The 115,343-nt window shown below is 38.8% G+C and carries 100 protein-coding genes and 2 tRNA genes (1 of these 102 running past the window's edge); 47 read left to right on the top strand and 55 right to left on the bottom strand.

The genetic code is table 11. The annotated features are described in order from the left end of the window. From FHS59_RS20760 to FHS59_RS20750, 3 genes are all read left to right on the top strand, one after another. On the top strand, positions 1-226 hold the 3' portion of the coding sequence (locus FHS59_RS20760; protein ID WP_184497807.1) for a GNAT family N-acetyltransferase. Its footprint begins 215 nt before the window's first position; 226 of the gene's 441 nt are visible here — the last part of the coding sequence; its start codon lies beyond the left edge, outside the window; its stop codon occupies positions 224-226. Position 227: 1 nt separating this feature from the next. Further along, entirely contained in the window at positions 228-1,301 is a 1,074-nt protein-coding gene (locus FHS59_RS20755) for an alanine racemase (protein ID WP_184497805.1), read from the top strand. A gap of 74 nt (positions 1,302-1,375) precedes the next feature. Then, complete coding sequence (locus FHS59_RS20750; protein ID WP_184497803.1) at positions 1,376-1,984, top strand: porin family protein; 609 nt, start codon at positions 1,376-1,378, stop codon at positions 1,982-1,984. Positions 1,985-2,102: 118 nt separating this feature from the next. On the opposite strand, the gene FHS59_RS20745 is transcribed toward FHS59_RS20750, so the two are convergent. The 3 genes from FHS59_RS20745 to FHS59_RS20735 all read right to left on the bottom strand — a co-directional run bounded on the left by FHS59_RS20745 (position 2,103) and on the right by FHS59_RS20735 (position 5,131). Beyond that, a complete protein-coding gene (locus tag FHS59_RS20745) occupies positions 2,103-3,146 on the bottom strand; it encodes an SO2930 family diheme c-type cytochrome (protein ID WP_246388564.1) in 1,044 nt (347 codons plus the stop codon). 50 nt (positions 3,147-3,196) lie between these two features. Next, positions 3,197-4,489, bottom strand: coding sequence for a parallel beta-helix domain-containing protein (locus FHS59_RS20740; protein WP_184497800.1), 1,293 nt, complete (start codon positions 4,487-4,489; stop codon positions 3,197-3,199). Positions 4,490-4,567: 78 nt separating this feature from the next. Beyond that, positions 4,568-5,131: a Crp/Fnr family transcriptional regulator gene (locus FHS59_RS20735; RefSeq protein WP_184497798.1), complete on the bottom strand. Its 564-nt coding sequence runs from the start codon at positions 5,129-5,131 to the stop codon at positions 4,568-4,570. A gap of 174 nt (positions 5,132-5,305) precedes the next feature. On the opposite strand from FHS59_RS20735, the gene FHS59_RS20730 reads away from it, so the two are divergent. Together FHS59_RS20730 and FHS59_RS20725 are read left to right on the top strand one after the other, a co-directional pair. Continuing rightward, on the top strand, positions 5,306-5,857 hold the full coding sequence (locus FHS59_RS20730; RefSeq protein ID WP_184497796.1) for an outer membrane beta-barrel protein: 552 nt from the start codon (positions 5,306-5,308) through the stop codon (positions 5,855-5,857). A gap of 106 nt (positions 5,858-5,963) precedes the next feature. Next, complete coding sequence (locus tag FHS59_RS20725; RefSeq protein ID WP_184497795.1) at positions 5,964-6,512, top strand: porin family protein; 549 nt, start codon at positions 5,964-5,966, stop codon at positions 6,510-6,512. Between the two features lie 27 nt (positions 6,513-6,539). Here FHS59_RS20725 and ruvC read toward each other — a convergent pair whose 3' ends face one another. After that, positions 6,540-7,115, bottom strand: a complete 576-nt coding sequence (gene ruvC, locus FHS59_RS20720) for a crossover junction endodeoxyribonuclease RuvC (protein ID WP_184497793.1) — start codon at positions 7,113-7,115, stop codon at positions 6,540-6,542. A 21-nt stretch (positions 7,116-7,136) separates the two neighbouring features. On the opposite strand from ruvC, the gene FHS59_RS20715 reads away from it, so the two are divergent. The 16 genes from FHS59_RS20715 to FHS59_RS20640 all read left to right on the top strand — a co-directional run bounded on the left by FHS59_RS20715 (position 7,137) and on the right by FHS59_RS20640 (position 21,954). Beyond that, a complete protein-coding gene (locus FHS59_RS20715; protein ID WP_184497791.1) occupies positions 7,137-8,276 on the top strand; it encodes a glycosyltransferase in 1,140 nt (379 codons plus the stop codon). Further along, positions 8,269-8,520 carry a hypothetical protein gene (locus FHS59_RS20710; RefSeq protein WP_184497789.1) on the top strand — a complete coding sequence of 84 codons (252 nt, stop codon included), beginning with the start codon at positions 8,269-8,271 and terminating at the stop codon, positions 8,518-8,520. Before FHS59_RS20715 ends, FHS59_RS20710 begins: the two co-directional genes overlap by 8 nt. Before the next feature lie 3 nt (positions 8,521-8,523). Then, a complete protein-coding gene (locus FHS59_RS20705; RefSeq protein ID WP_184497787.1) occupies positions 8,524-9,732 on the top strand; it encodes a PP2C family protein-serine/threonine phosphatase in 1,209 nt (402 codons plus the stop codon). A 3-nt stretch (positions 9,733-9,735) separates the two neighbouring features. Further along, on the top strand, positions 9,736-10,362 hold the full coding sequence (locus tag FHS59_RS20700; protein ID WP_184497784.1) for a polysaccharide deacetylase family protein: 627 nt from the start codon (positions 9,736-9,738) through the stop codon (positions 10,360-10,362). Continuing rightward, positions 10,341-11,468, top strand: a complete 1,128-nt coding sequence (locus FHS59_RS20695) for a glycosyltransferase (RefSeq protein WP_184497782.1) — start codon at positions 10,341-10,343, stop codon at positions 11,466-11,468. The genes FHS59_RS20700 and FHS59_RS20695 overlap by 22 nt, the downstream gene beginning before the upstream one ends. Beyond that, positions 11,465-12,241, top strand: a complete 777-nt coding sequence (locus FHS59_RS20690) for a TatD family hydrolase (RefSeq protein ID WP_184497780.1) — start codon at positions 11,465-11,467, stop codon at positions 12,239-12,241. The genes FHS59_RS20695 and FHS59_RS20690 overlap by 4 nt, the downstream gene beginning before the upstream one ends. After that, positions 12,238-13,305: an asparaginase gene (locus FHS59_RS20685; RefSeq protein WP_184497778.1), complete on the top strand. Its 1,068-nt coding sequence runs from the start codon at positions 12,238-12,240 to the stop codon at positions 13,303-13,305. The genes FHS59_RS20690 and FHS59_RS20685 overlap by 4 nt, the downstream gene beginning before the upstream one ends. A gap of 97 nt (positions 13,306-13,402) precedes the next feature. Next, positions 13,403-13,489: transfer RNA gene (locus tag FHS59_RS20680), tRNA-Ser, on the top strand. A gap of 440 nt (positions 13,490-13,929) precedes the next feature. Continuing rightward, positions 13,930-14,664 (top strand): TylF/MycF/NovP-related O-methyltransferase, encoded by a 735-nt coding sequence (locus FHS59_RS20675; RefSeq protein ID WP_184497776.1) that lies wholly within the window; start codon positions 13,930-13,932, stop codon positions 14,662-14,664. A gap of 895 nt (positions 14,665-15,559) precedes the next feature. After that, positions 15,560-16,369 carry a MotA/TolQ/ExbB proton channel family protein gene (locus FHS59_RS20670; RefSeq protein ID WP_184497774.1) on the top strand — a complete coding sequence of 270 codons (810 nt, stop codon included), beginning with the start codon at positions 15,560-15,562 and terminating at the stop codon, positions 16,367-16,369. A 51-nt stretch (positions 16,370-16,420) separates the two neighbouring features. After that, positions 16,421-16,750 (top strand): hypothetical protein, encoded by a 330-nt coding sequence (locus FHS59_RS20665; RefSeq protein WP_184497772.1) that lies wholly within the window; start codon positions 16,421-16,423, stop codon positions 16,748-16,750. Position 16,751: 1 nt separating this feature from the next. Next, positions 16,752-17,387, top strand: coding sequence for an ExbD/TolR family protein (locus tag FHS59_RS20660; RefSeq protein ID WP_184497770.1), 636 nt, complete (start codon positions 16,752-16,754; stop codon positions 17,385-17,387). A 1-nt stretch (position 17,388) separates the two neighbouring features. Then, the gene (locus FHS59_RS20655; protein ID WP_184497768.1) at positions 17,389-17,853 is read left to right on the top strand and encodes an ExbD/TolR family protein; all 465 of its coding nucleotides are present in this window, start codon (positions 17,389-17,391) and stop codon (positions 17,851-17,853) included. Between the two features lie 64 nt (positions 17,854-17,917). After that, positions 17,918-19,228: an MFS transporter gene (locus tag FHS59_RS20650; RefSeq protein ID WP_184497766.1), complete on the top strand. Its 1,311-nt coding sequence runs from the start codon at positions 17,918-17,920 to the stop codon at positions 19,226-19,228. A gap of 8 nt (positions 19,229-19,236) precedes the next feature. Beyond that, positions 19,237-20,706 carry an NAD(P)H-hydrate dehydratase gene (locus FHS59_RS20645; RefSeq protein WP_184497764.1) on the top strand — a complete coding sequence of 490 codons (1,470 nt, stop codon included), beginning with the start codon at positions 19,237-19,239 and terminating at the stop codon, positions 20,704-20,706. Positions 20,707-20,766: 60 nt separating this feature from the next. Then, positions 20,767-21,954: an MFS transporter gene (locus FHS59_RS20640; RefSeq protein ID WP_184497762.1), complete on the top strand. Its 1,188-nt coding sequence runs from the start codon at positions 20,767-20,769 to the stop codon at positions 21,952-21,954. 33 nt (positions 21,955-21,987) lie between these two features. Here the strand turns inward: FHS59_RS20640 and asnS are convergent, their stop codons facing one another. After that, a complete protein-coding gene (gene asnS / locus FHS59_RS20635) occupies positions 21,988-23,439 on the bottom strand; it encodes an asparagine--tRNA ligase (protein ID WP_184497760.1) in 1,452 nt (483 codons plus the stop codon). A 176-nt stretch (positions 23,440-23,615) separates the two neighbouring features. Between asnS and rpoN the strand changes: the two genes are divergently transcribed. Beyond that, positions 23,616-25,070, top strand: coding sequence for an RNA polymerase factor sigma-54 (gene rpoN / locus FHS59_RS20630; RefSeq protein WP_184497758.1), 1,455 nt, complete (start codon positions 23,616-23,618; stop codon positions 25,068-25,070). Further along, on the top strand, positions 25,070-25,690 hold the full coding sequence (locus tag FHS59_RS20625) for a PA-phosphatase (protein ID WP_184497756.1): 621 nt from the start codon (positions 25,070-25,072) through the stop codon (positions 25,688-25,690). The genes rpoN and FHS59_RS20625 overlap by 1 nt, the downstream gene beginning before the upstream one ends. Positions 25,691-25,770: 80 nt before the next feature. Here FHS59_RS20625 and FHS59_RS20620 read toward each other — a convergent pair whose 3' ends face one another. After that, positions 25,771-26,508 carry a porin family protein gene (locus FHS59_RS20620; RefSeq protein WP_184497754.1) on the bottom strand — a complete coding sequence of 246 codons (738 nt, stop codon included), beginning with the start codon at positions 26,506-26,508 and terminating at the stop codon, positions 25,771-25,773. Positions 26,509-26,688: 180 nt separating this feature from the next. On the opposite strand from FHS59_RS20620, the gene FHS59_RS20615 reads away from it, so the two are divergent. After that, a tRNA-Arg gene (locus tag FHS59_RS20615) sits at positions 26,689-26,762 on the top strand. Between the two features lie 184 nt (positions 26,763-26,946). Beyond that, positions 26,947-27,195: a DUF903 domain-containing protein gene (locus tag FHS59_RS20610; protein ID WP_184497751.1), complete on the top strand. Its 249-nt coding sequence runs from the start codon at positions 26,947-26,949 to the stop codon at positions 27,193-27,195. A 35-nt stretch (positions 27,196-27,230) separates the two neighbouring features. On the opposite strand, the gene FHS59_RS20605 is transcribed toward FHS59_RS20610, so the two are convergent. From FHS59_RS20605 to FHS59_RS20585, 5 genes are all read right to left on the bottom strand, one after another. Then, positions 27,231-28,475, bottom strand: coding sequence for an MFS transporter (locus tag FHS59_RS20605; RefSeq protein WP_184497749.1), 1,245 nt, complete (start codon positions 28,473-28,475; stop codon positions 27,231-27,233). Between the two features lie 120 nt (positions 28,476-28,595). Beyond that, the gene (locus FHS59_RS20600; protein WP_184497747.1) at positions 28,596-31,331 is read right to left on the bottom strand and encodes a hypothetical protein; all 2,736 of its coding nucleotides are present in this window, start codon (positions 31,329-31,331) and stop codon (positions 28,596-28,598) included. Between the two features lie 112 nt (positions 31,332-31,443). After that, the gene (locus FHS59_RS20595; protein WP_184497745.1) at positions 31,444-34,896 is read right to left on the bottom strand and encodes a gliding motility-associated C-terminal domain-containing protein; all 3,453 of its coding nucleotides are present in this window, start codon (positions 34,894-34,896) and stop codon (positions 31,444-31,446) included. A gap of 143 nt (positions 34,897-35,039) precedes the next feature. Further along, complete coding sequence (gene yaaA, locus FHS59_RS20590; RefSeq protein WP_184497743.1) at positions 35,040-35,792, bottom strand: peroxide stress protein YaaA; 753 nt, start codon at positions 35,790-35,792, stop codon at positions 35,040-35,042. A 1-nt stretch (position 35,793) separates the two neighbouring features. Then, positions 35,794-41,301: a T9SS type B sorting domain-containing protein gene (locus FHS59_RS20585; protein WP_184497740.1), complete on the bottom strand. Its 5,508-nt coding sequence runs from the start codon at positions 41,299-41,301 to the stop codon at positions 35,794-35,796. A gap of 82 nt (positions 41,302-41,383) precedes the next feature. On the opposite strand from FHS59_RS20585, the gene FHS59_RS20580 reads away from it, so the two are divergent. Then, on the top strand, positions 41,384-42,430 hold the full coding sequence (locus tag FHS59_RS20580; protein ID WP_184497737.1) for a PorP/SprF family type IX secretion system membrane protein: 1,047 nt from the start codon (positions 41,384-41,386) through the stop codon (positions 42,428-42,430). An 80-nt stretch (positions 42,431-42,510) separates the two neighbouring features. Here the strand turns inward: FHS59_RS20580 and FHS59_RS20575 are convergent, their stop codons facing one another. Next, on the bottom strand, positions 42,511-43,923 hold the full coding sequence (locus tag FHS59_RS20575; RefSeq protein ID WP_184497735.1) for a Gfo/Idh/MocA family oxidoreductase: 1,413 nt from the start codon (positions 43,921-43,923) through the stop codon (positions 42,511-42,513). A 487-nt stretch (positions 43,924-44,410) separates the two neighbouring features. Here FHS59_RS20575 and FHS59_RS20570 point away from each other — a divergent pair, with 487 nt between their 5' ends. From FHS59_RS20570 to FHS59_RS20550, 5 genes are all read left to right on the top strand, one after another. Then, complete coding sequence (locus tag FHS59_RS20570; protein ID WP_184497733.1) at positions 44,411-47,509, top strand: SusC/RagA family TonB-linked outer membrane protein; 3,099 nt, start codon at positions 44,411-44,413, stop codon at positions 47,507-47,509. 18 nt (positions 47,510-47,527) lie between these two features. Next, entirely contained in the window at positions 47,528-49,030 is a 1,503-nt protein-coding gene (locus FHS59_RS20565) for a RagB/SusD family nutrient uptake outer membrane protein (RefSeq protein ID WP_184497731.1), read from the top strand. A gap of 253 nt (positions 49,031-49,283) precedes the next feature. Next, positions 49,284-50,156: a phytanoyl-CoA dioxygenase family protein gene (locus FHS59_RS20560; RefSeq protein WP_184497729.1), complete on the top strand. Its 873-nt coding sequence runs from the start codon at positions 49,284-49,286 to the stop codon at positions 50,154-50,156. Positions 50,157-50,238: 82 nt separating this feature from the next. Continuing rightward, positions 50,239-51,240, top strand: coding sequence for a ThuA domain-containing protein (locus FHS59_RS20555; protein WP_184497726.1), 1,002 nt, complete (start codon positions 50,239-50,241; stop codon positions 51,238-51,240). 83 nt (positions 51,241-51,323) lie between these two features. After that, positions 51,324-52,175, top strand: a complete 852-nt coding sequence (locus FHS59_RS20550; RefSeq protein ID WP_184497724.1) for a sugar phosphate isomerase/epimerase family protein — start codon at positions 51,324-51,326, stop codon at positions 52,173-52,175. Positions 52,176-52,291: 116 nt separating this feature from the next. Here the strand turns inward: FHS59_RS20550 and FHS59_RS20545 are convergent, their stop codons facing one another. The 7 genes from FHS59_RS20545 to FHS59_RS20515 all read right to left on the bottom strand — a co-directional run bounded on the left by FHS59_RS20545 (position 52,292) and on the right by FHS59_RS20515 (position 58,841). Continuing rightward, complete coding sequence (locus FHS59_RS20545; protein ID WP_184497722.1) at positions 52,292-53,467, bottom strand: MFS transporter; 1,176 nt, start codon at positions 53,465-53,467, stop codon at positions 52,292-52,294. A 59-nt stretch (positions 53,468-53,526) separates the two neighbouring features. Further along, positions 53,527-54,180 (bottom strand): NAD-dependent epimerase/dehydratase family protein, encoded by a 654-nt coding sequence (locus FHS59_RS20540; protein ID WP_184497720.1) that lies wholly within the window; start codon positions 54,178-54,180, stop codon positions 53,527-53,529. A gap of 53 nt (positions 54,181-54,233) precedes the next feature. Then, a complete protein-coding gene (locus FHS59_RS20535) occupies positions 54,234-54,443 on the bottom strand; it encodes a hypothetical protein (protein ID WP_184497718.1) in 210 nt (69 codons plus the stop codon). Positions 54,444-54,757: 314 nt separating this feature from the next. Continuing rightward, positions 54,758-55,645, bottom strand: coding sequence for an arsenite methyltransferase (locus FHS59_RS20530; protein WP_184497716.1), 888 nt, complete (start codon positions 55,643-55,645; stop codon positions 54,758-54,760). Between the two features lie 27 nt (positions 55,646-55,672). Next, on the bottom strand, positions 55,673-56,005 hold the full coding sequence (locus tag FHS59_RS20525) for an ArsR/SmtB family transcription factor (protein ID WP_184497714.1): 333 nt from the start codon (positions 56,003-56,005) through the stop codon (positions 55,673-55,675). 125 nt (positions 56,006-56,130) lie between these two features. Further along, positions 56,131-56,796, bottom strand: coding sequence for a response regulator (locus tag FHS59_RS20520; protein WP_184497712.1), 666 nt, complete (start codon positions 56,794-56,796; stop codon positions 56,131-56,133). 50 nt (positions 56,797-56,846) lie between these two features. Then, positions 56,847-58,841 carry a tetratricopeptide repeat-containing sensor histidine kinase gene (locus FHS59_RS20515; protein ID WP_184497710.1) on the bottom strand — a complete coding sequence of 665 codons (1,995 nt, stop codon included), beginning with the start codon at positions 58,839-58,841 and terminating at the stop codon, positions 56,847-56,849. Positions 58,842-58,950: 109 nt separating this feature from the next. Between FHS59_RS20515 and FHS59_RS20510 the strand changes: the two genes are divergently transcribed. Continuing rightward, positions 58,951-59,955 carry a hypothetical protein gene (locus tag FHS59_RS20510; protein WP_184497708.1) on the top strand — a complete coding sequence of 335 codons (1,005 nt, stop codon included), beginning with the start codon at positions 58,951-58,953 and terminating at the stop codon, positions 59,953-59,955. A gap of 60 nt (positions 59,956-60,015) precedes the next feature. On the opposite strand, the gene FHS59_RS20505 is transcribed toward FHS59_RS20510, so the two are convergent. From FHS59_RS20505 to FHS59_RS20490, 4 genes are all read right to left on the bottom strand, one after another. Further along, positions 60,016-60,732, bottom strand: coding sequence for a TlpA family protein disulfide reductase (locus FHS59_RS20505; RefSeq protein WP_184497706.1), 717 nt, complete (start codon positions 60,730-60,732; stop codon positions 60,016-60,018). 156 nt (positions 60,733-60,888) lie between these two features. After that, the gene (locus FHS59_RS20500) at positions 60,889-62,562 is read right to left on the bottom strand and encodes an N-acyl-D-amino-acid deacylase family protein (protein ID WP_184497704.1); all 1,674 of its coding nucleotides are present in this window, start codon (positions 62,560-62,562) and stop codon (positions 60,889-60,891) included. Positions 62,563-62,650: 88 nt separating this feature from the next. Continuing rightward, complete coding sequence (locus FHS59_RS20495) at positions 62,651-63,586, bottom strand: FAD-dependent oxidoreductase (protein ID WP_184497702.1); 936 nt, start codon at positions 63,584-63,586, stop codon at positions 62,651-62,653. A 45-nt stretch (positions 63,587-63,631) separates the two neighbouring features. Beyond that, positions 63,632-64,624: a metallophosphoesterase family protein gene (locus FHS59_RS20490; RefSeq protein WP_184497700.1), complete on the bottom strand. Its 993-nt coding sequence runs from the start codon at positions 64,622-64,624 to the stop codon at positions 63,632-63,634. Between the two features lie 201 nt (positions 64,625-64,825). Here FHS59_RS20490 and FHS59_RS20485 point away from each other — a divergent pair, with 201 nt between their 5' ends. Beyond that, a complete protein-coding gene (locus tag FHS59_RS20485; RefSeq protein WP_184497698.1) occupies positions 64,826-65,596 on the top strand; it encodes a cytochrome b/b6 domain-containing protein in 771 nt (256 codons plus the stop codon). Beyond that, the gene (locus FHS59_RS20480; RefSeq protein WP_221444562.1) at positions 65,593-66,336 is read left to right on the top strand and encodes a molybdopterin-dependent oxidoreductase; all 744 of its coding nucleotides are present in this window, start codon (positions 65,593-65,595) and stop codon (positions 66,334-66,336) included. The genes FHS59_RS20485 and FHS59_RS20480 overlap by 4 nt, the downstream gene beginning before the upstream one ends. 56 nt (positions 66,337-66,392) lie before the next feature. Here the strand turns inward: FHS59_RS20480 and FHS59_RS20475 are convergent, their stop codons facing one another. The 10 genes from FHS59_RS20475 to FHS59_RS20430 form a co-directional block, all read right to left on the bottom strand. Beyond that, entirely contained in the window at positions 66,393-67,820 is a 1,428-nt protein-coding gene (locus FHS59_RS20475; protein ID WP_184497696.1) for a M20 family peptidase, read from the bottom strand. Between the two features lie 26 nt (positions 67,821-67,846). Then, entirely contained in the window at positions 67,847-68,563 is a 717-nt protein-coding gene (locus FHS59_RS20470) for a DUF2306 domain-containing protein (RefSeq protein WP_184497694.1), read from the bottom strand. 181 nt (positions 68,564-68,744) lie between these two features. Then, positions 68,745-69,686 carry an ornithine cyclodeaminase family protein gene (locus FHS59_RS20465; protein WP_184497692.1) on the bottom strand — a complete coding sequence of 314 codons (942 nt, stop codon included), beginning with the start codon at positions 69,684-69,686 and terminating at the stop codon, positions 68,745-68,747. A gap of 194 nt (positions 69,687-69,880) precedes the next feature. Then, on the bottom strand, positions 69,881-73,057 hold the full coding sequence (locus FHS59_RS20460) for a WD40/YVTN/BNR-like repeat-containing protein (RefSeq protein ID WP_184497690.1): 3,177 nt from the start codon (positions 73,055-73,057) through the stop codon (positions 69,881-69,883). 252 nt (positions 73,058-73,309) lie between these two features. After that, positions 73,310-74,749 carry a phytoene desaturase family protein gene (locus FHS59_RS20455; RefSeq protein ID WP_184497688.1) on the bottom strand — a complete coding sequence of 480 codons (1,440 nt, stop codon included), beginning with the start codon at positions 74,747-74,749 and terminating at the stop codon, positions 73,310-73,312. A gap of 4 nt (positions 74,750-74,753) precedes the next feature. Further along, a complete protein-coding gene (locus tag FHS59_RS20450) occupies positions 74,754-75,851 on the bottom strand; it encodes an HTTM domain-containing protein (RefSeq protein WP_184497686.1) in 1,098 nt (365 codons plus the stop codon). Beyond that, positions 75,844-76,326, bottom strand: coding sequence for a hypothetical protein (locus tag FHS59_RS20445; protein ID WP_184497684.1), 483 nt, complete (start codon positions 76,324-76,326; stop codon positions 75,844-75,846). Before FHS59_RS20445 ends, FHS59_RS20450 begins: the two co-directional genes overlap by 8 nt. Before the next feature lie 324 nt (positions 76,327-76,650). After that, the gene (locus tag FHS59_RS20440) at positions 76,651-77,892 is read right to left on the bottom strand and encodes an erythromycin esterase family protein (RefSeq protein WP_184497682.1); all 1,242 of its coding nucleotides are present in this window, start codon (positions 77,890-77,892) and stop codon (positions 76,651-76,653) included. A 413-nt stretch (positions 77,893-78,305) separates the two neighbouring features. Continuing rightward, positions 78,306-78,554, bottom strand: a complete 249-nt coding sequence (locus tag FHS59_RS20435; protein WP_184497680.1) for an FUSC family protein — start codon at positions 78,552-78,554, stop codon at positions 78,306-78,308. A 495-nt stretch (positions 78,555-79,049) separates the two neighbouring features. Further along, positions 79,050-79,880 carry a sugar phosphate isomerase/epimerase family protein gene (locus FHS59_RS20430; RefSeq protein WP_184497678.1) on the bottom strand — a complete coding sequence of 277 codons (831 nt, stop codon included), beginning with the start codon at positions 79,878-79,880 and terminating at the stop codon, positions 79,050-79,052. Between the two features lie 744 nt (positions 79,881-80,624). Between FHS59_RS20430 and FHS59_RS20425 the strand changes: the two genes are divergently transcribed. The 6 genes from FHS59_RS20425 to FHS59_RS20400 all read left to right on the top strand — a co-directional run bounded on the left by FHS59_RS20425 (position 80,625) and on the right by FHS59_RS20400 (position 85,866). Continuing rightward, complete coding sequence (locus FHS59_RS20425; RefSeq protein ID WP_184497676.1) at positions 80,625-81,836, top strand: AI-2E family transporter; 1,212 nt, start codon at positions 80,625-80,627, stop codon at positions 81,834-81,836. A gap of 170 nt (positions 81,837-82,006) precedes the next feature. Then, entirely contained in the window at positions 82,007-82,417 is a 411-nt protein-coding gene (locus tag FHS59_RS20420) for a hypothetical protein (protein WP_184497674.1), read from the top strand. Beyond that, positions 82,377-83,702 (top strand): peptidoglycan DD-metalloendopeptidase family protein, encoded by a 1,326-nt coding sequence (locus FHS59_RS20415; protein WP_184497672.1) that lies wholly within the window; start codon positions 82,377-82,379, stop codon positions 83,700-83,702. Before FHS59_RS20420 ends, FHS59_RS20415 begins: the two co-directional genes overlap by 41 nt. Before the next feature lie 201 nt (positions 83,703-83,903). After that, the gene (locus FHS59_RS20410) at positions 83,904-84,197 is read left to right on the top strand and encodes a hypothetical protein (protein ID WP_184498009.1); all 294 of its coding nucleotides are present in this window, start codon (positions 83,904-83,906) and stop codon (positions 84,195-84,197) included. A 381-nt stretch (positions 84,198-84,578) separates the two neighbouring features. Then, on the top strand, positions 84,579-85,178 hold the full coding sequence (locus FHS59_RS20405; RefSeq protein ID WP_184497670.1) for a hypothetical protein: 600 nt from the start codon (positions 84,579-84,581) through the stop codon (positions 85,176-85,178). 1 nt (position 85,179) lies between these two features. Further along, positions 85,180-85,866, top strand: coding sequence for a DUF2490 domain-containing protein (locus tag FHS59_RS20400; RefSeq protein ID WP_184497668.1), 687 nt, complete (start codon positions 85,180-85,182; stop codon positions 85,864-85,866). Positions 85,867-86,141: 275 nt separating this feature from the next. On the opposite strand, the gene FHS59_RS20395 is transcribed toward FHS59_RS20400, so the two are convergent. Further along, positions 86,142-87,245: a porin gene (locus FHS59_RS20395; RefSeq protein WP_184497666.1), complete on the bottom strand. Its 1,104-nt coding sequence runs from the start codon at positions 87,243-87,245 to the stop codon at positions 86,142-86,144. Between the two features lie 54 nt (positions 87,246-87,299). On the opposite strand from FHS59_RS20395, the gene FHS59_RS20390 reads away from it, so the two are divergent. Beyond that, positions 87,300-87,839 (top strand): transposase, encoded by a 540-nt coding sequence (locus FHS59_RS20390; protein ID WP_317168220.1) that lies wholly within the window; start codon positions 87,300-87,302, stop codon positions 87,837-87,839. Further along, positions 87,731-87,973, top strand: coding sequence for a hypothetical protein (locus tag FHS59_RS23405; protein ID WP_246388571.1), 243 nt, complete (start codon positions 87,731-87,733; stop codon positions 87,971-87,973). Before FHS59_RS20390 ends, FHS59_RS23405 begins: the two co-directional genes overlap by 109 nt. Positions 87,974-88,554: 581 nt before the next feature. Here FHS59_RS23405 and FHS59_RS20385 read toward each other — a convergent pair. After that, on the bottom strand, positions 88,555-89,229 hold the full coding sequence (locus tag FHS59_RS20385) for a hypothetical protein (RefSeq protein ID WP_184497663.1): 675 nt from the start codon (positions 89,227-89,229) through the stop codon (positions 88,555-88,557). Between the two features lie 236 nt (positions 89,230-89,465). After that, positions 89,466-89,975 carry a hypothetical protein gene (locus FHS59_RS20380; RefSeq protein ID WP_184497661.1) on the bottom strand — a complete coding sequence of 170 codons (510 nt, stop codon included), beginning with the start codon at positions 89,973-89,975 and terminating at the stop codon, positions 89,466-89,468. Between the two features lie 461 nt (positions 89,976-90,436). Here FHS59_RS20380 and FHS59_RS20375 point away from each other — a divergent pair, with 461 nt between their 5' ends. Together FHS59_RS20375 and FHS59_RS20370 are read left to right on the top strand one after the other, a co-directional pair. Then, the gene (locus FHS59_RS20375; protein WP_184497659.1) at positions 90,437-91,969 is read left to right on the top strand and encodes a DUF1593 domain-containing protein; all 1,533 of its coding nucleotides are present in this window, start codon (positions 90,437-90,439) and stop codon (positions 91,967-91,969) included. A 301-nt stretch (positions 91,970-92,270) separates the two neighbouring features. Further along, positions 92,271-93,656, top strand: coding sequence for a sulfatase family protein (locus FHS59_RS20370; RefSeq protein ID WP_184497657.1), 1,386 nt, complete (start codon positions 92,271-92,273; stop codon positions 93,654-93,656). Positions 93,657-93,743: 87 nt separating this feature from the next. Here the strand turns inward: FHS59_RS20370 and FHS59_RS20365 are convergent, their stop codons facing one another. From FHS59_RS20365 to FHS59_RS20305, 13 genes are all read right to left on the bottom strand, one after another. Beyond that, positions 93,744-95,003 (bottom strand): glycoside hydrolase family 18 protein, encoded by a 1,260-nt coding sequence (locus FHS59_RS20365; protein ID WP_246388559.1) that lies wholly within the window; start codon positions 95,001-95,003, stop codon positions 93,744-93,746. A gap of 215 nt (positions 95,004-95,218) precedes the next feature. Continuing rightward, the gene (locus FHS59_RS20360; RefSeq protein WP_184497655.1) at positions 95,219-96,016 is read right to left on the bottom strand and encodes a VOC family protein; all 798 of its coding nucleotides are present in this window, start codon (positions 96,014-96,016) and stop codon (positions 95,219-95,221) included. 183 nt (positions 96,017-96,199) lie between these two features. Then, complete coding sequence (locus FHS59_RS20355) at positions 96,200-96,604, bottom strand: hypothetical protein (protein ID WP_184497653.1); 405 nt, start codon at positions 96,602-96,604, stop codon at positions 96,200-96,202. Positions 96,605-96,754: 150 nt separating this feature from the next. Beyond that, entirely contained in the window at positions 96,755-97,564 is an 810-nt protein-coding gene (locus tag FHS59_RS20350; RefSeq protein ID WP_184497651.1) for a hypothetical protein, read from the bottom strand. A gap of 192 nt (positions 97,565-97,756) precedes the next feature. Beyond that, positions 97,757-98,617, bottom strand: coding sequence for a mechanosensitive ion channel family protein (locus tag FHS59_RS20345; protein ID WP_184497649.1), 861 nt, complete (start codon positions 98,615-98,617; stop codon positions 97,757-97,759). After that, positions 98,614-99,144 (bottom strand): DUF1003 domain-containing protein, encoded by a 531-nt coding sequence (locus tag FHS59_RS20340; protein WP_184497647.1) that lies wholly within the window; start codon positions 99,142-99,144, stop codon positions 98,614-98,616. The genes FHS59_RS20345 and FHS59_RS20340 overlap by 4 nt, the downstream gene beginning before the upstream one ends. 58 nt (positions 99,145-99,202) lie before the next feature. Continuing rightward, positions 99,203-99,652 (bottom strand): DUF2314 domain-containing protein, encoded by a 450-nt coding sequence (locus FHS59_RS20335; protein WP_184497645.1) that lies wholly within the window; start codon positions 99,650-99,652, stop codon positions 99,203-99,205. A gap of 147 nt (positions 99,653-99,799) precedes the next feature. Next, complete coding sequence (locus tag FHS59_RS20330) at positions 99,800-100,408, bottom strand: hypothetical protein (protein WP_184497642.1); 609 nt, start codon at positions 100,406-100,408, stop codon at positions 99,800-99,802. Positions 100,409-100,486: 78 nt separating this feature from the next. Continuing rightward, a complete protein-coding gene (locus FHS59_RS20325; RefSeq protein ID WP_184497640.1) occupies positions 100,487-101,143 on the bottom strand; it encodes a hypothetical protein in 657 nt (218 codons plus the stop codon). 189 nt (positions 101,144-101,332) lie between these two features. Next, a complete protein-coding gene (locus tag FHS59_RS20320; protein WP_184497638.1) occupies positions 101,333-102,460 on the bottom strand; it encodes an FG-GAP repeat domain-containing protein in 1,128 nt (375 codons plus the stop codon). Positions 102,461-102,706: 246 nt separating this feature from the next. Beyond that, positions 102,707-105,859, bottom strand: a complete 3,153-nt coding sequence (locus FHS59_RS20315; protein WP_184497635.1) for a PVC-type heme-binding CxxCH protein — start codon at positions 105,857-105,859, stop codon at positions 102,707-102,709. Between the two features lie 220 nt (positions 105,860-106,079). After that, positions 106,080-106,682 (bottom strand): DUF2911 domain-containing protein, encoded by a 603-nt coding sequence (locus tag FHS59_RS20310; RefSeq protein WP_184497633.1) that lies wholly within the window; start codon positions 106,680-106,682, stop codon positions 106,080-106,082. 66 nt (positions 106,683-106,748) lie between these two features. After that, positions 106,749-107,591 carry a sugar phosphate isomerase/epimerase family protein gene (locus tag FHS59_RS20305; protein WP_184497631.1) on the bottom strand — a complete coding sequence of 281 codons (843 nt, stop codon included), beginning with the start codon at positions 107,589-107,591 and terminating at the stop codon, positions 106,749-106,751. A gap of 88 nt (positions 107,592-107,679) precedes the next feature. Here FHS59_RS20305 and FHS59_RS20300 point away from each other — a divergent pair, with 88 nt between their 5' ends. The 3 genes from FHS59_RS20300 to FHS59_RS20290 all read left to right on the top strand — a co-directional run bounded on the left by FHS59_RS20300 (position 107,680) and on the right by FHS59_RS20290 (position 109,828). After that, positions 107,680-108,723 (top strand): twin-arginine translocation signal domain-containing protein, encoded by a 1,044-nt coding sequence (locus FHS59_RS20300; protein WP_184497629.1) that lies wholly within the window; start codon positions 107,680-107,682, stop codon positions 108,721-108,723. A 28-nt stretch (positions 108,724-108,751) separates the two neighbouring features. After that, positions 108,752-109,132 carry a VOC family protein gene (locus tag FHS59_RS20295; RefSeq protein ID WP_184497627.1) on the top strand — a complete coding sequence of 127 codons (381 nt, stop codon included), beginning with the start codon at positions 108,752-108,754 and terminating at the stop codon, positions 109,130-109,132. A gap of 81 nt (positions 109,133-109,213) precedes the next feature. Further along, positions 109,214-109,828, top strand: a complete 615-nt coding sequence (locus FHS59_RS20290) for an alpha-ketoglutarate-dependent dioxygenase AlkB family protein (protein ID WP_184497992.1) — start codon at positions 109,214-109,216, stop codon at positions 109,826-109,828. A gap of 2 nt (positions 109,829-109,830) precedes the next feature. Here FHS59_RS20290 and FHS59_RS20285 read toward each other — a convergent pair whose 3' ends face one another. The 6 genes from FHS59_RS20285 to FHS59_RS20260 form a co-directional block, all read right to left on the bottom strand. Continuing rightward, on the bottom strand, positions 109,831-110,391 hold the full coding sequence (locus tag FHS59_RS20285) for a LutC/YkgG family protein (protein WP_184497625.1): 561 nt from the start codon (positions 110,389-110,391) through the stop codon (positions 109,831-109,833). Beyond that, positions 110,388-111,746 carry a lactate utilization protein B gene (locus tag FHS59_RS20280; protein ID WP_184497623.1) on the bottom strand — a complete coding sequence of 453 codons (1,359 nt, stop codon included), beginning with the start codon at positions 111,744-111,746 and terminating at the stop codon, positions 110,388-110,390. Before FHS59_RS20280 ends, FHS59_RS20285 begins: the two co-directional genes overlap by 4 nt. Beyond that, entirely contained in the window at positions 111,743-112,486 is a 744-nt protein-coding gene (locus tag FHS59_RS20275; RefSeq protein WP_184497621.1) for a (Fe-S)-binding protein, read from the bottom strand. Before FHS59_RS20275 ends, FHS59_RS20280 begins: the two co-directional genes overlap by 4 nt. Before the next feature lie 81 nt (positions 112,487-112,567). After that, positions 112,568-113,908 (bottom strand): FGGY-family carbohydrate kinase, encoded by a 1,341-nt coding sequence (locus tag FHS59_RS20270; RefSeq protein WP_184497619.1) that lies wholly within the window; start codon positions 113,906-113,908, stop codon positions 112,568-112,570. A gap of 39 nt (positions 113,909-113,947) precedes the next feature. Then, on the bottom strand, positions 113,948-114,982 hold the full coding sequence (locus FHS59_RS20265; RefSeq protein ID WP_184497617.1) for a GntR family transcriptional regulator: 1,035 nt from the start codon (positions 114,980-114,982) through the stop codon (positions 113,948-113,950). A gap of 43 nt (positions 114,983-115,025) precedes the next feature. Further along, the coding region (locus FHS59_RS20260) for an SDR family oxidoreductase (protein ID WP_184497615.1) at positions 115,026-115,343 on the bottom strand (318 nt) is incomplete at its 5' end.

Genomic DNA, 115,343 nt, shown 5'->3' with positions numbered 1-115,343 from the left:
GAATAAAACAGGAATGTCAGGATATATTCCTGAAAACATACTGGTTTATATCGCAGTGGATGAGTCCCAAAGAGGAAAAGGAATTGGGATGAAAATCATGGAAACAGCTATCAAAATGGCAAATGGAGCGGTTGCGCTACATGTGGAGCCTGATAATCCTGCCAAAAAGCTTTACGAACGCCTTGGCTTTACCAACAAATATCTCGAGATGAGATTGACAAAATAAAATGGCTTACCTGACATTAAATAAGACCAAACTCAAAACAAATTTTGAGTTTCTGAAGAATCTTTTTGAAGAGAAAAACATTTCTTGGGGAGTGGTCTCAAAGCTCCTTTGTGGAAACAGAATGTTTCTCCAAGAGCTGATCAATCTCGGAGTAAGAGAAATCCATGACAGCAGAATCAGTAATCTCGCCATGGTCAAAAAGATCAATCCTGAGGTGCAGACTGTGTATATCAAACCCGTTTCGAAAAGAAATGTGGGCAAAATGGTGGAGTTTGCGGATGTCAGTTTAAATAGTGAACTCAATACCATCCACTGGATCAGTGAGGAAGCTGTGCTGCAAAATAAAAAGCACAAAATCATCATCATGGTAGAGACAGGCGATCTTCGTGAAGGGGTAATGGGGGAACATTTAGTGGAATTTTATTCCCAGATATTTCAGCTCCCAAATATAGAAGTGATCGGCTTGGGCACGAATCTCAACTGTCTTAATGGGGTCATGCCATCGACCGATAAGTTGATCCAACTTTCCCTTTACAAGCAGATCATTGAGTTGAAATTCAATAAGAAAATCCCTTGGGTTTCGGCAGGAACATCAGTGACTATTCCATTGATGTTTACCCATCAGCTTCCACTTGGAATCAACCATTTTAGAGTGGGAGAGACCTTGTATTTCGGTGTAGATCTCTTTGAAGAAAAAATCATCGAAGGTATGCATGGTGATGTTTTTGAATTTCATGCAGAAATCATCGAAATGCAGGAAAAACCGATGTTACCCGTTGGGAATCTGGCTGCTAACCCTCAGGGGGAGGTTGCGGAAATAGACAGCGAATTGTATGGTCAAAGCTCTTTCCGGGCAATCTTGGATATTGGTTTACTCGATGTAGATCCTAAGTACCTGATTCCAAAAGATCAGAATTTTGAAATCCTCGGAGCAAGCTCAGATATGATTATTATTAACCTGGGTAAAAATCCGGAAAATTATAAAGTTGGAGATACGCTCAATTTTGAATTGAAATATATGGGAGCGTTGGGATTGCTCAACTCCGATTATGTAGACAAAAAAGTGATTCAGTAAAAAAGGTTTATTCGCTGATTTTCATTTTGGCATTACAATGGGATTAATAGGAGGGAAACCAACTATTAAAATACATGAAAAAGTTAATGCTATTATTTGCCTTTGGAGTATTTGCTGCAGGGCTAACACAAGCCCAGACGGTGGTCACTACAGATCATGAATACCTTGGCGGATTTGGTATCCGAGGTGGTGCGAGTTTGTATAATTTCGGAGGTTCGGATGTTTCAGAAAATGACTATACCAATCGTGTCGGATTTCATGCAGGTATTTACACAATGTTGTTTGCCACAGATCGATTTGCAATTGAGCCTGGCATTTATTATTCAGTGAAAGGAACTCAAAACGATGATGCTGCAAACAGCCGCGCGATTTTCAATTATGTGGAGGTCCCGGTTCTTTTCAGATTTTATCCAAGTAATGGAATCAATATTTTCGCAGGACCTCAAATCTCCTTTTTGGCAAATTCTAAGTATGAAGGAGACTTCTTTGGATCCACAGTAAGCTTCGACGGAGATAATGTCAAAGAAACTGATTTGGGATTAGTCTTTGGTTTGGGTTATAACCTGCCAAAAGGATTCAATGTCCAAGGATCTTATGATTATGGTATGACACCAATTTTCAAAAACAGCGATGCGGATGCCTATAACAGAGGTTTTAAAGTTTCGCTAGGTTACACCTTCTAATATTAACATCCCTTTAAATGGCTATCAATTAATCAAATTTTCTGTCAGTCCGAGCGGAGTCGAGGCTTCTTCGACTCCGCTCATTCTGACATTTGATGCTTTTTTGAAATAGTCTTTTTTATTTTTTCATCGAATTAATCCATTCCCGGATTAGTGCTACACCTTCCTCATGGATGGTAGTTCTTCCCAGTTCCGGCATAGCAATTCCCACTTCAGTAGAATTCATCCGATAGGTAAGGATAGATTCGTCAGCTTTTCCAGGTAAGATGTCATAATCAAATGCTCCCGCACCATTTCCTGCTGCAACGGGTGTTTTCATGACTCCTAATTTCATCGGTTCTTTTTGGTTATATTCTAAAAATAAACCGGAAGTACTTGCAGGACCTTTGGCCTGATGACAGTGTGAGCAATTGATGTCCAAATAAGCCATCGCTCGGTCTTCCAAAGCCTGAGTTTTATCCTCATAATTGATCATAGATGGGTGATTCTCTTTGCCGAGAAAGCCTTCTAACTTTCCATGCTCAGCCCAATAAGCCATTTGGTTTTGTCGACCTGAAGGAAAATCATAATCATAATTAAGATGCTTGATCTTTACTCCAATTGGAGCCAATTCTTCAGACTGATTATGACAGGTTTTGCATTGATTTTTATTGGGAATTAAATAATTGATGACCTGATCTTCTCCTTTCAGGTTCTTGAACTTCACTTCTTTTTCACCACCTACTACCTTCAAAACAGCTTCTGTCTGATCCTCATTCCAGATATAGGGAAAAGCCTCCCAGCCTTTTTCGCTATGGATCAAAAGTCTTGTTTCGATGATCCGGATATTTTCTTTTGGACTGGAGAAGTCTGCTGGATAATAAAAGTTCTTGATTAAAATAGTTCCTTGGGGAAGTTGTAAGTTGTTTTCAGCGATTAAAGCCTCTTGGTTTTCCGGCAGCTGGATAAATCTGCTTTTCAATGCATAATCAGTAAAGAGAGAGGATGCAGGCTGGTAGGGAATTAATGATGCATTTGGACTTAGGTTTTTTATTTCACCTTCGAAAAAACCATAAGTCGATAAATTTCGATAAGGAAATTTTCCATCAGCCAATTCTGCCTCGGTTTGAATTGGAAGCTCTTGAGTGACTTGATTTTCCTTTTTACTTTCACATGAACTCATGAAAGCAATTGATGCTACTAGGAAAGTTATGTTTCTAAAATTAATCATCATTAAAGTGAAGCTAAACCAGAGACGTCTGTAGATACTGAGACTTGACAACCTTGGAAAGGCTTGTAGTCTTTGAAAGATTCGATTTTATCTTCTCCGTCCATAAGATAAAAACGGGTAAAGTGTAAATCTTCCATTCCAGCTTCTTGAATACAAATTTTCATAGGATTGGTTTCGATGTCGGAACTTAGGTTAGTATCCCAAATCCCGTCATAAACGATGTCCTGAGTCTTTGCTTTTCCATGAGCATTATATACTGAAATCAACTGGCCAAGTTCACGGGTTAAATCTGGGATTTTCATAGTCCGCTCATAAGTATTGTCATGTATGTAAATGTCATGTGTGTATGGAGACCAATTAGGTGCCTCAGATGGAAATCCAGTGATTTGATAGCTAGCGATTGCCAAACCTGTAGTTTTATTTCTCAGGATTTTATTATTGTAGATTTCCACTTCTTTGGCTGCTAATAGCACGATTCCAGAACCAGGAGGGATCATTGTGACTGTGTTACCATTTGCGCCATCACCAAGCGGGGTCGCAAAGTTTTCGTGATTGTTATCGATCACCTCGTTGTTATAAATTTTAGTGCTACGCCCATCTGACTTTGGTAATCCAGGTAGGTTAAAAACCAAAATCCCTCCTGCATTATCTCTTGCTACATTGTTAAAAACTTCTGCATTGTCGCAATTTTCAATCTCTATTCCTGCCACATTTCCGAAGGCTAAAGAATTTTTGACAATGATGTTTTCAGATTGGCCAACATAAATTCCGGCATCTTTGGAGTGGGAAGCAATGCAACCATCGATGACTACATTTTTGCATTGCACAGGATAAATAGCGTAGGTGCCATTTTTTGATTTGTCTCCGTTAGTCCAAGTGACATTTATTTTCCTGAAGGTGATTCCATCGGTATGCTGGGCTTTGACACCGTCACCTGGAGCGTCTTCTATACTCAGATTCTCGATCAGGATATTCTCCCCTACGATTTTAACACCTTCGCCTCCGGTTTTTAGGTTCCGGAATGAAATCACAGATTGCTCCATTCCTGCACCTTGAATTTTGATGTTTTTTTTGTTGTCGAGGATCAACTGGGTCTTTAAATCATAAAATAAGGGTTCGACTTTGATAGTCCCCCCGTCTTCCACCATGATAAAATCTTCCACTAATTTCTCGATTTCCGCCTCTGAGGCTCTAGGAAGTTTGGAAGAATCAAAAGTCTGCTCATTCGATCGGCTATTACAGGAGATGATTCCAAAAAGTAAAATCGAAAGAAATAGAAAATGGATGGGTTTCATGCTGATTTGGGTTTTTATTTTCGTCAGCCCAAATATTGCCAAGTACCTGAAATTTAGCTATTGATAAAAATCAAGAAATCAGATTTTAGCCCTGATTCTACTTAATGTTTCTATACTCATATCCAAATAAGAAGCAATATGACCCACAGATGCTTTTTGAATGATCTTTGGCCGATACTCCATTAGTTCCAGATATCTCTCACGTGCAGATTTGAATTTGGAGAAAATCTGCTGCTCTTCCAATACGATATAATATTCCTCCAATATCATCCGATAAGCCCGCTCTGTTTCTGGAAAGTTTTCAAACATTTTCTCCATGGTGGCATGTGAAATCCGATAAGCTTGGCTTTTTTCCAGTGTTTCAATGTTTTCGTAAGAGGGTTTTCTAGTAATAAATGAGTGCATGGCAGTGACAAATTCACCTTCCAATGTGAATGAAACTGTAATATCACGGTTGTTTCTATTGTAATAACTTCTTGCTGCACCTTCCAAAAAATAGTACAAATACTGGCTGACTTCACCTTCTTTTTCCAATAATTCCCCCTTGCTGAATTCCACCTTTTCTAGGTTACTTAGGAATCCAGCCTTGGCATTATCGCTGAGGAAAGGAAACTTATCAAAAATGCCAAGAATTTTTTCCATGCTGTCTTTTTGAAAAAAAGTGAGTTTAAAAGGTCTTTAAATAAAAAGCATTTACAACTTTATGAAGTAAATTAAAAAATCTAGATTAGATGTCGGCTTTTTCTGGTCAAAAACATTGTAAAAAATTCAGAAAAAAATCTTGATTAATCCACTTTGATCCCAAACACATTTTATATGAGATGTTTTTTATCCTTAATTTTTTTACTTGGATTTATAGGCTTTGCAAGTGGACAGGCAGGAATTAGGGCTGGTCTCAGTTCGAGCAATATTACTAACTCAAATGTGAACGCCAGACTTGGTGCTCATGTGGGGGCCTACTACCGTTTGGAATTAGGTTTTTTTGCGGTGGAGCCAGGAGTTCAGTTCTCACAAAAAGGATTTAGGGGAAATGATCGGGATACAGGGAAAAGGACTTTCGAACGCTTTAATTATGTCGATGCGCCACTTTTAATCAGATTTAATTTCTTTCCAGAAATCAACCTTTTTGTTGGGCCTCAATTATCCTTCTTAATGTCTCGAAAATATGAATTTGAAGGTTTGGTAGATACCAATACGGAAGCCTTCCCTCAAACTGAATTTGGAGGAGTGGGAGGAATTGGTGTGCATCTTCCTTATGGCATGAATATTCAAGCTACTTTTGATATTTCTAAAAATGATTTAAGCGATTACTACCCAAACAGAAGAAATAAGGTTTTCAAGCTTTCCTTGGGCTATGACTTTTTTTAAAACATATTTTTTCCCCTGGAGTTTACCGATCAGGTCTTTTTGGTCAAGTTTTTGCCAGCTAAGAATTAATAAACCAAGCCATCAGTTCACTTATTATTTATAGTCTATGAAAAAGTTTTTGTTTTTAATCTTATGTATTGGATTTATCAGCACAGCACAAGCTCAGTTTGGGTTGAGGGCAGGTTTGAATTCTTCCAATTTCTCTGACACTAATTTTGACGCAAAATTAGGTTTCCATGCCGGTGGCTATTATAAACTAGATTTAGGTATCATCGACATCGAGCCAGGAGTACAATATTCCCAAAAAGGCTACGAAGGGACGGACACAATGAATGGTGATGATATCAATGAACGATTGAATTATATCGATGTACCAGTTTTGGTGCGTTTTAATTTTCTTCCAGTTGTCAATGTTTTCGCAGGACCACAAGGATCTATTTTGGTGTCTAGAAAATATGATTTGGGAGGGACTACTTCTACGAGCACTGAGGTGATCAAAGGTTACGATATTGGCGGCGTAGTAGGTGTGGGAGTTAATTTGCCGCTTGGACTGAATGTTCAGGCGAGTTATGATTTCGGATTGTCGAGCTTAAATTACTTTAATACAGATGTGAAAAACAGAGTCCTCAAGATTTCACTCGGCGTAGAGCTTTAAAAAGAAAACCCGGCAAAATTGTCGGGTTTATTTTTTTACTCGGCTTGGATTTTCCTCTATAAATGATTTCCAGCCTTGATTACGCCCTCTGGTCTGAACTCTTCCTTCGTGAAAATGATGGCATAAGGCCACTGCCAAAGCATCCGTCGCATCTAGCATTTTTGGAATTTCTGTTAATTTAAAAAGTGTCTGTAACATCGCGGCTACCTGTTCTTTTGATGCATTGCCATTTCCTGTTACAGATTGTTTGACTTTCTTTGGCGAGTATTCGGTGATCGGTATTTCTCTCGCCAATGCTGCTGCCATGGCCACACCCTGAGCTCTACCCAGTTTTAGCATGGATTGTACATTTGCTCCATAAAATGGGGCTTCAAGAGCCACAGAATCCGGTAGAAATTCCTCAATGATTCCAGTGATTCTTTCAAAAATCTTTTTGAGCTTCAACTCATGGGTTTCATATTTTTTCAAATGAATCACACCGTATTGAATTAGCTCATAGCTTTTTCCTTCCGTTTTGATCAAACCATAACCCATGACCGTGGTCCCCGGGTCAATTCCTAAAATGATTTTTTCCTTTACTGTATTTTTTACTTCTTTGTTCACCTCCGCAAGTTAGCCCAAAAGATGCTAAGTTTTTACCTGATATCGGCACTCTGTTATTTCTTTCTCCTTTGGGGAATGAGTAGGTATTGGTCTAAAAACGTCGAAGAAATTTCTGAAGGAAACTTATCAAAATCGGTTTCCTTGCTGATTTCCCTTCGAAACGAATCTGAGAATTTACCACAACTCCGAGCTGCTATTCTAAGAGTGTATGATTCCCTCAGAGAAATCTTGCTTGTGGATGATCACAGTGAAGACGACACATTGCTATTGCTGCAGGGCTATTTTCAAAATGATCCAAAGATTCAGGTTTTATCCAATCCAGGTTTTGGGAAAAAAAGTGCAATCAATTTTGCGATTTCCCGAGCAAGTGGAGAATTATTAGTCACTACTGACGCAGACTGCATTTGGAATCCCGATTGGATAGAGCAGTTAAAAAGGCATTTTCAATCAGAAGATATTCAATTAGTAGCAGGTCCGGTTCTTTCTAGTCCGGGCAAAAATCTTTTGGAAAGATTTCAGTTACTGGAATGGGCCAGTATTTTATTGGTAAGCAATTTCAGTTTTAAAATAGGAAAACCATTGACTTGTAGCGCTGCTAATTTGGCTTTTCGAAAAAATGCTTTCATTCAGGTAAATGGATTTCAGGGCAATGAAGAAAACCCATCTGGCGACGATGAGTTTTTACTCAAGAAAATGGTACGAGAATTTGGGGCCGGATCAGTGCGTTATACCTGCTCGGGGGAAAGCTTGGTTTTGACAAGTCCAGAAAAAACCTGGAGCTCGCTCGTCAATCAAAAAGTAAGATGGGCGGGAAAGTGGAAAAGCCATTCTTCTGGCTTTCATGTGTTTTCTTCACTTTTACCTGTCTTTTTTCAATTGATTTGGGTTTTCAGTTTTCTCCTGCTGAGTCAAGGAAAAGCTGGGATCTTGGCATTTTGTGTCATGTGGATTTTTAAAATTCTGGCAGAAAGACTGTCTTTTGACAGAATTTTAAGAAGTTTGGAGAAACCTTTTCCTTTCTCTGATTTGATCGCTACCTCATTTATTCATCCTATTTATTTGTTTGCGGTAGCCATAAGAATTGTAAAAGGAACCTACATTTGGAAAGGGCGATTAAACGGGAGAGAAGAATTAAAAGCAGAAATTAGTGGTCATGACTGAAAATGAGTTTGATGTTTTAGATGAGTTGTACTTTGTACAATCCTTCGGTTACCTGAAAGAAACGTTGGATCTTGAAGTCTCAGCGATTTTAGAGGCTTTAAATTCCCTTTATCACAATGGACTGATCAAATGTTTGAAAACTCCCGATGAGGAATGTTTTAATCAGGTGGATATTCTCAAAGAGGGAAAGGGATTATACTTTCTGGCGACTAAAAAAGGGCTGATGGCTCATAACACGATTTAATAATTGGATACTGAATTTAAATATCAGCGAAAGGAACTCGAACTTAAGGCGCTTCTTGAGATCACTCAGGCTATCAATGAAAATCAGTCTGAGGTGGTTTTGGCGAATATTTTTAAGTTCACCTGCTTGGTGCATTTGAATATCAAATCCATGGTGCTTTATGTGGCAAAAGAAGGAGCTTTTGAGAAAATGATCTCGCATGGAGTTAAATCTGAAGTGCCGTTTTTGATCCCCGCAAAGGATATAAATGATGAAAAATCAAGTGGTCAGTTGAGAATCGAATTACCTGATGGATATTCATTTCAGGAGTTGGAAACCTATTTGCCGGTTTATCATAAAGATAAAATGTTGGCGATTTTGTTTCTGAGAAGGAAAGAACCCAATCAGGAATTGGATCTGGATTTTACACAGGCACTGACAAATATTTTGGTTGTGGCTTTGGAGAACAAGCGATTTGCCAGGAAGCAATTGCAGCAGGAAATTCTAAATCGTGAAATCGCTATTGCCAGCCAAGTGCAGCAAATGCTGTTTCCGGCGGAATTGCCAGATACGAAGAAGTTGAAGGCAAAAGTGACTTATTTCCCACACAGTATGGTGGGGGGCGATTATTACGACTTAATTCAGCGATCAAAGGATGAAGTGTTTTTCTGTATCGCGGATGTATCGGGTAAAGGTTTTGCGGCAGCCCTTTTAATGTCCAATTTTCAAGCTACGCTTCGGACTTTATTGAGAAGTGATGCAGATCTTAAGATGATCGTCAATCAATTGAATTTCACTCTGTATGAAAATACCAAGGGTGAGCGTTTCATAACCTTCTTCTTAGGGTATTATAATTACAAAACAAAAAAGCTTCAATATGTAAATGCCGGCCACAATGCACCTATTCTGTGTTGGGAAAACCAAAACCGTCAGGAATTGCTTCAGGCTGGAACCACGATTTTAGGGGCTTTTGACGAGTTGCCATTTTTGGAAATAGGTGAGCGTAAAAACCTGGAGTCTTTCACTATTCACTTATATACTGATGGACTAACTGAGGCGATCAATAAAGAGGAAGAGGAATATGGGGAAAGTCGACTGGAGGATTTTGTTAAAAATCATTTGTGTATGGATCCGGAAGATTTTCATCGGGAATTTTTCAAAGAAATGCGTGCCTTTTCGGATGAAGTCCCATTACGTGACGATCTGACATTACTAAGTTTAAGATTTAGATAGAGAATGGTTTTTCATACTGTTCCATTTTTTATTCAGCGATTATTTCCAAACCGGACATGGACTGGTTCATCCGGGAAAAAACAGATTTACTTGACTTTTGATGATGGACCTGTTCCGGGAATTACAGATTATGTGCTTTCCGAATTAAGGAAGAGAGGTATGGTTGCTACATTTTTTATGGTAGGTGATAATGTGAGGAAAAATCCAGAACTGGCAAAAGATGTCTTAAGCCAAGGCCATGTTTTAGGAAATCATACTTTCCATCACCTGAATGGCTGGAAAACTCCAAAAGAAAAATACCTTCAGGATTTTTTAAAGTGTGATGAAATTCTAGAAGAACTCACAGGAAAGAAAGTTCGCTTTTTTAGACCACCTTATGGATTGATGACAAATGCCCAGGCTCGGGAAATATCTAAAACCCATCAAATCGTGATGTGGAATATGCTAAGTGGAGATTATAATTTGAGTTTAGCTCCGGAAGAGATTTTGACTAAATCAATTCAAAAAACAAAGCCAGATTCCGTGGTTCTATTTCATGATCAGCAAAAAACGGCTACTGTTTTACCTAAAATTTTACCAACTTACTTAGACCAAATTCAGGAAAACGGTTGGGAAACAGCAACGCTTTAATAGACGGATTGGCATTTTTTGCAATAGGAGTATTATTCCTGCAATATGTGGTTTTGATCATTCGGGCAAAGTTCTTTTGGAAGGATAATTCAAATGCTCTGCCTAAAAATCTCCCTTTAGTTTCCGTTTTAGTCACTTCCAGAAATGAGGAGGTAAACCTTCCTAAACTTCTATCCTCATTTGATGCACTGGATTACCCTATAGAAAAGCTCGAGTTTTTGCTTGCCGATGATGGCAGTATTGATCTCACCTTTTCTATTTTACAGAAGTGGGCAGACTCTGAAGTGAATAGAAAAGTCCTGAAGATTGAAGGGGAGCTTATCCAAAAATATCCTGTCAATGGCAAAGCAAATGCATTGGCAATTTTAGCCGAGGAAGCAAAGGGCGAATTTTTCTTTTTTACAGATGCCGATTGCATGGTCAATCCAGAATGGATTAGAGAAGGTGTCCAAAGTTTCGGGGAGAAGACCGGAATTATCAATGGTGTCACAGAGGTCGACTCAAAATCTCTTCTTGGTATTTTCCAAAGGATAGACTGGTGGAATATTCTAGCTATCACCAAAGTGATCTCAGACATGGGAGGACATACAACCGGACTGGGAAATAACATGGTGATTTCAAGAGAAGCATATTTTCGATCCGGCGGATTTGCAGCATCTCCTTTTTCATTGACAGAGGATCTGGAAATTTCCAAATGCATAAAAAAAGATGGATTTGAAGTCCGACAGCAGGTCAGCAAAGGAATGCTTTTGAAAACAAAAGAAGAACAAAGCTGGCGAGCCCTTATGAGTCAGCGCAAAAGATGGCTGCAAGGTGTCTTAACTTTGCCTTGGATCTGGATAATTTCTCTTAGTTTTTATCTGTTTTTCTTTATCGCTTTGTTTTATGTCTCATTAGAAAATTGGCGATTAGGATTGGGAATTTGGATCGTGAAAATAGTGCTTCAGAGTGTCTTTTGGATGCTTGTTTCAGGCAAAGTTGGCAGTAGAATATCTGTATTTTGGTTGCTACTTTATGATTTTTATTACTTGCTTTCGTCCTCCCTTACTATTCTTTATTATTTTTGGCCTTCCAAAATCACCTGGAAATCCAGACAATACCCATGAACCTCATAGAAACCCACGCACATATTTACTCATCTAAGTTTGACTCTGATAGAGATCAGGTCATCGAAGACATCCGGAACGCCGGTATCGAAAGAGTCTATATGCCTAATGTCGATGTGGAAACCATCGATGCTATGCTGGACTGTGAGCAAAAGTATCCTGACTTGTGTATCCCAATGATGGGACTTCATCCTTGTGATGTCAAAGAGGATTTTCAAAGTCAACTATACCAAATGGAGGATTGGCTGAATAAAAGGCCTTTCGCTGCAGTTGGGGAAATTGGGTTGGATTTATATTGGGATAAAACATTTTTTGAGCAGCAAAAAGAAGCTTTGAGAATTCAAATATCTTGGGCCAAAGAAAAGAATCTGCCGATTGTTCTTCACTGTAGAGAGTCAATGGATGAAACCATTCAGATCATTAAAGAAGAGCAGGATGGGACTTTACAAGGGATTTTTCACTGTTTCACGGGATCCTTGGAGCAGGCAAATGAGATTGTAAATTTAGGTTTTCTTCTAGGTATAGGAGGAGTTTCGACTTTCAAGAATGGCGGTTTAGATCAGGTGATCCCGCATTTAGGATTAGAAAACCTGGTGTTAGAGACAGATGCGCCATATCTCGCACCTGTTCCTTACAGAGGTAAAAGGAACTCTCCCGCCTATTTGCCGATTATAGCTGAAAAAATCGGTGACTTTCTCGCAATTTCAAAAGATGAAGTTGCATTGAAAACAAAAGAAAATGCATTGAATTTATTCCGGGAATTTGATCTATGAATTATAAGATTGTAAGACTTAATACCGCTCTGCGAACCAGTAAAACATCCTCTGTATTGATCATCTATACAGGAGGAACGCTGGGCATGGCCTATGATGATTCTGGGTCTTTAGTTCCGTTTAATTTTGGGAAGATCCTGGAAAAAATTCCGATCCTTTCTAATATGAATATTGCGATCACGGTAATTTCATTCCCGGAACCTATCGACTCTTCCAATGTTTCTATGAAACACTGGACAGACATGGCTTACATTATCTATGAAAATTACGACAGCTATGATGGCTTTGTAGTACTTCATGGAACGGATACCATGGCATATTCTGCTTCGATGCTAAGTTATATGCTTCAAGGGTTGAATAAACCAGTGATTTTCACCGGTGCGCAACTTCCGATTTCCGCAATGCGATCTGATGCGAGGGAAAATTTAATGACCTCTTTGGAAATAGCTACTGCAAAAATCAATGGAAATCCGATAGTGCCTGAGGTCTGTGTGTTCTTTAATCACATATTAATACGAGGCAATCGCTCTAAAAAAGTGCAGTCTGTACATTTCGATGCCTTTGAATCTGAAAATTATCCTTCTCTTGCTGAGGCGGGAATTGTGATCGATTATAATACTGCCGCAATCCGGCCATTTGAACCTAACAAAGAATTGGTTTATAAAAACAGGCTGGATAACAGAGTTATGGTTCTGAAGTTATTCCCTGGGATCACTTCTAAAATAATGGATGCTTGCTTTGATATTCCGGGTTTACGAGGAGTTGTATTGGAAACATATGGTTCTGGTAACTCTCCAAGTGAAGCGTGGTTTATGAATTCATTATCAAGAGCGGTGAAAAAAGGCCTAATTATCTTGAATGTTTCTCAGTGTAATGGAGGTCGAGTGATTCAGGGTCGTTATGAAACCAGTAAAGAACTATTGAGCGTAGGAGTGATCAGTGGTGCGGATATTACCACAGAAGCGGCGATTACTAAATTGATGTTTTTGTTGGGACAATATTCTTCAACGGATGAAGTGAAAAAACAGCTGATGATTCCTATTGCTGGGGAAATGACCACCTAGAAAGAATTTCAGGCTATTTTTCCTATTCATTTGGAATCGAGACGAATAATATTTTTCTTTGCACTCCGATTTGCAAGAGCAAGTCAAAAATCAACCTAGAGAGGTGTCCGAGTGGTTGAAGGAGCACGCCTGGAAAGCGTGTATACCCGTGAGGGTATCGAGGGTTCGAATCCCTTCCTCTCTGCAACAAAACTATTAGACCAGCTTTAGCAATAAAGCTGGTTTTTTGTTTTAAGATAAATGTACATCTTAGTTTTTGGTCAAGTTTTATTGACTGAGATTTTACCGTAGTTTGATGTGGGATAAAGTTTATAATTCTGTAACACTTGAAAGATTCTACCATGCCAAGAACAATCAAACACAATATTTTAAGTTATTTTTCCTTAAGAATTATAGGTGTTTTTTTGCATGAAAATTCCCTTTTCTGCCTATAAAGATCTAAAGGCAGCTAAAGAATAAGTTAAATTCTAGGTTTTAGGTTACGCCGATCATCTGTCATTCAGTCAACTAACAAATAAACCCACTTGCATCATTTCTGATATTAGTATTTTTTTGTTAGCTTTACTAACTTAGGTAAATAGTAAACCGAATTAATTTCTCACATTTTTTTTCACCTTTTGCATTATGAAAAAGCTTTTAAAAAACAGTTTGAAAAAACTAGGGATATATGATCCATATTTAAAATTTAAGTTCAAATATTTAACTCCTAGAGGAATAGGTCATTGGGAACCCTTGATTCCTGAAAAGGAATTTTATAGTTCAGTAAAACTTGCCATAGAAAAACTTTTAGAGAATGAAACTGATGATTCTCTAGGAAGTTATTTAGAATTCGGTGTTAGTAGAGGAACATCTATGTCGTCTGTTTTCCACGTTTTAAAGGAGTTAAAACTTGACCAAGTACAATTAATTGGATTTGATTCATTTGAGGGTATGCCCGAGGGTTCAGAAAAAGAAGGTTGGGCTACCGGCCAATATCATTCCACTATTACAGCCACCACAAAGTACCTTATAGATAGAAAAGTAGACATGGCTCGAGTACATCTAGTCAAAGGCTGGTTTTCGGATACACTTTTTGAGAAGGCTAAAAAGGATTTAAATATTACCAAAGCAAGCATTATCATGGTAGACTGTGATATATACTCAGCTTCAAAAACAGCGCTTAATTTTTGTTTCCCTCTAATTAAAGATCATGCAATATTAATTTTTGATGATTGGGGATGGACCGAGGATGCTGGTATTGTAGGTCAAAAGGAAGCATTTGACGAAATTCTCCAGCAATACCCATATTTTTCTACAACCCCCCTTTTAAATTACCTTCCACAGTCAAGGGTATTTCTTATTTCGCGGAAAATCAAATGATTGGATTTGATGTAGAAAGCAAATTTGAATAATAAGGAATTACTGCAAATGGAATGAGGGACACTACTAAAAGCAACAAAAAGATAGGTTTTTAGAGATTTTTCAAGAAACGCGAAAAGCATTTTGTAACAGATGTTCCTGGTTACACCAAATTAAACCAGAGGTTTGTTGGTACTAAAATCTCCATCCTTTATGCATCTAAGAGCAATTTCTGCTAAAATACTGGCTTTTGCTTTTTTGTCTTAAAAAATTGTAAAAAGCGAAGTTGTGATTGGGTTTCCTAGCTTTATGTGTAACGTACTAATTAGGTAGCAGTCTTTTAATTTTGGTATGCTACATAAAATAGAAATTAAAAGCCTTGCTTTTTAGAAGTATCAATGGATATTAAATAATCTGTGGTTTAATATATAAATCAAGATTTTTGGGATCAATGATGAAATCTGCAAAGGCAAGTTTCAATTATTGAGATATTTTAAAAATAATTAACATGAAAAGATCCAGGAAAGTCAGATTGAAAAGAGGATGACAACGCATTTTTTGTAACTTAGTTGCGAAATCGAATAAAGTTATTTGTTGAAAGGTGGAAAAAACAAAGTTTTTTTTTCTTTGCCTATCTATCTGATTCAAAGGATTTAAAAGATAAGTTTGGAAAGAAAAAACACATCAAAAACGGACTAATCTTGCCTTTATTTGGCTATTAAGCAGCCTATTACAGTACAAAGGATTATTTTCCGTTCGTGTAAAAATTGCCCAAATTCAGCTTTAAAAGCAGGATTTTTCCAAAAAATCTGAAAGAGTCCATTGTTTTTTGAATTTAAAAAATGATAACTTTAAAACTCGATTTTAGTGTAGAAACCATTTAACCTTTATCAAAAGTCTATTTAAAAATCAAATTATGAGAAAGTTAATCGCTTTGTTCATGCTTGCAGGTATCATGTTTGTTCCTGTTTTCGCAAACGCACAAGAAGCAGCAGCTGATACTGCAGCTCAAGAAGAAATGGCTCCTGTAGTAGAAGAACCTGCTGCATCACCAACAATCGTCGACGACGAGATCGTCGCTGAGGAGCAAAGCTTCCACCAAGTAGTAAAAGAGAAGTTTATCGAAGGTGATCCTTTGTACATGACTCCAGTATTGATCTGTTTGATCTTAGGTCTTGCTGTAGCTCTTGAAAGAATCATCACTTTGAATCTTTCTACTACCAACACTAAGAAATTGTTGGCTAAAGTAGAAGATGCTTTGTCTTCAGGTGGAGTAGAAGCAGCTAAGGATGTTACTAAAAACACCAAAGGCCCTGTAGCTTCTATCTTTACTCAAGGATTGATGAGATACTCAGAAGGTATCGAAATGGTTGAAAAATCAATCATTGCTTACGGTTCTGTTGAAATGGGTAGATTGGAAAAAGGTCTAGTTTGGATCTCTTTGTTTATCTCTCTTGCTCCGATGTTGGGTTTCATGGGTACTGTAATCGGTATGATCGGTGCATTCGACTCTATCGAAGCAGCTGGTGATATCTCTCCATCTCTTGTGGCTGGTGGTATTAAAATCGCCCTTTTGACCACAGTAGCTGGTTTGATCGTTGCGATTATCCTTCAGTTGTTCTACAACTATTGCGTTGCAAAAATTGACTCTTTGGTTAACGACATGGAAGATGCTTCTATCACTTTGGTAGACATCTTGGTGAAGCACAAATTGACTGGCAAGTAAGCCGTCAATTGCGTTTCAATTATTTAAGTTAACCCCAAAGAAAGCTACATTATGGATACTTATGACATTTTATTATACGGTAGTTACTTACTAATTGCAATCGGAGCATTCGTTTCTATTGTGATGCCTTTGATCAAGTCTTTGGATAATCCAAAGAGCTTATTGAAGACAGTAGTAGGTATTGTCGGCATCTTGGTGTTGTTCTTCGTTGCTTACTCAATATCTAGCAATGAAGTACTTCCTAAATTTGAAGCTGATCCATTCAACCTAACTCCAGAAGGTTCTCAACTGGTAGGTGGTATGCTGATCACAACATACGTACTTGCGGTAGTCGCTTTAGTCGGCATCGTATTTACTGAATTAAATAAAGCGATAAAGTAATATGGCTAGAAAGAAAAATAGAATGGTCCAGGAGGTCAATGCAGGTTCTATGGCTGACATAGCTTTCTTGCTCCTGATCTTCTTTCTCGTCACTACTACCATTGCATCGGATAAGGGTATTTTGAACGTACTCCCTCCAAAAGTTGATCCTAACGTTCCGCCACCAGACATCCAAAAGAATGAGCGTAATATTTACACCATTCTTGTCAATGCGAACGATGATCTTCTAGTTGAAGGTGAATACAGAGATAATGCCGATGGATTAGACAAAGATGTAAAAGCGTTTGTTTTGAACTTCGGTGCGCCGGATGAAGAAGCAGCTGCTCTTTACAACTCTCTTCCAGCTTCTCTTCAAGCAGAAGCAAAAAGAGACCCTGCATCTTCTGACAATCCTAAAGAAGCTGTTGTTTCCATCAAGACTAACAGAGGTACAAGTTATGAAAAGTATCTAGAGGTTCTTGACTTGGTGAAAAAAGCTTACTTCGATATCTATGCAACCAGAGCTAACTTAACAACTGATGAGTATAGAGCTTTGAGTGGTAAAGATGACGCAGAACAAGCGCTTATTGACAAAGGGAAAGAAGGCATAGGAATGCAGATTTCCATCGCAGAACCAGATAAACTAGGATCTAATTGATATGGGAAAGTTCGGAAAGAAAAACAAAGTATCTGAAAATATCCCAACCTCAGCGTTACCGGATATTATCTTCATGCTTCTTTTCTTCTTCATGGTAACTACCGTGTTGAGAGATCAGGAGATATTGGTTGAGCAAAAAATTCCTCAAGCTACTCAGCTTCAGAAATTGCAGAAGAAAACATTGATTTCTTATATCTTCATCGGTAAGCCTAAAAACACAGCTTTGTATGGTACAGAGCCGAGAATTCAGGCAAACGATGCTTTGATGAATACAACTGAAATTGTTCAGTGGGTAAACCAGGAAAGAGATAAACTGCCTGAAGCAGATCGTGGAGGAATTACAATTTCAATGAAAGTAGATAAGGACGTTAAAATGGGTCCAATCTCTGATGTTCAGACTGAATTAAGAGAAGCGGATGCTAGAAGAGTTCTTTACGCTTCTGTTGGTAAAGTTGTAAAAGACTAAATAGAAACAAATCAGTATATTTAAAGCTATCCCAAATAAGGGATAGCTTTTTTTGTTTGAACCCATGCAAGTAACACTTACAAATAAAAAGAAAGTCCAGAATGGTTGGGCAATGTATGACTGGGCAAATTCAGTTTATAGCTTGGTAATAACTTCTACAATTTTCCCAGTTTATTATAATAGCGTCACCAAAGCCGCGGATGGAGGGGATCATGTCAGTTTTTTTGGAATAGATATGATCAATACGGTTCTGTATTCTTATTCTATCTCATTTTCTTTTCTGATCATTGCTTTGATCTCTCCATTGCTTTCGGGAATAGCAGATTCTACAGGTAAGAAACTCTCCTTTATGAAATTCTTTGCTTACCTCGGATCTATTTCCTGTATTGGCCTGTATTTCTTTGATGGGAGTAATCTTGAGTTTGGTATCATTGCCAGTGTATTAGCAAGTATTGGCTATGCAGGAAGTATTGTTTTTTACAATGCTTATTTACCAGAAATCTCAGAAGAGAGTGAATATGATTTTTTAAGTGCAAAGGGTTTTGCATTGGGATATATAGGATCTGTGATTCTTTTGGTATTAAACCTTTTGATGATCCAATTTCCTTCTGCATTTATGCTTCCAGACGATGGCGTAGCCGCTAGATTGTCCTTTCTGATCACTGGAGTTTGGTGGGCAGGATTTGCCCAAATTACTTTTCGAGTATTACCCAAGAATCCTTTCGGTAAGAATGTGACAAAGGAAATCATTGCCAAAGGTTATAAAGAAATTCGAAAAGTGTTTTTGGAAGTAAGAGAGATAGGGGTGATGAATAAATTTTTGGCTTCTTTTTTCTTTTATTCCATGGGAGTTCAAACGGTTATGTATTTGGCGGCAAGTTTTGGAGATAAAGAGTTGGGATTGCCTGGAGATCAGCTGATTTTGACAATTCTAATAATCCAGTTCGTGGCAATCATTGGTAGTTATTTCTTTGCGTTTTTATCAAAGAAATTTGGGAATAAGTCCAGTTTGGTAATCATGGTGATTGTTTGGATTTTCATCTGTGGGGCTGCATATTATGTTTATACGGTTTATGAGTTCTTTGCATTGGCATTTGTGGTAGGGCTTGTTATGGGGGGAATTCAATCCCTTTCTAGGTCTACGTACTCCAAATTGATTCCTGTTAGTACCACTGACCATGCATCTTATTTTAGCTTTTATGATGTGACAGAAAAAATGGCTATCGTAATAGGTACTTTCTCGTATGGAGTGATCGAACAGTTGACCGGAAGTATGCGAAACAGCTCATTAACCTTGGGTATCTTTTTCTTGGTAGGTTTAGGGTTCCTTTTATTAGTTTCAATCCCTAAAACGCAATTGTCAAAATCAAATTAAACTAGACAATGCTTAAAATTATCAGAGGCAATCAGGTAAGCGAATTAGACAAAAGCCATCTTAGGAAATCCGGCCAATCCAGCCATGAATTGATGGAAGTTGCTGCCTTGGGTTTTGTAGATTGGTACATTTCCAGAGAAGAATTCAAACTTGATCCTGTTATTATTTTTGTCGGCGCTGGCAATAATGGTGGGGATGGCTTGGCGATAGCCAGGAATCTTGTTCACCATGAGTATTCAGTGATTGTTGTGACATGTTTTTCTGATGAAAAGTCACTGTCACCTGATGCGTTAAATAATTGGCATTTGTTGCCAAAGGCTGTTGAGAAAATAGCTTTTGAAAATTTTGAATTCCCTCATTATGGGGTCTTGATTGATTGTTATTTAGGAGTAGGCCTAAAAGGTGATTTACGGGAAAGCGCTATTCCGATCATTCAGAAGATAAATTCTTTTGAAGGCAAAGTAATTTCGGTTGATATTCCTAGTGGACTTCATTCCGGCGAAGTAAATCAAGGTCTCTGCGTTCAGGCAGATTATACAGTGTCTTTTGCATTCCCTAAATTATCCTTGCTTCTTCCTGAAAATGCAAAAACCATAGGAGAGTTGTTTTTGGTAGATATTGGAATTGGAGAAGAGACTTTTGAAGAGTTTGAATCTGAATTTTATTTTATCCAACAGAGAGATATTCCAGCTCTTCATAAAGAGTTTCATAGGTTTGCCTATAAGGGTGATTATGGGAAAGTTTTAATTGCTGGAGGAAGTCCGGGTAAAATGGGAGCCTTAATACTTTGTGCAAAAAGTGCATTAAGAGCAGGCTCAGGCTTGGTCACTTGCCATTTAGAAGACACGGAGAGGTTCATCATTCAAACGGCTGTGCCTGAAGCAATGGCTACCTGGGGATTGATTGCGAATCTTGATTTTTATGATGCTCTTGGTATTGGACCTGGATGGGGGCAGGACGGGAAGAAATATCTTCTTAAACAGATTCTGGAGGAGTTTCAAAAGCCGGTAGTAATCGATGCGGATGGATTGAATATTTTGGCAAAGGAAAAAGAAATGATCAGTTTGATTCCAAAAAACTCTATTCTCACACCGCATATAGGAGAGTTTAATAGATTAGTTGGCCCTGCAAAAGATCACTTGGAACGACTTCAATTAGCCAAAGAATTTGCAGTTTCTAATCAATTGATTTTGGTTTTGAAAGGAGCAAATACAGTGGTTTCTCTACCTTCAGGCAAACAGATTTTTAATTCTTCCGGCACAAAATATATGGCAACCGGTGGATCGGGAGATGTGTTGACCGGAATTATCACTTCCTATTTAGGGCAAGGTTATACTCCTGAGAATGCAGCTATATGCGGGGTTTATCATCATGGTTTGGCAGGAGAAATTGCCGGTAAGAGAAAAAGAAAAGGCTTGATAGCATCTGACATTATAGAAGCTTTTCCGGATTCGTATATTCAACTGGATATTTCATAAACTTATTTTCAATTTGAGGTCAGGTCCTTCAATCCTCCCTTTTTATTTTCGATTTTTAACATGAAGCAAGAAAAGCTTATTCTTTGGACCTTGGCTGCAATCAACTTTATCCATATAGTTGATTTCATGATCCTGATGCCTTTGGGGCCTCAATTGATGCGGGTTTTTGATATTTCTCCAAGAGAGTTTGGTTTGTTGGTTTCCTCATACACATTTAGTGCAGGTATTTCAAGCTTTTTCGGAGCGTTCTTTTTGGACAGATTTGATAGGAAGACGATACTCCTTTGGGTTTATGTTGGCTTTTCCATTGCTACTTTAGGCTGTGCCATTTCTCCCAGTTATCCTATCCTGTTATTTGCAAGAGTAATATCTGGGCTTTTTGGAGGATTAACCTCTGCCTTAATTTTGGCTATTATCGGAGATGTAATTCCTGATTCCAGAAGAGGAAGAGCAATGGGTTTAGTCATGGCTGCCTTTTCACTTGCATCGGTCTTGGGAGTGCCCATGGGATTGTTTTTAGCAAGTTTGTCTGATTGGCACACTCCTTTTTACATTCTAACTGGATTATCCATTATCAGTCTTGGTATGATTGTCAAATTTATTCCAAACATCACCGAGCATCTCGGCAAAGAAATCATCCGTCCCAGCCCAATAGAAGTGGTCAAAAGAGTGACTGGTAATTCCAATCAAATGAGGGCTATTGCACTTTCGGTGATGATGATGTTTGGACAGTTTATGATAATCCCATTTCTAAGCCCTTACAATGTGGCAAACGTGGGATTTACAGAGATGCAGTTGACCTATATCTACATGGCTGGTGGAGCATTTACTATTTTTACCTCCCCATGGGTAGGTAGACTCTCCGATAAATACGGGAAGCTAAAAGTCTTCACCATTTTTATGGCATTGAATGTGATTCCAATTGGGATCATTACTCACCTGGGCATTACACCAGTCCTTTTGGTTTTGGTAATCACTACGATGTTCTTTGTGACTTCAAACGGAAGGTATGTTCCTGCAGCAGCGATTATAACTGGAACCGCTAGGCCAGAAAATCGAGGTAGTTTTCTGAGTTTTAATTCTGCGATTCAGCAAATGTCTGCAGGATTAGCTTCCTTGATTGCAGGGATTATCATTGGAGAAACTGCCACAGGACAATTGACCAATTTCAATCTGGTAGGTTATCTTGCTATATTCTTCAGTCTTCTTTGTATCCCTTTGGCGAGAAGGGTGAAAATTGTCAGTTAAAAAATAACCCCGACATTTCTGTCGGGGTTGATTTTAAAATTCTGCGTTTCCTGGTGTCCTTGGGAAAGCGATGACATCCCGAATATTACTCATTCCAGTGACGAATAGAACCATTCGTTCAAAGCCTAATCCAAATCCTGCATGTGGAGTTGCACCAAATCTTCTGGTGTCAAGGTACCACCACATTTCATCCTGTGGAATATTCATTTCCTCCATTCTCTTAGTCAAGACATCTAGCCTTTCTTCACGTTGGGAACCACCAACAATCTCTCCAATTCCAGGGAAAAGAATATCCATAGCTGCTACAGTCTTACCATCTTCATTTTGGCGCATGTAGAAAGACTTGATTTCCTTCGGATAATCTGTTAAAATCACAGGCTTTTTGAAATGCTTTTCTACCAAATAGCGCTCGTGTTCAGATTGTAAATCTGCACCCCAAGCGTCAATCAGATAGGTGAATTTCTTTTTCTTGTTTGGATTAGAATTACGAAGAATATCGATCGCCTCAGTATAAGTCAATCTGACAAAGTCATTTTCTGCCACAAATTTCAACTTGTCAATCAATCCAAGTTCGCTTCTTTGATCCTGTGGTTTTGATTTTTCTTCATCCCCCAATCGCTGATCTAGGAATTTTAAATCTTCCGCACAATTATCCAAAGCATATTGAATCACATACTTCAAGAAATCCTCAGCAAGATCTTGGTTGTCTTCTGCATCATAGAATGCCATTTCTGGCTCGATCATCCAGAATTCAGCAAGGTGTCTGGCGGTATTTGAATTCTCAGCTCTGAATGTAGGTCCGAAGGTATAGATCTCGGACAAAGCCATTGCTGCCAATTCCCCTTCAAGCTGACCTGAAACTGTCAAATTGGTTTCTCTTTCAAAGAAGTCCTCTTTGTAATCTATTCCTCCTTCTTCATTTCTAGGAGGGTTTTTAAGGTCCAAAGTAGTTACCTTGAAAGTCTCTCCAGCACCTTCTGCATCAGAAGCAGTGATAATTGGTGTGTGGATGTAAAAGAACCCTTTGTCGTTGAAATATTTATGCACGGCATAAGCCAAAGCATGTCTCACTCTGAAAACAGCACCGAAGGTGTTTGTTCTCATCCTCAAATGGGCAATTTCTCTTAAGAATTCCAATGAATGCTTTTTAGGCTGCAGCGGATATTTTTCTGGATCTGCATCACCCAAAACTTCTATGGTAGAAGCATTCAATTCAGAAGACTGACCTGCACCTTGAGATTCTACCACTTTTCCGCTTACTTTCAAGCAAGCTCCAGTTGCGCATCTTTTTAATACTTCCTCAGAAATAATAGTGGGGTCTGCTACGATCTGGTAATTAGTGATCGTAGAACCGTCATTCAGGGCAATAAAGGATACATTTTTATTACTACGCTTGGTACGAACCCAGCCCATAAGTGTCACTTCTTTTCCTACCGGACTTTCATCCAGGATGGTCTTGATTTTGACCCGTTTGTTAAATGCCATTAGGAGTATTTATTTATGGAAAATCTTTTTTCCGAGTAATTTTAAGTGGAATGCAAAAAAACGATTAAATAAGCTTTTTATCAAAAAATTGCTTGTTTTTCATAACTTTGGGTATGGGGCTTTTTCTATTGAAAAGGCCTTTTTTGAACCCAAATGTAGGTTTTATCTGATTACTAATGCAAAAGCTAAATCTTAGCCAGTCACTTTCACAGAAACTTTCCCCTCAGCAGATTCAATTTATCAAATTGTTGCAGGTTCCAACTGCAGAATTAGATACCAGAATTGAAGAGGAATTGGAAATAAATCCTGCCCTGGAAGAGGGGAAGGATGAGGATAATGACAGTTCTGAAGAGTTCGAGGATAATAATTACGAAGAAGATTCTGTTCAGGACGATCGCGACGTCAATATCGATGATTATCTCGATGATGAATATGGTGGCTATAAAATGCAGGGAGATGGAAATTATAATCCAGATGAGGAAGATCGGGAAATCCCTATTTCGAGTCAATCTTCATTGCATGAGCAACTTGTGTCACAGTTGAATTTCTTGAAACTGGATGATCGTCAGAGAATTATTGGACAGCAATTAATAGGAAGCATTGAAAACGACGGATATATCCGACGGGATTTGGATGCGATTATCAATGATTTGGCTTTCAGCCAAAATATTGAAACAGATATTGATGAATTAGAGGAGATTTTAAGGAAGATTCAGTCCTTTGATCCTGCGGGAATCGCTTCCAGAAATCTACAGGAGTGTCTTACTCTTCAATTGGAACGGAAAGAACACCCAGAAGATCCAACAGTAATCCACGCTTTACGAATCATTCAGGATTGTTTTGAGGAGTTTACCAAAAAACACTATTCTAAAATCCAGAAGAAGTGTGACCTGACAGAAGAAGAGACTAAAGATGCTGTCAATCTAATTACCAAGCTCAATCCTAAGCCAGGAGGAGTTGCTGAAGGGCTTGTTCGAACCCAATATATCATTCCGGATTTCATTCTTACCAATAATGGTGGCAAGATGGAAATCAGCTTGAATTCCCGAAATGCACCAGAGTTGAGAATCTCCAGATCTTATTCTGAGATGTTTGATGCATATGATAAGAGTGATAAAAAGGATAAAAAACTGAAAGAAACGGTCACTTTTGTGAAGCAAAAGCTAGATGCTGCCAAATGGTTTATTGATGCCATTAAACAGCGTCAAAATACGCTTTTGAGAACGATGGAGGCAATTCTGAATTATCAGAAAGAGTTTTTTATAGACGGAGATGAGACAAATCTACGTCCAATGATTCTGAAAGATATTGCTGAAAGAATTGATATGGATATTTCTACTGTTTCCAGAGTCGCAAATAGCAAAGCTATTCAGACTGAGTTTGGGGTTTACCCATTGAAGTACTTTTTCTCCGAAGGAATTGCGACAGATAGTGGGGAAGATGTGAGTAACAGAGAAGTGAAGTCAGTTCTTCAGGGAATGGTGGATGAGGAGGATAAGAAAAAGCCTCTTTCTGATGATAAGTTGGTGAAGATGCTAAACAAAAAGGGATATAATATTGCTCGTAGAACAGTGGCAAAATATAGAGAACAATTGCAAATCCCTGTTGCAAGACTAAGAAAAGAACTTTAGTGTCAAGATTTATTGCCCTATTTATTTCCGTTGTATTTCAGCCATTGCTAGTACCTACTTTGGTTTTCGGTTTGATCCTTTTTTTGGTTCCGGAGGCAAGTAGTATTCCTGAAGTGATTAAAGGCAGAATATTCTTACTGATAGTACTTTCTACTCTAGCCATCCCGATGGTAACCATTTTCGGATTACGGCTTAGCGGTACCCTGAAAAGTATCCACATGGTAGAGATTAAGGATCGGGTGATACCTTTTGTAGTGACTACGATCTATTTTCTCCTGACGACATATTTTCTTCATGACAAAACGGAACTAGATCCCATATTATGGCAGGTTTTGGCTGTGATTTCTCTGTCTATCGTTGGTTTGACCTTTGTTACTTTCTTTTGGAAAATGTCAGCCCATATGACTGGAATGGGAGGTTTGATTGCTACAGTAGTAGTTCTGAATTTGCACTTTCTTAATTTTAATGCATTATATCCTCTTTTGGGAGCCATCCTATTGGCAGGAATCGTGGCGACTTGCCGTTTAAAATTAAATGCACATAAGCCCTCAGAGATTTATGTGGGATTAGTTTATGGGTTTATTATTTGCTTTGTTGGATTCTCCATGATATACGGATGAAAATTTATTTCTATTTCAGAAATTAAGACATAAAAAAAACCGGAAATCACTTTCCGGTTTTTTTTATGATGATGGTTTATTTAGAATACTTTGACAGCAACACCGAAATTGATTTGTGATGCTTGTGTACCAATTGGTCCTTTACCTGCCTGGAAAGTATCATTCAGACCATAGTAAAACCAAGAGTAAAAGCCTGGAGATCCTGCTTTAAAAGTCAGTCCATATCTGAATTTTTCAAGTCCGTAATTCTGGGAGTCTTTAACTTTTCTCTTCAGACCATCTGAGTCTTTGTATTTGATTTTGGAATGAGCTTCATATAAAACTCCAAATTTAGCACCTATAGAAAATCTAAACCCTTTGGTGTGGTTAGTCTTATTAAGATGATAAGTAAAGTCTAGCGGGATGTCGAAGTAATTTGCGGCAAACGTGTTGGTTTTCAATCGAATATTGTCTCCATAAACTTCAGATATTTCTTTCAATTCACTAGACTCTACTCCTTTAACAGGGTCGTTGAAAAGATTTTGAGCGTCTTTGAACGCATATTTATCAGTTCCAACACCAATCCCTGGATTCATGGTAATTCCGGATGTTTCTCCAAAAATCTTAATAGGATGCTGAAAATAGACGTTGAAAGTCCTTGATCTGAAAAAATTCAGAGACATGTCTTCTGGTCTATTGTTGAGTTGGTTGAATCCAAATTCGAAAGATAAATCGCTAGGAATATTTGGTCTACCGCCAACTGGTGTTTTTGGACCATCCTGTGCAAAAGCTGTTTGGAGAAGTACCAAAGAGAATAAAACTGTATATAATTTTTTCATCAAATAAAGATTGAATTATTAATTCATCGCGGGCAAAAATATGAATTCCTGAAGGATTTACCCTGTTTTTCGTCTTAATTATTCTTAAGGCTTTGTTTTATATCGAACGGGAAAAACAATTTTTCTATTGCATTCGTATTTGGAAAAAAAGGAAAATTAAATACCTTTGCATTCCATTTCGGCTTCGTAGCTCAACTGAATAGAGCACCTGATTACGGCTCAGGAGGTTTCAGGTTTGAATCCTGACGAGGTCACAAGGCCCAACTTCACGGTTGGGCTTTTTTATTTTTCCTAAAAATCAAGAGTTGAATTCCTCGATTTTAACAGAAACAAAGAGAGTGAATTAAAATTGACCTTTCTTTTTTATGAGGTTACTGGGATTGATTTTCATAAGAATTATTTTTTATTCATTTTTAGCCATTAGTTGATCGAGCTGTTATGAAAAAATCATTCCCTTTGCTTTTGTTGGTCATGATGGGCTGTAGCCTTTTTGAGGACACAAAGCTTGTAGATGTGCAAAAATTCGACGGACCATGTATTATCACTTTGAAGGATGGATCTACGATAGAGACAGAGGGAGGTATTGAGGTTTCTAAACGATATGAAGGAATAACATATAGAGATGAAGATGGAAAAATCTGGTCTCTATTTAAAGACGAATATGATTCCTATTCATGTGGGAATTGACATAAAAAAAGCAGCCCGAAGGCTGCTTTAATTTTTTAATGGGCTAATGCTCCTGATGGTGCTTTGCCTTTTTGCCAAAGGAAAAGAACGATAAATGCGACTATTAAGATGATTGGGAAAGTCATCATAGTTGAAAGTGTCGCTTGCCCCGCAGCTAAATCTAATTCAGCGCCAGTTAGGCCAAGAGCTTTCTGTTCAGCGATATCGCTATCAATCCAGCCTCCGATAAATGGTTGGAATATAGCAGTGGAAAACATTCCTACTCCACCAATAATTGACATTCCTAATGCTCCGCTTTTAGGGATTTTAGCAGCAACAAAACCAATCATTGTTGGCCAGAAGAAGGCAACTCCCATAGCAAAGAAGATTGCAGCAACATAAACCATTGCACCGGTTTGGGTGCTAAATAAATAAATACCGATAGTCGAAATTATTGCTCCACACAATAAAACGCCAGTTTGTCCCAATGCTTTTGTTACTGGACCTCCGAAGAATCTTAATACGGCCATTAATCCAGTTGTAAGAGCAAGGATTAACATTGGCTTAGCACCAGAACTTTCCATAATCAATCCAGTCCATTTTTGAGGGCCAAATTCTGTAATTGCTGTCAATGCCATACATGCGAAAATAAATAAGAACAATGGGGTGATCATTGCCTTAAAATTCGCTGAAAGGGAACTGGCTTGCTCTACACTTGCTTTTGGAAAAGTTTTTCCATTGAATAAAAACGCATAAATAAGTGCAGGGATTGGAATTAACCAAAATTGGCTTTGCCAAGAGAATCCCAAAGAGGACATTAATTCTGATAGTAATGCGCCAACAAATATTCCACCAGGGAACCACATGTGGAATCTGTTAAGCATTTTATTCATTTTCTCTCCTGTGTACATGTCTGCAATCATTGGATTACATGCAGCTTCGGTACATCCACAACCTATCCCCATGAGGAGGTTAGAAGCTAGAAGTAAGACAAAACTTGATTCAGAGACAAAGTAAATTGCAAATAGGGTCAACGCTGCTCCTACAAAGTGAGAAAGGAAAGCTATTTTCATAATTTTTTTAGGCCCTATGGAATGGTAGATCAAGCCCCCGATAATCATTGCGATTGGGAAGCCAAAGAACCATAAGGAATTGAGGTAACCTAAGTTTTCAGCGGAGTAGCCTAAATCATCGCCGAGTTGTTTTAATGTACCGGCACTGATACTGAAAGAAAATGCGGTGGTGATGAGTGCGAAACAGCTTGCGTTAAATAAAGCTGATCGGTTGATGGTTTGAGTCATAAGCTAGGTGTTTTTGGTTACAGGGTCAATGAAAACGTTTGAAACAGCCTGAAAATAGGAAAAATATCGGATTTGGGCTTTTCCGATTGTATAATTTTTATTCCTAGCTTTTAAAAAAAATTACTCAAGTACTAGAAGTGAGCTAGTTACTTTGTCTTCAAATCCGAATTCATCATTCCTTAATAAAATAACTACCACGTATGTGCCTAATGGAACATTCTTGCCACCCACTGTTCCATCCCATTGTAAGATTGGTGTTTCGACTGGGATTTCATTAGTGATTTGATGATGAACCAAGGTTCCTTGACGATTCAAAACAAATAATTCTGCTTCTGACACACCTTCGGTTAACAAAACTCTAAAATCCTTATCAGGATTTCCGAGGATCATCGCATTGGGATATACGATATTAAAATTGCAGGCATCATAGGTGCTGAAATCCACAGCAAATTCACATCCATCCTCTGTAACCACCACTAATTGATAATTTCCGATACTGTCTGGTTTGTAAGTTTCAGCTGTTGATACCAGCTGGTCTTCAAAATACCAGTTGTACTCTGCATATTCACCAGGGTTGATAGGAGGGATGGTGTTGTTTTTTATAGAGCAAAAAGCATAGGATTCCTCAACCACTGGCTGAGTCGTAAATGGGCTTTCTTCAACCTCAATCAATCCCCTTCCAATTTCACAGCCAAGTTCATTATAAGCAACTACTTCATAGGTTCCGGGTGCATCAGAATCAATTTCAAACAAACCATCAAACTGTACTAATTCGGTCCTGTTGTTAAGGGAGTCATAATAAATCCATTCTGTATTAAAGACCTCCTCTTCATTGGTAGTTAAGGTGACTAATCCTAAGCTTGGACTAGGGCATAGCTTCGTAGCCTCTAATTCCATTGGCACAGCAACTATCTGTGGCACTACCTCAAAAGGAACTGGGTCAACTGGACAATAGCCACTTTGTAACGGTTGAACTTGAAGTGAATAGAATCCAAGTCCAGTCGGGTAAAATTCTGCTCCTCTTCCAACAATTCTACCTTGGTCATTTAACCATCGGATGCTTGCTTCCTCTATTGGGATCCCACTGAGATCTATTTCGTATTTAATCGGGTCAAAGCACTTTTCAACTGCAAGTACTGGAGCAAATGAAATTTTTGAAGAAAATGTTGCTGTAAAATCAATTGTCCTTGCGCATAAAGGTGAATTGGGATCAGTGGCCTCTCCAATAATCGAATAATCTCCCTCTTCCGTTAACGTAAGTGATTCATTTGAGGAAATAGTCTGTTCAGTTCCATCCGGGAAAGTTAAAGTGAAAGTTAGATCCTGATCTGTTTCGGGTGTTAACTCAAATGTTTCACAAATATTCAACTCTTTAGGAACAGTGAAACTGACCTGTGGAGCATCAATTATTTCAAAAGATTCAATTGGGTAGGTACATCCATCTACAATGACTTCGAATAAATAATTACCATTCGATAAATTGACTGTTACGGAACCGCTAGCTGGAATTGCTCCCTTTTGGACTTCACCTCTTCCCTCTTGTAAAACCCTGAATTCACCATTTGTTATAGTTGTACCAAAATCAACTGTTGCGGACCCAGGAGTTACTCCAGTTGCAGAACATTGCTCCGAAATAAAAGTGTAAACTGGAGATAGTTGTGAGGCAGGAACAGCTGAGTCTACTGCTAAAAGAGTTGTTGTTTGACAACCGTTTTTCTCCAGCACGATTGAATAAACCTTTGGGGCTAGATTTGAAAATGTTCTTTGGGTTCCATTGGCCGTTGGCCCTTCTACAATATTTAATTCTGGGATATAAAAAGCATCTACATCAGTTTCTAATGTTAATTGAAAACTTCCATCTGTAGCTGTACAGGCACTAGGCTGAGTTAATATTTGAGTGTTTGCTTTTGGAGATTCTTTTAATTCAAATCCAATGATCCTCTCTGAAATACAATCAGGAAAATCTTCTGAAGTTGCCTGGAAAGTGACCAAATAAAGTCCTGGTCCAGATAATTCACTTGATTCAAATTCAACTTCGAATCCTTCTCCTGCCGAACTTCGAATTCCTGTATAATCTTTTTGGATAAACCATTCACCTGAAAGAGGGGTGTCTAGTCCAATCTGAATAGATTCTCCTTCACAAATTGAAGTCGAGGAAGGGATTATTTGAAAGTCAAGTGGTGGGCCTACAAAGGTTGAACCGTTTATTAAACAAGCTTGAGTTCCGTCGGGGTTGGTTCTATAAAGCTCAACGATGTGATATCCAGCTCCATAAGTTTCATATTCATTTCCTTTTCCGAGTTCAACTCTATCTCCATTAATGTCAAGTGCGTACCAAGTAATAGTGTATTCAGATAAATTTGGTGTATTGGGATCGAGGGCGGTCAATAGGGTGGAAGATCCTGCACATAGTAAATAATCTGGAAGTAATGCCAACTCTGGGCCTTCTTGTACTCTTACCGGTTTGTTTTCTTCGTAGAAGTTAACATCGGTTCCTCTACGGACTTTTAGATTTACACTGTAATTGCCAACTTCAGAAAAATAATAATTAAAAGTTTCCAGCTGTCCACTAGATTTTTGTTCTAAGACTTCACCAGATGGTACTTTTGTGATAGTCCATTCATAAACATCACCAGGTTCTCCACCGGCATTAAAAGTGCCCAAGATGCCTCCGCCGATCATGCATAGGTTTTCCGGACCGTCTAATTGCAAATCTGCAACGTCTAAATTATAGTGGGTTAACTCTCTTTCGGTGGTTAAATTTCCTTTCCCAAATACAGTAAGTGATGAAAGAAAAAGAATCCAGACGAAGATGGTCCCAATCTTCCATTTTGGAAATTGAGTCTTAGCGTACAAGGGTCTGATTTTTTAGGGTGCCGGCAAATTTAACAGCTTTTGCCCATATTATTTTTTTACAGACTTTTGGACAAAAAATATTCCAAATAAAAATTTAGGACTAAAAATATTCCTATTCGATGACCATAAGTGAGCCAAGGTAGATTTCATTGATGTCTTTGGCGTAATTTTTATAATTTACCCGTATTGAATAAGCCCCATTGGGTATTTTTTCCCCATTCAAGGTGCCATCCCAAAAACAGGTAGATTCCTCATTGATCAACTCAGTGTTTTTGCAATTGAAAATTAATTCTCCCCATTTGTTGTAAATCCAGACTTCTAATTCGTTTACTAAATAATTGGTGTATATGAGGAAGTTCTTATCTGGGTTTCCAAGTTCCAAGGCATTCGGAAACACAACTTTTAACTCACACTCCTCAATGGTTTCAAAAGAAGTGGAATAAGCGCAACCTTCCTCACTATAAACTACTAAGTCGAATTGGCCAACTAACAATGGCTTATAAGTAGGACTTGTAGAAACTAATTGGTCTCCATAGTACCATTCATAAGAAGCGAAATCTCCCGGATTGATATTTGGAGCAATATCGTATCGAGGACAAATTTGATAGCTTTCCTCCACTAAGGGACGGACTTCATCCATACTTCTGGTGAGCAAAACCAAATCGGAACCTATAAGGCAGGGAACAGAATTGAATATTCGTACTTCATAAGTACCTTCTTGAGTTGCTAGGATTTCGGGTTTGTTTTTTTGATTTGTTAACTCTACCTGATTCCCATTTAGGTCGGTAAACCACCATTCCATAATACTAACTTTCTCCAAATCAGTATCGACTGAAATTGCTGCATCCAATGCATCTGGACAAAAAGGAGCAGCGATCAAATTCACATCGAGAGCCAAGAGAGGTTCTGGGACTTCAAACTCGATAGGTTCCAAATCACAGGGCTCACTGTTTTTAGGTTGAACTAATAATGAGTAAATACCTGACTCTCCATTGAAGGTTAAAAATTCTTCAGTTCCAATTAAATTTTGATTTTCATCATACCAGAAGAACAAAGCATCACTTGGTGTTGCACCGGTTAATTTTGCCTGATAAATTTTTTGACCATTACAGTCTTCGCTGAACAAAATAGGTTCGAAAGGAATAGGTTGGTTGACAAAAACGTAAAACTCTTTAATTTCAGGACAATTTGGAGAACTAATTTCTGGATGGTAACCATATAGACTATAAGTTCCAGTTTGATTTAAAGTAAATGCTTGACCTGCCTGATTTTCTGCTTCACTTCCATCTGGAAAAGTCAAAATAAACTCGAGATCCTGAGTGGTTTCAGGGATGAATTCAAAACTTTCGCAGATAGATAGCGAATCAGGTATATTGAATTCGACTCTTTCTTTGGTAAATGAAAGTTCCATCGAATTCCTTCCCAACTCACAATCTTTCCCAATTTCAGGTATGATACTAAAAACTGCAGCTTCATAGATACCATCCTCAAAAACAGTGATTTCTGTTTTGTCTTTAAACTGGTCTAATTCTTCTATATCACCTGCGGAATTATATCTTCTCCATTCTATATCTGTTACTTCGGAAAAGAATGTAGTGCTCAAATTAATGGTAGCACCTGGGCCAAGTTCACATAATTTTGTGCTAGCCAATGTGGCATCCACTTCTAAAACTGGTTCTTCTATAAGGAATTTCACAGGTGGAATTGGACAAGCCTCACTATTAGCAGGTTGGACATCTAGTTTAAACTCTCCAATTGAAGTTGGAAACATGTTTTGACCTGTACCTATTAACTCATCATTTTCATTATACCATGAGAAAATCACTGAATTCGGATCTCTTCCATAGATTTCGGCAAAATAGGTTCTGTTTCCAAAACAGTCTTGTAGAATTAATTTTGGTTCGAATTCTACCGCTTCAACAAGTTCCACCTCAAATTCCAATGTCGACGGACAAACGTCACTTTGATTAGGTAAGAATCCTGTAATTTTGTAACTACCTTCTGTAGTCAGTATAAATGGATCACCTGTACTTTTTACCTCAGTTGAACCGTCAGGTAGAACAAGACGGTAATCTAAATTTTGATTTGATTCAGGGAAAAGTTCAAAAGACTGACAAATAGTAAAAAGTTCTGGGACTTCAAATAGGGTTTGTTCAAGTCCAGGAACATTTATTAATTCTGCTTTGGGAATCCTGCAACTATCCTGACCATAAAGTTCAAAATAATATTCTCCACCAGTAACCGAAATTTGTAAATCTGATGCGTCCTGAATTTCAGAATTTCTGATTAATGTACCTTTTTCATTAATAAGTCTATACCATCCGTTTATTGGTCCGTTTGGAAAATTGATGTCGATTAAACCATTTAACTTTCCATCGTCAGTACAGATCTCACCAGTTATGTTTTCTATAGTAAAATCCAGGTTTTTCGGAGGAGTTTTAAGTGTGACTACTCCTCCTAAATAATTGGAGCATCCCCCTAGTTGACCAGTAAAAGTATAAGCGCCAGATTTTAAATTTTTAAATTCGTAAGTATCACCTGGGTTTAAGGGAGGTGAAGAAAGACCTAATTCTTCTAAAAATATTTGATCTAGAGCTGTATTTGCTTGGACGGTTATACTTCCATCTGCAACAAAACATTCAGATGAACTTCTACTATCAATAATTTCATAGTCTGGTTGAGGATAATAGGTTATGAAATACGAGTTGGGAAGCAAACAGGCATTTCCACTTATAGGATCTGGTTTGAAAATAATCTCATAATCCCCTGGTTGATTAAGGTCTAAAATGGGGGTCACTAATACACTCTTTCCAAAACCAAGAAATTCTTCTTGAGGGTTTGGTGCCTTTTTGTAGGACCATGAGCCATTTAGATTTAAGGAATTTGTAAAAGTAACCGTGAAGTCTGGACAAATAAATGGAGTAGAACTTTCAATTTCATATCCATCGAAAAGAGTTACTTCCGTCGAAACAGAACCGTCACATGCCATATTGCCCTCATCATCCTCGAAGAAAAATGTGGCTGTATAAGTGTCTGGTAGGAAAACATCTATTGTGTTAGTTGATCCGACAATATTACCTTCACTATCTTTCCATTCAAAAATGTAATTTGAAAAATTTGAACTATTTGGACTGATGGCTGTCAGAGAAATTCCATTAGAATCACATATGTCGTAATTAGGTAGAAGATTAATTTGTGGGCCAGAAATAAGCTCTACATTTTGGGATTGGGTAAATAAAGGAGCTCCTGGTCTGGCAACTGTTAGTTCCACTCGATGGGTACCGATTAAGGAGAATGTATAGCTGATTGTTTGAAATCCAGCTCCCCCGGCTCTATTAAAAAGCAATTGGTCAGACGGTCCAAAAATCTTCCAGGAATAAACATCTGTTAAAGGATCGCCAGCTCCGTAAAAGTCAGCTATCACACTTCCAAAAACATTACAAAGTTTCTCGGGCCCTATTAATTCAGGGTCAGCAAATACTCTTGTTTTTGGATCTGAATTATTGGTTTCGGAAGATGCAACCATAGAGAAACCTATGCTGATTATTACAATCAGCAGGGTCAAAACTGGTCCCGATTTAAATCTTTTGAAATCCAATGGAAAGTGAAAAATTATTGATTTTCAGACCTCTAAGCTACCATATTTATTAGGTCAAAAAAAATCCAAAGGCTGGAATAACCTTTGGATCTAATTAGGAATTTTTACGATTACCTGATAAAAACCCATTCTGTTTCTGTACTTAACTGATCCGAATACTCATATCGATCTTCATTAAAGCTCTTTAATAATTGTGGGTCAGTAATTCTGTTTTTGATTGCATAATTTGTCATCATCCCTCTCGCTTGTTTGGCGAAAAAACCAACTACTTGATAACTATCGTTTTTGAATTCTTTAAAGTGAATGGTAACAAGAGGAGACTTTAAAGTTTTTTGATGCACAGCCTTGAAATATTCCTGAGAGGCAAGGTTGACAATCGGGCTTCCTTGAGCTACTTGGTTGATTGCTTTTGCAATTTTTTTATCCCAAAAATCATATAAGTTTTTACCTCTTCTGTTTTCAAGCTTTGTCCCCATTTCTAATCTGTATGGTTGAATTAGATCAAGTGGCTTTAAAAGGCCGTAAAGCCCCGAAAGTATTCTCAAATGATTTTGAGCAAAATCAAAATCTTCTTCCCTATATTCATCAACATCTATTTTGGTATACACATCTCCTTTGAATGCCAAAAGTGCTTGTTTTGAATTTTCAAAGCTAAATTCCTTTTGAAAAGTCTTAAATCGCTCTTCATTTAGAGTAGCAAGAGAATCGCTGATATGCATTAATCCTGAAATTTCCTTTGCTGTTTTCTTTTTCATGATGCGAACTAATGACTGCGCATCACTTTGAAAATCAGGTAAAGTATGGGATTTAAAACTTGGAATACTATAATCTAATGTTTTTGCAGGTGATATAAGAATTAGCATGTTATTGTATTACTGTAATCGCTTTGGTGATTTTTTGGGTAATATTTTGGTCTTCACTAGTCAACTTCACAACGACCGCATATGTTCCGTTAGGCACAAAATTTCCATTCATTTGACCATCCCAAGGACAGAATGGCTGTCCCGGTTCTACATTTTCATGCTCGCAGTAGAAAATTAATTGACCCCATCTGTTATAAATAAATACTTCAACAAAATCGATGTATTCATTCGCATACAGAATGAAATTACGGTTTGGATCATTTAATACCACCCCATTTGGAAAGGAGATTTTCAGTGAACAGTCTTCTATGATTTCAACGGTAGCAGTATACTCACAACCGATATTATCCGAAACTGTTAAGGTATAGATTCCGGGGAGTGTTGGTGTGAAAATAGCGTCTTGAGATATTTCTTCTCCATTAAGAACCCAAGAATAGTTATCGTAATCTCCTGGATCGATGCTTTGTGTGACTCCTTCTGCTGCACAAATCGTAAGGGATGCAGGAACTACCGGAGGAATAATTACAGATTTTGCCACCACACCATTTGCTCTGCCTAAATCACAACCTGCTGCACTTCTCAAAATTACTTCATAGGTTCCTTCTTGGTTAACCTCCACAATTGGTAGGTTGTCAAAAGCAGGGATTCTGGTTCTCGTTGTTCCTTGCACAGAATACCATTCTATTTCAGCGACATTGCTGAGATCTGCGACAACCGTAATAGTTGTACTGGTTTGATCTACGCAGAAAGGCACAACATCTAGATCCACCTGAACACTCTCTGTTACAATTTCTGCATCAAATATCTTTTTATCTACCGGGCAAAGACCTCCGGATAATGGCTGAACTTCAAGAGAATAAGTGCCAGCTCTAATTGGAGCGAAAGTTTGAGATCTGCCTACAATGACGCCAAGCTCATCTTTCCAAAGGAAAATCACATCAGCAGGATCAGCATTAGTTAAAGTCGCTTCATAAGTTGCTCCTACTTGACAATCTACAATCGGGCCTGTTACGTCAAAATCTATTGGCTGGGTAATTATTGCCGTCATTTGAATTTCTTTCGGGCAGTTTATCCCTGCTGGGTCCTCACCCAAAACCGTATAAGTTCCGTTCGAAGTGATAGTGAAATTCCCATCAGAGTCTGGTGAAATAACTGTTCCTGATCCGTCTGTAACCGTGTAAATCAAAGATTCCGGAGATTCTGGAGCAAAAGTATAACTCTCGCAAGCCGTAAAGTTGGTTGGAACTGAAAATACAACCTCCAATTTTTGGGCAACCGGATAAATCGTAGGATCTGGAATAGCACAGTTTGTTGGGTCTTGAATCTCCACTGCATAATCACCATATGGAACATCCACTACTATTTGAGAAGTATTGGTGAATGAACCTGTAAATACCTGTCCATCTCCTTGTCTAGTGATGGTATAGCTTCCTGATTGTGGCGAGGTGGTAAAATCAATTGTTAAGGTTCCGCCAATAACACCATTAGTTCCGCAAATTTCATCAGTTGGAGTAACAGTATATTCAAAGCCCACAGGAGGGTTTGAATTTTCTACAGTAACTGTCCCTGTATAAAAACAGCCGGTGCTATTTTCTGCTTCAATTGTGTAAACTCCAGGTAACAAATTAATGACCTGAATAGTATTCCCAGCAGTAACATTTGTAAAAACTTCTCCAGTTTCTAATACAGTCAATGTACTTGCTGCACCTTGCATGGTAATCTCAAATTCCCCATCTGCTGTGGTGCAATCTGTCGCAGGTGTGGTTTGAGTTGCCGTAAAAATCGGTAATTCATTTACCAATAAATCTACTTTTTTCTCTACTGTACAGCCTTCTAGAATTGGATCTTGGGTTACGAAAATGATTTCATATTGACCAGGTCCAGGTAGGGTATTGATAAACAATTCAAGTTCAAAGAAAACTCCCAATGAAGTCCTATTTGGATCTCCATCCAAAGTGTAAAACCATTCTCCGGAAATTGGTGTGTTTGGAGCAATAATAACTGAAGTCTCTTCATAACAAACTTCGATGGCTGTTTGTGTCAAATCAAATTCGAAAGCTGGTCCAACAAAAACTTCAGCAGTGGAAGGACAGGTTTCATACAGTAAAGCCTCTTCTTCCGATAACCCATCTGGCAATCGATAGCTTACAGAAACTGTGTAAATACTTTCCTCATCAACTGTGATTTCATTGGAGTTTTCATCCCCAAATAATTGTCCGGCAGCATTCGTCCATTGGAAATCATAAATTCCTTCTGCAGGATCATAGCCATCAATCGCAGTCAATGTTACAGGAGCACCAGAACAAAGAGTGACATCATCTTCCAAAGTCAAAACAGGAGGGGCGTCTACCTGAACTTCCAAACTGGCTTCGTAATAGGTGGGATCACCACAGCGATCTACTCGAAGGTCAACAGTGTAAAGTCCAGGTTCTGTAAAAATATGTTCATAGCTCTGGAATTCTTCTCCAGGACCACCAAACTCATTTAAGATAACCACTCCGTTTTCATCGGTAATGGTATAAAAATAACTATCGATATCAGCCTCACCTGCTCCTTCAAACAATGCTCCACCACCAAGTTGTGGGTCAAGACATATTCTAGGAGGACCAGATAAAGCAGGTTCTGGGATAGAACTGCCAGAGTTTTGGACAAAAGATGGGAGGCCAAGATTCGAAGTGCCTGGCATAGGTTCTACTCCATCTAAAGTAAATGTACTGGAAGAATTACAGCCAGAGCCTACATTCACTTGTCCAATTCTATTATCGCCGACCACAGCGGCATAAACCTGTCCATTTGGACCGATTTGTAAAGCCCCTAAATTTAGGCCAGAGGTTCCTCCAACCGTATTTTTGGTGCTGTTAATACAAGCTTCTATTTCTGCTCTAGTACTGGCGTTTTCGAAACAAGATGGACATACAGCCGCATCGGGATCATCGTTTTCTACAGCCTTAATATTAAATTCTTGAATTCCTGGACCGCCATTTCTATAAGAAACCAATACCCTGTCACCATCCTCAGAAAATTCTAAACCATAAACATCCCCATCACATCCCAGATCTATTCTGGCATATTCCTTCATTTCACCAGTATCCTGGTCAAAATCAAAAATTTCTAATTTGTTACATCCTCCTTCGGAAATGGTGACTGCGACTTTATCTCCATCTGAATTGAATTTCATTGCCCCCACACCGGAATTAAACCCATGATTACTTCCAACAGAACTCAAAACTGGTTGCCCGATTCCTAAAGAAGATACTGGGTAGGCTCTAAAGGTATTGTTACCCAATTCATGGAACATCATCCAAGTGGTGTCTCCAGCATTCAATGCCGCCGTATGCTCAGTAGATGGACTAAATAAGAAATTGTTTTTAGTGACCACATTCCCGATTCCAGATGGGTTGTCGGCTTTGATATCTACCACTGAATAACTGGCCACATTGGTACCATCTGCGGAAAGTTGAGTAGTGAAAAGGTAAAATATGGTTTGTTCATCAGGAACAGGAACAGCTAATACAGATTGACTGGCAGTATTATCTCCTCCAATCGAATCTCCATTTGCCATTTCATCTCCATTTAAATCCCAAACCGTTGCTCCGTCAGTATAGAAAAGTACTTGACCTGTCTCATCGGAAATTGTGGTAGTTCCGGCAGGAATGTTTTGTGGATGTCGATTTTCAATTGGTCTGGGTGTAGGTGCATCTGGATCATCTGGATCTGGATTAAAATCCAAACCTGCTCCATCTCCAAAATACCAGATATTGTTACTTTGATCGTCAAGATCCCAGATTTTAACTCTGATTTCCGCATATGCGTAGCAAGTTGAACCTGGCTCTCTCACCAATGCCCAATAAAGACCCGGTTTACAAACCTCATTTTCCTGTCTTGTTCCCCAGCCTTCATCCCGATAGTTAGACCAGAAGTATTCGTAATTAGATCCACCTCCAGTGTCGGGAGCTTCTCCATCCTGACCTGCCGCCTGCGCTTGCAAAAGAGGGCCAATATCGATACAGGTATTACAAATCGTCGTATCAGAAGGGGTGAAATTCGCCTCTAGATTATTTTCTGTCAGCGGTATAGTATGAGTGGAGGTCTGGGTGGTTCCATCTTCATATTCTACGGTCAAAGTCACTGAAACATCTGTTCCTTGCGCAGCGTCTGCTGGAATTAAGAAATGTTGCTGGTTATAATCCGCATCGATTTCGTTTCCATCCGAGTCAGTTAGAGGAGGACTGAATTCCCAGGTATAGCTGGCTGGACTGTAATTTTCTGGAGTGACTGTACTGGTTAACTGAATAGGATTATTCGCACAAGGCATCTCAGGATCCCAAGTAAAATCTACCGATGGGCTGATATCTGCATTTGGGGCAAAAACAGGAAATATTTTTCCGCAGAAGTCAGCTCCCATAAAAGGATCTTCATCAGTAGTAACCAAGGTTAAATCAGGTTCATTTGGATTATCGACTTTTCCGATCAATTGTGGTCCACCGGCAGTTTCCTCATAGATATAATACAAACTGCCATCTGGACCCACTTTGACATCATGAATAGCTTCCTGTGGGTTATTCAAAGGAATTTCCTCTGGACTGGCTGATAAATCATTGCTTGGAACCCTGAATAATTGATTGCCCAAAGAATAATAAATAAAACTGCCATCGGGAGAAAAGTCAGCGCCTCCATAGTTTCCGGATCCAACACTATTTGAAATAGGTGTGCTGTTGCTAAATGAACCATTGCTGGTATTGAAATCCAATACCGTAATTTGATCAGTTCCAGAAGCAGGGATTAATATCAATTTTCCCGATGCCTCATCATAAATAATTCGTTCTGGCGTAAATGGAAGTCCTTGAGTATCTGTGGTAGAGAAATTACCTTCTCCGGCATCGATTCTTTGAGCAACGAGATTTCCACCGTCAAAACTGATTAAATAGGAAGAGGAAGCAGGACTTTTTACCACCAAAAGGGCGCCCGAAGCATTCCCCATGTTGATGTCTTTTGAAACAACTTCACCCAAAGGTCGCTCATTTCCAGTCGCTTGACCAGGGGCATTCATGTCCACTAATGAATATTGGAGTTGGCCGCCTACAGAAATATAAAAAATATAAAAAAGCTTATTACCCTCAGGATCGTATTCTAAAAATCCTGTGGCAACTTGCTGAGAACCATCTACATTTCCATTTAGTCCTGGTGCCGACCCTTCGATTGGTGATTGGCTAAAATCGTAAACCAACTCCCCGTTGGTCTGGAAAAGTGGCTGTCCTGTTATGAGATCAATAGCAATTGCGCTATTGTTTTTGCCAAGTAGCACGGAATTTGGTAGAGATTGAACTGTAGGAGTATTTCCCTTTCCAAAAGAGAGGTAATTGCTATCACCTGTATCGCAACTCCCAAAAATCCATTCGTTTTCATTAAAACCTTGCGATAGGACTTTTGAATCTACCGCAAATAGCGTAAATAGAAGCGAAAGGGTAAAAATGTACTTGAACCTTATGGAATTAGGGTTGCTTTTCATAATTTTCGAACTGCTTTTAAAACAACCAAACTTGTAAAACGTTTTAAAAGCCAACTGAATATTCAAATAAACGAACAAATCCTTGTTACGGTCTCTGTCTCTCTTTGTTTTTTTTTCGATCTGCATCTTAGGACTGCAGACAAAAGCCTTTGGGCAAGACCCACAATATAGCCAATATTATGCTGCACCCCTTTACTTAAACCCTGCGATGGCTGGGGCAGAGTTAACGGGACGAATTGGTTTTAACTATCGCAACCAATGGCCAAGCATTGATGCACAGTTTACTACCTTCTCTGCATACTACGATACTTACCTTCCAAACTATAATTCTGGAATAGGAGTCATGGTGATGCAAGATACCGAAGGAGCTTCAAAATTAAGATCTACCACTATTTCTGCTCTTTATTCTTACGAATTAAAGATAAGTGACAATGCCTATTTCAGACCTGGATTTCAGGCTTCTTATATACGACGTGAAATAGGTTTTTATGAAAACTTGGTTTTTGCCAACCAAATTAATCCAAATGATCCATTTGGGCCAATTTTGCCAGGTACTGATCTTCCCGGACTTGGAGACCCAGTAAATATGCTTTCTCTTTCTTTGGGGGGGATGTTTTTTACAGAAGATTTATGGTTGGGATTTGCAGCTCATCATGTCAACCAACCAAATCAATCCTTTCTAGATGGGGTCAGTAAATTACCAACAAAGTTCTCTGTCCACGCAGGATATAGATTTGACCTGGGTGAAGGTGGCATGAGACAGGATTTTACGCACATGCGTAGACAGCGATATTTAACGCCAACGATCAATTACAAAAGACAAGGGCCATTTGAGCAATTGGATGTAGGGGCTTACTTTTATGTAGAGCCAATTGTGTTTGGAGTTTGGTATAGAGGATTACCTTACAAGCCAGTAGAAAATCAAAGTAACAGGGATGCCATCGTAATGATGGTTGGTTTGAACTTATTAAATGGTTTGAATGTCGGCTATAGTTTTGATTATACCGTTTCTCAGTTGGGAATTCAATCAGGGGGAGCTCATGAATTGAGTCTTTCCTGGACCTTACCAAATAAATACGAAGGCAAGCCTAACCGAAGAGATACCATTCTCCCATGTCCTAAATTTTAATTCGAAAGAATTCGAAATTGGTAGAAACAAAAAAAGCTGAAGCGGTTACCCACTTCAGCTTTTTTTTGTTCTAAAGTCTTTTACAAGGTGTAAAATTCTTCCCAACCTCTTCTCGGAGCCTCGCCGGCAAGCAATTGATTGGCTAAAGGATTGTTGGTGATTCGATGTGTTTCCCGATCAAATACAAGTTTCGTATTCAACTGTTGAGCCAAAACACCCAAACAGAAAACCTGACTTAGTGGCCCTGCAATTTCAAAAGGTGAACGGGTTTTTTCTTCGCCTTTTGAAGCTTTTAGGAAGTTCGCAAAGTGATTGGATGGGCTTTCTGGAACTTCAGGAAGTTTGCTTTCCATCTCTTTGGCTTTGTCTTCACCGATGATAGACAAAGTACTGCCATGAGAGCCACCTTTGAAAGTAAGGTCTTTACCGTAAATTATTTTGCCAGGGTTTAACCTTGCAGGCTGGATTTTTCCATTGCTGGCAGCAGGAATATCAGCATTCAACTCAGAAACACCATAGTTTTCAGGAACTGGAGGAACATTGTCAACTCCATCATACCATGTAAGCGTGAGGGCAGGCATGCCATTTCTTTCTGGGAATTTGAATGCCAAAGTAGATGACATAGGGAAGAAGAAATTATTATGACCTTTTAGCATCACAGGATCGACTTCGTATGGCAACCCTAGTTCAAGGAATTCATGGGCAGTATCCATCGTATGTGCTCCCCAATCTCCTAAAGCTCCCATTCCAAAGTCATACCAACAGCGCCATTGCCCATTGACGAAATCCTTATTGTAGTCATGTTGACTTCTCGCCATCAACCAAGTATCCCAATCCATTGTAGTTGGAAGTGGTTCTGCTTTTGGGAAGCTTTGCATGTTTACATCCCAGCCATGCCATCTTCTAGGACTATTCATATGTGCCGTTACAGCAGTCACATCTTTGATGATTCCAGCTTCTTTCCATGCTTTGAACTGGAAATAATTTCCTTCGGAATGTCCCTGATTTCCCATTTGAGTAACTACGCGATGTCTTTTTGCGCAGTCCATCATCAAGGTGATTTCGTTGAATGTTCTAGCCATAGGCTTTTCAACGTACACATGTTTGCCTTGAGACATCGCAAGCATGGTAATCGGAAAATGTGAAAAATCTGGAGTTCCTACTGTAATTGCTTCAAAACCATTTCCAAATTGGTCAAACATTTCTCTGAAGTCCTGAAATTTCTTTGCATTTGGAAATTTATTCATGATTTCCAGCGTATGGGGAGCACCCATATCGACATCGCAAAGTGCTACGATGTTACATAGTCCAGTATCATAAAGTGCATTGATGATTTGAGCGCCTCTATTTCCAATACCACAACAAGCAAGGTCTACCTTGTCACTTGGAGCTACATGGCCAAGAGGTTTGCCAAAAACTGAGGAAGGGAGAAAACTTATCCCTGCAGCGCTTAGTGCACTTGTTTTTATAAAATTTCTTCGCTTATGGTTCATATTGGATTGGATTTTGGATTTACTGATTCTTTTGGAATGAAAAAGTAATAAAATCTTTCTTTAAAATCAGTTAGAAAGGGTTTTCGGAAGCGAAAACTAACGGAATGGATTTCGAGATTTTGGATTTAAAAGAAAGGCCGAGAAAGCCAAAAAAAGTTTTTCAACATTTAAAATATTTCAATTTTTTATTCTTTAATAAATCCTATTTAAAATTCCTTTTAAAGAAGAAATTTGGATGTTATTTCATTGAATGAGATTAGTTAACTTTTATTTGAAAAGCATGTTTAGGTATATAAAGATTGATTTAAGCATGATTAGTGGCTTGTAGTTGAATGCTTGAAAACCTATAAAATTAAACTTTTTTAAAATTAGTTATCCTGATCTATCCTGTTGTATTTCAGTGAATTGTGTCAGGATTCAGCAGGATGCTAAGTTTTTGTCCTTAAGATACTTTGGGGTAATTACAAAACAATAAACCCCAAAACGTATGCTGAATATTTTTACAAATCCCAGGGGATCGATCTTTCCAGGGGTAATTTTTTCTCTCTTTTTAATGTGTCATCTGGCTTATAGCCAAACTTCTTTAATAAAAGGAGTGATAACCTCTGGAGATCAGGAAGAGCCTGTTCCTGGAGCGTTGGTTGTAGTAAAAGGAACACAGAGAGGAACAGTTTCTGAGAATGATGGTAGCTTCTCTATAGAAGCAAGTGTGAACGAAACTCTAGTCATCAGTTTTATTGGATTTACTACCAAGGAAGTCTTGGTGTCTGATTTATCCCAGGAGATAAAAGTTAATCTGGAAATGGATGAATCTGAATTAGACGAAGTGGTGGTAATTGGTTATGGTACCCAAAAGAAATCTGATCTAACAGGATCAGTAGGATCGGTTGGAGAAGATGATTTGAAGGAACGACCTGCTGCTTCTTTATCAAATGCGCTTTCCGGAAAAATTCAAGGTGTGAATGTGTCAGTAAACTCTGGTCGTCCTGGGGGTAGAGCAAATATTCGAATTAGAGGAAATACCTCTGTAAGTATAGCCAATGATCCCTTATATGTAATAGACGGTGTTATCATGCATGCTGCGGGTTTAGCAAATGGAAGTACTCCCATAGATTATATCAACCCAAATGATATTGCGTCTGTGGAAGTCTTAAAAGATGCATCCGCTACTGCTATATATGGAGCAAGAGGAGCAAATGGAGTAATTCTTGTTACTACAAAGCGAGGTAGTAAGTCGGGTGGAATTATTTCCTATGAAGGAAATTATAGTATAGGAGTACTACCTAAAAAAATCCCATTACTTAATTCAGCTGAATTTCTAGCAACAGAAGATTTAGCTTACCAGAATGCACAAAAATATGATCCTAATGGTTGGGCCAATGGAATCTATAAAGATCCAGAATTAAAACGGACTGACCCTAATTTGTTTGATGCAAATGGCAACCCTCTATATGATACAGATTGGCAGAAAGAATCATTTAAACCGGCATTTACACAAAGCCACCAATTGAATTTCACCTCCGGGAATGTAGATGATAATTTTGGTGTGTATTTAGGATATCGGGATGAAGATGGATTGATGGCAAATTCTTGGATGAAAAGATATTCTTCTCGATTTGTTTTTGACAGTAAACTTAAGAACTGGATTAAGGTTGGAGGTGTCCTGAGCTACAATGATCAAAAAGAAAGTCAAGTAGATCCGTTAGGAAATGGAGGGATCGTAGCAATGAGGCAGGTATTGGAAGCTCTTCCTATTATCCCAGTAAAATATCCAGATGGTAGTTGGGCCGGAAATGCGGACTATCCAGGGATGGAAGGAGGAAATAATCCGTTACAAGTATCTAAAGAAAGAGTGTATTTGGTCAATACCCAGACCATTATAGGGAATGTTTATGCAAATATTTACTTGGCAGAAGGCTTGGAACTTAGATCAAATATTTCTGCAAATATTGTTAACCAAAGAGTTGACTACTATGGTGGCAGAGAGTTAAACTATATTGCTAAAAACCAGGGAGGGGATGCCTCTGTATTTAATGATCGATTAAATTCTTGGCAGTTTGAAAACTATTTGACCTATTTAAAAGAATTTAGAGGTCGTCACAGAATAAATGCAATGGTAGGCCTTTCCTGGCAACATGTAGATCGGTTCAATGCAACAGCCAGATCCCAAAATTTTCAGGATGACTATTTCATGTTCAATAATCTTGGAGCTGGAGCAAATGCAATTCAACCCCAATCCGGAAATGTAGCCTATGGTCTAAATTCCTATTTCAGTAGGATTAATTACACACTAAAAGATAAATACTTGTTTACTTTCACGGGAAGAGTGGATGGTTCTTCGAAATTCGGATCCTCTAATCAATATGCATTTTTCCCTTCTGCAGCTTTTGCCTGGAGAGCATCAGATGAGGAATTTTTAAGAAATAATAATACAATTTCAGATTTGAAGTTAAGAGCCAGCTATGGTCAAACTGGTAACTCTGAAATTACAGCCTATCAGTCTTTAGCTGGTATGGGAAATTATTCTGTTGTTTTTAATAACCAAAGGGAAATAGGTATAGGGATTAGCAGGTTGGCCAATCCGGATTTAAGATGGGAAAAAACCAGCCAGGTAGACTTTGGAGCTGAGATAGGATTTGCTCAAAACAGAGTCATGCTAGAAGTGGACTTATATAGGAAGATTACTGATGATATGCTCTTGAGTGCCCCAGTTCCTTCTAGTAGTGGATATACAGTAGTTAGCAAGAATGTGGGGAGTATGGAAAATAAAGGAATCGAAATCGGACTTAATACAGTCAATATCGAACGGAATAATTTCTCTTGGAATACAACCTTTAACTTCTCTTACAATAAAAATACAGTCAAAGAACTAACAGGTGGAGCTGATATTTTCTTAGGCTCAACTATCGTGCGGGAAGGGGAATCAGTAGGTTCATTTTTCGGCTTTGTACACCAGGGTACATGGAATACTGATGAGGAATCATTGGCGGCAACTTATAATAAAAGACCCGGAGATATAAAGTATCAAGATGTCAATGAAGATGGTGTAATAAATGATGCTGATCGGGTGATTATTGGAAAAGGAATCCCTGATGGATTTGGAACCTTCGCTAACACTTTCAGATTCAAGAATTTTGAGCTGTTGGTAGATATTCAGTTTAGTTATGGGAATGATGTTTTGTTTAGAAGTAAGCATTCAGCTGAAGACAGAACAGGAATTGCCAACAGCTTTAAAACTGTCTTGGATGCTTGGACTCCGGAAAATCAAGATACAAATATTGCGCAGATTAGACCATTAACAGCAGGTTATAATACTAACAATGATTCTGATAGGGTTCAGAATGGATCTTTTGTAAGAGGAAGAAATCTGATGTTGTCTTATAATTTTGCTCCCGAATTATTGGAAAGAATCAAAGTAAGAAATCTTAGAACCTTCTTCTCTGTTCAGAACTTTTTCCTTTCTACAGAATATGGAGGATATGACCCTGAGGTATCAACCTCTGGAGCCGCATTTGATCAAGGAGTTGATTTATATGCCTACCCAAAACCAAGAGTTTTTATGCTTGGTCTAAGTGTCAGTTTGTAATCTAAATCCCTGAAAATCATGAAAATAATAAAATCATACATTAATAAAGTCATTTTCTTAACTATTGTCTTTATATCATCATCCTGTGCGGATTTCCTTGATGAAACCGATAAATCAAATTTTACTCTTAATAACTATTTTACAAAACCCGAGCATGCTGTCAGTGTAGTGAATTCTATTTACGAAAGCATGCAGCCTATCATGAACAGTGGTTTTAATGGTGGGCCTTGGATGATGTTGGAATTTGCTACCGGTTTGGCAGATACTGAATTGGGACAGGCCCAATACAGCTTATTTGTCAAAGATTTGGTGAATAATTCAGATAATGGTTATGGCCAAACTTATTGGACTAGTTATTATAAAGGTATAGCAAATGCAAACCTAGCTATTGCAAATATTCCTGAAATGAACATGGATGAAACCCAAAAACAAAGGTTATTGGGGGAGGCCAAATTTTTAAGAGCCTATTATTATTTCAATCTGATTCAGATTTTTGGAAATATTCCATTGATCACTAATCCTGTGGATCTAACCTCTGAAGACCTATATCCAAGTCCAGCAGATGCCTCTTTAGTTTATGATCAAATTGTAAAGGATTTGACTGAGGCTGAAGATTCTGGGCTACCCATGAGAGATGCGACTGGGCGAGCCTCTATGGGAGCTGTCAAATCTTTACTTTCATCTGTTTATCTGACAATGGCAGGATATCCATTACAGAAAGGAAATGAATATTATAGCTTAGCAGCAGCTAAAGCAAAGGAAGTCATAGATTCCAAACAATTTGGGCTTTTTGACACCTATGACGCGCTTCATGATCCAAGTATGAAAAATCTTGGGGAGAATATCTTTATGGCTCAGTTTGCAGCTTACATACTTCCATCAAGCTGGCAAGTATCTATCATTCCTTATAACAGAGGGATCTCAAATTATAGTGCAGAAACGGGTGGGATTTTTGCACAGGAAGAATTTGTAAAATCTTACGAATCAGGAGATAAAAGAGCCGATGAAAAAGAGTTTTATTATACCAGTTTCTCTTTGAGAGATGATAGAAATCAAATTTTGGAACTAGGTGATTATTATATCTATAAACATTTTGATGAATTGGCCCAAACCAGTACCACCAGCAGTGATATGAACTGGCCGATTATCCGATATGCAGAAGTTTTGTTGATTTATGCAGAAGCATCCAATGAGGCAAATGGGCCTACTAATGAGGCTTATCAAGCGGTAAATTTGATTAGGGAAAGAGCCGAATTGGATCCACTGGCGGGATTGTCACAATCACAGTTAAGGGAGGCTGTCTGGAGAGAAAAATTCTTCGAGCTTTCATTTGAGAACAAAACCTGGTTTGATATGGTGAGAATCAGGAAAGGGTTCAATGTGACAACCCGTCAGTTTGAAGATTATGTTGGGCATCAATTTGTTTATGGGCCTACAATAAAAGAAAGGGAATTGCTATTTCCAATCCCTACTGCGGAGATAAGAAATAACCCAAGTCTAGTTCAGAATCCAGGTTATTAAAATTGGTTTGGTTGCCAATTAGGGGGTGGACTTTTACTTTTTCTAAAGTTCTTGTTCAGTAATATTTGATTCCCTCCTAGAAGGTTTTGTCATAAATGGCAAAGCCTTCTTATATTTTTAATATACCTACACTCGAAGTTGAATGATTTATTTGAAAAATGCACTTCTCGGAAATTGTATGAAAAATCAGAGGTTAAAGGCAGATCAAAATCAGGATTTTATTAACTTCCTTATGAACTTAACTCACCCAATTATGAGAGATCTTTCAGATTATTCTCATCCAATAACAGATTTATTTAAGCAACCTCAGACCAAAAAGGAATGGGAGAAATATAGACTTTCGCAGGAACAAGTCGATTTTTTTAATGAAAATGGATATCTGGCCGGAATCAAATTATTGGATGAAGAACAGATAGAAATGTTGAAAATTGCCCTAAATGAAGTGGCAGATCCCAAACACCCTTTGCATTATCTGTTTCATGAATTCCATAGCAATGAGTCATCCGATCCTTCCAAGGTTCTTTTTCACTCTCTCGGTCATTGGAGAATTCATCCAGCTTTTCATGATGTAATATGGAACCCTGCCTTTTTAATGGCTTCAAGCCAATTACTAGGAGGAAAGTCAGTTCGGTTTTGGCATGACCAGCTTTTTTGTAAACCTGCCAGACACGGTGGGAATGTTGCTTGGCATCAGGATTATTCTTACTGGACCAGGACAGTCAAAATGCAACACCTGACTTGTTGGTGTGGCTTGGATGATGCAAATGAGGAAAATGGCTGTCTCAATTATGTTCCAGGTTCTCATAAATGGGGACTTCTGGATAAACCAGCTCTAGCTGGTGAGATGGATGGGTTGAAAACCATGCTTAGCGAAGAGCAACTCGCCGCTTTTCAACCTGTCTCTGTTCCACTCAAAGCAGGATATGCGACATTTCACCATCCTTTGATGGTACATGGAAGTTTCGCTAACTCCTCCTTAAATGCTAGAAGGGCTTTTGTCTTGAATGTGTTTGCAGATGGCACGGTTTCGGATACCGATGAACCATTACTAGAAGGAGTCCCAGTTATTCCAAAGGGTGAAAAAATGGGAGGGAAGTTTTTCCCATTGATTTTTCGAGCCGATTGAAATAATTAAAATTGAATAATTGCCAACTAAGCCGGAAGCTCTATATTAGGGCTCTTGTACTAATCAATAATTAATAAAACCCATGAAAACCTGTCTATCGGTCATTTTATTACTTTTCAGTTTTACAACTGCATTTTCCCAAAATGGCAAAACCTTCCTGCAGTTTGAAGGTAAATCAGGACCTGGAAAAGGAAAAAATGTTGTTCTCATTTCTGGAGATGATGAATACAGGTCTGAAGAGTCCATGCCGATGATGGCTAAAATCCTTTCGGAAACTTATGGTTTTAATACGACAGTTTTATTTCCTATCAACCCGGAAACTGGCGATGTAGTGCCGAGTTATCAAACAAATATTCCGGGCTTGGAACATCTGGCCAAAGCAGATTTAGTGATCATGCTAATTCGCTTCAGAGATCTTCCTTTAGATCAAATGAAACATCTTGAGAATTATTTCAAAGCTGGAAAGCCATTTATTGCTTTGAGAACTTCCACTCACCCTTTTGCCATAAAAGATCAGAATTCCCCTTATTTCAAATGGACTTGGAATAGTAAAGTTCCGGGATGGGAAGGAGGTTTCGGGCAGCAAATCATTGGTGAAACTTGGGTTGCACATCACGGAATTCATAAATCAGAAGGAACTAGAGCATTGATCGATGGAGTAGATCGGGATGCTGACCATCCTATTTTGAGAGGAGTTGATGATATTTGGGCGCCAACAGATGTCTATTCTATTAAAAATCTACCAGCGAACGCAAATGTTTTATTATATGGGCAATCTACTGCAGGAATGACTGCAGAAGCTCCTTTGATGTGGGATAAATCAATTATGCCAATCGCCTGGACTAAGGAATATTCTTTGGATGGCGGAAAGACCGGGATGGTTTTTGGCAGTACATTAGGATCTTCATTGGATTTCAAATCTGAAGATATGCGAAGATTGATCCTAAATGCATCTTTCTGGCTTTTGGAAATGCCGGAAGTTATTACTCCAGAGTTATCTGTAAATATCATCGGTAAGTACGAGCCAACCATGTTTGGATTTGATAGCTTCCGAAAAGGGATGAAGGTTAGCGATTTTAAATAAAATCTAGTCTACGGACCACGGAAACTGTCGACCGAGATGTGGCAGTGGACCATGGTCTGTGGTCAGTTGACGTAAATAAACTCATGAATAAAATTGGATTTAATGTGCTGGCTTGGTCAGCAGAAATGTCTGAGAATTTATTGCCTGTATTGGATCGATTAAAGAAAATCGGATACGATGGAGCAGAATTTTTTATAGGGGGTTCACCTGAAGAATCCTTTAAAATGATCGGTAATCATTGTGCAGACATAGGTTTGGAAGTAACTGCAGTTACTGTGATGGGTCCGGAACAAAATCCGATTTCCCCAGATACCAAAATCAGAGCTGCCGCAAGCGAGCAACTCAAATGGGTGATTGACCGGGCGAATGATCTAAACGCTCAGGTCCTTTGCGGTCCATTTCATTCTGCTTTTACAGTTTTTGCATCGCGTGAACCAATAGAAGACGAGTACAATTGGTCTGCAGAAGTATTAAATGGAGTTGCCGATTATGCAAAAGATGCTGGAGTATTGTTGACTCCAGAAGCACTAAATCGATTTGAGTGCTATCTCTGCAATACCATGCAGCAACTTTCTTACTTGCTCAAAAAGGTAAATCATTCGAATGTGCAAGCTATGTTTGATACCCACCATGCGAATATTGAAGAAAAAAAGCTTGGTGATGCCATTAAGTTCATAGCTCCTCAATTAGGACATTTCCATATTTCCGAGAATGATCGTGGAACCCCAGGTTCGGGCCATGTGAACTTTGATGAAACGTTTAAAGCCTTGGCCGATGTGAACTACAAAGGTTGGTTGACCATCGAAGGATTTACCAGAAATGATCCTGCATTTGCCAATTCCATCGGGGTGTGGAGGAATTTCTCTGAGCCTTGGGATATGGCCGAAAAAGGGTTTGAGCTAATCAAGGGAATGGGAGAGAAGTATGGATTGTAAATGAGATAACTATTCATTAATTCTATTTTGGATTTCAGGTCCTAATAAATCAAAAAATGGTCTGTTTAAAGCAGACCATTTTTTATTTGAATTCCCTTGAAATCTCTTAAAATAAATCAAATAGCATGGTCATTCTGATCTGATTTTCGATTCAAAATTCTTGTCAAGAAGAACATAACAAAAAGGAAAATTCCCAAGAATGGCAATAAAAATGAATACCCAGTAATCGTTGAGATTTCCCCAAAAACAAATGGCATAAGGGTGATTCCAACATAAGCACTAGCCATTTGGAGACCCATAATTTTTTGGGAATGTTGTTTGCCAAAATTTCTGGGTGTTTCATGCAATAGACTTGGAAAAATGGGAGCACAACCCAATCCGATTAATAGAAATCCTGGCAAAAGGACTGATTCTGGTGGAAGAAGAAATAAAATTATTCCAACTGCAATTACACCCTGTCCTATATAAATCAACTGTCGGTTCGAAAAATAATGTGTTAAAAAGCCGGAAAGGAATCTTCCTGATGTAATTCCTATATAATAAAGCGAGACCAATCTCGCAGCCTTGTCTGCAGCAAAGCCCTTTTCAAATACCAAAAAACTAGCTCCCCATAGGCCAAAACTAGCCTCAATGGTACAGTAACAAAAGAAAACCAACAAGGCTTGTTTTAACCCAGGTATGCTTTTTATTAAACTAAATAAACTTTTAGTATCCTTGTTTTTAGCTGCGTCATCTGACTCTTTTTGTTGGATCCACAAGGGAAGGGAAAGTAGTAAAACAACCACTAAACCCAACTGAATCCAAGCAATCGTATGGTATCCCTGTGTCCATACTCCTCCATTTGCAAAATAACCGGCCATGATCATCGGTCCTATCGCAGCACCAATTCCCCAAAAGCTATGGAGCCAATTCATGTGTTTTGCTTGATAATGGAGAGCCACATAATTGTTTAGTGCGGCATCAACACTTCCCGCTCCCAATCCCAAAGGAATGGCCAATAAGCAGAGGAATATAAATTGATGGGAATAGGCAAATCCCATCAAAGCAATGGCTGTTAGAAATACACTAAAAGTGGTCACTTTTGCCTCCCCGAATTTTTGAATCAAACTTCCGCTGAACAGGCTGGAAATTACTGTTCCAGCGGCAACTATCATGGATATGATTCCTGCATAGGAAACAGGTACTTTTAAATCCCCAAACATTGCAGGCCAAGCAGAACCTAAAAGGGCATCAGGTAGTCCAAGGCTAATAAATGCGAAATAAATTATGAGTAAAAGGATCCGATTTTTCAAAGAGAAGAAAGGAAGAAGTTGAATAAACTAATTTAATGCTGTTTTTTCATCATGAGCGATTAGCTGGTTTTCTTTGCTAAAACCCTGATATCTGCCACTTCGAGGACCTGTTTTGGATAACCATAAGCTACAGAATGGATCATAGCTTTTCCGATGTCTTTGATGTTCAAAACCATTTTTGGGACAAGGAAATTGGCTACTTTGGCAATTATGGTATACAATGTTTTCGCTCGAGTCTGGCCTGTCATAGGTGTCATTGCACCTGGCCGGAAATTAAATTGTCCTTTGAAACCTAACTTCATCAAGTCGTTTTCGGTCTTGCCTTTGACTCTCGCCCACATCGACCTCCCTTTCTCTGAACTATCCGTTGCTTGGCCCGAAACAAAGTTAAAGACCAAGTTAGAATTTAATGCAATCAAAGTTTTTGCAAAAGCTAGGGTAGTATCGTAGGTGATTACGGTGTATTCGGGTTCTTTAAGCCCAACAGAACTGATGCCGGCACAGAAAAAGCATGCATCATATCCAGTCAACTCAGAGGCAAAATCTCCTATTTTTAAAAAATCAGGAACAATTAATTCAGAAAGCTTAGGATGAGACATCGAACAAGTTTTTCTTCCTACAACCAGTATTTTTGATACTAAATCATTTTGCAGACACTCTAGCAATACGCCCTCACCTACCATGCCTGTTGCTCCTGTGATGATTACTTTCATATTTTTTAATGAATTTTAAAGAGAAAAATTACTCTTTTGGGATGTGAATTGGGTTAATGGTGCAGGATTTTTGAATCCTCTAATTCATCGGTGTTTTCATAACGCCATTGCCTCATGGCTTTTGTCTTGCCTTTTTGTGCAGTGCCTAAGACTTGATTAGTGTAAACTGGCATTCCCCATTTGATTTCATGGGAAAGCTCTGTTTTTGAAATTATTTGGTGAATTTGATTTTCTGCTTCAGACCAATCTTTTTTTGTTGACATATCGATTTAAATCATTATGAATGTCCGCTTTCTTACCAGTAGCCAAAGGAAAAATGGTTTGAAGTATATTTCAACTTCCTGTGGACAGTGGACTGCCGTTGGTGGACGATTATCCGCGACTTTCTAAACACATTTATTAACTTCTGGCTCCATTGCGGATAATCATATAAATCATTTTAATAAAGTGAAAAAGCAAAATATTTTAAGACAAATCAAATAGGAATATTTAATAAAATTTTGAATGCTCATGAATTTACTTTCTACTCAAAAAAACCTTCTCGATTTATCAAGAAGGTTTTCCTCACTTTTTTGTATCAACAACATCCTGATTCTGGACTGCAAGAAGTGCCAGATTGAATTTCTGCGAGTTTAAGCTTTGGTTTGGAAGATTTTTTTCCTGCCTTTTCTGCGTAAACGGTGATACTGAAAATCCCTGTTTCTCCTTTATTGAATTCCTTTATATCCTCTGGAGAAAGGTATTTGCTCAAAATATCCTCAGGAATCACGATTGGCTTTTCTTTTTGGATCGTGATATTTTGAAAACCCTGCTCCTCGATTTGTCCGAGATATTCTGATTTTTGAATGGCTCCAGCCACGCAACCAGCATACATTTCTGCATCTTCCTTTAATGCTTCAGGAAGATCTCCCACTAATACGATATCTGAAATACTGAAATGTCCTCCCGGCTTCAATACTCGATGGATTTCTGAGATGACTTTTTGCTTGTTTGGAACCAGATTCAAAACGCAATTACTCACGATTACATCAGCCACATGATCATTGACAGGCATGTTGTCAATATCTCCTTCACGGAATTCTACATTGTTATATCCCAATTTCTCTGCATTGGCTCTAGCCTTGTCGATCATTATAGGAGTGAAGTCGATACCAATTACCTTTCCTTCAATACCCGTTTCATGCCTTGCCACAAAACAGTCATTTCCAGCACCAGATCCTAAATCAATGACCGTGTCCCCTTTTTGGATTTTCGCAAATTGCGTAGGTAGACCACAACCTAAACCCAAATCGGCATCCTCTAGGTAACCTTCCGTATCGGAATAATCATCCATCATGATGTTATAAACTTTGTTGGAAGGAGTAGTGGCTCCACAGCAGGAAGCAGCATTTTCAGCCTTTCCTTGTTCGGCGATTTTTGCATATCGCTCTCGGACGATTTCTTTTAATTCTTGTTCGTTTTTCATGTTTGTAGCTGGTTTAAAGTATTTATTTCAACTGCAACAGGAATTCTGTGCCAGATCTAGGTCCAAAAATTCATGGAGTAGACTTTTCATTTTCTTCCAATTTTCTGGATGAATACAATAACACACGCTGGTCCCCTCGACATTTCCTTTGATTAATCCTACCTGCTTTAATTCTTTCAGATGTTGGGAAATGGTGGCCTGAGCCAATCCAATTTCATCAACGATATCACCACATACGCATGCATTAGTCTTAAAAAGGTATTGTAAAATGGCTACCCTGGCTGGATGTGCCAATACTTTTGCAAGCGAAGCAATTTCGTTTTGTTGCTGATTAAATATCTCTGTTTTTGCAGATCCCATGTTTTGAATTCTTATTAATCGTAAAAGTACGATTAATATAATTAGGGTCAAACTAATGAAGTTTTTTTATGAATTGAGTTTGGGATTGATACTCCTGAAATTCGATATATTTTAAAAGTGGAATTTTACACTAGGCTATGGGCATGTGCATAGTTTACCAAGCTCACAATGGTGGAGCAATCTGTTTTTCGAAGGATATTTTTTCGATGGGTTTCCACAGTTTTTTCACTGATGAAAAGAACTTCAGCAATTTGCTTCGTCGAAAAGTCCCTAACTATCAATTTGATGATTTCGGTTTCCCGAGGGGAAAGGTCGCTTTTCTCTGTCGGAGCATTTATTTGCCTTACCAGGATTTCGGAGATCTCATCGCTGAAATATTTTTTGCCGGAGGTGACTTTGTCCAATGCTTGTAACAAAGAGGAATGTGCATCATTTTTCAGGACAAAGCTGTCGATGTTTTCTTTCAGTAATTCTTTTACCACCGAAGGATCATCGTGCATGCTAAGTACAATAACTTTGATTTCAGGATTGATAGATTGTGCGACTTTGATGATCTCCAAACCAGTAAAGTCTGGTAATTCATAATCTGATACAAGGATGTCAAAATCCTGGGATGTCAAAAGACTCATTGCCTCTTTTCCACTGCTTGCAGTCCCAGTCACTTCATAGAAATCCAATCCGCTGAGCAAGCGCTGGGTGCCTTCCAACAGGATTTTATGATCATCTACTAAAAGTATTTTGAACTTGTTCATTGTCAGTTTGTCTGCCACACTTTTAAATAAACGCATCATTTTTTTATTACAAATTACGATGCGATTCAGCTTTGATTCAATACCTAATGCTAGGTATTCATTGCTACCTGATGGGAAGTATAGGCCTTTATTTTGTCTATTGAAATGGTTAAAGTGGTATTTTTTCTTCCTTCTTGAGTATCAATGTCCATTTCGCCCTTGATCAGACTTAGCCGGGTATTGATGTTTCTCCAGCCATTTCCTTTGCTGTTTTCGAAAGTCCTAAGATTAAAGCCTTGACCATTATCTTCCACTGTAATTATGATTTCTTCCTCATGGGCAGTGAATTGAATGAGAATTTCTGTGGCATTTGCATATTTAAGGACATTTGAAATCCACTCTTGCAAAATTCTATAGAGAGAAATTTCAAATACTTCATTCAATCTGCCTTCCATTCCAAAAACCTGAACTTCAGCATTCATCTGATTAGACTTATTGATTCTTGCCAGCAGCTCACGCAAAGCCGGGATAAGACCATCATTTGTCAGTACCTGTGGCATCAGATTGAAAGCGATATTCCGGATTTCATGTTGGATGTCATGGAGTAAACTGGTGGAATTGTCCACTATTTCAAGCCGTACTTGCGGGTCATTGCTCGTGTTTTTCAAACCTTGGATATTCATAGTCAGCGCACTCACCAATTGCCCCATGCTGTCGTGGAGGTCAGAAGCAAAACGCTTTCGTTCTTTTTCCTCACTTGAGATAACTGCCTGAATCTGTGCTTCGCGAAGTCTGGTTTTTTGCTCGCTAATTACTTTTTGTTGATGGATTTGAGATTGTTTTCTCCAAAGATAGAACACTAATAAAAGCAGGAGGACCACTAAAAAAAGAGCGCCAATAATGATGCTGTTTCGTTGGTTTTTTGCCAATTGAAGGCTGTTTTCCTGATCCAAAAACAAGATTTGTTGATCCTTTTTTTCTGTCTCATATTTTGTTTCCAGTTCAGCGATTTCCTTGTTGGTGTCCAGATTCAGAAGACTGTCTTCATAAATTCTAAGAAATTTTTGAGCTTCTAGTGCAGGTGCAAATTGCCTATCTGCTTCATAAACTTCAGCCAAAAGACCATAGCTGTCCTTTAAACGGTTTAGGTTCTGAAGTTTTTTGGAAAGTTCAAGGCTTTGCTCTGCTAGCCGTACAGCAGCACTGATATTTTTTCTTCTTAATTCATTCTGGGCAAGTGAATAAAGCAGAATGGAGTAGTCATAATCATTCTCATAACTTCCTGAAGTAAAGACAATCATTGCTTTCTCGAAATAGTCGTTTGCAAGATTGAATTCCCCCTTCTCAGAAAAAGCATGGCCTAAGTCTGTGTAGATCAAAGCCTGGCTTTTTGTGTCATCGGCCGAGATTGCATAAGGCAAGGCTTCCTGAAAATAATAAATGGCAGAATCCTGATCTTCCAAGCGATCATATACATTGCCTATATTCAATAAGGTCTTTTGAAGGTTTTGTCGAAACTGATCATCAGGAAGAGATTTTTTGAACTCAAGAGCCTCAAAATAATAGGCTTTTGCCTTGTCGAATTTTTCATTTAGGAAATGCACATTTCCAATATTGGTCAATACACTTCCTTTTATGCCCTGATCTTCCAATTTATTGACAATCCTCAGAGCCTCTAATTGATATTCCAATGAGGCGTCATAGTCTCCTTTGTTTTGTAGTATCAGTCCAAGATTCACTGAAGTTACTGCTACACCCCGTTCATTATTGAGAGAGGTGTATAATTCCCGGGTTTTGTCTAGGTAATAAACAGCCGAATCGTAATCGGACTTGGCCCAAAAAACCACTCCGACATTATTGGAAGCATAAGCCTGTAATGCATCAAATCCATTTTTTGAAGCGATAGAAATGGCTTGGTGACCATATTCCAATGCTTTGGGAGGATCTGAATATTTGAGATGCCAACAGAGATCTCCCATAATGGAAGCTTTGGTAGAATCGTCAGGATTATTTTTTAGGACGGTTTGAAGGCTATCGACGAGCTCAGTTTGGCTATAGGAAACAAAGCTGAAGAGGCAAAGAATGATAATTCCAAAGATTCTCAATGCTGCAGGATTAAGCGCGAATACCTACCATTAGGTATGCCAAAATACCTAATCAAGTGTATTGATACAAGGCTTTGAAGAAGAGTTATTTGTATAAAAAATATTAGCCATGAAAAACTCTTTATTAATTCTTGCCTTTTTAGTCTGCACTTTGGCAAACGGGCAAATTGTCACAGATAAAAATCTTAGCGATAACAGCTATGGAGAAAAAAAAATGAAGAATGCTCCAAAGAAGATTTACCTAAATCAATTCGCTATAAATTATCAATTGATAGCCGCAAGTTCGGAAGCAAGCTCGGGAGGTAAAACTAAAGCTGAAATGGCTGTAGGTATGGTTGGGATTGATTTAGATGTCATGCAGGAAATCACGGATAATGCCTATGCGATGGTGGTCAAAAAACTTACTGATGCTGGGATAGAAATTGTGAACTCTGATGTGGCTGAAAAGACTGATTTTTATAGTAATTGGACAAAAGCACAAGGAGGGACACCTTCCAAAGCCCAATTGCTAGGTTATGTGTCTACCGTGCCGACTGGGTTTGATTTTTTTTATAAAAAAATGGATAGCAAAGGAAAGACGAAAGGTTCATTTATCGTAGATACAACCCCTGCTTTATCAAAAGATTTGGGAGATATCCCAGTCTTTGAAGCAAACATCAGCTTCCAGTTTGTGACTATTGAAGGGAATAGCTCTTACGTAACAGATGCCACTAAGATGAAAGGAGTTGTTGAATATCAGATTCCAGAAGTGGCAATTGCTAAATCTGCGGAAGGATTTTTAGGTTCTAAAATAGAGACCTCCAGAGTGGCTGCCCGTATAGTATGGAAAGGTGGAATGAATGGGTCTGGAGCCAATGCAATTTTGTCCTACAGCCCAAAAGGAAAAATAGAAATTCCAGGAGTGATGGAAGAAAAGAAATTCAAGGAATATGTTGCACCAGATGTGAGCTATAATACTACCTACAATGGTATTTCTTATACTAATGACAAAGAAGTGGAAGTTTCTCATCAGGTAAAAGCCGATCCTGCTGCATATAAAGCAAAAACACAGCAAGCACTTAATGAGTATCTGAGTATGGTGGTTGATAATTTTATAGCGAGTTTGAATAATTAAAAAATAAGGGGAGGTCATTCGACTTCCCCTTTTCAATTATTTCGTTTTTTGAAGCTGTTTTTATTCTATGATGGAGCCAATTTCCTGATATTCGTTTTTACCCAAATACTTGTAAAGGGTTTGGTCCGGGGCAATCAATATAGTAGTAGGGAATCTCATGATTTGATATTTGCTACTAAAACCTTGACCATCACTCACCAATTCTATTTTTTTAGATAAGCTGCCCAGGTCTCTCTTCAAATTTTCTTTGTTGTCCATAGAACATAAAATAGGAATGAATTTAGAGGATTTAGGAAGCTGATCGATTGATTCTACTAGCTGGGCAAAATCTTCTTTATTCATTACTTCAGTGAAAAAATCAAACCTTACTAAAACCCATTTTCCTTTTAAGTTCTCTAAGTCGATTTCTTTGCCGTCAATAGTTTGAAAAACAAATTGAGGGAAAGGTTCTCCGACTTTGGGCTGTAATTCAGGATTACGTTTCCCGAAATTTTCTGGTGGGTTGGGATGGTAGAAAACCTTTTCAGGCACTCCATATTTATCATAAATTTTTTCTAAAGGAACATTTGGGTTTTCCTTTACGATCTTAGCAAATTCCTCCATGGAGATTGGTTCCCCAGTAACTTTGTTATACAATTTGTCATTTAAAGTAAAGCGACTCGTAAAGCCAATAGTAGTACTAACAGCAGTTGTTTTTGTGCTTTCCTGAATCGGGACTGTTTTTTTTGAACAGGAAAAGAGAAAGGCTAATAATACAGGAAGTATAAGTTTTTTCATTCAATTGTAAATTGGCTAAGGCGACAAGTTACAAGAAGCAACTAATTCCTCAAACTAAAAATTTATAATTAAAATTAACTTCGTCTTTTGATCAAAGATGAACACATTGATTTTTTCTCTAGAATTAGAAATTCTAACAATCTTTGTCTGAAACACTTACTCTTTAAACCCAGGTCCCTTGACCACCTGACCAGGCAAAGCTCCAGTATGTTCTCCGTCTTTTAGCACTTGTTTTCCATTGACAAAAACATGCACCATCCCTGTGGCATATTGCATGGGCTCTTCGAAAGTGGCATGATCCTGAATTTCATTCGGGTCAAAAATTGCCAAATCTGCAAAAAATCCTTCTTTCAATGCTCCTCTTTTTTTGATCTTCAAATTAGTTGCTGGTAGCGTTGTCAATTTGTAAATGGCCTCTTCCAAAGGAATCACTTTTTCATCTCGAAGGTATTTGCCAAGTAACCTGGAGAAATTACCAAAAGCTCGAGGATGATAGCTGGACTTCAAGAAAACCCCTTCGATGGAGTATGAACCAGCATCAGATCCAAAACTCATATAGGGAAGTGCGATCTGCTTTTTCACATTTTCTTCGGACATCAAAAAGTAAATCGTCCCAACGCGGCTTCCATCCTGCACCACCAAATCCATCGCCGTTTCTTCAGGAGAAATACCTCTCATTTCTGCTACTTCCGCCAAAGTCTTTCCGGTAAGGTATTTCAAACTATCGTTTTTAAATCCTACCAAAATGATTTTTTCTGGCCCTTCCACTGCCTGCATCAGACTTTCCCATTCATCCGTGGGAGTAGTCATCTCTTTCAATACCTGCTTTCGAATTGCCGGATCTTGAAGGCGTTCGGCCCATTTATCATATCCGCCTTCCTGCACCCATGGAGGCATAGAAGCGTCCAAACCTGTTGCTCCAGCCACATAATTATACATGTCCGTGGTGATTTCCAGGCCTGCGGCTCTGGCAGAATCAATCTTTGCCACCACAGCATCGAATTTGCTCCAATTGGCTTGTCCACTCATTTTGAGATGATACACTTCCGCACGGATATCAGCCTCATCTGCAATACGGATCAGTTCGTCTAAGCTTTCCAAAAGCCTGCCTCCTTCGCTCCGCATATGGGAGATATACATGCCATCGTATTCCGAAGCGACTTTGCAAAGTTCGATCAGTTCCTCCGTGCTTGCATAGAATGCAGGGGCATAGATCAAAGAAGAACCAACTCCCAAGGCACCTTCTTCCATGGCTTGACGAACCAAATTTTTCATGGATTCCAGTTCTTCAGGAGTCGGAGCGCGATCTTCATAGCCCAATTCATGGATTCTGACTGTTGTGGCTCCGATAAATGATGCTACGTTTGTTGAAATCCCCTTTTCAACCAAAAAATCAAGGTATTCACTCAGTGAGGTCCATTCAATCGGGAATTTGATGTCAGCTTGTGCTTTGAGTTCGTCTTCTTTCATTTCCACATTCCAAGGTCCCATCGAATTTCCTTCGCCAAAAACCTCCAAAGTCACACCTTGACGAATATCACTTTGGGAGCGTCCATCCTCGATGAGGGATTCTACAGCCCAACTCAACATATTGATAAAACCCGGAGCCACGACCAGACCTGTTGCATCGATCTCTAACTCTGCTTTCGCGTCGGCCAAATCACCAATGGAAGCAATCGTATCAGCACGAATTCCGACATCACCCACAAATCCTGGATTTCCAGATCCATCCATGATTTGCCCGTTTTTGATTAGTACATCATAAGTTTCTGGTGAAGAGCAGGCAAATAGTAGAAAGAAAGCTGCGAATAAGGAATAGGTTGATTTCATGATTCTAGGTTGAGGTGGTAAAAAGTGAAAATAAGATAGCAAAACATCTCCAATATACCTCCTTGGTCTGTGTCTTCACAGACCATAATTACTCCTTTTTTAAAATCTCTGCCAGTTCCAAAGCGCATCCCCAAGCGACCGTGTATCCTGCTCCTCCATGTCCGTAATTATGGAATATGTTTGTGAATTCTTTATCAAACTCAAACCGAACAGCCGTTCTTTTAGGTCTTAACCCGACCAGCTCTTCAAGAATTTTTGGGCTTTGGAGAATTCCTGAATCCTTGATCCGTTTCAGAATTAAAGCAGTGTCATCTGGGTTTATTTCAGGATTCCAGTCATTCTCATAATCTGTTCCTCCAACAATAGTATCGCCACTTCGATTGATGATGTAGCACAAGGCTCCCTTTTTTGTGGGATCGGCAAAAGAGATAGAATCCAGTTTTTCGCATCGCAAAATCTGTCCACGAATCGGGTAGAGTTCGGGGTCTTGACAAATTTCTTTAGCTCCAAGTCCGGTGCAATTCACGACCAAATCATCCAACTTGGTCATTTCTTCCAAAGATGAAATCAAGTTTATTTGAAATTGCCCGCCTTTGGCTAAAAATTGATTGAATAGGTAGGGCAAATACATGCCAGGCTCAACCAATGGAACTTCAGCATATAATGCTTGATCCATTCCTTTTGGTAACTCCTCTTTTGTGGCTTCTCTTACTTTTCCTTTCGGTAATTGTTCCTTCCAATCTGTATTGGAATCCGCAGTATAGGCATTGATAAAAGGAATAACTGACACCCCTGAGGTAGAAATAAGATCTTTCAAATACCTGATATAAGATTGCGTAGCCCAAGTATTTGTTTTTTCTTTTGGAGCGATTTCAAAAGGAAACCAAATCGCCCCAACTTTATTGGAAAGGCTATGTTGAAAGGATTCTTTCGCAATGCTTTTAACCTGAAATCCTGCTTCTTGCAAAGCAATGGCCGATGTCAAACCAATAATACCAGAACCTACGACTGTTACTGATTTCATTTCATTTATTCAAGCTAAAAGGGTTGGCAATTGGCCTTAGTTCTTTTAATGATTCAGACTGTCATATACCACATTCACCTTTCCAGTTTCATCCAAAATACCTTCCATTTTCAGTGTGGTGATTACTGGTTCATTATCCATTCTGACCAAAGTAACTTCATCAAAAGCCATGGAGTCTCGCGGATTTTGGGATCCTCCTGTGGTCCCTAACATAATGTAATCCCGACCTTGTCTTTTGCGATGCGAATAGGAGTGAACATGCCCATTGAATACCGTGTAAGGCCGATCTGTCAAGAGCGCTTCCAGACGTTCCAAACCTTTATTATCCTCATGTAGCCAAAGTGGTTTGTGCATCAGTAAAAAGGTCCATTTGACATCAGGATATTTAGCTAGAACTTCTTTAAAGTATTCAAATTGCTCTGTACTCATGCCACCAATATTCCGCTCGGCCATTTTATAGTAATCTGATTCTTCGTAGGATCCCTCTATTTCTCCAGCTATAATTTTTAAAGCTTTGGCGCGAGCCTCATAAATTTCCATCATCCTCTTTTCCTCATAATCCTCAGAGTCGAGCATCAAAAAGAGGATGTTTTCATAGACAAAATGATAGTAACGACGCCCAAACCTATTTTCAAAAAACTTCCGCATCACTGGATTGCTGAGGTCATGATTTCCTCCCAAGTGAAAAAATGGCATGTTCAGATGAGAAGTTCTTCCATCAAAGGAATCCCATTCTTTTGCAAGTTGAACGGTGTCTTCGGTGCCTCCCTCGATCAGATCTCCCACACTCAAAACAAAGGTTGGATCCAGGCGATTTAGCTGTCCCACAGCCGTTCCATAGATATTAGGGCGTTCACCACCTGTAAGATCAGAAATAATGGCGAAGGTGAAATCTTCCTCTTCCAGTTCAAAAGTATCACTCGTCCAGGGAGTAGGCCCACTTGTAATGTCATGTTCAAATGTTGGTTTTTGCTCGGTTGGAGCTTGACATCCAAAAGTTATCAGGCATAATGTCAAGTAGATATTTAAGACTTTCATAAGGGTGGTTTTTAGCATATTATTGATCCAACTCTACTTCACTAATCTAGCCATATTCTAATTTAAAAAACTGAATGCCTATTTCGATTTTCATTTTGTATCTGGATAAAATCAATTGTGAATTGCATTATTCTCCTGATAAAATATAATAGTACATTTATTTTCAATAGTTTAGAGTAAAGTCAAATCCATTTTTATTCTATGAGCTCCCAGCCATCAAGCATATCTGAAAACGAAAAGCATCAACCTTGGGTGAAGACATCTCATTGGATAATCACTATTAGCTTTTTGTTGCTGGTATTTACAGGAATTGAAATTTTGATGGTACATCCCAGGCTTTATTGGGGAGAAGTTGGAAATGAATTAACGCCGGCATTTTTAGAATTACCCATCAGCAGAAACCATAATCGTTCGGATTGGGAAGCTGAAGTTCCATTCTTTGATGCAGAGAATTCGCCAGTTAGCGCAGGAAGAAATGGAGAAGAAGAAATGTTTAATGAAAATGGATGGGGGAGAAGCTTACATTTTTTGTCTGCTTGGTTTCTAGTCGTGACGGGTTTGGTGTATGTAATTCTTGGTTTGTTTACTGGCCATTTTCAAAAACATATCTGGCCAAGACTTAGGGAACTGACACCTATACAGCTATTTCGTGATATCAGAGAGCATATTAAAATGAAAATAGCCCCACCTACGGGAGGACCACAATATGGAATCTTGCAAAAGATCGCTTACATGAGCATCATCTTTATTTCACTTCCAATGGCGATTATTACTGGATTCACCATGTCTCCTGCGATCACAGCAGCTTTTCCGTTTCTATTGGAAATTTTTGGAGGTTATCAGACTGCCAGAACCATCCATTTTTTCACTTCCATAGGTCTGGAGATTTTCCTGGTGATGCATATTGCCATGATTATTTTGTCAGGGTTTAAACAACAAGTACGATACATGACCATAGGAAAACAGCCATGAAGAAAAAGCAGATCATAACTAGACGTGCAGCGATTACCACGGGAGTAGCAGCGCTGGGTGCATTGCTCATACCTGGGTGTAATCAGCCAATGCCACCTAACTATGGGAATATCCTTCGAATGGGTGATAATTTTACCTATGCTGCCCATCGAGCTTTATTTTCCAGTCAATCGCTGGCCAAAGAATATAGCTTCAGCGATATTTCATCCATGCCGGCCACTGGAACCATCAATCCTGCGGATACTTCCAAGGAATATTTTAGTGAGACATATGATAAGCACTTGCGTTCAGGATTTGAAAATTGGCAATTGCCTATAGAAGGGCTTGTGGCCAGACCGGGAAACTATTCACTGGACCAACTCAAGAAATTTAATGCTCGTACCCAAATCACAAGACATACCTGTGAAGAAGGATGGACTGCCATCGCTGAATGGACCGGAGTTCCCTTGAGAGCACTTTTGGAGCATGCCGGAATGATGCCTAAAGCACGATGGGTGAATTTTTATTCCTATGATGGATGGTTGGATTGCATTGATTTAATCGATGCTTTTCATCCCCAAACAATTTTAGCCTATGGCATGAATGGGAAAAACTTATCCATTCCACATGGAGCACCGATTCGATTGAGATTAGAGAGACAAATAGGATTTAAAAGCATGAAATATCTTGAGAAAATCGTGGTCACCGAAGAATATGTCGATCCAGGAGATATCGGATGGGCATGGTATAATGGTTTTTAAAGAAAATAGCCCGATCAAGATTGATCGGGCTAATTTTTTGAAAGTATTATTCCAACTCAATTAAAATTCTTAATCAGTTGATAACTGAATTGTAGGATTTCCAAGTAGTTAGTCTTACTGATTTTTTCATCGATTCCATGGAATTTTGTCATGGACTCAGAGTTAACCCGCATCGGATAAAATCGATATACCTCTTCCGATACCGAATAGAAATATCTGGAATCTGTGGCTCCTCCAAGCAATCCAGGAACAACCACTGTATTTGGATGAAGTCCTCGGATGGTTTTTTCAAGGGTTTTATAGGCATCTGAATTTACTGTGGAAACTTGTGGAGGATCGGTGAGGAAGCCTACCGGCTCCACTTTTACTTTATCAGAAATCACAGACTCGATATGTGCCTGTACGGATTCAATGGTTTCTCCAGGAAGGATTCGGAAATTGATCGTTGCCTCGGCCACTGTCGGGATAACATTGTTTTTTACTCCTCCATCAATAATTGTTGGCGCTGTGGTGGTATGGGCATTTAATCCCTCTAAAAGCTGCTTTTTGAAAAGCCAAGGGTTGGCAAATGCCAGACGGGTCATAAATGGGAGTTCAGGCCCCAAATATTCCAATTGTGAATCGATAGGAGGTACAAGTTTGTAAGGTAATTGATTGTTTTCCAGATCCACGATCGCTTGGGCCAGCATCCCAATGGTGTTTTCACGAGGAGGAGCAGAACTGTGACCTCCACTTGTTTCCACGATCAAACGGAAGGATGCAAATCCCTTTTCTCCTAAATTGATCATGGCTACTGGTACATCTACCCCGGGCACTAATCCTTCGGCTATAAACCCTCCTTCATCCATTGTCATTGCCGCTTGAATCCCCTGAGCTTTCAGATGCTCAGCGATTTTTGCAGCGCCTTTTCCACCACCCACTTCTTCGTCATGTCCTGAAGCGATATATATGGTTCGAGTAGGTTTAAAATTTTCTGAAAGCAGCTTTTCAACTGATTCCAAAACCGCGATCAAGGTACTTTTATCATCCAAAGTTCCTCTTCCGATGATGTGGGTATCAGTGATTTTTCCTTCAAATGGAGCTGCTTCCCAGTCTCCAAGAGTTGGTTGGTCTATAGGGACCACATCTTGATGGGACATCAAAATGATTGGTTTTTTGGATGGGTCTGATCCTTCCCATTTGTAAAGCAGACTGTAAGTGTTAATTTTTTCCAGCGAAAGATTTGCATGGGTCAATGGAAAAGTTTCTTCCAAAAAACGGTGAAATCCAAAGAAGGCAGCAGAATCCGGAATAGCATCCTCACTGACTGAGATGGTTTGAAAAGTAATGGCTTTGGAGAGATTTTGGAAGACCTGATCTGAGAAGCTTACGGGTTCAATTGGTTCTACATCCGCCTGTTTCGAGTTAAAGCGAAAGGTGTTGAAAAGTAAAATGGCAACTACTGCTATGAGCAATAGGAGTAGGGCTAGAAAGAATTTTTTCATGGGTGGTTTTTTTTCAAGATCGTAAATTAATAGAATAGCTGCGCATAAGCATGGGCAAAGTTTTGCCAAAGGCTAGTTCCACTGATCTGCCAAAATATTTTTCCAACAAGCAAAAATAAGAAGATCACTAAGTACGGCTTGTAATCGTTTTTCTTTACCAAATCAATGACCAATAAGGTTCCTACAATTAGTAGATCAATCACATCGGTAATAGAAAAAGCAACATAAGGTGTTACATCAAAATTGGCTAAAATCCCACGTCCAACACCTGGACCAATGGCTAAAATTCCAGTCCCAATCATATAGCGCATATGTGCAGATGGCGTTTTGCGGTAGGCCATGGCTAATGCCCAAAAAGTAGCAAAACTGAAGAGCCCACGAATATCAAGAGCCATGAAACCCAGGTTTTCAATCTCTGGGATGACATCCACTCCTCTCCAATAGGAATCTTTCGTAACAAAAAACATGGAGAGAATAATCAAAGGGCCTAAAACAAAAGCTGATTTACCGATTTTACGGTGCAGCTTAGCTTTTTTAAGATAGATCAACATCGGCTGAAGAACTAACAGCCCCAGCCAAACCATTAATAGAGCTCCGTGAATATGGATGGTATAGGTTGAATTGATAAAATTGGGAAACTCACTCGTGTAAGGATAATAGAAGCCCCATTGAACACCAATTATGATTAGTAGCATCATCAGGGCGGTCAAGCGATAGGAGTCTTTTCTTGGGAGACTAAGCATCAGTTGGGTGGTTGGAATCCAACTAATATATTTATTTTCTTTGTTTTATAAAATATTGTTAATCAGTTGTTTGGCTGTATTCTCAAAACGGAAAATAATGTTTGTTTCCTAATAGTTTAGCTACTATCAGAAAGAGGATGGTTGTGCCTTGGATTAATAGTAAGTTCTTTTTGGAAGACTTCTAGTTTGCCTTATAACTTTTGTAAACCAAAAGAGCAGCAGCAAGATCTTCCACAGCCAAGCCTGCAGATTTAAAAAGTGTGATTTCTTCGCTTGAGCTCCGTCCAGGATGAATGTCTTTAACCAACTCCACGATATCTGCTTTCACATCATTTTCTGTGATAATTCCATCAGCAATTGGGAGTGCAAGTTCACCCGTTTCATGCAAAGCCCCATTACGGGAATCTACGAAAATGGTACTCTTCCTGATTGCATCATCATCGGTTTCACGAGTGGTAGGTTTATGGGAACCGATCATGTCAAGATGGGTTCCGGGTTTTACCCATTCACCTTTGATAATGGCAGTTTTCGAAAGAGTAGCACAGGAGATAAGATCAGCCTGTCGAGCGGAATTTTCTAAATCAGTGACAGCTTCGGCCGGATATCCTTGATCTTTTAAACTTGCTACAAACTCTTCCATTTTATCTTGATTGCGCATCCAAACGCTTACTTTTTTAAATTTCTGAACAGCAAAATGTGCCTGAACTAAATGTTGGGCTACTTTTCCTCCTCCAACTACCAGGAGGTTTTCAGCATCTTTTCTAGCTAAGAAGGAAGTAGCCAAAGCAGAGGTGCAAGCAGTTCTTCGGGCAGTTAATTCTGTCGCATTCATCAAGGCCAGAGGTTGGCCAGTTTTCGAATTACTCAAAATGTACTGGGCATAAATGGAAGGCATATTCTTAGATGCATTTGCAGGTGCCACGGTGACCTGTTTCATTCCTAAGTATTCTTTATTCCAAACTGGCATCAATATCAAGGTGTTTTCCTCTCCTTCATCAGTTTGGTAAAAATGATGGTGCCTCACAGGCATGGTGTAATCAGATTTAAAAATCTCGCGAAGGGCTTCAATTAGTTTTTTGTAATCCAGAAGAGAGATGATTTTATCATCAGGAATAATAAGCATGGAAGTTTTTTGATTGGTCAAAGAGTTAAATGTCGGGAAATTCTAGAAGAACACCTTCCATTTTGAGTCATCAAATTCTTTTCCTTGAAAGTAGTAACAGATATAAAAATAAGGATTGAGCGGAATTTGAATCATGAAAAATGCTCAGCCATTATTCGGTTTGGCCGGGCATATTTCCTGTTCATTTATCCTTTCTAATTTCCTCCGGTTTTCTCTATTTCAATTCGTCTGTTTTTCTGTTCCAAGGCTTTATTGAATTCCTGAATGTCGTTATTAACCAAGTCAGAAAACTGCTCAATGGCAACTTTCAAACGTGCATCCAATACCTCATAAACCTCTCCCTGTTGGTCTGTAGGGCGATAATCCATTCCGCTGGCATTGATGTCACTGGCCAAAGCACTCAATCGGCCGTACAATTTGATAGGCGAGCGAAAGGCATCCTCACGAGCCCCGGTCAAATGGATATCATAGAGTTTGGAAGCAACGTCCTCCGCTGCTGCTTTGAGTCTCAAAGCCTCTTTTTGTGTTTTGCTATCGGATTCTTCAGCGAGAATAATGTCCAACTCCTTGCGAAGCTGCTCCACCGCATTAATATTACTTACCGCCAAGTTCATAGCATCGCGCAACTGTAATGAGAAAGCGACTTGGGCTTGAATATCTTCCAAAGTACCCTCGGCATATGGGTCTTTCAATACCTTGAATTTGGCGGAAGTCTTTGCCACTTCACTACCAGTAGAGTCTGTCAAGATCAAAGTGGCCAAGTATTCACCTGGAACAACTCGAGGGCCATATTGTCCTGCCATCAAGTCTAAATCCCATTGCACCAAAGGTCTCCAGCCTTCGCCATTAAGCTGAACCCAAGGTCTACCTGGAGGAGCAACCCGAAGTTTTGGCGTATAGGTAGGTTCATATCGGAGATCCCATTGAGCACGATTTGCTCCGGCTTTTTTATTGGCTTTTAATGTGCGTACTAATTCACCTTTGGAATCTTTAATCTCCATTTTCGCATCTCCATCAAAGTCTTCAGGCAAATGATAATTCAGACTTGCTCCATAACTTGGATTCCGACCTGAGTTGAGACTTGCACCATCGGTTTTGATATTTTCCCGATCATTGAATCGATAAGCATCACGAACCTCGTAGAAAGCGATGTCTTGTGTTTGATCAAGATTTCGGATGGCGGCCAGATCATCTAGGATATAATAGCCACGCCCATAGGTGCCCACCACCAAGTCATCAAAGCGCTCTTGGATTTCTAACCAATAAACAGGCGCAGGAGGCAAATTGAGCCTCAATCGACTCCAGCTTTGGCCATCATCATGGCTGATATATATTCCCTTGTCGATACCTGCATAAAGCAAACCTTCTCTTTTTGGGTCTTCTTTGATCACATGCACAAAGCTTGATTCAGAGCTAGGAATGCCCGCAGAGATCTTAGTCCAGCTTTGACCATAATCAGTAGTTTTGAAAATATAGGGATCAAAATCACCCATTTGGTGTAAGTCAACACTCACATAAGCGGTGGCTTTGTCATAGCGAGAAGGTTCAATATTGGCAATGGTTCCCCATTCCGGAAGATCCGGGATATTGGCAGTCAGGTTTGTCCAGTTCTCTCCTCCGTCCTTTGTCAATTGAACCTGTCCATCATTGGTTCCAACCCAAATTACTCCTGCCTCGATTCTCGATTCCTCAATTGCAAAAAGGGTCGCTCCATCAAAGGTCATTAAATTATCGATGGCCACACCACCTGAGTTTTTCTGATGGTCTTTTAGGTTCAAAGTCAAATCAGGAGATATGATCTGCCAGCTTTGGCCATCATCATCTGTTTTATGCACAAACTGACTGCCCACGTACACCCTTCCTTTGGTATGAGGGGAATGGCTCAGTGGGAAATTCCAATGCCAACGGTATTTCATGTCTGCTGGCGCCCAGCCATAACCAGCTTCAGGCCATACTCTGACCTCTCTTGACTGACCGGTTCTTAAATCATGTCTTTCCAAGCCACCATCGTAGCAACCAGACCAAATGATGTGATTGTCTACCGGGTCAGGTCGGGCAAAGCCACTTTCGCAGCCGCCTACACCTTTCCAAAGGCCTAAAGGAATATATCCTGCCAAAGAATTACTTGGTCCCATGTATGACCAACCGTCTTGTCTGTTGCCAAAAACATTATAAGGAATCTGGTCATCTACTGCCACATGATACATTTGGGCGATGGGTAAAACTACTCCTTGGAAAGTTTTGCCATGGTTATAGCTGATGCTTACTCCACCATCATGGGCTACCATGATTCGATCAGGATTGGTGGGGTCTATCCAAATATCATGGTTGTCGCCGCCGCCTCTTGGAGGTCTAGGATTTCTGGTTTTGCCTCCATCCAATGAGTGAACAAAGCGTACTGACATGGAATAAATTTCGTTTGGATCGCCTGTATTCACTCTAAGCCTGGTGTAATATGGTGCCCGCTCGTTCCAGTCATGTTCCTGACTCATCAGTGTCCAGCTCATGCCTTTGTCAGAGGAGCGCCAAACTTCTGGGCTTTCGGCTTCAAAAAGCGCATAGACTACATTTGGATCACTATGGGAAACAGCAACAGAAGTCTTTCCTACAGGTCTTTCTGAACCGGATTTCAAACCATTTTTACTCATTGGTTCCCAAGTATCTCCGCCATCTGTAGATTTATAGATGCCACTTCCATTTCCACCCGAATTGAGTCCCCAGGTATTGATGTGGATCGACCACATGGCTGCATAGAGTATATCAGGATTTTCTGGGTCAATTGCTAAATCAGATGCGCCTGTTCCTTCATCAATAAAAAGTACATGCTCCCAAGTGTCTCCTCCATCTTTACTTCGGAAAATACCTCTCTCTTTTTGAGGGCCATAGGTATGTCCTAAGGAAGCTGCATAAATGATTTTGGGATCTTTTGGGTGGACCAGCACCCGTCCAATACGTCCAGTTTTTTCAAGGCCTTTGTGCTCCCAGGTTTTGCCCGCATCAGGAGAGAAATATATCCCATTTCCCATGGCATGTGCTGGTCGAATAACAAAAGTCTCACCGGTACCAACCCAAACTTGACTCGGGTCAGAAGGAGCAAGTTCCACTGCGGCAACAGATGAAATATCCTGATCATCAAAGATTGGCCGCCAATTGATTCCCATGTCTTCGGTTTTCCAGAGACCTCCTGAAGCCGCTCCAATGTAAGCCACTTGAGGATCTCCCGGCACACCGATAACGGCGATTGCTCGATTGCCTTCAGGGCCGATGAATCGAAACTGATGATTATTAAGCTGCTCATCTAAAGAACTTTGAGCAAGTGTGAGGGAGGTGAAAAATAGAATTGATAAAAAGCTAAGTAAGGATCTTGTCATGGTGGTTTGGATGAATGGGAATTTCAAAATAAGGAATAATCGAATAAGATTTATTTGAAACACATGAAAAGAGGAGAAGAGAGTCTTACAGGGAAAGGATACCTACAGGAATAGTACCCTAGAAAGTAGGGAGGAGATTGAGGAGGGTTAGAGGAATTGAATTTCTGGAAATTATTTGAAGATTAGGCAATTCTAGATTGACTAAATCCAAAGAATTAAAAATTGACAGTTTATGTAGTGAATACCTCCTTATTATTTAAGAAAATTCAATACCGCCTGAGCGGCGTGATAGCCACACATTCCATGAACCCCACCACCAGGAGGAGATGAGGAACTGCAAATAAAAAAGGAAGTATTTGGAATTCTATATGGGTCAAACAGATTAACAGGCCTTGTGTAGAGTTGTCGAAGATCTTGGATCCCGCCGTTTATATCTCCTCCAATATAATTGGGGTTATAAGTTTGCATATCAGCTGCATTCATCTTATTCCTGAAAAGTATCAGATCTTTAAAACCTGGAGCAAATCTCTCAATTTGATCTTCGATCTGTTGAGTCATATCTTGAGTTGAACCGTTTGGCACGTGACAGTAACACCATACCGTATGTTTGCCTTCAGGTGCTCTTGTTGAATCAAAAAGGCTTTGTTGCGCCAATAACACAAATGGTTTTTCAGGGTGAATTCCCTCAAATACTTGACTTTCCGCTTTGGCTATTTCCTCAAAAGTTCCTCCTATATGAACAGTAGCGGCTTTACAGCAATTTTCATCTTTCCAAGGAATAGGTCCGTCGAGAGCCAAATCAAGTTTAAAAACCCCAGGACCGTAACGGTAGCGATTTAGTTTTTTAGCATAAGATTTTGGGATTTCATTTTCGGCAATTTCCAAAATTTGTTTTGGAGTAATGTCAAAGAGTATAGCCTTTGCCTCAGACAACTGCTTAACTGATGAAATCATTTTACCTGTTTCTATTTCACCACCTAAGAAAGTGAAATGTTCAGCTAAAGCATTAGAGAGTGATTGTGATCCACCTTCTGGCATTGGCCATCCGACGGCATGACCAGCGGCACCTAAAACCAATGTTATGGCAGAAGTAGCGGCATTGTTTAAAGGCTGGATTGAATGAGCTGCAAGCCCTGCTAAAAGAGCCCTGCTTCTAGTTTCTTTAAATTTTGAGTTGATTAGTGAGGAAGCAGATCGAATGGCATTTAATCCAAATTTCGCAACTTTTATGGGGTTTTTAGGAAACAGATTAAAAGGGCCTAACAAGTCAGGAAGTAAGTCATTAAAATCATTGATGATTGGATTAAAGAGATTTAGATAAGTCTGGTTATCTCTACCAAGTCCACTGGCAGTTCTATGGACATCCATCTCCATAATAGCAGCAGGTTCATTATCTAGAGGATGTGCAACAGGGAATTCAGGAGTAATCCATTTAAGTCCATAGTTTTGCAATGGGAGAGAAGCAAAAAAGGGGGAGGCCATAGCCATCGGATGTATAGCAGAACAAACATCATGTTTGTATCCTGGAAGGGTCAAAAATTTTGTTCTTGCTCCCCCTCCTACACTGTCGCTAGCTTCAATGATTTTTACTTTTTTACCATTTTGGGCTAAAACGATACCAGCAGCTAGTCCATTGGGGCCTGAACCAACAATTATTGCATCGTATTCCTTATTATAGTTTACAGCTATCAATTGCTTAAGAATTCAATTTTTTCTGTTCCCTTTCAATTTTTAGTTGTCTAAAGATTGCATACCCGTACCAAATAAAAATCAGAAGCATAACCATTAAACTTGTGATATATGGACTGAAACCTAGGTCAGAAGCAATACTCGTCACATTTAAATTAGTGTTGAAAAAATACCATAGGATAAAATACAAGCCACAACTCACTAAAAAGACCAGCAACCAATTTATGTTGCCCCATTTATTTGAGGTCCTATTTTCAGATTTTAGAGCAAATGGCATGAACAACAGATAAATTGGAAGATTTCCAGAGAAATTTATATTAAGGATCAAAAGATTCATTATATGGAATAACATCGCAATCAAAATATACCAGGAAAGAAATCTTTTTTTCAAAAGCAATAGGATAAACCCTAACTCAAATAAAACTCCGACATAATCGAAGGGTTCCCAAATAAGAGTGGATTGAATATTTAAAAATATGGGAGCCAGTAGTTCTTGACGATCTCTAAAGAAATAATTATTGATAAAATAAGATCTTACAGCTTGGGTGTCAAATGATAACCAGTCACCCATTAGTTTTGGTAGACCAGCGGTAAACATCCCAAATGCCAATATACTTGCTAATATAAAAATTGGCCAACCATTCGATTCCGGATTACTTTTTCGAAGAGTTTTATCTATCGAAAATTCAGAGCCCCAACCTGCTATTCCCATCATAAAAGGGATCCATATAGTGACCATCCATGCATGATCTATTTTGCCTAATGAAAACTTGATTGTATACAAGATGATGTATAGAATGGTTAAGCCAATAGAAGAAACTCTAGTATAAAAACCGAAAAGAACACAAAAATGTAGGATCACCAATAAGGATGAGAATAGTACAATGATGAAGGGTGTTGGAAAACCATTTAGTAACTGCCCAAAACTTAAGAATGGTGGTTGATATATTAAGTCAGGATACTGAACCAGATATCTAAAATCAGGGATCCCTAAAACGAAAATGATAAAAACACTAAATATAATTCTATAAGCCCCCATAGCTTTTGGATCCATTCTATATTCCTCGAATACTAAATGGTCAAAATATTCAAGCATTTTATTCATGGGATTGTAAATCAATTTTGAAGTAATTGACCAATGTTCTTTCATCCTCTAATTCATTGGTATCGAGGTTATAACTGAATTGAACTTCTAAAATGGAAATGTTGGTGATCTCTTTATCTGGGAGATTTTTGGATAGATTTTTTGAAATCCAATCTTCAAATTCTTGTTTTTCAGGTGTTTTTTCTTGAGGATTTTGATAGCTTCTAGCTATTAAATCTAGCGTAGGGGTTTTCTCATTTATTTCAGGCAAGAATTGATCTAAGGGATAAAGGATACTATCCTGATGATTATCCGTGTGAAGATAGACTTCATAAAGATTGAAATTTTTTATGCCTTGTGATTGTCCTTTTCCACCGAAACTTGGAAATTTAAACGTAGGGTAGGTTTCTTTTTTATAGTGGTTAACAAGTAAGAACTGGGAAAAGAGGCCTATCCAAAAAATCAGAACTATAGTTCTAGCTGCTACTTTCGTCATTTTCTTTTTCGGTAAAATCGTCCCTGATTTTTATTTAGTAGGTAATGTAAAAACCTTTGTTTGCAAAATTCTATTTGTATTGAATGTATTTGAAAAATTAGTTGGTCTCAATCTAATTTTAAAAGTACTTTGGTTTTTATTTTTATTTTGCTCTAGATTTTTGATGAAACTTTAAAATTAAATAAGACTTTTTTCGCGTATTGCTAAATGGGATTTAGGAATTTGTTTGAAATAGGAAGAGTCTTGAAAATTTTAAAAAGAAATTCAAAATTAAGTTTAAAATCCGATTTTCTATTAAAGAAGTATTTGACTTAAAAAATTCTTTTAATTCTCTGGAATTGTCGATTTATCAATCAACAATAATCCATCAAAGTGCCTTGAAGGGACTAATTTTTTTGAGCCATTTAAGTTGATAAAGGTGTCATTTATGAGCATTTCATGAAATAAGAAATTGCTCGCGTCAGTTTCCTTTTTTGGGATATCTATAAAATTCACATGACCGTTTAAAGCAAGAATGAGTTCTTTAATGTCCAGGCCATTCTGTTCTATAGGTTTCATCTCCACCTCTTTTCCGGAATTATCTGAATATTTACCGGACCCAACAAATGCTCCTAAGACGTACATTTCCTCAGCGTATTTTTTCGATAAAAACTCACCCATTACTTCTTCCTTTTCATTGAATTTTGCTATATGGTAATTGTGGGCCACAATGATCACTTTCTTATTCTTGTATCGGTTTTCAATCAGCCATTCTACATTTAAGGCCATTAATGAATCTCTGTCTTTCCACCTTTTGTTCCAGTCTTTACTTCTTGTGAATTCCAGAAAGTATTGCAGATAATTTATTCTGTTTTCGATGGTTCGCTGCGCGAGAAATTCATCTGAACCGAAATCCTCATCATTGTCATCTTTCAGCTGATTCAGTAAGGATTGATAATCATCTATTAACTCTTTGGTCGTATCTTTTAAAGAATCATAGATGGCATTGTTGCTAGTCAGTAATCCTTTTTGAAGATTATATCGCTGTTCTAAATCGTAAAATTTGAGAGTGTCTATTGATCTTTTATTGATCAGCTCTTTGAGGAAAGCATTAAAGTTGTTTCCTGTTTTTTGCACATCAAATCCACCAATTGAAATATCATTTTCTTTGACATAAGCCATCAGTTGCTCAAACTCCTTCGTTCTCCAGCCACTGAAAAAACCATGAGTCATCTCGATAGCTGAAAGTGACTCTTTCTGGTTTTCAATAACGCCCACCTCACCAAAACCTGATTCAAATAGAAGAACTTCAAAACCCAGTTGTTGGTGGAGTTCCTGTATGAGTTCATTCCTTGTTAAAAATATTTCCTTAGAACCGTGGTTTGATTCTCCCAAGAGAACTATACTCTTTTGGTTTACAGCTTTCAGTACAGGTTCCCATTTCCCATTGCTATAATGATCATTAACCTGAATGTTTTGAGCCAAATTCTCCAATTCTCTTTCTTGGTAATCCGTCAAACTTTGACAGAAGGAATCGAAGCTGATTGATGAAAAAAATAATAGGAATAGAAGAATCTTACTTTTCATATCCTCAAATTATGATTATCCGCAATGAGTCCAAAAGTTAAAGAATGAGTTAAGAAAGTCGCGGATAATCGACTACCGACGACAGTCCAATGTCCGCAGCATGTTGAAGTGTTCTTCAAACCCATTTTTCCTTGTCTACTGGTAAAAAAGAGGATATACATACCTCAAATTATTGTAAACGGTACTATAAAAGAAATTTGTAGATAAATAAAGATGAAAATTTTAGATTCGTGGGTGATTTGGAAAAGTTTTGGGTATATCACCAATCTAATTTGGGCAAGTAAAACATAGAGGTTTAGGTTAATTGGAGTTCGGAGAAAGCTTGGATAGTTCGGTTGCCTCTAAGTAATTCAAAAAGCTAGAAAAGAAGGATTTGAATTGATTTTCAATTGACTGGCCTTCCTGAAATTACTTCATTGAAGATTTCGATGTTCCAGTTCTTTCTTTAAAGCTTCATATTTTTTTGGTTTCTTAAGGAAAACATACATTAAAAACAAGGGAATAAGTGTGACCAATCCCCAGGAGTTCGCGAAAACGCTAAAGATTATAATTCCTGCTAAAAACCCTATAAAAAACGCATCAATCAGGGGAGATGGCTTGTTGTTTTTTGCCGCTTCCAACAACTCTTTGTCAGTTAATTGAGATAGTTCTTTTTGGTTCATATGGACTTAAATTTTATAATTTATTCTGTTGTTATTTTGGAGATGGGTGCAGTTTGGAGAATATAAAGACTGCTCCAACTCTTTTTAAGTAACCTAATTTATTGAAATAATATGATCTAAGATTGAATGCTGTCAAGCAAAATACCTAATTGACAAAGTATTTTTTACTTGCTAACCATTTCAACTTTCGGATACAGATTTAAAAAAGTAAAAGTTTAATGAAAACCCTTCCGTCCAAACCGTTCACTTTATTCCTATGAGTGCCGATGTATTCTTCAACGAAATGATTGATGCGGTAGGATTTGAATTTCTTGCTGAACTGTAAACGACATTAGTGTATTTGTGAAAGAAACCTCATTCCGACAAAATGTAAGTTTCTAGGGCTTAAACACAATCTTATAATTGTCTATTGCTCCTTTTCGGGGATTGAATACAAAAAAAGGCTGAACTCTTTCGAATTCAGCCATTTTAGGTCTAAAATTAATTATTAGACGTTTATTCTTTGGTGGCTTCTATTACGCCTCGGAAATACCCGACAGATTCAGCTATTCCCATAAATGGATTATCCATATTCCGCTCGTGTTCTAGACTGCATACGCCAGTGTAACCCACTTTTCTGATCATTCTGACCATAGAAGGAAAGTCTATGATACCTCGTCCAACTTCAAGAGAATAACCCTGTTTGGTCGGTCCTGTCACGTCTTTGATATGCATATCAAATACTCGGCTGTGATATTTTTCCATATCGGCTACAGGATCTTTCCCGTTGCGGGTGTCATGTCCAATGTCCAGGCACATTCCAATTCTCGGATCAAGGTCTTTAGTGTGGTTCCATACATCGTCGGCATCCTGATAGATATTGATATCTGGTCCGTGTAAATGGATGGCGTATTTAAAATCATACTCCTTCACCTTTTTTTCTACATAGGGAAGCAACTCCACATTGGGAACACCCACGATCAACTTTACCCCAACTCGTTTTGCATACTCAAATGCCTTATCGATTTCGGCCTCAGATTTCATGTAGATCGGGCCAACGGCATATCCTGTGATATCATGGGCTTTCAGTTTTTCATGAAAGGCAGCAATTTCGGCATCGGTACTGGTCATCGGCAAATGAAAATCTTTGATGCATAGGTAATGTACATCCAAGGCTTTCAAAGTTTCGAGTGTCTTATCCAGATCAAATTTCACGAAGGTGTAGCCGGCAATTCCAACTTTGAATGTTTCACCTGTTTCAGGCGGCATTTGTGGGCCAGGTCTACTATCCTGTGCTTTGCAAATCGTCAGAGAGAATGCAAACAAAAGGGTCAAAAGGGTTTTCATGTGTTTTTTTTTTCTTTAAATGGTCACCTTGAATATTTGGGGCAGGCCATGGGATCTTGCAGAATAAAATCATCAACTGGATGATTTTTTAGTCATGCCTGTCTCCCAAAGACAGGCTCGATTTCATAGCGTTATTTTAGGAATTATCACAGGCCAATTTAGAAAATGCAGCTCAAAGTCTAACCTTGAGTTTGAGTAATACTGCGGAATCGATTTCTTATATGATCTGGAAATTGATAGTGATAAAGACTCGAAATGGGAATGTTTTTTCACATAAGAACTGTATGAATGCGGATTTTGCTGTCTAAAATCACTTCAAATGGGCAGCAGTAGTTTAAATAGTGCACTTTTTATCTTTTGGCTGTATGATTGATCTTATATAGTGCTAAATCAAATCAAGTAAGCTTGAAATTCAAAACTACGCTTCAAATTTTAGCTTTGGTAACCATTGGCTGTTCCGTTTGCCAGAATAATGTCACCAAAAATGCATAGCAAGAACTATCACAAGCCAATCCTAATAAGGCCAAAACAGCAATTGGCGATTTGATTGTACCTTCACCTTATAGGTTGAACTTGTTAGGAATAAAAGTAAACTAGTTGACTTGCAGAAGGAATGATGCCTAAGCTTCGGATGATATTACTTTTAGTCTTATCGCAGGAGACTTAGAAAATCTATTATTCCGGTAATTAAAAAGCATAAACATTGAATATTTTCTTACACCTAATTTTTAATACAACGCCAAAATGAAATCAAAGGACATACTAATTATTCTTACGCTCATTGTGGTAGGAACCTACTTTTCGATTGTAGGATTAATCGAGGCTGGAGGCTTTTTAAAACCCCTGGCGATCGCAGTTCTGTTGACTTTGATTTGTATTCCTTTATGTAGAAAATTGGAAGGCTGGAATTTTTCCAAAGGCCTTTCAGCTTTTGTAAGCGTGCTTTTGAGTTTGCTAGCGTTCTTGTCTTTTTTTGTCATCATATCTGCGCAGGTAGCAAATGTTTCCGATCGCTGGCCTGAGATAAAAAGTAAAGCAAAACCGAAATTGGAAGAATTTCAACAGAAAATCACGGAGAAAACTGGATTAAACCTACAACAGCAATTAGGGATGTTTGGTTTTTCGGGACAAACCTCAGGATCTAAGCCAAGCGAAGAATCAGAACAGGAACTCGATTCTAACCAATCGTCTGATAGGACAAACTCAGATAGCCAGCCTTCTCCAGAGAAAATTGTATCCAATGCCTCCCAAGAAGTGAGAATTATAGTAATGAACTTCTTTAGTTTTTTATCCAGTACTGTTCTGACATTTGTTTACTTATTCTTTTTGTTGCTTTATAGAAATAAGGTCAAGCTTTCAATTCTGAAGTTTTTCAGTGAAAAAAACCGAAAAGAAGCAGAGGAGGTAATGAGTCACACAGTAGAATTAGGCTTGAATTTCATTGTGGGAAGATTTATTCTAATAGTCTTTTTAGCTATTATTTATTCAATTGGTTTGTCTATTTCCGGAATTGAAAATGCCATTTTGATCAGTGTAATTGCAGCGATTTTATCTTTAGTCCCTTTTATTGGGAATATCATTGGATATGTTTTAGCTATTGTCATGGCTGTTTTTGCAGGAACAGAACTGGGTGGTATAATAGGTGTGTCATTGACTTTTGGACTTGCTCAATTTGTCGAAAGCTATATCCTGGAACCTTATGTCGTCGGAAGCAAAGTAGAAGTCAATCCTCTGGTAACAATTATGGCGGTGATCTTAGGAGGTTCAATTTGGGGCATAGCAGGGATGATATTGAGTATTCCTATTGCTGGTATCGCGAAGATAATTTTTGATGCAACTCCTGCACTCAAACCTATAGGTTATGCATTAGGTGAAGAAGACGTAGATGGAGCAGATGAACAAAATTTCCTGAGCAAATGGGGGGAGAAGCTTTGGAATAAATTCAGTAAGAAATAAAGTGATACCTGAGAGCAATTTTCCTCAGTTTGGGGAACGTAGGCTTTGAAATCAAATTTGATTTTTAGGTAAAAACCCTCTCCATTGGTCCTGTTAATACAAAATTGAGAGTTGGGTTAGATTTTGTTTCAAGTTATTCTATCAACCTTTTTAATTTAACCAACCACAATATGAAAAAGCACTTATCATTAGTTGCACTTGCATTATCAACCATATTAATTAGCTGTAATGAGGAAAAAGAATACGGAAGTATCACCGATGACGGCAAAATGGTAGTTGAAGAATCAACTGAGTTAGACCATAAAAAAATGGCAGGTACTGATTCGAGCATGAGGCTTACAGATGGCAGGACAATTCCAGTAATCATTAAATCTTCAGATTCAATAGAACTTCCTCAGGAATTGCTTACGGTGATCGAAAATATAGATGACATCCATCCGGATAGTATTTTGGTCAAAAGAAAATTTGAGGAAAATAACATCACTTATTATGAACTGGAATTTCGCATGAAAGAAGGTCCAAATCAGATTTTGACTTTTGATGGGGAAGGAAAGAGGAAATCTACAAGTGAAAATTTCTAATCTACATTTTCCATTTTTTGCCTGCTTGATTATTCTAGTTTCCTCTTGTAATAATCAGTCATTACGAATTTTCAAATCCAGTTCGGCGAGAACTCAGTATCTCCATACACTAAAGAGTTCAGGAATAAGTTCCACTAAAATAGGTGCTGAGTGGAAGGAATCTGCTGAGGAAGCAATTCTGAAAGCACTTGAGCTAGAGGTCCCCATCTCCATTCAGGGCAGTTTTAAATCCAAAAGCATTGAAGCAAAAGCATGGGAAATTCAATTGGAGCAAGGAGCTTCCCTCTCTATTTCTATCTACTGGCAAGCTGTAGACAGCAGCAAGCTCATAGTAGATATTATGCAAGGCCCAGAATGGAAGGAACTTAAGTCTTACACTGCTCAAAATGATTCTTTAAAATTTGAAGCCGAGAAAACTGGGCAATATTTACTTCGAATTCAACCGGAATTACTAGGTGAGGGTAATTTCCAAATTCGGATCAATGGTACTGCAACCTATGCCGTATTTCCAGTGCAAGGGAAAAATAGCAAAGCCATTCAAAGCGTATGGGGAGATGTGCGAGATGGTGGAAAAAGATCACATGAGGGTGTGGATATTTTTGCTTCCCGAGGCACACCAGTTATTTCGCCTGTAGCAGGGTTAGTCACCGCAGTTCGTGACCGAGGTTTAGGAGGTAAGCAAATTTGGGTAAGAGATCAAGTGCGGGATTGGAATCTATATTTCGCACATTTGGATAGTCAGCTTGTCAGCAATCATGAGCGCGTAAATACAGGAGATACGCTAGGACTGGTGGGAAACACAGGAAATGCAAGAACCACTGCTCCACATTTGCATTTCGGGATTTATCAAAATGGAGCTATTAACCCTTTTCCTGCAATCAAAAATGATTTTGAGCTAGCTTCTATTCTGAAAGAAGAGGAGTTTCCTCTGGTCATGAGAGTGAATACTGCTCAAGCTAATTTGAGAAGTCTACCTAGCATCACATCAAATGTGAAATTTCAGTTGAAAGCCAACACCCCCGTTTTTATAAAAGCAGCTACTGCAGACTGGTTTCAGGTGGAGGATATGGATGGGAATCCTGGTTTTATATATAAAAACTTATTATCAGCACCTGAATCAACTTCATTGACTGAAAAAATGGCTTATGCATTCACTAAACCTTCCCAAAATTCCAGTGATAGCTTGTATGTGAATTTGATCGATTTCAATAAAATTGGAGAAACTGCAGAATATAATGTGATTGTGGATGGGGATTGGAACGTGTTATACCTCCCATCTTTTTAGATTCATAACAGGTTCAACTGCCCATTTTGGGAATATATATTCACAAAAACTAAAGAGCTTTAAATCCTTACTTTTTATTGGAGGCTTGTTTAGATTGCTTAAAGTACTCTTAAAACTCTTAGGAAGGGATTTCTGGTTTTTTCTATTGATTTGCCCCAGGAGGGCATCCAAGTTGCATATATATTGAAAAATAGAAATGCTATGAAAACTAATAAAACAAAAGACCCACAGAATTCTAAAAATAAAACCACTGAAGAACTTGCTAAGGAAGCTAAAGTGACGAAGGAAGATTTACAGGCTTTGGGACCAAAGGATGCTAATCTTAGTCATGATGGTGGAGAGGATGAGCAATTGATAGAAAGAAAAAGAAAAGTCGATTTTTCAGGTGATGGTTTGGACGTTCCAGGAAGTGAATTAGACGATGAGCAGGAAAGAATTGGCTCTGAAGATGAAGAAAACAACCTTTATAGTAACGCAGACGAAGAAAAGAAATAATTCTCTTTTTGGATTTGACTATGTCTAAACTGGCAAACTATTATCAGTGTTAAAAGATCTGACTGACTTCAACCATAGGTGGATTAAGAAATTGAAGCGTAGTTTCAAATTACTGTCAGAAAACGATTTGACTACACTCAGGCAAGGTCATAAAGTAATTTTTTTTTCAATTCGAGTTTTTGGTCTAATTAAGCTAATTCTCCTTTTAAAGGGATTGAATACAAACTATGTTTAGATCGAGTTAAGATAATCCAGCGTCGATTTAAAAGTCCCACAAATAAACATTTTACTACACCCAGATGGGGATGAAGAAATAAAATAATCAAATTAAAATCTTTTACTTAAGCTGATCGTAATTGTTGGAATCACGTTGGATCAATAATGAAATTTTTATTAAAACTTAAACTCAAACATTATTCGATTTTGATCCTTTTTTGGATGATCACTGGGGCTCTTTTTGCTCAGGACAAAATCGAGAGAGAGCTTCGAGTGGAGGAGAAAGTGGTTCCTAAAGAAGCGAGAGATTGGCTTTATGATGCTTTCGAAACCACAAAAAGGCCAAAATGGTATCAGGAAGTTTTCGAATCAGGGTATTCCTATGAAGCCAAATTCAAACTAAAAGGTAAATTTTACAGTGTAGAATTTGACTCTTTGGGTTTGATTCAAGACGTGGAAATTGAGATAGGTTTTAAAGAGCTTCCTAAGGAGGTTCAAAATGGCTTGGAAGATTATCTTCTAGATGCTTATAAAAGTTCAGATATCAAGCGAATTCAAATTCAATATTCTGGAAAACCAGATCAACTGGAAGATTTTTTTGATGAAAATAGCCTGGAAGGAATTCTGACAAGATTCGAAATTGAATTTATTGGTCCTGATGAGAGTGGAAAACCGGAGCTGTTTGAGGGGTTGTTTTCTGAAAAAGGTGATCTTATTAATAAACGTAAAATAGTCTTGGTGCCTAGTGATAACCTCATGTTTTAAGATGAGAAAATTTTACTTGACTGTTTTATTGTTGCTTTTAAGCATGGTCACTACCCTTGCTCAAAACCGTCAGTTCTTTACGGGATTCTTTCCCGAAGCTGCAGTAACAAAGAAATTAAAGAATGATCAAAAGATCATATTCAAAATTGAGCATCAGGATATTTTCTATAATAATTCCGGCGATAAAAAAGATGAACTGCAATTCACCCATTATAGGACAGACTTGATGGGTTTTTATGATTTCAAATTAAACCCCACAAAAAGTATCGCATTTGGAGTATTTCACAGGATTCAAGAAGATGCAAATGCCAATCGGATTATTCAACAATTTGCCTCAATAAGCCGGCTGAGAGGTTTGAAACTGGCACATCGTCTTCGGACGGATCAGACATTCACTAAAGGAGAACCTTTAGAAATCAGACTTCGATATAGGTTAGCTACAGAAATTCCGCTATCGGGTAGCATATTAGACCCAGGGGAACATTATTTGGTGTTATCCAATGAACCTATTTTTAGTCTTCAGGGAGGTGAGTTCGAAATCGAAAACCGTTTGGTGTTCTCCCTTGGTAAATTGATCACTTCCAGTCAAAAACTCGAATGGAGTATTGATTACCGTACCGATAAATTTATTCAAGAAGGTTTCCGAACTAGGCTTTGGGCAAAGGTTGGGTATTTCGTTAGTTTTTAGGCTCGAGAAAAGTCTTCTTCAATTGATGAGAATAAGGAGTGAAATAAATTAGTATGATTATCCGCAATGGGCCAGTAGTTAAAGAATGAGTTAAGAATTCGCGGATAATCGTCCACAGACGACAGTCCACTGTCTTCAGCACGTTGAAGTGTTCTTCAAAACCCATTTTTCCTTGTCTACTGGTAAAAAAAGCGGATATACATATAAATTAGTTTTGACAATCGATTTGACAAAAACCAATGTCAAAATCGATCTCTAACACCCGTAAGCTGGTTTCAATTGTTCAGGCTTACCGCGAGAGAACCTAGCAAGAAGAAGTCACTACTACTTCCGCTGTCCAGCCCAAGGTTGAATTCACTTGGAGCCTGAAGCCATCTTCCCTCTATTCGAAAAGTGAGTAATTGCCCGATCTTCCAATCAGAGTTGAGCGAGAGTCCACTGGTTTGAATTCCTTCATTTACGTTGCTAGGGGCAATGGCCTGAAATGGATCGTGGTAATATTCGTATCGAATGGCCGATGCAAAACTCTTGGTGAATCTTCGTTGCAAAATAATGGAAGTACCCCACCAGTTGCGGTCGGCATCCAAGAGTAGGGTGCGTTTGCCGACATCCAAACCGGCGATCATATGCCAGTTTGCGGCAGGTTTCCAATCCACATAGAAATCGGAAAAGTAGAGATAGGTTCCAGCCTCTTTACTCTGATCTGTTCCCAGAAAGGTACTCCAGTTGAAAAGGACTTTTTCACTGGGGGAGAAAGAAGCTTGTGTGCCAAAGGAAGGGTTATTTCGTCCCGGGATGCTCTGAATTCGTTGCCAACCATTTAGGTACAGAAAGGCAAAATACCAGCGTTCATTTTTTTGCCAGCTGAGTTTTGCCCCCGTTTCAAAATAAGGGCTATTCTCTGCGATAATGGATCTGGAAAGTGTCAGGTTCTCGGTTGAGATGGCACTTTCGAAACCAATATGGGAGGGCATCACGCCGACATCCAGCCAAACGGTTTTTTCTGTATTGAGGGCATAGCCCAAATTGGCCTCATTAATCCAGCGAAGGGCTTTCGGTTCGGCGCTGTAGTTGTCCTGTGGGTATGTTCCTTGTTGCAGGGCCAAATTCGCTCGGAATCTACCCGATTCGAAGGAAGCTTTGATCAAAGCAAGATTGACAGCAACTTGGTTTTTACGGTTGTGACTAAAGAGAAATGGGTAGCGACTTCCGCTGGTCTTATCGTCAAAGTCGTAGCCATAATATAATTCGGCGAATCCGGATATTTCAATCTTTGCTACTGAGTCTTTTTCCTGAGCCATGCTCAAGAAAGGTCCACAAAAGACAAAAAAGAAGAGAAATACTCTTGATGCGATCATGGAACTAAATAATCTATCCATAAACCACAAATTATCCTTTTTCGCTGAATTTTCGAATTTCTCTTTTTTTAGGCTATGGGCCGGAAGGCAGGGCAGGTAAACCCTCTGATACTAAGAAATTGTGGTGGATTAGGTGTAGTTTGTAACTACACCTTTCTATCAATTAGAATTTGTAATTCGCTTGATTCGATTTATTTTCATTCTATGGGCGATGCATACCAAATAAAGGATCAAGAGTTGCCTCACTTTTTGACTTTTCAAGTGGTGGGTTGGGCGGATGTCTTTTCCAGAAAAGTTTACCGTGATTTTATTTTGGATAACCTGACTTACTCTCGAAACGAAAGGGGTTTGTATCTATATGGCTATGTAATAATGAGTAACCATATCCACTTAGTAGTCCAGCAAAAAGACGGGAAATTGTCCGAATGGGTTAGAGACTTCAAGAAATTCACAAGCAAGAAATTGTTGAAGTTAATTCTTGAAAACCCGCAAGAAAGTAGGCGAGAATGGCTAAAAATGATTTTGAATATCATGCGAAATTCAACAAGAGAGCGGTTGACTTACAGTTTTGGACGCATGATAATCATGCGATCGAACTCCATCGTCCAGAGATGATAGAAAGTAGGATGAATTATATCCATGAAAATCCTGTCAGAGCTGGAATTGTAGAAAAGCCAGAAGACTTTCTATATTCCAGTGCTAGGAATTACTCAGGATTTAAAGGTTTGATTGATGTCGATTATTGGTGAGTGGTTTTGATAAACCAATTACAAATTGGTTATGATAGGTGGGTGTAGTTGCAAACTACACCCAGTCCCAAGAACGATCTGACTACACCCAGACGGGGGGTACACATTCCAGCTATTTGATGGAACTGGTGTGTTGCGTCAAACTTCGAATATTTGCTCAAACAAGAAGAATATTCTTTTTTCCACAACTGCATGATACTATCACTTGAAAAATCTTCCATAGGACGAGTTAGTAAAAAGTATAACTAATTATATTAATAATGCAGTTTAAACGCAATTTTTTGGGAGAAAAATTTGAACATTGATTAAATAGTAAGTTCCATTAATCTTTTTTAAAGGATATATTTTATTACTGGAATTGTAGAAAAGCAACAAGACTTTCTATATTCCAGGGCTAGGAATCCCGCCACGGCGGGCAAGTACTCGGGAATGAAAGGTTTGATTGAGGTGGATTATTGGTAAAAATGGCTCGTTTGGACCAATTTCAAATTGGTAAGGATATTAGGGTGTAGTTGCAAACTACACCCAGAGCCAAGAACGATCTGACTACACCCAGATGGGTGATTATTAGTTATACTTAACTATTTATTTATAATCAATTCTGATACTTCTACCAGAAAATCGATTATTAAATCAATAAATTGAATAACAAAATTAATTGATTCAATTTGAATTGTTTGATCTGTCAAGTAGATGTAAGCACCGTTTGATTTCTCAATAAATGAAATTAGATTTTCATTTTGAGGGTTTTTTAAATCTATTCTACCTCTTTTATGTGCAATTGCATTTCTAATATTCCCGTAAAAATTAATTTCTCTCCATTTATCATTTAAACTAGTTAGATCAATTCCAATAACTATTTTCAAATATTTATAAGCTTGTTGAATAAAACCTTTACAATTGATGTCTTTAGGTCCAATTTTCAAATTAGCTGAATGTTGAATCAACTCACAAATTGAAAAGAACTCACTTTCGAATTTAGAATATACAGTAAGGAATGTGGACTCATTCAGTATGCTAGAGAATTGGTCATGGTTATAAACTTCATCTTCAAAAATAAAATGTGCTTCAGGTAAATCTGGGTTTGTTTTTCTTTCGGACTCCCATTCCCTATACTTTTTTTCTAAATCTGATTCAATATTTCGAATCATTGATTGGGACTGATTTAAGTATGATTTAATTGCATCGAATTGAAATTCATAATTTATTTTCGCATTTGATAAGAACCAATACTTTTGACTTCTTCTATTTTCCATATCTATTAATTGCTTACTCTTTTACAAACCAGCCACCTACATAAACGGTAAATGATCTAAATAATCCTAATCCCGTGGTCATCAGCACAGTGGGCTACACCCATTGCCAAGATCGATCTAATTACACCCAGACGGGGAGAGTAGGATTGCCAAACTACTTTTAGACAAAACTTCGATCTGAATACACCCAGACCGTTGTTTACTAAATTTTAGTGCTAATATTATTTTAATACAACTTAATCTACTGAATAGATTAACCCATCCTTGTCCATAACATTAAGTTTACCTCTTTCAGTTACAATCCACCTATCGGATGAAACTCTTTCTAGTGATTTAAAGACTTGGTTTGTTCCTTGTTTGGTTAAACCCATTTTATGTGTAAAAGATGATCCATCTGGAAAAGTTTCTGTCTTAAAATATTCTTTGTTTTTTTTATAAATTCTTAGTGTACCACCTCCATAAATAGTAGGAGTTTTCCAGATCCCAATTTCTAGATCTTTTGAAATTTTCTCGTAAGGCTTATTTTCATCTATTTTAGAAGTAGGGGATTGGCATTCTTCAAGTAATTGCTTGTATTTTTTAATTTCATCAGTTGCTTGAATAAAGTTAGTTTGAAGTTCTTGATAGTTTTTTCTTAAGATCAAAAGATCTTCATTATCAGGTTCTTGACATGATGGTAAAGATATAATAAGTGAAAGTATGGGGAGCAAAACTTTTTGTTTAGTAATAGACGGGTATAATTTCATGTTAAAAATTTTAAATTGAATGTAATCATGAATAAAACTAAAAGCCACAGTATAATAATACCCAGTACTGGGTATATTTTTCTGAAAACCTGCCTTTATTGCTTAAAATCCCCTTTACTACTTCTCATTCTACATCGGTGAGTCGGTATATTCTTCCTAAATGCTTAAAGATTAGTCGCTCATGATCGATGCAGAAAAGGTGAACGAAGTTGTCTCGACCCAAAATCCCCCTAGCCCTCTTTGAAATAGAAATTCATCCAATAAGCTATCCTTCTTCAAGGGGGATTGGATCCGTTTCCAAAACTGCAATTTGATATCTCACTTTGCGACTGATTTTCAGACTTCTGAATTTAGCTTTCTGAATTTCAAACATTCCTTGCCAAGATCCCTTTAGCCTCCTTTGTTATTTTGTGGAAATCCTATTTCTTTTCCTATTTTGAAAGCAATTAACCCAAAATCCTATGAAGCTATTCCCAAAGTCATTTCTTGTAATTTTTGCCTTTTCCCTTTTTGCTTGTGACCCTAAGCCGGAAGTGGTAGCCCAACCAGAAGCTTCTGAATCCCAAAAGCCCCGAACCATTGTCACTACCGACGGAGAAATCGATGATGTGGATTCTTTTATCCGCATGCTGCTTTATGCCAATGAATTCCAGATCGAGGGTTTGGTAATTAGCAGTTCGATGTGGCATTACAAGGGTGATGGAAAAGGAACTTTGTTCACTTCTGAGATGGAGATGACAAAAGAAATGTATGGGGCCATCACTGATCTGAGATGGCCTGGGGTGAAATGGATGGATCCTTTATTGGATGCCTATGGGGAGGTTTATCCGAAATTGAGTCAGCATGCGGAAGGCTTTCCTACGGCAGCTCATCTAAAAAGCTTGGTGAAGGTGGGGAATATTGATTTCGAAGGGGAAATGGAAGTAGATACGGAGGGCTCGGATTTTATCAAAGCCAAATTGCTCGATGAGGAGATGGAACCGCTGTACTTGCAAGCTTGGGGAGGTACTAATACCATAGCTAGGGCTTTGAAGTCTATAGAGGATGAGTACAAAGGCAGTCCGGAATGGGATGGGGTTTATCAAAAAATTGTTGACAAGGCGATCATTTACGCGATTCTGGATCAGGACGCAACCTATAGAAAATACATTGCTCCCAATTGGCCGGATCTGAAGATCTTTTATAATTCGAGTCAGTTTTGGTGCTTTGCCTATGCTTGGAAAAGAGCGGTGCCCGAGTCCCAACATTACCTTTTTGAAGGAGAGTTTATGGGCAATGAAATCATCAACAATCACGGGCCTTTGCTGAAGCAGTATTACAGCTATGGAGATGGTCAAAAGCAGGAAGGGGATGATGAACATATCCATGGAGATCCAACGAAATTGGAAAATGCGCAATGGGGTACTTTTGGGGTTTATGACTTTATTTCCGAAGGAGATTCGCCTGCTTACCTGCATTTGATTGATGTGGGTTTGGATAATTTGATGCATCCTGAATGGGGTGGATGGGGAGGAAGATTGGCCCAATCCGAAGAGCAACCTAACCGATGGGAGGATGGGAAGGAAGTTTTGGATTACAACCCATTTACGGAAAAGATGGATGCTACCTATCCACAGATCCGATGGGTAGAGGCAATTCAGCAGGATTTTGCAGCGCGGGCAGATTGGTGTGTGATGGATTATGCAGATGCCAATCATCCTCCAGTAGTAAAGGCTGTTGGAACAAATCTGGTAAATGCCAAACCCGGAGAAAGTTTGACTTTGCAGGTAGAAACTTCAGATCCAGACGGAGATGTCCTAGAAACCAAATTCTGGATTTATAAGGAAGTGGGAACCTACACAGGAGAAGCAACATTGACAGTCGAAGGAAATAGCGTCCAACTACAGTTGGATGATTCCTCAACAGGCTTACTTCATGTGATTGCCGAGGTAAAGGATCAAAGAGCCCATCCGATGATAAGATATCAGCGCTTTGTGGTGGAGGTTGGGAAGTAGGGAAGCTAGGAAGCAGGGAAGTAAGAGGTAGTTAAATTTAGTAATGTCACCCTGAGCGGAGTCGAAGGGTAAAGTTTAGCGTTCGTGAAGACACGAACTTAGGCGAGTTTTTTTTGTCAGGCTGAGCGGAGTCGAAGCCTTTTTCGAATTTAAGTAAGTTACAAAATGGTCCTCGACTCCGCTCGGACTGACACGATTTCGTACTTCGTCTTTCGTAATCCGTCTTTCCCAATTCCCTTTGAGCAGGATAGTTAATCGGTTACTACCTCTTTCTTGCAGAATAACTCCTAGCAATAACCCCATGAAAAAAGTCTTATTCTTATTTAGTATCGTTTTTTCTTTTGCCCTTCAGCTTTTTGCGCAGCAAGAGCAACCTAATATCATTTTTATCCTGACCGATGATCAGCGTTGGGATGCCTTGGGTTTTTCGGGAAATAATATTATTCAGACTCCGGAGATGGATCGCTTGGCATCGGAAGGGATTTACTTTCAAAATGCATTTGTCACCACCCCGATTTGCGCAGCAAGTAGAGCTTCTCTTTTGACTGGTTTATATGAGCGAACCCACGGCTATACTTTTGGGCCAAATGAATTGCAGGAGGCTTATGCTGCGAATTCTTATCCCATGCAGCTGAAGAAAGCAGGATATAAAACAGGGTTTTTCGGGAAATTTGGAGTGAAGTATTCGGGATTTGAAGGTTTGTTTGACGAGGGAGATAGCTACGATCGGGAAGTTAAATTCCCTGATCGAAGAGGTTATTTTTATAAGACCATCAGTGGAGATTCAGTCCATTTGACCAAATACACTTCCCATCAGGCGCAGGAGTTTATCAAGAATTCATCTGCTGAACAGCCTTTTATGCTGTCTTTGAGTTTCTCGGCACCACATGCCCATGATCCGGCAGAGGATCAATATTTCTGGTCCGAGGATGTGGATCATTTGTATGAGGATTTTAAGTTTCCCAAAGCGCCTTTGAGTGCCGATAAATATTTTGAAGCGCAACCTGAATACGTTCAAAAAGGAGAAAATCGTACTCGTTGGTATTGGAGATATGATACTCCTGAGAAGTTCCAGCATAGCATGAAAGGCTATTACCGCATGATTTCAGAGGTGGATTTAGAAATTGGGAAGATCCGAAAAACGCTTGAAGAGAAAGGCTTGGATAAAAATACAGTCATCATTCTGATGGGTGATAATGGGTATTTTCAGGGCGAACGTCAGTTGGCCGGAAAGTGGCTGATGTATGATAATTCCATCCGTGTTCCATTGATTATTTATGATCCAAGAAACCCAGGGCATCGAAAGATCAGTGATTTTACATTGAATATTGACGTAGCACCCACCATCATGGATTTTGCAAATGGTACCGTTCCTAGTACTTGGCAAGGAATTAGTCTGGCGGATTATGTCATTGGGAAAAATCCGGCCGGAGAGCGCAAAGATTTTATCGTAGAGCATCTTTGGAAAGTCGATATTATTCCAGCCAGTGAAGGATTACGAACCAAAGATTGGAAATACTTTAGGTATCAGGATGATCTGGAGCATGAGGAATTATATAATTTGGAAAAAGATCCAATGGAGACCAAGAACTTGGCTAAAAACCCGAGATACAAAGATGTGCTGGAGGAAATGAGAGAAATTTTTGAAAGGCAAGCGGCCGAATTGGAAGCTGAAAAAGTAAAATAAATGCTCCCTATTCGGTTAGAATGGGAGCTTTTGAGGTTTTTTGAATTGGGAATTTAGGGTATTCTATCTCTATCCAAAATCAGATTTTTAATGGGCAGCTTTATAAATAGCATCCAACAAGCTTCCTTCTTCTTTGGTATCATTCCCCAACTCCCAAAACATAATTCCACCAATTCCTTTTTCCATGGCGTAGTGGGTTTTTGCCGCTACTGAAACGGTGTCGTCATAAGAAATCATCAAGCTGTCTTTTGCATTGTACATGTAAGGAGCCTGAGCTTTCTCATCCCAGAAACGCTGGAAATTGCTGTCCTGCTCGTATTTTTCACGAATTTGATGGTATGCCATCCAACCGATATGCAATCCGCTACTTAGTTGATAAAGTCCATTATTTGTTGGTGGTACGCCCTTCCAAACCCTACCATAAAATGCTCCTCCAATGACAATTTGCTTTGGATCGACTCCTTCCTGAATCAGAAAATCCACAATCTTTTGAGCAGAGCGAGGATCTGCATCCAGGTTGTCACCGTTTTGATATAAGCTATCTAAATGCGCCTGAAATGGAGTTCCTTCAATTTCTTGGTTGCTTACATGACCAAGTGGAGTATGATGACCCGTATATATGGAAACTCCTGAAACCTGATCATAAGTCATCACATTAGTGAAATCGGCGTATTTCATCACCTCGTTTACCTCGATAAAGTCATAATATCTTTTCCATCCAGCAGATGCAAAAGTCAAGACTTTTGGAGTCTCAAATTTGTCAAGCATCTCACGAAGTCCTTTCATCAGAGCAGTAAAGTTTTTTGTGTCTTCAGGTCTTGCCATGGTCCCTGCACCGGAAATTCCAGGATATTCCCAGTCCATATCCATCCCATCCAACTGATATTTTGCGATGAAATCAGAAGCGCTTTGGATAAATTTTGCACGGCTTTCTTCCGTCAAGGCCATATCAGAAAATCCATCTGCTCCCCAACCTCCGCAGGCAATCATCACCTTCAGATCTGGATTTCTTTCCTTTTGTTTAACTAGTGCTTCCAGCTTTGGCCCAGCGGATTCTTCATTTCTGAATTTCATTTCTCCGTCGATCACATTGGTGAATGAGAAGATAATATGTGTAAGTTTTTCTACTGGAATCTCCTCTGGTTTATAATTCCGTTCTGGAACATAATAGGCCATGATGACTGGATCCGGGTTGCCAATCTCTTTGGTAACAGCTTCAGTTTGATTGTTCTCCGGAGCCGAGCAGGAAAAAATAAGGCTCAACAAGAGAAGAAAGGATAGGTTGGTAGCTTTTGCGATCAAGGTGGTTTCTTTTAAACTTGTTAAATAATTTTTAAGAAGTAGCAATTACTTAAATTAAAATCTTTTTTAATAGTCTAATGACAAAAACCTTATTAATCGGTGGATATTGATTAGAGCTGGGTAAAAAATTGAATTGATTTCAAGCAAATCCAAGCTGATTGGGAGATTTGATAGGACTCATTATTCCATAGATCAAAAACCTCAGGTTATTCAGATTCTCAAAGTGCTGAACGTTGGATGAAATCCAATATTGGGATTTTTTAAATTTGGCAACGGTTTCGGGCTTTGCGTTCTGGCGGGTTTCGGAGCACAAAACTATCAACCAGCACTGAACTTAAATAGAAGTAAAAAGCTCCAAGTTTGCACTTCAGCCCGCCTGACGCAAAACCCGTGTTAGCGGTAGTTTTTCTTTGTAAATACTTAATTTTTAGGTTTAGTTTTTCGAACTCTTTTGTCAACCCTTTTTTATTGTCGTCAAATGTTAATGTTAAGTTGTTAGTTGCAGAAAAGTTAAATTTAATTTTCTCCTGTCCGATAAATTGTAGAATAAATTTGTCTGTTTGGTCAAAGTTTGAAATCCCAAATTCCACACTTGTCAAGTTCTTAAGCCCGCATTTATGTTTTGTCGGTTCAGTTTCGTTTTTCTTTTGTCCTTTAAATGGAAGTCTGAAAGTCCAAGGCAAACTCAGATTTTGTTCGTTTTTTAAAAGGTCTATGTTCAAACCATTGGGGAAATATGCAGGTTGATATTTAATAGCATTGTCAAAAAGTTTTTCTGTTTCGTCTGTGTTTACAATACAAAGTCCAAATGGTGAATTGGTTGAATTAAAGTCTGCTCGTTGCCAAAGTCCTGTCGGTTTTGTTATGTCGCTTTTCAATTCTTCTTCATTGTGAACCCAAAGAATTTCTAAAAAAAAGTTACCAAAGTAGAACTTCCTGTTAGCCGTACCTTGTCCAACGTGAACCCTGCTGCTACCTTCTGTCAAACCAAATTGCACAAGTTCGTCAGCGATTTTACCATCGTCGTTTGTAAATATGAAAATGTGGTCAATGTCCATTTTGAATTTATTTGTTGTTTGTCGATGTCGTTCTAAAATTACCCCTAATGCCCTAGCTATGGCTAGTGCTGGATTTTGAAACCGCTTTCTTTTCCGTTTAACGTAAATTTATTTAGCTGTGATATCTTCATTTTTTAGCACAAAGCCCGCATTTGCTGTAGCCGATGTTGGCAACTGGCTTTTTTATTTTCTGCATTCTTCGCATATGTCTTCAGGTTCGGATTTCAAAAGTACTGTTCCACATTTCTCACAGTTTCGGTCGAATCCACTCCAATATCCTGTCTCGTTAAAAAGTTTTATTTCTTCCATCCAAATTTTATATTCATCGCTTTCGAAATCAACGTCTTCATTTGAATCTGTTGGTGGTTCTGGTTCATTTCCTTTCAAAAATCCTTCAATCCAATATTTTGAGAAGTCAGACATTTGTTCCATTTCAGAAACCGAAACCATAAAGCTTCTTTCTTTTTTTGGACACCAAGCCAAAATTCGTCCATAGAATGTGTGAGGATTTCCGATTAAATAATGTCTGCCTTCACATCCTTTATGAATAAACCACAGATTATCGTCAAATTGAATTTCGTTTGTCATTTTTAGCTTGTTGCCAACGGCCCTGGCTATGGCAAGTGCGGGATTTTGAAACTGAATCTTTGACCGCCAGACCGAGTGTTATTTAGTGTAATATCTTAATTTTTTAACCGTCAACCCGCATTTGCTATAGCCGATGTTGGCAACTGGCTTTTATTCAATTTTATTTAAAAACCTTGTGTCATTCAGATTCAATTCATTCTCGTAAGTCCCGATTTTTTTGAAATAATAATATCTCAATCTTTCCGAACACCCTTTATAATTATCATATCCTGTAACTGAATATTTAAGCATTTTAAATGGTTTCCAATTTTTTTGGTCAAATTTAAAGCCCCTTCCAAAATACTCAATTCCGCCATTTGAATGGTCTATATACTTGTTAAATGCTTTGTTTATAAGTAATCCAGCAACAATTTCATTTCCGTTCTCAGAGTAAAATAAAGTGTCGATAATTGATTCTTTATATTCAAGTTCTGTGGGTAAATCAATTGCCCAATCTCTTTCAATTGAATCATTATAAGTTTTGCCATCAAAATATCTCAAAGCCAACTCTGATGGTCTTTGAATCGTCTTAACTTTTATTAAACTATCAACTAGATTTTGAAGTTTGATTTTATCTTCTTCGTATTTTTCTTTCGAAACTTTTACGTTGTAGATAAACTCATCTGGTGTTGTAGTTTCAGTCATTCTTAAAGAAAGTTCCTTTGTCATATGCCTCATAGACATAAGAGCAAGTGGGCAACTTAAAATTAGAAGAAACCAAATACTTATTTTTCGAATGTGTTTTTTGAATGATAGAAAAATAAAAAGGATTGTTGACAGAAATAGAATTATTGAAGTAATAGTTAAAGTATCTATTATGTTGCCTAAAGCAGAACCACCTTGGTCATTTAAAATATGAAATACTGAAACCAATACTCCAATTATTAAAATTCCATATAATATCTTGATACCGTGTTTCATTTTTCAGCTTGTTGCTAACACTTGTATAAACCCTATTCCCACCTGCCAATAGCGTTTATATCGCATTTATCCACAAGGGTAATAGGTGTTGTTAAACCAAATTAAAAAATTCGTTCGGATTTTATTCTAGAATTGTCCAAACATCTTAATTACAAATCAATTCCTTGATCTAATTGTAAAAGGGGGACCTGATCATTTATTGTTTTGCTCAGGATTCTTGATGATAACATTTTGATAGCTATAGGGGATCTCTATTCCTTCTTCATCAAACCTTTCTTTAATGGATCGCAGTAAATCGCAATACATTACAAATCCATTAGAGGCGGTGTCAGAATAAGCCCAAGCCTTTAATGTGACAGATGAATTACCAAGGGCCACCACTCTGGAAGTGACTTCAGGAACGTTATTTTGAATGTCTTCTGCAGTTCTGTTGTCCAAATGAAGTGGGTGTTTGATGATTTCCTCTTCAATTATTTTTAGGGCTTTCCCTAAATCTGAATCATAGCCGACTCCAATCTCTATCATTTTGCAAACCTTCGTTTCGGTCAGGTTCGCATTCACAATTACCTGAGTGCTTATTACTGAGTTGGGCACAATAACCCGATTGTTTTCGAAATCCCTGAGAACTACCTGCCTCAGATTGATTTCTTCTACAATTCCGGTATAGGTTTGATTAAAAGTGATTCGATCATTGATTTTAAATGGTTTGAACATGACAATTAGAAAACCACTCATAATATTGCTCAGGGCCTGTTGAGAAGCTAAGCCAGCAACAAGAGATAAGATACCTGCACCTGCCAATAAAGAATGTCCCACAATTTTCATTTCAGGGATCTGCACAAGTGCGAAGGAAATCCCGATGATATAAATAATTGCTGTGATGACTTTTTTGGCAAAAACGTAGCTAGTTGGGTCGATATGCTTTGTTAGAACAAGCTTCTTGATATATTTTTCTGACAAATGCTTGAAAGTAAAGGCAATAATAATCGTGGCAACGAATATTATCCCTACAATGAGTAATGTTCTAAAATCTGTGAAAATTGATTTTATCATAATTTCTGTTCAATCCTTTTTAAGATTTCTAATTGGGTTGCTTGACTTTCGAATAAGGACTGGATTTGTTCCCCAAGGATCAAGTCTATTTTTTGGTTTAATGCATTGATTTCCAATTCAGCTTTCAGATTGATGAGGTAATCATTCTCTCCACGTTTTCTGTCTTTTTCTTCTTGCCTATTCTGACTCATCATAATCACAGGTGCCTGCAAAGCCGCAATGCAGGAAAGAATGAGGTTCATCAGGATAAAAGGGTATGGATCAAAGTTATCCTTTACCGGAGTCAACGTATTGAAAAGTATCCAAACAACCAGGATTATTAAGAAGGTAATGATGAATGCCCAGCTGCCGCCGAATTTGGCAACCTTGTCAGAAATACTTTGCCCCTTGGTCAGTAGTTCTTTTGGAGGGTTTAACAGGTTATTGGTGATCAAATTCTGATCTTCAATTGCTTTCTTTACTATCTCTTGAAGCTTCTTGATTTGCGCATTTTTAGCTGTCAATAAATTATCTAAATCCTGATCCATAGCCTGTGTTTCGATTGGAATTTTTTTTATTAAATATAATAGCTATTTGCGAGCGATTTTATTCTCTGCTTTGAAGGATTTTTATAGAGAATCCACCTTCTAAGCTGTCTGTATCAGCATGATAAATAATCCAATCTTCGATCTGCTCCTTCGTAATCTCAACTTTATCACCGTATTGGAAACTTTGAATAAGTTGCGGATCATTTCTTAAAACACCTATAAATTTCCCATTATTTATTTGGGTTAGGCCTATCCACATATGTTCATGTTCTCCATTTTCCACAAAGTCAGTTTTTAAAGAAAACTGAAGGGTGGAGTCCTCAGGATGTTGATTAAAGGAAGTTATAAAGTATTCTAATTTCGAGAGAGCTTCTTGCTTTGCTGCTTCTAATTCTGGGTCAGCGGCCTCTCTAAAAACTACTGGATCATTTGTCTGATTGGTTTGGCCATTGCAAGCAAAAGTGATTGTTGCAAAAAGTAGGATTGGGAAAAGTTGAGAAAATCTCATGGGTTATGAATTCGGTAAGTTATCGGGATTATGCTTATGATGGATTTTGAAGAATGAAAGCCTAATTTTTCAATAAAATTTATTTGAAAAACTATCATTAAGTTTTGGTTGCAGCCCATTTTATTCAAAACTCTTTTAGTTGCAGTCTTAATTTTTAATGTAATAATTCAGTCTTAGTCTCGAATGGGTCAGAGTTGCTGGATTGGAGGGGTTGTATATGGGAATTACTTGGTATGTTATTAATTGATTTTTTTCAATCTCAAAAATGTTCCACAGTTCTTCAGTATACATTGTTTTTTGTAATTCCTTTTGAGACATGCTTTTTAACATTTCTTCGGGAAATGGAGGAATTTGTGGCTCATCAAAAATCAATTTAAGGTTAAAGTTTTCTTCTTTATTTACCACATACCGACCAGAAACTTCCTTTTCTCTTTTGATTGTTAGAAACCTACCATCTTTACTAAAAATGATATTAGGCGATAATGGAACTTCCTCCAATTCACCAGTGATGCGAGAAGACTTAGATTGACTCCAATTGCCTATGATGAGCTTTTCTATGGTAGGAAGCTCTTTTGCGGTCTGAAGCACTTTTCTTTGATCTGTAAAACTTTTATTTAATAGTGAATCATAATCATTTGATATTCCTTTCCGTTTTATGTATTTCTCAAGTTTACGAAACTCTTTATTACTAAGTAGAACTTGAGATTGGAGGATGAAAGGAAGAAATAAAAATGGAAGTATGAGAAGATATTTCATATTTTAATTGTTCTAACGGTTTGGCTATGCGCAGTGCCCCGTAGGGCATTGCGTATAGGTCGTGTTGCCAAATGTTTTTCATTTCATCTCTATTCTTTTAGAAGTCAATGCTCCATCATCTGAACGAAAATCAAATGTTAGCAGATTCTCATTTTTTTCAATGTTTTCGAATAAATCCGTTAATCTCAAAACTTGATTCTCGATAACAGAATTATCAATTTGATTAGGTGCAAATTCAAGTTTATTCTTCTTATCAGTCAAATGGTCTAATAAAATTAAAGAGGTGTAGGTACTGTCGGAAAAATAGAGCAAATAGTCTTTATCAATGTCGCCCCAAACAAATTGTTCTTGAGAGATTCTCTCAATTTCCTTTCCTGTCTCTTTGCTAATAAAAACCATGTCTGGTGAGGCACAACATCCAGTAATCCATTTGTATTGAAACAACAGGTAGTTATTGTACTCTTTTAGAAATTCAAGACCTGCTCTTTGACAACCATATACCGTTTCATTTTCACAAGACTTTAAAATCACTTTTTCCTTATTCTCAAATGTCAACCATGAAGAATCACAGTTCCACTGCCAATAAAGCGAAGAACCATTTTGAAAATATTGAGTTTCACATTTATATCGATTCTCTTCTGCAATTTCCATATTATCACAAGCGCATTCTAATTGTTGTGAAAATATTTGGAAGCTTGTTAGAAATAAATCGAAAATGAAGATTGTAGTTTTCATTTTAATGTTTGGCAACACTTGAATAAACCCAAGTCGAACTAGTCTATTGCGTTCATATCGCATTTGTCCACAAGGGTATTAGGTGTTGTGAAACCAAATTAAAAAATTCGTTTGGATTTTTTCTTAGTACTCTCCAAACTTCTTAATCCCAAAGCAATTCATTGAATTAAAAAATGTAATGCCTGATTATTATTTGTTTCCCAAATTATGGAAAACTACCAGACCATCTTTACCAGCAACAGCGATATCCTTCCATCCATCTCCATCTAAATCTTCTATTGAAAAATATAGGCCGGTTCCTTTGCCTTCTCCTGCAGGTCCGTAGCTGATGACGTTTTTGGAGAAAGATTCCCCATTCCATTTGAAATAATAAAGCCCCACATAGTCTTTGCCTCCTGGGTCTTTTCCATTATGAGCCCGATGACGCTTGCCAGTGACCAACTCATTTTGCCCATCATTATCGATATCTACCCATTCCATGGTATGGTATTGGGATTGAAAAGGATCGATTTGATGCTTGATAAAACTGATCTCACTTCCCGATTTTTTCTGCTCCATCCAAAACAAACCAAAAGCATGTGCCTGCCCAACAATGATATCTGGTAATCCATCTGTATTGACATCCGCAACAATCATCGGAATACTGGCATCACCTAAGTCAAAATCCTCATGTAAAACCCATTTCCCAGTTTTTAGATCTTTTGGGGCTTCCAACCAGCCGTTGGAAATCACCAGATCTTTGCGCCCATCTCCATTGATGTCCCCTAATCCCAGACCATGACCATGCATATCGGCAACAGGGTATTTTTCGAATTGGTCAGGACCGATTTTTTTATAAAATGCCAAGGCTTTCCTTGGAGTATTTGGGAAGATTTCCAAAACCCCATCTCCATCGATATCCCAACCCCTGGTTGTTTCTATATTCCCGGTTTTGGCAATTTCATGAGTTTTCCATTCTGATCCATCTCCCGGATTTTCCTTCCAAATCAATGTTCCTTCAAACCATCCTCCTGTCACAAAATCCATCTTTCCATCCTCATTCACGTCCATGGGGATGGTGGAAAAATCTTCGTAATACTCTCCAAATCGTTTGACTTGGCCAATCAAAGATCGATCGGCAAATTCTGGCCCTTTGTACCAAAAACTACCTGAAACCAAATCCAAAACCCCATCATTATCCACGTCAAAAACACCCACCGATTCCGTGCTCTCAAAGGCAATGACCTGTTTTTGAAACTTCACGGTTGTTTCCTGAGCAGAAAGAGAGAAAGAAATTGCTGCCAAAAAAATTAAAAGACTGTGTTTGATTGGGTTCATGTTATTATTAGGTTATTGTACAAAGTATCAAGTACCATGTACAAAGAATTGAAGATTAAAATCTGGAGTCATAAATCTGGATCTTCGTCGGTTTTTTGGCCCTCCCACATCGATGGTATAAATCTTATATCTGAAATCATAAATCTCAAATTAAAGGATGGATTGCCACGTCGTCGTTCCTACTCCTCGCAATGACGTTTTGAAAATCATAAATCTTATATCATACATCATACATCCTAAATCCCCTCACTTTTCCATCGGATGCTTTTTCAGCAAATCAGCTGGCTTATAGAAGCCTTCCATATCTTTGATCTCTTCTCTTACCTTTTTGACCAAATCAGGTGAAATTGGTGAAGCTTGGTTGCCAAATGAGTTTCTGACGAAAGTCAGAACTGCAGCAACTTCCGAATCATCCAACATTCCTTCAAAAGGTGTCATTGGTACCTGACCAGGATAATCTTTTCCCAGCACGGTAATCGGTCCTAAAAGCCCTTTTAAGACAATTTTGATCAAGCGCTCCTCATCTCCAGTCACCCAGGGAGTTCCAGCAAGTGGGGGGAATTGGGAAGCAGAAAGCCCTAGTCCATTTTCCTGGTGACAGGTAGAACAGAATCCTTCTCTCGCATATATCTCCTTACCCAATGCAAAGAGTTCCCGATCCGAACCAGTCAATGAGGATTTGATATCTTCTTCCTTTTTCTCTGTCACTGATAAGCCAGAGATATGGGCAATTGCTGTTTCCAATGTTCTTGGAATCCAGGTGTTGTCTTTTTCCTGCTTTTCAGCTTCCGCCAAAATCGGTACGCCCACTTCTTTTGGTAGCCAAGATGCTGCTGCGATGGCTTCCATACGCACTCTTCCATGTGGATCTTTGACGGCTGCCATTAATAGTTCAGCTTGGTCTTCTACCTGATGGCCAGTATACCTCAAAGCTCTCACAGAAGCTGCTCTCACTCGATAATCTTCAGATTTAAGCAGCTGTTTCAATAAGTCTTGGTTGATTTTATTGATGCCCCAAGTCACCCAAAGCCCTTCTAATCGATGGTGCTCATAGCGAGGATCTGAAGGATCCAGTTCAGAGATCCATTTTTCTACTTCTTGGTACACTTCATCCGCATTTCTGCCTCGAAGTTCTCTTCGGGTACGGTATCTCGTTCTGTACTCAGGAAGTTTCAGATTTTCCAATAATTCTGGAATACTCGCTCCATCGATTTTTGCTGGTTCCAGCAATGGTCTTGAAGGATAGGTCACCCGGTAAACTCTGCCGTGAACGTGATCTCTGAAAGGATCTCGAGCATTGTGCTGCATGTGACCAATTAGGATATTATGCCAATCGATCACATAAAGCGAACCATCAGGTGCGATTTCCATGTCAACAGGGCGGAAATTTCCGTCAGTGGAGGTAATTAAATCCTGTGCCCAATTGGTGGTAAATCCAACGGTGTCTTCTTTTACATGGTGCTGCTTGGTACCTAAGAATCCGATCGTATTATTGATAATCAGGTCACCTTGCATGCTTTCAGGAAAATGACGGCTATAGATAAATTCCAAACCTGAAGTTGGTCTAACCATATGCTTTTGCTCGATCAGGTTTGGTCCTTTGAAATTCGCATTTCCATATCTCGGATAGACGGAGCCTGGAAGCATCCAATTGACATTTGGACCTGAGGTTTCAGCATAAAAATTCTGTCCCCAATCATCAAATGCAATACCCCAAGGGTTCGGAATGCTTACTTGATTTACCCTCTCTAGTTTATGTCTCTTAGGTTCGTATCTATAAAAACCACCATTGGTTGCGCGTACTGGACCATAAGAAGTTTCTACATTGGTATGAAGGAAAACCCCTTCAGCCATATGAATTGCACCGCTTTCGTCTGTTGTAAATGCTGAAATCGCATGGTGTGTATCATGATCATCAAATCCACTCAAAAGGATTTCAGTGACATCAGCTTTGTCATCTCCGTTTGTATCTTTCAGCAAAACCAAATTAGGTGCTTGAGAAACATAGACTCCTTCCGGAGCGATTTCAAAACCTATCGGGATCGATAATCCATCCGCGAAAACCTTCACTTCATCCGCTTTGCCATCTTTGTCGGTGTCTTCAAAAATCAATAATTTATCGTTCGGCTTGGAGTCACCCGGCTTGTAATGAGGATAACTTGGCATCACGGCAACCCAAAGACGACCTTTGCTATCGAAGGACATCTGCATTGGATTTGCCAATTCGGGAAATTCCTCTTCAGAAGCGAATAATTCAATTTTAAATCCTTCAGGCACTTTGATGGTTTTCAGTGCATCTTCCCCGTATTTGTATTCCAAATCACCGTTTGCGTCAGGATTATAATTCGTTTTTACTTCCGGTAAAGGTCTAGTCAAAGCATCAGCCGCTTCTAGATCTTTCTTTTCCCCTTTCGTTGCCATCCAGATTGCGGTGTCACGGATAGCGGTCATTTGGCGTATTTTTTCTAGTTCAAAAGGGTAATTGTCCGGGCCAAAAGGATCGTATCTTCTTCCAAAAACATGGACGCCGTTGGGGATTTTATAGTCATTGTGCCAAATCCAATTTTTCTCCATGACAGCTTCATGGATCAATTCTTCATGCTGAGGTACTTTGGGCGTTCCACCGAAAATTTCATCTGCCAAAAACTCTGAAAACATCCGATATCCCTTGTCATTTAGTTGAGAGCCATCAATTGTCAATGGTTCTTCTTCCAATGCATACCATTTTTCACTCGGTCCAAAGGCATCCACGAATAGTACGTTTTCATGCTTGGCCACTACTTCTTTCATTGCCTCTGTGTAGAGCAATAAGTTTTTGTTTTCTGCTTTCCCATCAGGAACATCCAGTTGATCGGAGAGATCTTCAAATGCAATCGGAGAGACGATCGCCAGTTGTGGGGGAGTGCTGTCGTTGTACTTTTGTGCCAATGTATGGCGAATAAAAGCATCGAGTTCAGCTTTGTAATTTTCCAATCCTGCTTCCCCTTGGAAACTTTCATTATAGCCAAAAAAGCCAATGACTACGTCTGCTTTTAATCGGGTAAGCCATTCATCAGGCTTTTCAAAAAAACCTATGCTTCCAGATGGAGTAGCGTATTCATCTTGGTATTCTTCAGCTCCAGGGAATGCCCAAGGGTCATTGGTTGCAGATCTAGGTCTAAATCCAGGAGTGTCCCCAGGATCAGTCATATTTCTAATAATAAGCTGGTTGTCAGGAAAGCGCTCATAAAGTTCTGTTTCAAAATAACCGAAGTTCATCATCCTTGAACCCAGATTATTTCCAACCATCATGATATGGCTGTCATTTTCTAATTTAAGTACGCGGTTTTGGGTACAGCTAATTGCCAAAAGACCAAGGCTCAAGGCCAGTAGGGAGGCGAAAGAAAAGTTCTTTTTCATTTTTGGTAAAAACATCCAACATGATTTTAACCAGAATATAAGGTCAAACCAAGTGAAATTATAAAACAGGGAATTTTTAGGTTTAAAGGGATCAATCTTCATAGATAATTAAGTCCATGAAAAATGCTGTCCTGTACAATAGGGCATTTGCCTAAAAATATATAAAAAAAAGAAAGAAGCACAGAGAATTTCTGTGCTTCTTCATTTGGGGTGGAGATTCTTAAAATACTCCTTTAAAAGATTCGATTTTTTGATCTACCTGGGTGTCCACATAAAACGTCAACATTACATCTGCCCACATAAAAGTAACAGAAGCGACTTTATTGTCTTCGGCCGAAATGAAATAGGCCAGTCTTTCAAAAGTTTCAGGAGCTGGAATTGGTGCTACCTTGATAGCTACTGCATCATCTTTCATCATCGCTTCTTCATCGATTTTCCCATCTTTCATGTAAGCAAAAACGGCATTTGCTTTCCCGTTTAAATGGATAGTCCAATCTCCACTTTCCATTGGAGTAATAAACAATGAGTATTTTCCTGCGGGAAGGTTTTTACCACCAACACTGACTGCAGTGCTGAATTCAATGAATGTTGGATTGTTTGCTCCTGCTCTCCAAGTCACTCCATATTTTTCTAGTTCGCCAAACACTTTTCTACCTTTCACTGCAGGAGAAGAGTAGTCTATGCTGATTTTGGTAAAGCCTACATTTGCAGAAACATAAGCAGCAGGGCTTGGTGCCGGAGCTTGAAGTTGGGCGAAAGTTTGGGTGCAAAATGCCAGGCAGAAAAACAATGCGATGGCAGTGAAAAAGGATTTTTTGTTCATGTGTGTTTTAATTTTTAGGATAGCAATCTAATTCAAATTTTGCTTAGACTGATCAGCGGAAGATTTTTACTTCGCTAATTCTCTTTTAATAAAGGTGATGCTTTGAGGGATTTGACTCACTGATCTTGAACTTTCATCTTCTATGGTGAGGTATTCAGTTCCCTGTTTTTTAGCTTCTTTGATGATCGCAGCGATGTCTACATCTCCGGTTCCTAATACCACATTGGATTCAACATCCCCATGACCATCCTTGGTATTTTCAGTTCCGATTAATCGATCCTTTAAATGAAGCATCGGGAATTTTCCTTTGTTCTTTTTCATGATTTGAAGTGGATCTCCACCGCCCATTTTTATCCAAAAAACATCCAGATTAAAGGCAAAGTCTTTTGCGTTTTTCAGCATGTAATCGAAAACCACTCCTTTTCCTTCGGGATTTGGGGCAAATTCATAGCCATGTGGATGATAGAGAAATGTAATTCCCTCTTTCTTCAATTCTTTTCCAGTTTGGTTGAAAAGTGCAGTGGCCACTTTTATTTCATCCAAAGAAATTGGACCATCTGCATGAGGAATCCAATAGCAGGTGACGTATTTCGCGCCAAACCTTTTGGCCTCTTGAATGATGGGAGTCAGGGATTTTGTCAGTTGGTTATAGTCCGCGCCTACACCAACAAACTGTAACCCATTGTCTGATAATAATTTCTCATACTCCAAGTCGCTCATACCATAATTGCCTCCGCCTTCCAGGTTTTTGATGCCCCAGTCAGCGATTACCTGATGGTATTTTACGGGATCTATTTTCATTTCATTCCGAAGGGAATAAAGCTGAAGTGCAATTTCCTGGGAAAAAGAAGATGAAATTGGAGTTGCTATTAAAATTAAAATGAGCAGGGTGTAAAACTGTTTTTTCATCTGGGTTTAATGTTTTGTTTCTTGTAAATTACAAAGATTGTTCAGCTTTTTAGCTGGAATCGCACATTTAAATAATAACCCAGAATTTATGAAAGCAAGTCGAAGAGACTTTGTCAAACAAACCTCCCTCGCAGGATTAGCCATGAGTATAGCACCATCTTTTACATTCGGATTCAATACAGAGGAAATTATCGGACATGGTGATTTTCAATACAAAGTAGATGCAAAATGGGGCATGCTAGACCCTGAGAAAGTTCCTGTTGTAAACTGCCATGAAATGGTTATGGATCGAAAAGGTAGAATGATCATGCTGACCGATGAGGCTAAAAATAATGTGATAGTTTATGATCAATCAGGAAAACTTTTAAAAACCTGGACCTTAGGTTTAGACCGGGCTCATGGTCTTACGCTAGTGGATGAGGGAGATGCAGAATACTTATGGATCTGTGACAATGGAGGAAGAGTAGTCAAAACTACATTAGATGGGGTAGTGGTAAGTGAGATTGTTTCTCCTAAACAAGAGGGGATTTACACCGATAAAATGAATTGGGTTCCTACAGAAACTACCATCGGACCAAACGGTGATCTGTATATCGCTGATGGCTACGGTTCCCAATATTTTCTGCAATACGATAAGGATGGGATTTTTAAAAGAAAATTTGGAGGTCCGGGATCTGATGATTCTCAGTTCAGTACTGCCCATGGAATCACAGTAGATCAAAGAGGAGGAAAAGACGCAACGCTACTTTGCACCTCAAGAGGACATAATTCTTTCAAAAGATTCACTCTGGATGGGGAATATCTGGAAACGATCTTCCTGCCAGGTGCCTTTGTTTGTAGACCGGTTATTCATGGTGATAACCTTTACGCAGGAGTTTGCTGGTCGAGATTGAGGTATTTAGAGCAAACACCTGACTCTGGTTTTGTGACGATTTTGGATAAAAATAATCAGGTCGTTTCTAATCCAGGAGGAACTGCTCCGGAATATCGTGATGGAAAATTACAACTGATGGTTCAGGACCAACCAATCTTCAAACATTGTCATGATGTATGTATAGATCAAGATGAGAATATTTATGTGTGTCAGTGGAATGCAGGAAAAACCTATCCGATTAAATTGACCCGAGTCTAATTTATTTAAACTATTAAACTTAATCTGAATGAAAAATGTAACCGTTGGCTGGTTTGAGATCCCAGTCTCAGAAATGGATAGAGCCATTTCTTTTTATGAAGAAGTATTCGATTGCAAATTGAATAAGCAAGTCATGGGAGATTTTCAGATGGCTTGGTTTCCATGGGAAGATAATGAAAAAGGAGCGGGAGGAAGCTTGGTGTATCACAAAGATTTTTACGCCACCAGCAATTTGGCGGGGCCATTGATTTACTTTTCTTCAGAGGATTGCAGTATCGAGTTGGATAAAGTCGAAAAAGCTGGAGGCACCGTTCAATTTTCCAAAAGATTGATTGCTCCGGACATTGGTTACATGGGAGTGTTTTTGGATTCTGAAGGGAATAGAATCGCTGTACACTCCATGAAATAAATTTCTTTTAGCCCCGGAAGCATGCTTTTAGGGGCTATTTTATGCCTATTAGTTACCACCATTGAAAAATCAGCCGAATTCATGGGCTTATTTGATTTAGATTTTGATTCGAAAAAAAACCTACTTCCTGAAGGGGGAACGGTTAATTATTATGGGAAATTGATGAGTCAGGAAAAGGCTGATGAATATCTCAAAGTTTTATTTCATGACATTGAATGGAAAAATGACGAAGCCGTAATTTTCGGAAAGAAAATCATTACCAAAAGGAAGGTTGCTTGGTATGCAGAAACATCTTTTGAATACACCTATTCCAACATCACAAAAAAAGCATTGCCTTGGACCAAGGAATTATTGGAGCTAAAGCAAATGGTGGAAAAAGCGAGTGGGGAGACATTCAATTCATGCTTACTCAATCTTTACCATGACGGAAGTGAAGGTATGGCTTGGCATAGTGATGGGGAAAAAGACCTTAAGAAAAACGGTGCTATTGGATCATTGAGCTTTGGTGCTGAAAGGAAATTTGCTTTCAAGCATAAAGACACCAAGGAAAAGGTGGAAATGATTTTAGAGCATGGAAGTTTGTTGGTGATGAAGGATGAAACTCAAAGCAACTGGCTTCACCGATTACCTCCCACCAAATTGATCCATCAGCCTAGGATCAATCTGACTTTTCGGACGATTGTCGGGAATAGTTGAGATTAAACCAAAACTACCCGCAGACTTTTTGCACCATGTGCACCGATTACCAAAGATTGCTCGATATCGGCAGTTTTAGATGGACCAGCGATAAATACTCCGAATCCTGAATGATGTAATCCGATCAAAGAATAAGCATCGTGCATGTTTCCGACGATTTTTGATTTCTCTAAAACAATCACCAAATGCTGGGTGATAAATGGAACTGCTCTCAAGCCTAGATTTTCATCTTCGAGCCAAATCGCTGCATTTTCGGAAACTCCAAGTTGCCCATCAATAATCGCCAGATCCAGATCGTTTAGGTCTGTTGCTTTCTCAGGTAACTCAAAAGTTTTTAAATCAGGAATCAGTTTTGATCCAGAATAAACTTTTGGGTAAGCACCAGAATTGACCAAGTCGGTCAGTTCTAGCTCCGAAATAATGCTTCCTTTATTATTTTGAAGAGATTGCTCAAACGTGCCAACAAGATCCTGAGCGGAATCAAATTTTGGCAGATCTGGAAGAGCTTTCTCCTGCTGGTTCAACTCTTTGATGCTGGAAAGTATGGATTCTCTGCTGCTCATGATCTGTTTTTTAAATACCATTCTTTGAATGATTCCTTAGGAACTTCAGGTAAATCCCGGTTTTTGCCCCAGGCGTTCAATGGATTATAAATCACTGATTTGGGTAGGTTTTTTAGACTTGCCCGAAGCAATTTCCCCGAGATTTTATAAGCAAGCGGACTGGTGAAAATCCCATTGGCCATTTTCATGGACATTCCTTTTGCGGACCAACCTTGCGCTTTGGTGATTTCCTGGCGCCATTCATAGAGTTGCTCGTGAATGTTGATTTTCACTGGGCAAACATCCGAGCAGCTTCCGCATAAGGTGGAGGCAAATGGCAATGTGCTGTATTTTTTGACATCAATTCCAGGAGAAAGTATGGAGCCAATAGGTCCTGGTACGGTGCTGCCATAGCTATAACCGCCACTTCTTCGATAAATCGGGCAGGTATTCATACAAGCACCGCATCGGATACATTTTAATGAATTTCTGAATTTCTCCCGCTTCAGTTGCTTGGTTCTGCCATTGTCTACCAAGATCAGATGAATCTCTTTGCCCGGGGCAGGACTTCTGAAATGCGAGTTGTAATTGGTGATCGACTGCCCTGTCGCTGATCTGGCCAGAAGCCTAAGGAATATTCCCAAATCAGCCCGTCTCGGAATGATTTTCTCAATTCCCATGCAAGCAATGTGGACATCGGCAAGATGAACGCCCATATCCGCATTTCCTTCATTGGTACAAACTACAAATTCGCCTGTCTCAGGAATGGCAAAGTTGACTCCTGTAATTGCCACTTTAGCCGCCATAAATTTATCTCTAAGATGCTTTCTGGCTGCATGGGTAAGGTAAACAGGGTCTTCGTTTCCTTTTTCAGTTTGAAGTTTTTCATGGAAGATTTCTGAAATATCTCCTTTCTTCAAATGAATTGCCGGCAACACAATATGACTTGGTGGCTGCTTTAAAAACTGGACAATTCGCTCTCCAAGATCGGTGTCGACAACTTCCACTCCATGTTTTTCCAGGAAGGGATTGAGATGACATTCCTCGGTGAGGATGGATTTACTTTTGACAATCGCTTTGCATTTTTTCTCTTTCAAAATGCTCAGGACGATTTCATTATGCTCTTCAGCATCTTTTGCCCAATGGACTTTGATGCCATTTTCGGAAGCTTTCTTTTCCAGCTCTTCTAAATAATAGTCGAGTTTTGTCAGCACATGATCTTTGATTCCTGATGCCAGTCTTCGGAGTTCTTCCCATTCGGGAATATTTTTACTGGCGATGTCTCTTTTTTCTCTGACAAACCAAAGGGTTTCATCATGCCAATGTGCCCTTTTTTCGTCCTTCAGGAAATTTGCTGCTTGACTTGGATGGCTCATGAGATGGCTTGGTTTAGGATTTCTGCCAAATGCATAAACTTGACAGGTTTGTTATTTCTTTCGGCGATGCCTTGCAAGTGCATCAAACAGGAGGTGTCCCCACCACAGATGATTTCTACCTGATGTGCTAAATGATCCGAAAGCCGGTCTTTCCCCATTTGTACAGAAAGGGCTTCTTCAGAAACCGCAAAGGTTCCTCCGAATCCACAGCACTCGTCTTTTCTTGTCAGTTCCACTAACTCCAGGTCTTTGATTCCTGCAAAAAGTTCTTTGGCTTTACTGAATGGCGCTTCATTGAGTTCGGATGAGGAGCTAAGCCTAAGGCCTCTTTGCCCGTGGCAAGAAGAATGAAATCCGATTTTATGGGGGAATGATCCTTCTATTGTTCCTACTTTCAGAATGTCAGTGAGAAATTCGCTGAGCTCAAATACTTTAGACTGAACCTTTTTCTGAGTTTCATCCATGTCTGAAAGAGAAGGCTGGTGTTCTTTGATATGCAAAACACAGCTTCCGGAAGGAGCCACGATGTAATCAAAGTCTTTAAACGTTTCGATAAACTGCCTTGTGGTACCATCGGTATCCCGTTCAAAACCTGAATTGGCCATAGGCTGACCACAGCAGGTTTGATCCATCGGATAGCTCACTTTACAGCCCAGTTTTTCGAGCAATTCTAAGGTAGCTTTTGCCACATCTGGATAAAATTGGTCAATATAACAGGGGATAAAAAGCGCGACTTCCATAGTTGATCGGGGTTGAACCAAGTAATAAGGTCTGATTAAATGCAAGGACGAATTTAAAGACTTTTGAGCCTCTCCTTGAAATTAAATTACCGGTGGTTTAAAATCTTGTTGAACAAGCAAGGCGGCACCTAATGCTGTGCCCAAGGCAAAATCACTGGTAAGAATCTCCAATTCCGGTAATTTCTTTCGGAGCATTCCTACAAAGATTTCGTTGGCATTAAATCCGCCGTCAATAAACATTCTATTCACCGAAGAATCTGCCCAAACGAGTTTGAGTGCTGCAATCTGCAGGTTGGTCAATGAATGGATAAAGCTGTAATAAGCGTCTTCAAAATCATCAAACTGCTCAAAGTTCATCTCCTCAGCCTGAGTTAAACCATAAGATTCCGGCTTTAAGTAATGAAACCTTATTCGATCCGGTTTTGATTTCACTTTTTCGAACCTATCTTCCTCAAAAGCCAATTTCTTATAAGTTCCCATCGGTTTTTGGAAGAAATCATACATTTTCTCCACCTGATATTTGTGCTCCTCACCGATAAATAAGCGGCTAATTTTTATGGGGTCTCCGGTGATGCCTATAAACTGAAGGCAATCTTTGTTTAATTCGGATTCGGTGAGTGCAGATTTATTAAATGGATTGATGCTGATGGCCCAGGTGCCCGTGGACAAAAGCATGAATGGTTCATTTTCTTTTTTGAGATAGGGAAGAAGGGCTGATGAAGAATCATGGACGCCAATTCCGGAAGGAATTCCCCCGAACTCAGGTTTTGTTTTGAAAATGGAGGAGCTTGGCATTGCAGGAAGTAATAAGTCCAGCACTTCATTTTCCTTTAACCATTTATGATAGTCTTGTTTTTGAAAATCCCAAAGACCGGTATGACAACCGATGCTGGTGAAATCAGAGACAAATCTTCCAGTGAAAACTGAGCTTAAGTATTGAGGTAAATGAAATGTATGCTTTATTTTTTTAAACTGCTCAGGCTTAACATACTTCAGAAAATATAGCTGAAGTCCAGAATTTAACATCGCCAAAGGCGGTGATGCTGTTGCAGTGCAAAAAGCCATTTTTCCTCCTTGTTCTTCATAAAATCTGTTTAGCAGTTCTTCAGGAAATGGCTTCAGGTAATCATAAAGAGGGGTGACTGGTTTTCCATTTTCATCCGTGTGGACGAGGGTCGCACCATAACTTGTAAAATTGATACGCTCAATTTCAAACTCCTCCATTTGACGTGCTCTCTGGAAGGTTTCTATCATCCAGGAAGTAAGCTCATCAATGGGCTCTGACTGGAATCCATCCTCATCTTTTCCCGGCTCCAATCTGTGATATGTTTGATAGACTACTTCTAAGTCTTTATCGAAAAGGAAGAATTTTTTATTGGTTTTACCAATATCGAAAATAGCAGTTACAGGTGTTTTGCTCATGGAATTTCCAGCACCATTAATAATTAATTTTTAATCAGTTTAGAGTGATTTTCTGACGATCAGTCTAAATGGGTTTTTGATTGGGATCCGATCTTCATTACCTAAGATCTGATTGGCAATGGACTGTCCCATATGGATGAAATCAGTAGAAATGGTTGAAATACCTTTGTCCAAAATTTCTTTCAGAGGAGTTTCATTGTAGGAAATCAATCCGACATCCTGACCTAAGACCAAAGATTGTTCTCTTGATTTTTTAACAATGTTCACAAGATCAGATTCGGATAACACCAAAAATAAATCTCCTTTATACAGCGGCTCATCGTCAATACCGTCGAGAATGATATTCTCAAAATCATGGAAGAAGCAGAAACGCTTGAAACCATCCACGATCTCAACCGGATACATATCTCCTTTCGGAAATACCAAAATCATTCTTTTGTACTTTCTTAAATGAGTCAATCCAGACTCAAGTGCCGCAAAAATATCCTTTGCGAAATCCTGATAAATCCCCGGGAATTCATTCTCATGGCCTTTTACAGCTCTATCCATGATCAGAAGTTTGTCTTTTGGGATTTTTTTCAAGAGTTCATACCCACTCACAGGATGTGTTTCTTTGTCAAAGAAATGCGGAGCAATGACATAATAGTTGTACTTGCCAAGGTTCTGGTTGATGAGATCTTCAAACAAATTCACATTGTAATGATGGATCTGCATATCTACCGTAGCATTTTCCCCGAGGGTTTCAATGATAGAGTAATAGATGATTTTCTTGTAAGAACTAAGCTTGTTGAAAAGCAAAAGGACTTTGAGTTTGTTCTCCACATTCGTAGAACTCACATAAAAGCCCTTACCTCTAACAGAGGTGATGATTCCTCGGTCTTTGAGCTCATTATATGCTTTTTCTACGGTATCCCGAGAAAGCAGAAAATCAAAACTTGTTTCATTGATTGAGGGAATTCGATCCCCGATGTTAAGTTTTCCTTTTTCTATTTCATCGAGGATCAAATTCACTACTTGCAAATATTTTGGGGTCCGCGAATCCGTGTGGATTCTTTCCGATTTGTCTACAAGCATAGCATTTTGGGTTATGTTGGGTATGGGTACTCATTCTTTATTTCTACCTCGGGAAAGCCGGTGCAAGACCTCCGTCGACATTGATCATGTTTCCGGTGGATTTGTTGAGCATCCCTGAGACCAGTGCAAAAGCGGCATCTGCGATGTCGGAGGTTTTGACAGCTTCCTTGAGCAGGGTTCTGTTGGCATAGTAAGCAGGAAGGTCTTTGACTTCGATTCCGTAAGCCTTGGCCCTGTTTTCAGCCCATCCACCTTCCCAGATGTTGGAGTTTTCGATCACCGCATCCGGGTTGACGACATTCACTCTGATTTTGTCTTCACCAAGTTCTGCCGCCATCAATCTGGACATGTGAAGCTGAGC

The organism is Algoriphagus iocasae, from assembly GCF_014206875.1.
In the GTDB taxonomy this organism is placed as follows: domain Bacteria; phylum Bacteroidota; class Bacteroidia; order Cytophagales; family Cyclobacteriaceae; genus Algoriphagus; species Algoriphagus iocasae.
The sequence above is the reverse complement of the archived record's forward strand: the minus strand, read 5'-3'. Positions and strand labels throughout refer to the sequence as shown.

What these genes read in the sequence shown, in the direction of transcription:
- FHS59_RS20755 (WP_184497805.1), top strand. Translation starts at nt 228, where the DNA reads ATGGCTTACCTGACATTAAATAAGACCAAACTCAAAACAAATTTTGAG.
- FHS59_RS20750 (WP_184497803.1), top strand. Translation starts at nt 1,376, where the DNA reads ATGAAAAAGTTAATGCTATTATTTGCCTTTGGAGTATTTGCTGCAGGG.
- FHS59_RS20745 (WP_246388564.1), bottom strand. Translation starts at nt 3,146, where the DNA reads ATGAGTTCATGTGAAAGTAAAAAGGAAAATCAAGTCACTCAAGAGCTT.
- FHS59_RS20740 (WP_184497800.1), bottom strand. Translation starts at nt 4,489, where the DNA reads ATGAAACCCATCCATTTTCTATTTCTTTCGATTTTACTTTTTGGAATC.
- FHS59_RS20735 (WP_184497798.1), bottom strand. Translation starts at nt 5,131, where the DNA reads ATGGAAAAAATTCTTGGCATTTTTGATAAGTTTCCTTTCCTCAGCGAT.
- FHS59_RS20730 (WP_184497796.1), top strand. Translation starts at nt 5,306, where the DNA reads ATGAGATGTTTTTTATCCTTAATTTTTTTACTTGGATTTATAGGCTTT.
- FHS59_RS20725 (WP_184497795.1), top strand. Translation starts at nt 5,964, where the DNA reads ATGAAAAAGTTTTTGTTTTTAATCTTATGTATTGGATTTATCAGCACA.
- FHS59_RS20715 (WP_184497791.1), top strand. Translation starts at nt 7,137, where the DNA reads ATGCTAAGTTTTTACCTGATATCGGCACTCTGTTATTTCTTTCTCCTT.
- FHS59_RS20710 (WP_184497789.1), top strand. Translation starts at nt 8,269, where the DNA reads ATGACTGAAAATGAGTTTGATGTTTTAGATGAGTTGTACTTTGTACAA.
- FHS59_RS20700 (WP_184497784.1), top strand. Translation starts at nt 9,736, where the DNA reads ATGGTTTTTCATACTGTTCCATTTTTTATTCAGCGATTATTTCCAAAC.
- FHS59_RS20690 (WP_184497780.1), top strand. Translation starts at nt 11,465, where the DNA reads ATGAACCTCATAGAAACCCACGCACATATTTACTCATCTAAGTTTGAC.
- FHS59_RS20685 (WP_184497778.1), top strand. Translation starts at nt 12,238, where the DNA reads ATGAATTATAAGATTGTAAGACTTAATACCGCTCTGCGAACCAGTAAA.
- FHS59_RS20675 (WP_184497776.1), top strand. Translation starts at nt 13,930, where the DNA reads ATGAAAAAGCTTTTAAAAAACAGTTTGAAAAAACTAGGGATATATGAT.
- FHS59_RS20670 (WP_184497774.1), top strand. Translation starts at nt 15,560, where the DNA reads ATGAGAAAGTTAATCGCTTTGTTCATGCTTGCAGGTATCATGTTTGTT.
- FHS59_RS20665 (WP_184497772.1), top strand. Translation starts at nt 16,421, where the DNA reads ATGGATACTTATGACATTTTATTATACGGTAGTTACTTACTAATTGCA.
- FHS59_RS20660 (WP_184497770.1), top strand. Translation starts at nt 16,752, where the DNA reads ATGGCTAGAAAGAAAAATAGAATGGTCCAGGAGGTCAATGCAGGTTCT.
- FHS59_RS20655 (WP_184497768.1), top strand. Translation starts at nt 17,389, where the DNA reads ATGGGAAAGTTCGGAAAGAAAAACAAAGTATCTGAAAATATCCCAACC.
- FHS59_RS20650 (WP_184497766.1), top strand. Translation starts at nt 17,918, where the DNA reads ATGCAAGTAACACTTACAAATAAAAAGAAAGTCCAGAATGGTTGGGCA.
- FHS59_RS20645 (WP_184497764.1), top strand. Translation starts at nt 19,237, where the DNA reads ATGCTTAAAATTATCAGAGGCAATCAGGTAAGCGAATTAGACAAAAGC.
- FHS59_RS20640 (WP_184497762.1), top strand. Translation starts at nt 20,767, where the DNA reads ATGAAGCAAGAAAAGCTTATTCTTTGGACCTTGGCTGCAATCAACTTT.
- asnS (WP_184497760.1), bottom strand. Translation starts at nt 23,439, where the DNA reads ATGGCATTTAACAAACGGGTCAAAATCAAGACCATCCTGGATGAAAGT.
- rpoN (WP_184497758.1), top strand. Translation starts at nt 23,616, where the DNA reads ATGCAAAAGCTAAATCTTAGCCAGTCACTTTCACAGAAACTTTCCCCT.
- FHS59_RS20620 (WP_184497754.1), bottom strand. Translation starts at nt 26,508, where the DNA reads ATGAAAAAATTATATACAGTTTTATTCTCTTTGGTACTTCTCCAAACA.
- FHS59_RS20610 (WP_184497751.1), top strand. Translation starts at nt 26,947, where the DNA reads ATGAAAAAATCATTCCCTTTGCTTTTGTTGGTCATGATGGGCTGTAGC.
- FHS59_RS20605 (WP_184497749.1), bottom strand. Translation starts at nt 28,475, where the DNA reads ATGACTCAAACCATCAACCGATCAGCTTTATTTAACGCAAGCTGTTTC.
- yaaA (WP_184497743.1), bottom strand. Translation starts at nt 35,792, where the DNA reads ATGCTAATTCTTATATCACCTGCAAAAACATTAGATTATAGTATTCCA.
- FHS59_RS20585 (WP_184497740.1), bottom strand. Translation starts at nt 41,301, where the DNA reads ATGAAAAGCAACCCTAATTCCATAAGGTTCAAGTACATTTTTACCCTT.
- FHS59_RS20575 (WP_184497735.1), bottom strand. Translation starts at nt 43,923, where the DNA reads ATGAACCATAAGCGAAGAAATTTTATAAAAACAAGTGCACTAAGCGCT.
- FHS59_RS20570 (WP_184497733.1), top strand. Translation starts at nt 44,411, where the DNA reads ATGCTGAATATTTTTACAAATCCCAGGGGATCGATCTTTCCAGGGGTA.
- FHS59_RS20565 (WP_184497731.1), top strand. Translation starts at nt 47,528, where the DNA reads ATGAAAATAATAAAATCATACATTAATAAAGTCATTTTCTTAACTATT.
- FHS59_RS20560 (WP_184497729.1), top strand. Translation starts at nt 49,284, where the DNA reads ATGAGAGATCTTTCAGATTATTCTCATCCAATAACAGATTTATTTAAG.
- FHS59_RS20555 (WP_184497726.1), top strand. Translation starts at nt 50,239, where the DNA reads ATGAAAACCTGTCTATCGGTCATTTTATTACTTTTCAGTTTTACAACT.
- FHS59_RS20550 (WP_184497724.1), top strand. Translation starts at nt 51,324, where the DNA reads ATGAATAAAATTGGATTTAATGTGCTGGCTTGGTCAGCAGAAATGTCT.
- FHS59_RS20540 (WP_184497720.1), bottom strand. Translation starts at nt 54,180, where the DNA reads ATGAAAGTAATCATCACAGGAGCAACAGGCATGGTAGGTGAGGGCGTA.
- FHS59_RS20535 (WP_184497718.1), bottom strand. Translation starts at nt 54,443, where the DNA reads ATGTCAACAAAAAAAGATTGGTCTGAAGCAGAAAATCAAATTCACCAA.
- FHS59_RS20530 (WP_184497716.1), bottom strand. Translation starts at nt 55,645, where the DNA reads ATGAAAAACGAACAAGAATTAAAAGAAATCGTCCGAGAGCGATATGCA.
- FHS59_RS20525 (WP_184497714.1), bottom strand. Translation starts at nt 56,005, where the DNA reads ATGGGATCTGCAAAAACAGAGATATTTAATCAGCAACAAAACGAAATT.
- FHS59_RS20520 (WP_184497712.1), bottom strand. Translation starts at nt 56,796, where the DNA reads ATGATGCGTTTATTTAAAAGTGTGGCAGACAAACTGACAATGAACAAG.
- FHS59_RS20510 (WP_184497708.1), top strand. Translation starts at nt 58,951, where the DNA reads ATGAAAAACTCTTTATTAATTCTTGCCTTTTTAGTCTGCACTTTGGCA.
- FHS59_RS20505 (WP_184497706.1), bottom strand. Translation starts at nt 60,732, where the DNA reads ATGAAAAAACTTATACTTCCTGTATTATTAGCCTTTCTCTTTTCCTGT.
- FHS59_RS20500 (WP_184497704.1), bottom strand. Translation starts at nt 62,562, where the DNA reads ATGAAATCAACCTATTCCTTATTCGCAGCTTTCTTTCTACTATTTGCC.
- FHS59_RS20495 (WP_184497702.1), bottom strand. Translation starts at nt 63,586, where the DNA reads ATGAAATCAGTAACAGTCGTAGGTTCTGGTATTATTGGTTTGACATCG.
- FHS59_RS20490 (WP_184497700.1), bottom strand. Translation starts at nt 64,624, where the DNA reads ATGAAAGTCTTAAATATCTACTTGACATTATGCCTGATAACTTTTGGA.
- FHS59_RS20485 (WP_184497698.1), top strand. Translation starts at nt 64,826, where the DNA reads ATGAGCTCCCAGCCATCAAGCATATCTGAAAACGAAAAGCATCAACCT.
- FHS59_RS20480 (WP_221444562.1), top strand. Translation starts at nt 65,593, where the DNA reads ATGAAGAAAAAGCAGATCATAACTAGACGTGCAGCGATTACCACGGGA.
- FHS59_RS20475 (WP_184497696.1), bottom strand. Translation starts at nt 67,820, where the DNA reads ATGAAAAAATTCTTTCTAGCCCTACTCCTATTGCTCATAGCAGTAGTT.
- FHS59_RS20470 (WP_184497694.1), bottom strand. Translation starts at nt 68,563, where the DNA reads ATGCTTAGTCTCCCAAGAAAAGACTCCTATCGCTTGACCGCCCTGATG.
- FHS59_RS20465 (WP_184497692.1), bottom strand. Translation starts at nt 69,686, where the DNA reads ATGCTTATTATTCCTGATGATAAAATCATCTCTCTTCTGGATTACAAA.
- FHS59_RS20460 (WP_184497690.1), bottom strand. Translation starts at nt 73,057, where the DNA reads ATGACAAGATCCTTACTTAGCTTTTTATCAATTCTATTTTTCACCTCC.
- FHS59_RS20450 (WP_184497686.1), bottom strand. Translation starts at nt 75,851, where the DNA reads ATGAATAAAATGCTTGAATATTTTGACCATTTAGTATTCGAGGAATAT.
- FHS59_RS20445 (WP_184497684.1), bottom strand. Translation starts at nt 76,326, where the DNA reads ATGACGAAAGTAGCAGCTAGAACTATAGTTCTGATTTTTTGGATAGGC.
- FHS59_RS20440 (WP_184497682.1), bottom strand. Translation starts at nt 77,892, where the DNA reads ATGAAAAGTAAGATTCTTCTATTCCTATTATTTTTTTCATCAATCAGC.
- FHS59_RS20435 (WP_184497680.1), bottom strand. Translation starts at nt 78,554, where the DNA reads ATGAACCAAAAAGAACTATCTCAATTAACTGACAAAGAGTTGTTGGAA.
- FHS59_RS20430 (WP_184497678.1), bottom strand. Translation starts at nt 79,880, where the DNA reads ATGAAAACCCTTTTGACCCTTTTGTTTGCATTCTCTCTGACGATTTGC.
- FHS59_RS20425 (WP_184497676.1), top strand. Translation starts at nt 80,625, where the DNA reads ATGAAATCAAAGGACATACTAATTATTCTTACGCTCATTGTGGTAGGA.
- FHS59_RS20420 (WP_184497674.1), top strand. Translation starts at nt 82,007, where the DNA reads ATGAAAAAGCACTTATCATTAGTTGCACTTGCATTATCAACCATATTA.
- FHS59_RS20415 (WP_184497672.1), top strand. Translation starts at nt 82,377, where the DNA reads ATGGGGAAGGAAAGAGGAAATCTACAAGTGAAAATTTCTAATCTACAT.
- FHS59_RS20410 (WP_184498009.1), top strand. Translation starts at nt 83,904, where the DNA reads ATGAAAACTAATAAAACAAAAGACCCACAGAATTCTAAAAATAAAACC.
- FHS59_RS20405 (WP_184497670.1), top strand. Translation starts at nt 84,579, where the DNA reads ATGAAATTTTTATTAAAACTTAAACTCAAACATTATTCGATTTTGATC.
- FHS59_RS20400 (WP_184497668.1), top strand. Translation starts at nt 85,180, where the DNA reads ATGAGAAAATTTTACTTGACTGTTTTATTGTTGCTTTTAAGCATGGTC.
- FHS59_RS20395 (WP_184497666.1), bottom strand. Translation starts at nt 87,245, where the DNA reads ATGGATAGATTATTTAGTTCCATGATCGCATCAAGAGTATTTCTCTTC.
- FHS59_RS20390 (WP_317168220.1), top strand. Translation starts at nt 87,300, where the DNA reads ATGGGCCGGAAGGCAGGGCAGGTAAACCCTCTGATACTAAGAAATTGT.
- FHS59_RS23405 (WP_246388571.1), top strand. Translation starts at nt 87,731, where the DNA reads ATGGCTAAAAATGATTTTGAATATCATGCGAAATTCAACAAGAGAGCG.
- FHS59_RS20385 (WP_184497663.1), bottom strand. Translation starts at nt 89,229, where the DNA reads ATGGAAAATAGAAGAAGTCAAAAGTATTGGTTCTTATCAAATGCGAAA.
- FHS59_RS20380 (WP_184497661.1), bottom strand. Translation starts at nt 89,975, where the DNA reads ATGAAATTATACCCGTCTATTACTAAACAAAAAGTTTTGCTCCCCATA.
- FHS59_RS20375 (WP_184497659.1), top strand. Translation starts at nt 90,437, where the DNA reads ATGAAGCTATTCCCAAAGTCATTTCTTGTAATTTTTGCCTTTTCCCTT.
- FHS59_RS20370 (WP_184497657.1), top strand. Translation starts at nt 92,271, where the DNA reads ATGAAAAAAGTCTTATTCTTATTTAGTATCGTTTTTTCTTTTGCCCTT.
- FHS59_RS20360 (WP_184497655.1), bottom strand. Translation starts at nt 96,016, where the DNA reads ATGGACATTGACCACATTTTCATATTTACAAACGACGATGGTAAAATC.
- FHS59_RS20355 (WP_184497653.1), bottom strand. Translation starts at nt 96,604, where the DNA reads ATGACAAACGAAATTCAATTTGACGATAATCTGTGGTTTATTCATAAA.
- FHS59_RS20350 (WP_184497651.1), bottom strand. Translation starts at nt 97,564, where the DNA reads ATGAAACACGGTATCAAGATATTATATGGAATTTTAATAATTGGAGTA.
- FHS59_RS20345 (WP_184497649.1), bottom strand. Translation starts at nt 98,617, where the DNA reads ATGATAAAATCAATTTTCACAGATTTTAGAACATTACTCATTGTAGGG.
- FHS59_RS20340 (WP_184497647.1), bottom strand. Translation starts at nt 99,144, where the DNA reads ATGGATCAGGATTTAGATAATTTATTGACAGCTAAAAATGCGCAAATC.
- FHS59_RS20335 (WP_184497645.1), bottom strand. Translation starts at nt 99,652, where the DNA reads ATGAGATTTTCTCAACTTTTCCCAATCCTACTTTTTGCAACAATCACT.
- FHS59_RS20330 (WP_184497642.1), bottom strand. Translation starts at nt 100,408, where the DNA reads ATGAAATATCTTCTCATACTTCCATTTTTATTTCTTCCTTTCATCCTC.
- FHS59_RS20325 (WP_184497640.1), bottom strand. Translation starts at nt 101,143, where the DNA reads ATGAAAACTACAATCTTCATTTTCGATTTATTTCTAACAAGCTTCCAA.
- FHS59_RS20320 (WP_184497638.1), bottom strand. Translation starts at nt 102,460, where the DNA reads ATGAACCCAATCAAACACAGTCTTTTAATTTTTTTGGCAGCAATTTCT.
- FHS59_RS20315 (WP_184497635.1), bottom strand. Translation starts at nt 105,859, where the DNA reads ATGAAAAAGAACTTTTCTTTCGCCTCCCTACTGGCCTTGAGCCTTGGT.
- FHS59_RS20310 (WP_184497633.1), bottom strand. Translation starts at nt 106,682, where the DNA reads ATGAACAAAAAATCCTTTTTCACTGCCATCGCATTGTTTTTCTGCCTG.
- FHS59_RS20305 (WP_184497631.1), bottom strand. Translation starts at nt 107,591, where the DNA reads ATGAAAAAACAGTTTTACACCCTGCTCATTTTAATTTTAATAGCAACT.
- FHS59_RS20300 (WP_184497629.1), top strand. Translation starts at nt 107,680, where the DNA reads ATGAAAGCAAGTCGAAGAGACTTTGTCAAACAAACCTCCCTCGCAGGA.
- FHS59_RS20295 (WP_184497627.1), top strand. Translation starts at nt 108,752, where the DNA reads ATGAAAAATGTAACCGTTGGCTGGTTTGAGATCCCAGTCTCAGAAATG.
- FHS59_RS20290 (WP_184497992.1), top strand. Translation starts at nt 109,214, where the DNA reads ATGGGCTTATTTGATTTAGATTTTGATTCGAAAAAAAACCTACTTCCT.
- FHS59_RS20285 (WP_184497625.1), bottom strand. Translation starts at nt 110,391, where the DNA reads ATGAGCAGCAGAGAATCCATACTTTCCAGCATCAAAGAGTTGAACCAG.
- FHS59_RS20280 (WP_184497623.1), bottom strand. Translation starts at nt 111,746, where the DNA reads ATGAGCCATCCAAGTCAAGCAGCAAATTTCCTGAAGGACGAAAAAAGG.
- FHS59_RS20275 (WP_184497621.1), bottom strand. Translation starts at nt 112,486, where the DNA reads ATGGAAGTCGCGCTTTTTATCCCCTGTTATATTGACCAATTTTATCCA.
- FHS59_RS20270 (WP_184497619.1), bottom strand. Translation starts at nt 113,908, where the DNA reads ATGAGCAAAACACCTGTAACTGCTATTTTCGATATTGGTAAAACCAAT.
- FHS59_RS20265 (WP_184497617.1), bottom strand. Translation starts at nt 114,982, where the DNA reads ATGCTTGTAGACAAATCGGAAAGAATCCACACGGATTCGCGGACCCCA.